100 protein-coding genes (1 of these 100 only partly in view) are annotated in these 97,645 nt (G+C 62.0%); 60 read left to right on the forward strand and 40 right to left on the reverse strand.

Annotation, left to right across the window (positions count from 1 at the left end; genetic code table 11):
• A protein-coding gene (gene speE, locus SynM161_RS11460) for a polyamine aminopropyltransferase (protein ID WP_186541521.1) crosses the window boundary here: on the forward strand, positions 1 to 236 show its final stretch. 607 nt of this gene lie to the left of the window's left edge; 236 of the gene's 843 nt are visible here — the last part of the coding sequence; the start codon falls outside the window, past its left edge; it ends in the stop codon at positions 234 to 236.
• Positions 233 to 1,120: an agmatinase gene (gene speB, locus SynM161_RS11465; protein WP_186541522.1), complete on the forward strand. Its 888-nt coding sequence runs from the start codon at positions 233 to 235 to the stop codon at positions 1,118 to 1,120. The genes speE and speB overlap by 4 nt, the downstream gene beginning before the upstream one ends.
• On the opposite strand, the gene SynM161_RS11470 is transcribed toward speB, so the two are convergent.
• Positions 1,117 to 1,512 (reverse strand): cyclic nucleotide-binding domain-containing protein, encoded by a 396-nt coding sequence (locus SynM161_RS11470; protein WP_115160958.1) that lies wholly within the window; start codon positions 1,510 to 1,512, stop codon positions 1,117 to 1,119. The genes speB and SynM161_RS11470 overlap by 4 nt on opposite strands.
• Before the next feature lie 84 nt (positions 1,513 to 1,596).
• Positions 1,597 to 1,809 carry a hypothetical protein gene (locus SynM161_RS11475; RefSeq protein ID WP_186541523.1) on the reverse strand — a complete coding sequence of 71 codons (213 nt, stop codon included), beginning with the start codon at positions 1,807 to 1,809 and terminating at the stop codon, positions 1,597 to 1,599.
• A gap of 130 nt (positions 1,810 to 1,939) precedes the next feature.
• On the opposite strand from SynM161_RS11475, the gene gcvT reads away from it, so the two are divergent.
• The 9 genes from gcvT to SynM161_RS11520 all read left to right on the forward strand — a co-directional run bounded on the left by gcvT (position 1,940) and on the right by SynM161_RS11520 (position 12,218).
• On the forward strand, positions 1,940 to 3,043 hold the full coding sequence (gene gcvT / locus SynM161_RS11480; RefSeq protein WP_186541524.1) for a glycine cleavage system aminomethyltransferase GcvT: 1,104 nt from the start codon (positions 1,940 to 1,942) through the stop codon (positions 3,041 to 3,043).
• Positions 3,044 to 3,092: 49 nt separating this feature from the next.
• On the forward strand, positions 3,093 to 4,922 hold the full coding sequence (gene aspS, locus SynM161_RS11485) for an aspartate--tRNA ligase (protein ID WP_186541525.1): 1,830 nt from the start codon (positions 3,093 to 3,095) through the stop codon (positions 4,920 to 4,922).
• Positions 4,923 to 5,024: 102 nt separating this feature from the next.
• Entirely contained in the window at positions 5,025 to 6,158 is a 1,134-nt protein-coding gene (locus tag SynM161_RS11490; RefSeq protein WP_186541526.1) for an RpoD/SigA family RNA polymerase sigma factor, read from the forward strand.
• Between the two features lie 64 nt (positions 6,159 to 6,222).
• A complete protein-coding gene (locus tag SynM161_RS11495) occupies positions 6,223 to 7,872 on the forward strand; it encodes a CTP synthase (protein ID WP_186541527.1) in 1,650 nt (549 codons plus the stop codon).
• Between the two features lie 9 nt (positions 7,873 to 7,881).
• On the forward strand, positions 7,882 to 8,499 hold the full coding sequence (locus tag SynM161_RS11500; protein WP_186541528.1) for a 7-carboxy-7-deazaguanine synthase QueE: 618 nt from the start codon (positions 7,882 to 7,884) through the stop codon (positions 8,497 to 8,499).
• Between the two features lie 68 nt (positions 8,500 to 8,567).
• Positions 8,568 to 9,422 (forward strand): NAD(P)-dependent oxidoreductase, encoded by an 855-nt coding sequence (locus tag SynM161_RS11505; RefSeq protein WP_186541529.1) that lies wholly within the window; start codon positions 8,568 to 8,570, stop codon positions 9,420 to 9,422.
• Positions 9,419 to 10,099: a 7-cyano-7-deazaguanine synthase QueC gene (gene queC / locus SynM161_RS11510; RefSeq protein WP_115131358.1), complete on the forward strand. Its 681-nt coding sequence runs from the start codon at positions 9,419 to 9,421 to the stop codon at positions 10,097 to 10,099. The genes SynM161_RS11505 and queC overlap by 4 nt, the downstream gene beginning before the upstream one ends.
• Complete coding sequence (locus SynM161_RS11515; RefSeq protein ID WP_186541530.1) at positions 10,096 to 11,394, forward strand: anthranilate synthase component I family protein; 1,299 nt, start codon at positions 10,096 to 10,098, stop codon at positions 11,392 to 11,394. Before queC ends, SynM161_RS11515 begins: the two co-directional genes overlap by 4 nt.
• An 11-nt stretch (positions 11,395 to 11,405) precedes the next feature.
• Positions 11,406 to 12,218, forward strand: coding sequence for an aminotransferase class IV (locus SynM161_RS11520; protein ID WP_186542674.1), 813 nt, complete (start codon positions 11,406 to 11,408; stop codon positions 12,216 to 12,218).
• A gap of 19 nt (positions 12,219 to 12,237) precedes the next feature.
• Here SynM161_RS11520 and SynM161_RS11525 read toward each other — a convergent pair whose 3' ends face one another.
• On the reverse strand, positions 12,238 to 13,029 hold the full coding sequence (locus SynM161_RS11525; protein ID WP_186541531.1) for an HAD-IIB family hydrolase: 792 nt from the start codon (positions 13,027 to 13,029) through the stop codon (positions 12,238 to 12,240).
• Positions 13,026 to 14,753: an alpha-amylase family glycosyl hydrolase gene (locus tag SynM161_RS11530; protein WP_186541532.1), complete on the reverse strand. Its 1,728-nt coding sequence runs from the start codon at positions 14,751 to 14,753 to the stop codon at positions 13,026 to 13,028. Before SynM161_RS11530 ends, SynM161_RS11525 begins: the two co-directional genes overlap by 4 nt.
• Positions 14,754 to 14,822: 69 nt before the next feature.
• Between SynM161_RS11530 and SynM161_RS11535 the strand changes: the two genes are divergently transcribed.
• Positions 14,823 to 16,073 carry a glycosyl transferase gene (locus SynM161_RS11535; protein WP_186542676.1) on the forward strand — a complete coding sequence of 417 codons (1,251 nt, stop codon included), beginning with the start codon at positions 14,823 to 14,825 and terminating at the stop codon, positions 16,071 to 16,073.
• Between the two features lie 17 nt (positions 16,074 to 16,090).
• On the opposite strand, the gene SynM161_RS12245 is transcribed toward SynM161_RS11535, so the two are convergent.
• Positions 16,091 to 16,384, reverse strand: coding sequence for a hypothetical protein (locus SynM161_RS12245; protein WP_370593076.1), 294 nt, complete (start codon positions 16,382 to 16,384; stop codon positions 16,091 to 16,093).
• Between the two features lie 154 nt (positions 16,385 to 16,538).
• On the opposite strand from SynM161_RS12245, the gene SynM161_RS11545 reads away from it, so the two are divergent.
• Complete coding sequence (locus tag SynM161_RS11545) at positions 16,539 to 16,793, forward strand: DUF1830 domain-containing protein (protein WP_115009798.1); 255 nt, start codon at positions 16,539 to 16,541, stop codon at positions 16,791 to 16,793.
• 33 nt (positions 16,794 to 16,826) lie between these two features.
• Here SynM161_RS11545 and urtE read toward each other — a convergent pair whose 3' ends face one another.
• The 8 genes from urtE to ureE all read right to left on the reverse strand — a co-directional run bounded on the left by urtE (position 16,827) and on the right by ureE (position 23,793).
• On the reverse strand, positions 16,827 to 17,537 hold the full coding sequence (gene urtE, locus SynM161_RS11550; RefSeq protein WP_186541533.1) for an urea ABC transporter ATP-binding subunit UrtE: 711 nt from the start codon (positions 17,535 to 17,537) through the stop codon (positions 16,827 to 16,829).
• The gene (urtD, locus tag SynM161_RS11555) at positions 17,534 to 18,289 is read right to left on the reverse strand and encodes an urea ABC transporter ATP-binding protein UrtD (protein WP_186541534.1); all 756 of its coding nucleotides are present in this window, start codon (positions 18,287 to 18,289) and stop codon (positions 17,534 to 17,536) included. Before urtD ends, urtE begins: the two co-directional genes overlap by 4 nt.
• Positions 18,286 to 19,413 (reverse strand): urea ABC transporter permease subunit UrtC, encoded by a 1,128-nt coding sequence (gene urtC, locus SynM161_RS11560; RefSeq protein ID WP_115160971.1) that lies wholly within the window; start codon positions 19,411 to 19,413, stop codon positions 18,286 to 18,288. Before urtC ends, urtD begins: the two co-directional genes overlap by 4 nt.
• Positions 19,414 to 19,417: 4 nt before the next feature.
• Positions 19,418 to 20,572, reverse strand: a complete 1,155-nt coding sequence (locus SynM161_RS11565; RefSeq protein WP_115131366.1) for a branched-chain amino acid ABC transporter permease — start codon at positions 20,570 to 20,572, stop codon at positions 19,418 to 19,420.
• Positions 20,573 to 20,665: 93 nt separating this feature from the next.
• Complete coding sequence (gene urtA / locus SynM161_RS11570) at positions 20,666 to 21,958, reverse strand: urea ABC transporter substrate-binding protein (protein WP_186541535.1); 1,293 nt, start codon at positions 21,956 to 21,958, stop codon at positions 20,666 to 20,668.
• A gap of 109 nt (positions 21,959 to 22,067) precedes the next feature.
• Entirely contained in the window at positions 22,068 to 22,673 is a 606-nt protein-coding gene (ureG, locus tag SynM161_RS11575) for an urease accessory protein UreG (protein ID WP_115009792.1), read from the reverse strand.
• Positions 22,673 to 23,344 (reverse strand): urease accessory protein UreF, encoded by a 672-nt coding sequence (locus tag SynM161_RS11580; RefSeq protein ID WP_186541536.1) that lies wholly within the window; start codon positions 23,342 to 23,344, stop codon positions 22,673 to 22,675. Before SynM161_RS11580 ends, ureG begins: the two co-directional genes overlap by 1 nt.
• Positions 23,341 to 23,793 (reverse strand): urease accessory protein UreE, encoded by a 453-nt coding sequence (ureE, locus tag SynM161_RS11585; protein WP_186541537.1) that lies wholly within the window; start codon positions 23,791 to 23,793, stop codon positions 23,341 to 23,343. Before ureE ends, SynM161_RS11580 begins: the two co-directional genes overlap by 4 nt.
• A gap of 105 nt (positions 23,794 to 23,898) precedes the next feature.
• Here ureE and SynM161_RS11590 point away from each other — a divergent pair, with 105 nt between their 5' ends.
• The 7 genes from SynM161_RS11590 (at position 23,899) to SynM161_RS11620 (ending at position 28,612) form a co-directional block, all read left to right on the forward strand.
• Positions 23,899 to 24,834, forward strand: a complete 936-nt coding sequence (locus SynM161_RS11590; protein ID WP_186542678.1) for an urease accessory protein UreD — start codon at positions 23,899 to 23,901, stop codon at positions 24,832 to 24,834.
• 18 nt (positions 24,835 to 24,852) lie between these two features.
• Positions 24,853 to 25,155 (forward strand): urease subunit gamma, encoded by a 303-nt coding sequence (locus SynM161_RS11595; RefSeq protein ID WP_006851427.1) that lies wholly within the window; start codon positions 24,853 to 24,855, stop codon positions 25,153 to 25,155.
• A gap of 10 nt (positions 25,156 to 25,165) precedes the next feature.
• Complete coding sequence (locus tag SynM161_RS11600; RefSeq protein WP_186541538.1) at positions 25,166 to 25,486, forward strand: urease subunit beta; 321 nt, start codon at positions 25,166 to 25,168, stop codon at positions 25,484 to 25,486.
• Between the two features lie 3 nt (positions 25,487 to 25,489).
• Positions 25,490 to 27,199, forward strand: a complete 1,710-nt coding sequence (gene ureC / locus SynM161_RS11605) for an urease subunit alpha (RefSeq protein WP_186541539.1) — start codon at positions 25,490 to 25,492, stop codon at positions 27,197 to 27,199.
• Positions 27,200 to 27,213: 14 nt separating this feature from the next.
• Positions 27,214 to 27,954 carry a type 1 glutamine amidotransferase gene (locus SynM161_RS11610; protein WP_255441800.1) on the forward strand — a complete coding sequence of 247 codons (741 nt, stop codon included), beginning with the start codon at positions 27,214 to 27,216 and terminating at the stop codon, positions 27,952 to 27,954.
• 191 nt (positions 27,955 to 28,145) lie between these two features.
• On the forward strand, positions 28,146 to 28,313 hold the full coding sequence (locus SynM161_RS11615) for a DUF4278 domain-containing protein (RefSeq protein WP_186541541.1): 168 nt from the start codon (positions 28,146 to 28,148) through the stop codon (positions 28,311 to 28,313).
• A gap of 80 nt (positions 28,314 to 28,393) precedes the next feature.
• Positions 28,394 to 28,612 (forward strand): hypothetical protein, encoded by a 219-nt coding sequence (locus tag SynM161_RS11620; protein WP_186494123.1) that lies wholly within the window; start codon positions 28,394 to 28,396, stop codon positions 28,610 to 28,612.
• Between the two features lie 84 nt (positions 28,613 to 28,696).
• Here the strand turns inward: SynM161_RS11620 and SynM161_RS11625 are convergent, their stop codons facing one another.
• From SynM161_RS11625 to SynM161_RS11645, 6 genes are all read right to left on the reverse strand, one after another.
• Entirely contained in the window at positions 28,697 to 29,371 is a 675-nt protein-coding gene (locus SynM161_RS11625) for a DUF1028 domain-containing protein (RefSeq protein WP_186541542.1), read from the reverse strand.
• Positions 29,368 to 30,657 carry a Zn-dependent hydrolase gene (locus tag SynM161_RS11630; protein WP_186541543.1) on the reverse strand — a complete coding sequence of 430 codons (1,290 nt, stop codon included), beginning with the start codon at positions 30,655 to 30,657 and terminating at the stop codon, positions 29,368 to 29,370. Before SynM161_RS11630 ends, SynM161_RS11625 begins: the two co-directional genes overlap by 4 nt.
• A 94-nt stretch (positions 30,658 to 30,751) precedes the next feature.
• Positions 30,752 to 32,776: an asparagine synthase (glutamine-hydrolyzing) gene (asnB, locus tag SynM161_RS11635; protein ID WP_186541544.1), complete on the reverse strand. Its 2,025-nt coding sequence runs from the start codon at positions 32,774 to 32,776 to the stop codon at positions 30,752 to 30,754.
• A 9-nt stretch (positions 32,777 to 32,785) separates the two neighbouring features.
• Positions 32,786 to 33,901 carry an aspartate carbamoyltransferase gene (locus SynM161_RS11640; RefSeq protein ID WP_115009781.1) on the reverse strand — a complete coding sequence of 372 codons (1,116 nt, stop codon included), beginning with the start codon at positions 33,899 to 33,901 and terminating at the stop codon, positions 32,786 to 32,788.
• A gap of 161 nt (positions 33,902 to 34,062) precedes the next feature.
• Complete coding sequence (locus SynM161_RS12185; RefSeq protein WP_255325694.1) at positions 34,063 to 34,191, reverse strand: hypothetical protein; 129 nt, start codon at positions 34,189 to 34,191, stop codon at positions 34,063 to 34,065.
• Positions 34,192 to 34,208: 17 nt separating this feature from the next.
• Entirely contained in the window at positions 34,209 to 35,639 is a 1,431-nt protein-coding gene (locus SynM161_RS11645; protein ID WP_186541545.1) for a sodium:solute symporter family protein, read from the reverse strand.
• 316 nt (positions 35,640 to 35,955) lie between these two features.
• Here SynM161_RS11645 and SynM161_RS11650 point away from each other — a divergent pair, with 316 nt between their 5' ends.
• Genes SynM161_RS11650 through SynM161_RS11660 form a run of 3 tightly spaced genes read left to right on the forward strand, consistent with a single transcriptional unit; the run spans position 35,956 to position 39,292 of the window.
• Positions 35,956 to 37,431, forward strand: a complete 1,476-nt coding sequence (locus SynM161_RS11650; protein WP_186541546.1) for a circularly permuted type 2 ATP-grasp protein — start codon at positions 35,956 to 35,958, stop codon at positions 37,429 to 37,431.
• The gene (locus SynM161_RS11655; protein WP_006851593.1) at positions 37,425 to 38,420 is read left to right on the forward strand and encodes an alpha-E domain-containing protein; all 996 of its coding nucleotides are present in this window, start codon (positions 37,425 to 37,427) and stop codon (positions 38,418 to 38,420) included. Before SynM161_RS11650 ends, SynM161_RS11655 begins: the two co-directional genes overlap by 7 nt.
• Positions 38,393 to 39,292 carry a transglutaminase family protein gene (locus tag SynM161_RS11660; protein ID WP_186541547.1) on the forward strand — a complete coding sequence of 300 codons (900 nt, stop codon included), beginning with the start codon at positions 38,393 to 38,395 and terminating at the stop codon, positions 39,290 to 39,292. Before SynM161_RS11655 ends, SynM161_RS11660 begins: the two co-directional genes overlap by 28 nt.
• On the opposite strand, the gene SynM161_RS11665 is transcribed toward SynM161_RS11660, so the two are convergent.
• The 3 genes from SynM161_RS11665 to SynM161_RS11675 form a co-directional block, all read right to left on the reverse strand.
• Positions 39,280 to 39,771: a redox protein gene (locus SynM161_RS11665; protein ID WP_115161260.1), complete on the reverse strand. Its 492-nt coding sequence runs from the start codon at positions 39,769 to 39,771 to the stop codon at positions 39,280 to 39,282. The two genes, SynM161_RS11660 and SynM161_RS11665, sit on opposite strands and share 13 nt — an antisense overlap.
• Before the next feature lie 79 nt (positions 39,772 to 39,850).
• Positions 39,851 to 40,894: a GTP 3',8-cyclase MoaA gene (locus SynM161_RS11670; RefSeq protein ID WP_186541548.1), complete on the reverse strand. Its 1,044-nt coding sequence runs from the start codon at positions 40,892 to 40,894 to the stop codon at positions 39,851 to 39,853.
• On the reverse strand, positions 40,891 to 41,487 hold the full coding sequence (locus SynM161_RS11675) for a molybdenum cofactor guanylyltransferase (RefSeq protein ID WP_255441803.1): 597 nt from the start codon (positions 41,485 to 41,487) through the stop codon (positions 40,891 to 40,893). Before SynM161_RS11675 ends, SynM161_RS11670 begins: the two co-directional genes overlap by 4 nt.
• Positions 41,488 to 41,749: 262 nt before the next feature.
• On the opposite strand from SynM161_RS11675, the gene SynM161_RS11680 reads away from it, so the two are divergent.
• Both SynM161_RS11680 and SynM161_RS11685 read left to right on the forward strand, forming a co-directional pair.
• Entirely contained in the window at positions 41,750 to 43,291 is a 1,542-nt protein-coding gene (locus tag SynM161_RS11680; RefSeq protein ID WP_186541549.1) for a NarK family nitrate/nitrite MFS transporter, read from the forward strand.
• An 82-nt stretch (positions 43,292 to 43,373) separates the two neighbouring features.
• Complete coding sequence (locus SynM161_RS11685; RefSeq protein ID WP_186541550.1) at positions 43,374 to 45,605, forward strand: nitrate reductase; 2,232 nt, start codon at positions 43,374 to 43,376, stop codon at positions 45,603 to 45,605.
• Here SynM161_RS11685 and SynM161_RS11690 read toward each other — a convergent pair.
• Positions 45,586 to 46,053 carry a nitrate reductase associated protein gene (locus SynM161_RS11690; RefSeq protein WP_186541551.1) on the reverse strand — a complete coding sequence of 156 codons (468 nt, stop codon included), beginning with the start codon at positions 46,051 to 46,053 and terminating at the stop codon, positions 45,586 to 45,588. The two genes, SynM161_RS11685 and SynM161_RS11690, sit on opposite strands and share 20 nt — an antisense overlap.
• A 278-nt stretch (positions 46,054 to 46,331) precedes the next feature.
• Here SynM161_RS11690 and SynM161_RS11695 point away from each other — a divergent pair, with 278 nt between their 5' ends.
• The 4 genes from SynM161_RS11695 to SynM161_RS11710 are packed head-to-tail and all read left to right on the forward strand — an operon-like array spanning position 46,332 to position 49,101.
• Positions 46,332 to 46,643, forward strand: a complete 312-nt coding sequence (locus SynM161_RS11695; protein ID WP_186541552.1) for a hypothetical protein — start codon at positions 46,332 to 46,334, stop codon at positions 46,641 to 46,643.
• 52 nt (positions 46,644 to 46,695) lie between these two features.
• On the forward strand, positions 46,696 to 47,394 hold the full coding sequence (locus SynM161_RS11700; RefSeq protein ID WP_186541553.1) for a carbonic anhydrase: 699 nt from the start codon (positions 46,696 to 46,698) through the stop codon (positions 47,392 to 47,394).
• A complete protein-coding gene (gene moaC / locus SynM161_RS11705) occupies positions 47,391 to 47,867 on the forward strand; it encodes a cyclic pyranopterin monophosphate synthase MoaC (protein WP_115131388.1) in 477 nt (158 codons plus the stop codon). Before SynM161_RS11700 ends, moaC begins: the two co-directional genes overlap by 4 nt.
• Positions 47,851 to 49,101, forward strand: a complete 1,251-nt coding sequence (locus tag SynM161_RS11710) for a molybdopterin molybdotransferase MoeA (RefSeq protein WP_186541554.1) — start codon at positions 47,851 to 47,853, stop codon at positions 49,099 to 49,101. Before moaC ends, SynM161_RS11710 begins: the two co-directional genes overlap by 17 nt.
• Here SynM161_RS11710 and SynM161_RS11715 read toward each other — a convergent pair.
• On the reverse strand, positions 49,086 to 49,895 hold the full coding sequence (locus SynM161_RS11715; protein WP_186541555.1) for a hypothetical protein: 810 nt from the start codon (positions 49,893 to 49,895) through the stop codon (positions 49,086 to 49,088). The two genes, SynM161_RS11710 and SynM161_RS11715, sit on opposite strands and share 16 nt — an antisense overlap.
• 59 nt (positions 49,896 to 49,954) lie before the next feature.
• Here SynM161_RS11715 and SynM161_RS11720 point away from each other — a divergent pair, with 59 nt between their 5' ends.
• Positions 49,955 to 50,818 carry an NAD-dependent epimerase/dehydratase family protein gene (locus SynM161_RS11720; protein WP_186541556.1) on the forward strand — a complete coding sequence of 288 codons (864 nt, stop codon included), beginning with the start codon at positions 49,955 to 49,957 and terminating at the stop codon, positions 50,816 to 50,818.
• Here SynM161_RS11720 and SynM161_RS11725 read toward each other — a convergent pair.
• Both SynM161_RS11725 and SynM161_RS11730 read right to left on the reverse strand, forming a co-directional pair.
• Complete coding sequence (locus tag SynM161_RS11725) at positions 50,782 to 51,210, reverse strand: molybdenum cofactor biosynthesis protein MoaE (protein WP_114988774.1); 429 nt, start codon at positions 51,208 to 51,210, stop codon at positions 50,782 to 50,784. The two genes, SynM161_RS11720 and SynM161_RS11725, sit on opposite strands and share 37 nt — an antisense overlap.
• Positions 51,211 to 51,213: 3 nt before the next feature.
• Positions 51,214 to 51,450: a MoaD/ThiS family protein gene (locus tag SynM161_RS11730; RefSeq protein ID WP_186541557.1), complete on the reverse strand. Its 237-nt coding sequence runs from the start codon at positions 51,448 to 51,450 to the stop codon at positions 51,214 to 51,216.
• A 45-nt stretch (positions 51,451 to 51,495) separates the two neighbouring features.
• On the opposite strand from SynM161_RS11730, the gene moaB reads away from it, so the two are divergent.
• Positions 51,496 to 51,993, forward strand: coding sequence for a molybdenum cofactor biosynthesis protein B (gene moaB, locus SynM161_RS11735; RefSeq protein WP_186541558.1), 498 nt, complete (start codon positions 51,496 to 51,498; stop codon positions 51,991 to 51,993).
• Between the two features lie 21 nt (positions 51,994 to 52,014).
• Here moaB and cobA read toward each other — a convergent pair whose 3' ends face one another.
• Both cobA and SynM161_RS11745 read right to left on the reverse strand, forming a co-directional pair.
• Positions 52,015 to 52,803 (reverse strand): uroporphyrinogen-III C-methyltransferase, encoded by a 789-nt coding sequence (gene cobA, locus SynM161_RS11740; protein WP_186541559.1) that lies wholly within the window; start codon positions 52,801 to 52,803, stop codon positions 52,015 to 52,017.
• Complete coding sequence (locus tag SynM161_RS11745) at positions 52,800 to 53,447, reverse strand: DNA mismatch repair protein MutS (RefSeq protein WP_255441805.1); 648 nt, start codon at positions 53,445 to 53,447, stop codon at positions 52,800 to 52,802. The genes cobA and SynM161_RS11745 overlap by 4 nt, the downstream gene beginning before the upstream one ends.
• Positions 53,448 to 53,489: 42 nt before the next feature.
• Between SynM161_RS11745 and SynM161_RS11750 the strand changes: the two genes are divergently transcribed.
• The 5 genes from SynM161_RS11750 (at position 53,490) to SynM161_RS11770 (ending at position 57,473) form a co-directional block, all read left to right on the forward strand.
• Positions 53,490 to 53,816, forward strand: coding sequence for a hypothetical protein (locus SynM161_RS11750; RefSeq protein WP_186542694.1), 327 nt, complete (start codon positions 53,490 to 53,492; stop codon positions 53,814 to 53,816).
• Between the two features lie 257 nt (positions 53,817 to 54,073).
• Positions 54,074 to 55,615: a ferredoxin--nitrite reductase gene (locus SynM161_RS11755; RefSeq protein ID WP_186541561.1), complete on the forward strand. Its 1,542-nt coding sequence runs from the start codon at positions 54,074 to 54,076 to the stop codon at positions 55,613 to 55,615.
• Positions 55,616 to 55,685: 70 nt separating this feature from the next.
• Positions 55,686 to 55,820 carry a hypothetical protein gene (locus SynM161_RS11760; protein WP_006851080.1) on the forward strand — a complete coding sequence of 45 codons (135 nt, stop codon included), beginning with the start codon at positions 55,686 to 55,688 and terminating at the stop codon, positions 55,818 to 55,820.
• A gap of 35 nt (positions 55,821 to 55,855) precedes the next feature.
• Complete coding sequence (locus SynM161_RS11765) at positions 55,856 to 56,743, forward strand: formate/nitrite transporter family protein (RefSeq protein WP_186541562.1); 888 nt, start codon at positions 55,856 to 55,858, stop codon at positions 56,741 to 56,743.
• A 7-nt stretch (positions 56,744 to 56,750) separates the two neighbouring features.
• The gene (locus tag SynM161_RS11770; protein ID WP_186542682.1) at positions 56,751 to 57,473 is read left to right on the forward strand and encodes a HEAT repeat domain-containing protein; all 723 of its coding nucleotides are present in this window, start codon (positions 56,751 to 56,753) and stop codon (positions 57,471 to 57,473) included.
• Positions 57,474 to 57,525: 52 nt separating this feature from the next.
• On the opposite strand, the gene cynS is transcribed toward SynM161_RS11770, so the two are convergent.
• Positions 57,526 to 57,978, reverse strand: a complete 453-nt coding sequence (gene cynS, locus SynM161_RS11775; RefSeq protein WP_006850708.1) for a cyanase — start codon at positions 57,976 to 57,978, stop codon at positions 57,526 to 57,528.
• Between the two features lie 228 nt (positions 57,979 to 58,206).
• Here cynS and SynM161_RS11780 point away from each other — a divergent pair, with 228 nt between their 5' ends.
• Together SynM161_RS11780 and SynM161_RS11785 are read left to right on the forward strand one after the other, a co-directional pair.
• Complete coding sequence (locus SynM161_RS11780; RefSeq protein WP_186541564.1) at positions 58,207 to 58,377, forward strand: cyanate hydratase; 171 nt, start codon at positions 58,207 to 58,209, stop codon at positions 58,375 to 58,377.
• A 72-nt stretch (positions 58,378 to 58,449) separates the two neighbouring features.
• Positions 58,450 to 59,520: an anthranilate phosphoribosyltransferase family protein gene (locus tag SynM161_RS11785; protein WP_186541565.1), complete on the forward strand. Its 1,071-nt coding sequence runs from the start codon at positions 58,450 to 58,452 to the stop codon at positions 59,518 to 59,520.
• Here the strand turns inward: SynM161_RS11785 and SynM161_RS11790 are convergent.
• Positions 59,481 to 59,948, reverse strand: coding sequence for a GNAT family N-acetyltransferase (locus SynM161_RS11790; protein ID WP_186541566.1), 468 nt, complete (start codon positions 59,946 to 59,948; stop codon positions 59,481 to 59,483). The two genes, SynM161_RS11785 and SynM161_RS11790, sit on opposite strands and share 40 nt — an antisense overlap.
• Positions 59,949 to 59,966: 18 nt before the next feature.
• Here SynM161_RS11790 and SynM161_RS11795 point away from each other — a divergent pair, with 18 nt between their 5' ends.
• From SynM161_RS11795 to SynM161_RS11810, 4 genes are all read left to right on the forward strand, one after another.
• Entirely contained in the window at positions 59,967 to 61,235 is a 1,269-nt protein-coding gene (locus SynM161_RS11795) for an MFS transporter (protein ID WP_255441807.1), read from the forward strand.
• Positions 61,236 to 61,280: 45 nt separating this feature from the next.
• Positions 61,281 to 63,419, forward strand: a complete 2,139-nt coding sequence (gene ppk1, locus SynM161_RS11800) for a polyphosphate kinase 1 (RefSeq protein WP_186541567.1) — start codon at positions 61,281 to 61,283, stop codon at positions 63,417 to 63,419.
• 203 nt (positions 63,420 to 63,622) lie between these two features.
• Positions 63,623 to 64,609, forward strand: coding sequence for an RpoD/SigA family RNA polymerase sigma factor (locus tag SynM161_RS11805; protein ID WP_115009753.1), 987 nt, complete (start codon positions 63,623 to 63,625; stop codon positions 64,607 to 64,609).
• A 5-nt stretch (positions 64,610 to 64,614) separates the two neighbouring features.
• Positions 64,615 to 65,265, forward strand: a complete 651-nt coding sequence (locus SynM161_RS11810; protein ID WP_255441808.1) for a diacylglycerol/polyprenol kinase family protein — start codon at positions 64,615 to 64,617, stop codon at positions 65,263 to 65,265.
• Positions 65,266 to 65,281: 16 nt separating this feature from the next.
• On the opposite strand, the gene SynM161_RS11815 is transcribed toward SynM161_RS11810, so the two are convergent.
• A complete protein-coding gene (locus SynM161_RS11815; RefSeq protein WP_114988790.1) occupies positions 65,282 to 66,349 on the reverse strand; it encodes a 3-deoxy-7-phosphoheptulonate synthase in 1,068 nt (355 codons plus the stop codon).
• Positions 66,350 to 66,445: 96 nt separating this feature from the next.
• Here SynM161_RS11815 and acnB point away from each other — a divergent pair, with 96 nt between their 5' ends.
• From acnB to SynM161_RS11830, 3 genes are read left to right on the forward strand one after another with little or no spacing between them, the layout of a single operon-like run.
• Positions 66,446 to 69,028 (forward strand): bifunctional aconitate hydratase 2/2-methylisocitrate dehydratase, encoded by a 2,583-nt coding sequence (gene acnB, locus SynM161_RS11820; protein WP_186541568.1) that lies wholly within the window; start codon positions 66,446 to 66,448, stop codon positions 69,026 to 69,028.
• An 18-nt stretch (positions 69,029 to 69,046) separates the two neighbouring features.
• Positions 69,047 to 70,492 carry a ClC family H(+)/Cl(-) exchange transporter gene (locus tag SynM161_RS11825; RefSeq protein ID WP_186541569.1) on the forward strand — a complete coding sequence of 482 codons (1,446 nt, stop codon included), beginning with the start codon at positions 69,047 to 69,049 and terminating at the stop codon, positions 70,490 to 70,492.
• 56 nt (positions 70,493 to 70,548) lie between these two features.
• Positions 70,549 to 72,123, forward strand: a complete 1,575-nt coding sequence (locus tag SynM161_RS11830) for a radical SAM protein (protein WP_255441810.1) — start codon at positions 70,549 to 70,551, stop codon at positions 72,121 to 72,123.
• On the opposite strand, the gene SynM161_RS11835 is transcribed toward SynM161_RS11830, so the two are convergent.
• The gene (locus tag SynM161_RS11835) at positions 72,110 to 73,390 is read right to left on the reverse strand and encodes an O-antigen ligase (protein WP_186541570.1); all 1,281 of its coding nucleotides are present in this window, start codon (positions 73,388 to 73,390) and stop codon (positions 72,110 to 72,112) included. The genes SynM161_RS11830 and SynM161_RS11835 overlap by 14 nt on opposite strands.
• A complete protein-coding gene (gene purU / locus SynM161_RS11840; RefSeq protein ID WP_186541571.1) occupies positions 73,387 to 74,241 on the reverse strand; it encodes a formyltetrahydrofolate deformylase in 855 nt (284 codons plus the stop codon). Before purU ends, SynM161_RS11835 begins: the two co-directional genes overlap by 4 nt.
• A gap of 74 nt (positions 74,242 to 74,315) precedes the next feature.
• Here purU and psbQ point away from each other — a divergent pair, with 74 nt between their 5' ends.
• Both psbQ and SynM161_RS11850 read left to right on the forward strand, forming a co-directional pair.
• Positions 74,316 to 74,762 (forward strand): photosystem II protein PsbQ, encoded by a 447-nt coding sequence (gene psbQ, locus SynM161_RS11845; RefSeq protein ID WP_186541572.1) that lies wholly within the window; start codon positions 74,316 to 74,318, stop codon positions 74,760 to 74,762.
• Positions 74,763 to 74,776: 14 nt separating this feature from the next.
• On the forward strand, positions 74,777 to 75,844 hold the full coding sequence (locus tag SynM161_RS11850) for an FAD-binding oxidoreductase (protein WP_186541573.1): 1,068 nt from the start codon (positions 74,777 to 74,779) through the stop codon (positions 75,842 to 75,844).
• Positions 75,845 to 75,888: 44 nt separating this feature from the next.
• Here the strand turns inward: SynM161_RS11850 and dnaK are convergent, their stop codons facing one another.
• The gene (dnaK, locus tag SynM161_RS11855) at positions 75,889 to 77,802 is read right to left on the reverse strand and encodes a molecular chaperone DnaK (RefSeq protein WP_186541574.1); all 1,914 of its coding nucleotides are present in this window, start codon (positions 77,800 to 77,802) and stop codon (positions 75,889 to 75,891) included.
• A gap of 116 nt (positions 77,803 to 77,918) precedes the next feature.
• On the opposite strand from dnaK, the gene SynM161_RS11860 reads away from it, so the two are divergent.
• The 4 genes from SynM161_RS11860 (at position 77,919) to SynM161_RS11875 (ending at position 80,134) form a co-directional block, all read left to right on the forward strand.
• Positions 77,919 to 78,788, forward strand: a complete 870-nt coding sequence (locus SynM161_RS11860) for a shikimate dehydrogenase (protein WP_186542691.1) — start codon at positions 77,919 to 77,921, stop codon at positions 78,786 to 78,788.
• 25 nt (positions 78,789 to 78,813) lie between these two features.
• The gene (locus SynM161_RS11865) at positions 78,814 to 79,290 is read left to right on the forward strand and encodes a Tic20 family protein (RefSeq protein ID WP_115009744.1); all 477 of its coding nucleotides are present in this window, start codon (positions 78,814 to 78,816) and stop codon (positions 79,288 to 79,290) included.
• An 80-nt stretch (positions 79,291 to 79,370) separates the two neighbouring features.
• Positions 79,371 to 79,745 (forward strand): 30S ribosomal protein S6, encoded by a 375-nt coding sequence (rpsF, locus tag SynM161_RS11870; RefSeq protein WP_186541575.1) that lies wholly within the window; start codon positions 79,371 to 79,373, stop codon positions 79,743 to 79,745.
• A gap of 41 nt (positions 79,746 to 79,786) precedes the next feature.
• The gene (locus SynM161_RS11875; RefSeq protein ID WP_186541576.1) at positions 79,787 to 80,134 is read left to right on the forward strand and encodes a hypothetical protein; all 348 of its coding nucleotides are present in this window, start codon (positions 79,787 to 79,789) and stop codon (positions 80,132 to 80,134) included.
• On the opposite strand, the gene SynM161_RS11880 is transcribed toward SynM161_RS11875, so the two are convergent.
• Together SynM161_RS11880 and SynM161_RS11885 are read right to left on the reverse strand one after the other, a co-directional pair.
• Complete coding sequence (locus SynM161_RS11880) at positions 80,126 to 81,337, reverse strand: argininosuccinate synthase (protein ID WP_186541577.1); 1,212 nt, start codon at positions 81,335 to 81,337, stop codon at positions 80,126 to 80,128. The two genes, SynM161_RS11875 and SynM161_RS11880, sit on opposite strands and share 9 nt — an antisense overlap.
• Positions 81,337 to 81,477 (reverse strand): hypothetical protein, encoded by a 141-nt coding sequence (locus SynM161_RS11885; RefSeq protein ID WP_170950503.1) that lies wholly within the window; start codon positions 81,475 to 81,477, stop codon positions 81,337 to 81,339. The genes SynM161_RS11880 and SynM161_RS11885 overlap by 1 nt, the downstream gene beginning before the upstream one ends.
• Before the next feature lie 152 nt (positions 81,478 to 81,629).
• On the opposite strand from SynM161_RS11885, the gene SynM161_RS11890 reads away from it, so the two are divergent.
• The 5 genes from SynM161_RS11890 to purT all read left to right on the forward strand — a co-directional run bounded on the left by SynM161_RS11890 (position 81,630) and on the right by purT (position 85,176).
• Positions 81,630 to 81,899 (forward strand): DUF3134 domain-containing protein, encoded by a 270-nt coding sequence (locus SynM161_RS11890; protein WP_114988803.1) that lies wholly within the window; start codon positions 81,630 to 81,632, stop codon positions 81,897 to 81,899.
• Positions 81,900 to 82,036: 137 nt separating this feature from the next.
• The gene (gene mraY, locus SynM161_RS11895; protein ID WP_255441811.1) at positions 82,037 to 83,071 is read left to right on the forward strand and encodes a phospho-N-acetylmuramoyl-pentapeptide-transferase; all 1,035 of its coding nucleotides are present in this window, start codon (positions 82,037 to 82,039) and stop codon (positions 83,069 to 83,071) included.
• Positions 83,072 to 83,376: 305 nt separating this feature from the next.
• Positions 83,377 to 83,625 carry a hypothetical protein gene (locus tag SynM161_RS11900; RefSeq protein WP_115009741.1) on the forward strand — a complete coding sequence of 83 codons (249 nt, stop codon included), beginning with the start codon at positions 83,377 to 83,379 and terminating at the stop codon, positions 83,623 to 83,625.
• A complete protein-coding gene (locus SynM161_RS11905; protein ID WP_170951322.1) occupies positions 83,625 to 83,792 on the forward strand; it encodes a hypothetical protein in 168 nt (55 codons plus the stop codon). The genes SynM161_RS11900 and SynM161_RS11905 overlap by 1 nt, the downstream gene beginning before the upstream one ends.
• Positions 83,793 to 83,997: 205 nt before the next feature.
• The gene (gene purT, locus SynM161_RS11910; RefSeq protein ID WP_186541579.1) at positions 83,998 to 85,176 is read left to right on the forward strand and encodes a formate-dependent phosphoribosylglycinamide formyltransferase; all 1,179 of its coding nucleotides are present in this window, start codon (positions 83,998 to 84,000) and stop codon (positions 85,174 to 85,176) included.
• Here the strand turns inward: purT and SynM161_RS11915 are convergent.
• Entirely contained in the window at positions 85,162 to 87,285 is a 2,124-nt protein-coding gene (locus tag SynM161_RS11915; RefSeq protein ID WP_186541580.1) for an HAD family hydrolase, read from the reverse strand. The genes purT and SynM161_RS11915 overlap by 15 nt on opposite strands.
• Between SynM161_RS11915 and SynM161_RS11920 the strand changes: the two genes are divergently transcribed.
• Positions 87,265 to 87,414, forward strand: coding sequence for a hypothetical protein (locus SynM161_RS11920; protein WP_186542696.1), 150 nt, complete (start codon positions 87,265 to 87,267; stop codon positions 87,412 to 87,414). The two genes, SynM161_RS11915 and SynM161_RS11920, sit on opposite strands and share 21 nt — an antisense overlap.
• Positions 87,415 to 87,491: 77 nt before the next feature.
• Here SynM161_RS11920 and SynM161_RS11925 read toward each other — a convergent pair whose 3' ends face one another.
• From SynM161_RS11925 to recN, 3 genes are read right to left on the reverse strand one after another with little or no spacing between them, the layout of a single operon-like run.
• Positions 87,492 to 88,988 (reverse strand): alpha/beta fold hydrolase, encoded by a 1,497-nt coding sequence (locus tag SynM161_RS11925; protein ID WP_186541581.1) that lies wholly within the window; start codon positions 88,986 to 88,988, stop codon positions 87,492 to 87,494.
• Entirely contained in the window at positions 88,988 to 91,951 is a 2,964-nt protein-coding gene (uvrA, locus tag SynM161_RS11930; RefSeq protein ID WP_186541582.1) for an excinuclease ABC subunit UvrA, read from the reverse strand. Before uvrA ends, SynM161_RS11925 begins: the two co-directional genes overlap by 1 nt.
• Positions 91,952 to 91,996: 45 nt before the next feature.
• Positions 91,997 to 93,679, reverse strand: coding sequence for a DNA repair protein RecN (recN, locus tag SynM161_RS11935; RefSeq protein ID WP_186541583.1), 1,683 nt, complete (start codon positions 93,677 to 93,679; stop codon positions 91,997 to 91,999).
• Between the two features lie 77 nt (positions 93,680 to 93,756).
• Here recN and SynM161_RS11940 point away from each other — a divergent pair, with 77 nt between their 5' ends.
• The 3 genes from SynM161_RS11940 (at position 93,757) to thrC (ending at position 97,382) form a co-directional block, all read left to right on the forward strand.
• Complete coding sequence (locus SynM161_RS11940; protein ID WP_186541584.1) at positions 93,757 to 95,616, forward strand: AarF/ABC1/UbiB kinase family protein; 1,860 nt, start codon at positions 93,757 to 93,759, stop codon at positions 95,614 to 95,616.
• A gap of 24 nt (positions 95,617 to 95,640) precedes the next feature.
• Positions 95,641 to 96,222, forward strand: a complete 582-nt coding sequence (locus SynM161_RS11945; protein ID WP_186541585.1) for an alpha/beta hydrolase — start codon at positions 95,641 to 95,643, stop codon at positions 96,220 to 96,222.
• A gap of 101 nt (positions 96,223 to 96,323) precedes the next feature.
• Positions 96,324 to 97,382, forward strand: coding sequence for a threonine synthase (gene thrC / locus SynM161_RS11950; protein ID WP_186542692.1), 1,059 nt, complete (start codon positions 96,324 to 96,326; stop codon positions 97,380 to 97,382).
• Positions 97,383 to 97,645: the final 263 nt, after the last annotated feature.

Genomic DNA, 97,645 nt, shown 5'->3' on the forward strand with positions numbered 1-97,645 from the left:
TGCGCCTGTTACGCGAGGTGTTTGACCATGCCGACCCGCTCTATGGCTGGGTGCCGATGTACCCCAGCGGCTGGTGGAGCTGGACCTTCGCTGCGATGGCAACACCCCGCTACCGCTCTCCAGACCCAGAGCGCAGCGAGGCCATCGCCGCAGGCTGCGAGATCTGGTCACCACGCTGGCAGCGGGGGGCCATGGACGCCATCCCCGCCTTCGTCGAACGGGAGCTGCAGCCATGACCTCACAACCGCCGAGTGGGCTTTTCGACAGTTTGTTTGACAGCGACGGAACTATTTTCATGGGATCCCGACGCAACCCTGACGACTGCCGCGTTGGCCTGTTTGGTGTGCCGTATGACGGCACCACCTCCTTTCGCCCTGGCACCCGCTTCGGCCCCGCCGCCATCCGAGAGGTGAGCGCTGGCCTGGAGACCTATTGCCCGCAACTCAACCTGGATCTTGAGGATCTCGACTTTGCGGATCTTGGTGCCGTTGAGATTCCCTTCGGCAACCCTGAGCCCGTTCTCACCAAGGTGAAGCAGGCGACCGAAACCGTGCTCGGCCTTGGACTCAGGCCTCTGATGCTGGGCGGGGAGCATTCGATCAGCTCCGGTGCCGTGGAGGCTGTGGCACAACGCCACCCCGACCTGGTGCTGGTGCAGCTGGATGCCCATGCCGACCTCAGGGACAGCTGGCTGGGGGCCCGCCACAGCCATGCCTGCGCCATGCGCCGCTGTTTGGAGGTTCTTCCCAGCCAGACGCTGTTTCAACTCGCGATCCGCAGTGGCACGCGGGAGGAATTCAGCGAACTGCACGAGAGCGGCCGGCTGATGCCCAGCGTCGACGCCCTTCAACAGGCCCTCGCTCCCTTGCAGGGGAAACCCATCTATCTCACCGTCGACCTGGACTGGTTTGACCCCGCCGTTCTGCCTGGAACCGGCACACCGGAACCCGGTGGTTACCACTGGTCTGACTTCGCCAGCCTGATCGGGGTGCTTCGAGAGCATCACCTGGTGGCGGCCGATGTGGTGGAACTGGCCCCACAACTCGACACCAGTGGCATCAGCTCCGTGCTGGCCGCCAAGGTGACCCGCAGCCTGCTGCTGCTCCTGGGTGGTGATTAATAGAAGTGACGGGCATCAGCCCGCTGCTGCCGCAAACGGCTGTGCTGCTTGCTGAGCAATTGCAGCACCAGCGTTGGGTGCCGATGGATGAGCGCCAGAAAATTGGAGCGGCTCAGGCGGAACAACGAAACAGGCGTCACCGCTGTGGCATCACGGCTGTGACACTCGGCGCCATCCACCAGATCCTCATAGAAAAACAATTCACCGGAACCAAAGCGAATGCGGTTCAACGGACCACTGCTCAGTTCCATCCATCCCCGTTCAATCACATGGATGAACTGCACAGGCTCACCGGCACTGAAAACAGTTGCGCCGGTGGGAAGGGTCAGGCGATCCACCTCAGGCTGTTCCTGGATCAGTTCCAGAGGAGTCAGCGGAGCTGAGGCGGACAAGGCAATAACCGGGGTTGGCTGCAGTATCCCGCGCTCATCCGGTGGAGGCCATCAGCAATGGCGGAGTCATGGATGGATCCAGGCTCACGTCAAGCTGCGATCCAGCTCCAGCTGACGCTCTCCAACACCGCTGCTCTGCAGAGCCGGAAGCTTGGGGGAACGGGGGGTCCAGTGGTGACAGACCATGAGATCTGCAATCTCGGCATGCACCTCCAACCGGCGCAGACGGCACCACCCCTTCGCACCTGCCGGCAGGGTGCAGTACTGACAACTGCGACAGCAGGAGCTGGCGACCAAACAAGCGCTCCGGAAACGCGCTCAAGCTAGTGACGGTCTGCGAAACGGACCATGGACAGGGGCAAATTTCCGGGTTCCCTTCCGGATCGTGAAGCCCTCCATAAGAATGCGCTTCTCATCGGCCGCCCCCATGTCCCTGCAGCGCACTCCCCTGTTCGAGTCCTGCCGCAGCGCCGGGGGCCGCATGGTGCCGTTTGCAGGCTGGGAGATGCCGGTTCAGTTCAGCGGCCTGATCCAGGAGCACAAGGCCGTTCGCGAACGGGTCGGCATGTTCGATATTTCCCACATGGGAGTGCTGCGCCTCGAAGGTGCCAATCCCAAGGATGCGCTGCAAAAGCTGATCCCCAGCGACCTGCACCGCATCGGTCCCGGCGAAGCCTGCTACTCGGTTCTGCTGAACAAGCGCGGCGGCATTCGCGACGACCTCATCGTTTACGACTGCGGTGTCATTGATGCCGAACGGGGTGCGCTGGTGCTGGTGATCAATGCCGCCTGCGCCGACAGCGACACCGCCTGGATCCGTGAACAGATGGAGCCCGCTGGCCTGACGGTGACCGACATCAAAAAGGACGGAGTGCTGCTCGCTCTGCAGGGCCCTGAGGCCATGGGTTTGCTGCAGGAGCTGAGCGGCGAAGACCTCAGCGGCTTGCCCCGCTTCGGCCACCGGATGCTCAACCTCGAGGGCCTGAGCCAACCGGTGTTCAGTGCTCGCACGGGCTACACCGGCGAAGACGGTGCCGAGCTGCTGCTCAACGCCGACGACGGACAGAAGCTCTGGCAGCTTTTGCTCGATCGCGGTGTCACTCCCTGCGGCCTGGGGGCACGGGACACCTTGCGGCTGGAGGCCGCCATGCACCTTTACGGCCAGGACATGAACGACAAAACCAACCCCTTCGAGGCCGGGTTGGGTTGGCTCGTGCACCTGGAAATGCCCGTGGATTTTGTGGGCCGACAGGCGCTGGAGCAGGCGGCGGAATCCGACCCGGCCAAACGCCTGGTGGGGCTCAAGCTGCAGGGTCGTGCCATCGCCCGCCACGACTACCCCGTGATGCACAACGGAGAGACGGTGGGCATCGTCACCAGCGGCACCTGGTCACCCACCTTGGAAGAAGCGATCGCCCTGGCCTACGTGCCGCCATCCCTCGCCAAGCTCGGCACCGAACTGAGCGTTGAGATCCGCGGCAAGGCCCAGCCGGCAAGGGTCGTTCGCAAGCCCTTCTACAAACGCGCCTGAAGCTCACCGCTGCTGTGGGAAACTCGCTCTTCTCCAGTTGAGACATCCCATGCGCAGCAACGGTTGCGGCGACCTGCGCGAACAGAACATTGATCAGCAGGTGCAACTGTGCGGCTGGGTGGATCGACGCCGTGATCACGGCGGGGTGATTTTCATCGACCTGCGGGACCGCAGCGGCACGGTGCAGATCACGGTGGACCCGGATCTGGGCGCCGACGCCTTCGCCGTCGCCGAGCATCTGCGCAGCGAGACCGTGCTGCAGGTTGAGGGGAAAGTGCGGGCCCGGCCTGGCGAATCGCTGAACGACAAGCTGGCGACGGGAGCCGTGGAAGTGCTCGCCAGCGGCATCACCGTGCTGAACAGCGTGAAAGGCAATCTGCCCTTCCCCGTGTCGGTGCACGACGAGGAGAACACCCGCGAAGAGCTGCGGCTGCGCCATCGCTATCTGGATCTGCGCCGCAAGCGCATGAACGACAACCTGCGGCTGCGGGCCCAGACCATCCAGGCCGCCCGTCGCTTCCTGGAGGACGCAGGCTTCATCGAGGTGGAGACCCCGGTGCTGACCCGCTCCACGCCGGAAGGCGCCCGCGACTACGTGCTGCCCAGTCGGGTCTGCGGCGGCGAATGGTTCGCCCTGCCCCAGTCCCCCCAGTTGTTCAAGCAGCTGCTGATGGTGGGCGGCATCGAGCGGTACTACCAGGTGGCCCGCTGTTTCCGCGACGAAGACCTGCGGGCCGACCGCCAGCCGGAATTCACCCAGCTGGATATCGAGATGAGCTTCATGGATCAGGAGCAGATCCTGGAGCTGAACGAAGCGCTGATCTGCTCCATCTGGAAGGCCGTGAAGGGCATCGAACTGCCGCGGCCCTTCCCACGCATGACCTGGCATGACGCCATGGAGCGCTACGGCACCGACCGACCCGACACCCGCTACGGCATGGAGCTCACCAACGTGAGCGACATCGTGAAGGACATGGGCTTCAAGGTGTTCAGTGGCGCCGTGAAGTCCGGCGGCGCGGTGAAGTGCATCGCGGTGCCCGGCGGCAACGATGCGGTGAGCAACGTGCGGATCAAGCCGGGTGGTGATGTGTTCAGCGAGGCACAGAAAGCTGGTGCCGGTGGCCTGGCCTTCATCCGGGTGCGCGACGGCGGTGAAATCGACACGATCGGCGCCATCAAGGACAACCTCAGCGACGAGCAGAAGCAGGAGCTGCTCAGCCGCACCGGTGCCGAACCCGGCACCCTGCTGCTGTTCGGTGCCGGCGACACCGCCACGGTGAACAAGGCCCTCGACAGGGTGCGCCAGTACCTGGCCAAGGAGCTGGGCATGGTGAAGGCCGACCGGGACAACGAACAGTGGAACTTCCTCTGGGTGGTGGACTTCCCGATGTTCGAGTTCAACAGCGACGAGAACCGTTACGAGGCTCTGCACCACCCCTTCTGCGCCCCCAATGCGGAGGATCTCGGCAGCGATGCATCGAAGTGGGCCGAAACCCTGCCCGGAGCCCGGGCCCAGGCCTACGACCTTGTGCTCAATGGCCTTGAGCTCGGCGGCGGCTCCTTGCGCATCCATGACTCCGCCCTGCAGCGCCAGGTGTTGCAGACGGTTGGATTGCCTCTCGAGGAGGCCCAGGAGCAGTTCGGCTTCCTGATGGACGCTCTTGATGTTGGCGCACCGCCCCACGGCGGCCTGGCCTTCGGTGTGGACCGGATGGTGATGCTGCTGGCCGGCGAGGAGTCGATCCGCGACACCATTGCCTTCCCCAAGACCCAGCAGGCCCGCTGCCTGATGACCAGTGCCCCAGGGGGCGTGGCCGACAAGCAGCTGGAGGAACTGCACGTGGCCAGCACTTGGGTTGAGCCCGACCAGGAAGTGTGAAGGCGGCTACTGGGCTGAGCAGATCCCGAAGGGAATCAGCGCATTTGTCGCACCGCGGCCAACGGCGAGGAACCCTGAAGTTGGACTTCACAAGGCCAGCTTTTGCCCAGCAAGCCCCGACGGACCGGGGGGACCCGTGAGCGCCGCAGCAGCGGCACAACGGATCTGCTGCGGCTTTATCTCCAGGACATCGGCCGGGTCGACCTGCTCACCAATGAGGAGGAGGTCACCCTGGCCCGCCTGGTGCAGCGCCGCGAAGCACTGCTGCTCCAGCAACGGGAGCTGGCTGAGAGCGATACCGCCATCGGTGAACTGCACCGTCTCGAAGAACTGCAACGCCGGGAAGCCAACCAGCACAGCCACTGGCCAACCAAGCAGGAATGGGCCCGGGCGGCAGGACTGCCCTTGCCCGAGTTGCAGCAGCGGATTGACCTGGGCTATCAGGCCTGGGCTGAGCAGGCCCAGCTGGAGGCCAAGGATCTGAAGCTGGCCCTCCGCAACGGGCGGCGAGCCAAAGACCACATGATTCAGGCCAACCTGCGCCTGGTGGTGGCGGTGGCCAAGAAGTACCAGCAGCGGGGCATGGAAATCCTGGATCTGGTCCAGGAGGGAACGCTCGGGCTGGAGCGGGCCGTGGAAAAGTTCGATCCCACCCGTGGTTTCCGCTTCAGCACCTACGCCTACTGGTGGATCCGCCAGGGCATCACCCGGGCCATCGCCACCCAGAGCCGCACGATCCGTTTGCCCGTTCACGTCACCGAAAAACTGAACCGGATCAAACGGGTCCAGCAGGAGATTGCAAGCAACGAAGGACGCATTGCCTCGATCGCGGATCTGGCGCGCGAATTGGGCATCAGTGAAGACACCGTGCGCCAGACCCTGGCCCGGGTGCCCCGCTCAGTGTCTCTGGACACCCGTGTCGGCCGCGAACAGGACACCCAGCTCGGAGATCTGATCGAGGACGGCCATGCCACCCCGGAGCAGACCCTCACCCATGACGAACTCCACAACGATCTGGAGGGTCTCCTGGATGAACTCACCAGTCGGGAGGCCGCTGTCCTGCGCCGGCGCTTCGGATTGGAGGACGACACGCCCCAGACCCTGGCCCAGATCGGGGAAGAGCTGAAACTCTCAAGGGAGCGCGTTCGTCAGATCGAAACCCGCGCCCTGCTCAAACTGCGGCAACCCCAACGACGCAGCAAAGTCCGTGATTACATCCAGGGCCTGGATTCCTAAAACACCGGTTCCCCCTGGAGCCCATGACCGACGCCAGCTAATTTGAAGAGTCGCCCGGCAGGTCATGGCCAAATTCGTCTTCATCACCGGTGGTGTGGTGTCCAGCATTGGCAAGGGAATCGTGGCGGCGAGCCTCGGCCGGTTGCTGAAGTCGCGGGGCTACAACGTTTCGATTCTCAAGCTGGATCCCTACCTGAATGTGGATCCCGGGACGATGAGCCCGTTCCAGCATGGTGAGGTCTTCGTCACGGAAGACGGCGCCGAAACCGATCTCGACCTGGGCCATTACGAGCGCTTCACCGACACGGCCATGTCACGCCTGAACAGCGTGACCACCGGTTCGATCTACCAATCGGTGATCAACAAGGAGCGCCGCGGCGACTACAACGGCGGCACGGTTCAGGTGATTCCCCACATCACCGGCGAGATCCGCGAGCGCATCCACCGGGTTGCCTGCAACAGCAATGCCGATGTGGTGATCACGGAAATCGGCGGCACCGTCGGTGACATCGAATCACTGCCCTTCCTAGAAGCCATCCGTGAATTCCGGGAGGACGTGGGTCGCAACGACCTGGCCTACATCCACGTCACCCTGCTGCCCTTCATCGGCACCTCCGGCGAACTCAAAACCAAGCCCACCCAGCACTCGGTCAAGGAACTGCGTTCGATCGGCATCCAGCCGGATGTGCTCGTCTGCCGCAGTGATCGCGACATCAGCGACGATCTCAAGCGAAAAATCGGGGGCTTCTGCGGGGTGCCCACCCGCGCCGTGATTCCCTCCCTGGATGCCGACAGCATCTATGCCGTGCCGCTGATCCTTGAGCAGGAGGGTCTGTGCCGTGAAGTGCTGGACGTGCTGAACCTGACCGACCATGACAGCGACATGGCGGCATGGGAACAACTGGTCAACAAGCTGCGCAATCCCGGCCCATCGGTGAAGGTTGCCCTTGTGGGCAAGTACGTGCAGCTGAACGACGCCTATCTCTCCGTCGTCGAAGCGCTGCAGCATGCCTGCATTGCCCAGGATGCCTCCCTCGACCTGCACTGGGTCTGCGCCGAACAGATTGAAGCGGACGGCGCCGATGCACTCCTGCGCGGAATGGACGCCGTCGTCGTGCCCGGTGGCTTCGGCAACCGTGGCGTCGATGGAAAGATTGCAGCGATTCGCTGGGCCCGGGAACAACGGGTGCCCTTCCTTGGGCTCTGTCTTGGGATGCAAACCGCAGTGATCGAGTGGGCTCGCAACCAGGCCGGTCTCACCGAGGCCACCAGTGCTGAATTAAAAGAAAACACGCCCCATCCCGTGATTCACCTGCTGCCGGAACAGCAGGACGTGGTCGACCTAGGCGGCACGATGCGCCTGGGGGTCTACCCCTGCAGGATTGCGCCGGGAACCCTCGCCCAGAGGCTCTACGGAGACGAGGTGGTCTATGAACGCCACCGCCACCGCTACGAATTCAACAACTCCTATCGCAATCTTTTCCTGGAATCCGGATATGTGGTGAGCGGCACGTCCCCGGATGGACGCCTGGTGGAGTTGATCGAACTGAAAGGGCATCCGTTCTTCACCGCCTGCCAGTACCACCCCGAATTCCTCTCCCGGCCTGGACAACCCCATCCGTTGTTCCGGGGATTGATCGAAGCGGCCCAACAACGCCTTCCGGATTCACCGGCTCAGGCCCTGCGTCAACAGGGGGACATTGCGATCCCATGAACCGCGTCGATGGCTGACTCCCAGCGTCTCCCGGTGGTGGAAACATTCCATTCCCTGCAGGGAGAGGGCCACCATGCCGGACGCAGTGCATTTTTCATTCGGCTCGCGGGCTGCACCGTGGGCTGTCCCTGGTGCGACACCAAGCACTCATGGCCGGCCCAAGGGCACCCTGAGCAACCCATCAATGCCTTGGCTGATGCCGCCCAGATAGCTGCTAAAGCCGGAGCCAGCTTCGTTGTGATCACCGGTGGGGAACCGTTGCATCACGATCTGCAGCCCCTCACCCAGGCCCTCGATGCGCGATGCGGTCTCCCCCTGCATCTGGAAACCAGCGGGGTGGATCCACTCAGCGGACGCTTCGATTGGATCACCCTCTCGCCAAAACGCCACCGCCCCCCACGGCAAGAGCTGTTGCAGGCCTGCCATGAGCTGAAAGTTGTGGTTCATGGCCCGGAAGACATCAGCTTCGCTGCAGCCATGGCATCCAAGTGCGAGGACGACACAGAGCGGCTGCTGCAGCCGGGCTGGGAGAGCAGCATCGGAGAAGCCCTGGCTGTGGAGCATGTGCGTCAACACACCCAATGGCGTCTCAGCCTGCAAAGCCACAAATGGCTTGGAATCCGCTGAAGGAGGCCGTTGAGGGCAGGGTCTGCTCCACTACGTTGAGGTTGAACAGAATTTGATCACCTGAGCCCATGACCTCAGTGGCCGTTCTGGGCACAGGCCTCCTCGGAACGGCGATCGCAACGCGATTGCTGGAGCAGGGTCTCAACGTCCACGTCTGGAATCGCGACCCCTCCCGCATCGTCTCCCTCGTGGAGAAGGGTGCAACAGCGATCGACGATCTGGGGCAAGCCGCGAAAAACAACAGCATCTTGATCACCGTCTTGCGTGACGGGGCAGCAACGGCATCCGTGATCGGCACGATTGGGGATCTGCAGAGCTCAACGGTGATCCCGATGGGGACCATGGGAGTTGAGGAAAGTCGCAAGCTCGCCACACAGGTTGCGGACCAGGGAGGGCAGTATCTGGAAGCCCCGGTGCTCGGCAGCAAACCACAGGCACTGAACGGATCGCTGCTGGTGATGGCCGGCGGCGAAGAGCATGTCTTCGAAGAACAACGGCCACTCCTCTCTCATCTCTGCCAGGAGCCCCAGCTCGTGGGCCCCGTTGGCAGCGGCGCTGCCACCAAGCTGGCCCTCAATCAGTTGATCGCCAGCCTCACCCACAGCTTCTCCCTCTCCCTGCAACTGATTCAGCGGGCCGGCGTTCCTGTGGAAACGTTCATGGCCATCCTGCGGCCGTCAGCGCTCTACGCCCCCACCTTCGACAAGAAGCTGCAACGGATGCTGGATCACAGCTACGCCGATCCCAACTTCAGCACCGCCCTGCTGCGCAAAGACCTACGCCTGTTCCTGGAGGAGGCGACAACGACTGGGCTCCAGGATCAGGGGTTGAGCGGTTTGCTGTCCCTGCTTGAACAAGCCAAGGGCACCGAGCTGGATGAGCAGGACTACTGCGCCCTGCACGAACTCACGGTTCTGAGATGAGTCAACGCACTGCCATCGCGCTTCTCTCCGGAGGTTTGGATTCCGCCACTGCTGCGGCCCTTGCCCTTGAGCAGGGCGACCGCGTCATCGGCCTGTCCTTTGACTACGGCCAGCGCCATCGCCGCGAATTGGACGCCGCCGCTTCCGTTGCTGAGCAGCTTGGGTTGGCAGAGCATCACTGCATCAGCGTGAATCTGGCCAGCTGGGGGGGCTCAGCCCTCACCGACGCCAGCATCTCAATCCCCACCGATGGCGTGGAGGAAGGCCGCATTCCGCCCACCTATGTGCCCGGGCGCAACACCGTGTTCATCTCCATTGGCCTCAGCCTGGCGGAGGCCCGCGGAGCCGAGAGGTTGGTGCTGGGGGTGAATGCTGTCGATTACTCGGGGTATCCCGACTGCCGGCCCGACTACCTCAACGCCTTTCAGACCCTGGCCGACCTGGCCAGCAAAGCCGGTCGGGAGGGCCATGGCGCCCAACTCTGGGCACCGCTTGTGCAGTGGAGCAAGCTACGCATCGTTGAGGAAGCCCTTCGCCTGGGTGTTCCGATCGAAACAACCTGGAGTTGCTACAGCGGCGGCACGCACCCCTGCGGCGTCTGCGACAGCTGCCGCATCCGTGATGCAGCGCTCCGCGAGGCCGGCCGGCCTGACCTCTGCAGTTCAACAGCGGCATGATCCGCCCCCAACGGCTTGAACTGCCCTGGCAGGAGCCCCAAGCGCTCGCGAACCAACTGGCCCATGCCTACGGCGAAGCAGGACTGGTCTGGCTGGATGGCGACGGCAGCAACCTGGGCCGATGGGCCACCCTGGCGGTGGCACCCCAGGAGATCATCTGCTGCCGTGGCCTCCCTGGAGAGTCAGGAGCCAGCAATCCCTTCGAGGCACTGCGGGGGCTTGCCCCAGGGCATTGGTGCGGCTGGCTGAGCTATGAAGCCGCCGCCTGGGTGGAACCGGGAAACCCCTGGGCCAGCGATGGCATGGCCACGCTTTGGATCGCCCGCCACGATCCGGTGCTTCGCTTTGATCTGCAAAAGCGCAGGCTGTGGATCGAAGCCAGCAGCACGGCTGCTTTGGAACGCCTCACCCAACAGCTGGCCTCCAGCCCTGAGCAGCCCAACGACGAGCCCCCATCAATCCCCCTAACGGCCTGGAGTCACCACACCACACCCGAGCAGTACGCCGCAGGAGTGCAGCGCATCCGTGATCTGATCGCTGCAGGTGATCTCTTCCAAGCCAATCTCACGGCCTGTTGCAGCACAGCCTGGCCCCAGGGAGGCAGTGCCCTCGAGCTGTTTCTCACCCTGAGGCAGGCCTGTCCTGCCCCCTTTGCAGGGCTGATCATCAGCGACCAGAACGAGGCGTTGCTGTCATCGTCCCCGGAGCGTTTTCTGCAGGTGAGTGCTGATGGAGCTGTACAAACCCGGCCGATCAAAGGCACAAGGCCGCGCCATGGCGACCCCGAACAGGATGCAAATCTCGCCGCGGAACTCGTGTGCAGCGACAAGGACCGGGCCGAGAACGTGATGATCGTCGACCTGCTGCGTAACGACCTCGGTCGTGCCTGCCAGCCGGGTTCGATTCAGGTTCCCCAAATGGTGGGTCTCGAAAGTTATGCCTCCGTACATCACCTCACCTCAGTCGTGGAGGGACAACTTCAGGCCGGATTGAGCTGGGTCGATCTTCTGGAAGCCAGTTGGCCTGGGGGGTCGATCAGCGGGGCACCGAAACTGCGGGCCTGCCAACGTCTGCATGAGCTCGAGCCCACCAGCCGAGGGCCTTACTGCGGATCACTGCTACGGGTCGACTGGGATGGCAGCTTCGACAGCAACATCTTGATCCGATCCTTACTGCGCCAAGGCGACACCCTGCGGGCCCATGCCGGCTGCGGAATCGTCGCCGACTCGGATCCCCTTGGCGAAGCAGAGGAGTTGATGTGGAAACTGCAGCCCTTGCTGGAGGGGCTGGCATGACCACCGCTGACATGACCACCTCAGTCGCCTGGATCGACGGCCAGTGGGGAACAGCAGCAAGCCTGCAGCTTCCCCTCGACGACCGCGCCCTGCTCCTGGCCGATGGCCTCTTTGAAACCGTGCTGATCCGCAACGGTGCGCCGCAACTTCTGCAAGAGCATCTGCAGCGATGGAGCGACAGTGCAGCTCTGCTGGGCATGGACCCGCCACCGCAGCGGGACGCGCTGGAGCCTCTGATTGAAGGCGCGATTGAACGCAGCCAGCTGAGCGAAGCCGATGGAGCCCTGCGCCTCAACTGGAGCCGCGGCAGCACACCTCAGCGCGGAATCGGACTGCCGGCCCCAGGGCAGCACCGCTTTTGGCTCACGCTCCAGGCCTGCACACCAACATTTTCAGCCGTCACCACCATCACCAGTCGCCATGAGCGCCGCAACGCCTCCAGCCGCTTGAGCCGTTGCAAGACCTTTGCCTACGGGCAATCGATCCAGGCCCGCAGGGAGGCCCAGGAGCAAGGGGCCGACGACGCTCTGCTCTTGAACACGCCTGGAGCCCTCTGCTGCGGAACGGCGGCCAATCTGCTGGTGCTACGTCGCGGACAGTGGCTGACACCGCCCCTCAGCAGCGGCTGCCTCCCGGGGGTGATGCGGGGCCGTGCACTGGCCCAGGGCATTGCGGTGGAAACCGAGCTGGCGGCCGCGTTCGATGCCGACGATCAGGCTGTTCTGATCAACAGCCTCAGCTGTCGACCGATCGCATCCCACAACGGCAAGCCCATGGCGGCAACGACGACTGCAGTGGATCTATGGCAATCCCTACTCCATTGAGCCAAGAGCAAGCGATGGCCTAGATCCGAAGAATCCGGCGCACAGCCTCGTCCCAGCCATGGGCATGGGGGGCTGCCGCGAGCTGGAAACGTCCAGCAGCGATCCCGGAACGCAACGCGGGATGGGGGCCATCGGGCCCGGGCACCACGACAGCGATGTCAGCCACCTCGAGCAACGGCAGATCGTTGGGGGAATCCCCCAAGGCCAAGACCTGCACCTGCTCAGCACCCAGATGTCGCTTCAGGGTGGCCAACGCCTTGCCTTTGCTGATGTCTGGCCCCAGCAGGTGACCCATGCGGTTGCCCTGCACCACCGTCAGGCCCATCCGCTGGACCAGGGCCTCAAGCCGGCGACGCCCCTCTACCGAGGGCGGCACAAAAGGCACGCTGCAGCACCGCCGCTGCGCCTGGCGCAAGGCTTCACCGCCAAGCCCCAACAACCGCTGCCCTTCCGCCTCACTGAGTTCATCCAACGGGCGCAGGGGCTCACCCAACTCAGCCTGAAGACGCTGCAACTGGGGTTTCAGCACCGTCCAATCCGGACCCAACGGCAGCTGCCAGGGATCCCCTTCCGGGGTTTCCCCATGCACGGCGCCACCGTTTTCAACTATGTACGGGTCATGAAGCCCCGCCTCGGAGCGAAAGCCGCGCACTTCCTCGGCCGTTTTGCTGGTGCAGGGAATCACCGGAATCCGGTGCTGTTGCAGCTCACGGATCAGATCCTTGGCCGGCGACCAGTCGTAACTGTGATCCAGCAAGGTGCCGTCGAGATCGGTCACCACCCACCACGCCGGCTCAACACTCGCGGTCATGGCTGAACCAACCAATGCACCGCATAAGGCTCCAGCGAATGCAACTGATGTGGTGCGAACACATGACCGCTCAGGCAATCGGCCCATGGCTGGTTCAGATCACCACCCAAGCGACCAAGGCGCAAGCTCAGCCGTGCTGCCGTCATGTTGTGAACGGCCACCAGCGTTTCCCCACCGCGGGAGCGCTGCAGGATGACGCGATCACTGCGATCCGCACTCAGCACCGTCATCGGGGCATCCGGATGCAAGGCGGGATGCACAGCCCGCTCAACCAAAGCCCGCCGCAACACCGGCAGCAGCGCGGAGACATCCGAATCGGGATCAGCCAGGCGGCGCTCCAGGGCCTGGGCCGTGAACTGAGGCCGATTCAAATCCCGGCGATGACCCGTGCGGCGAAAACGGGTCAGATCATTAGGAGCTGCCAGCAACGCCGGCAGATAAAAGGCAGGAACCCCGGGCAAGGCCAGGATCAACAGCTGGGTGAGCAGAAAGCGCTCCCGTTGGAGATAGGTGGGATCAATCCCCCCATCGGCCATGGCACTCCACCAGCTGATGTTGATTTCGTAGGGAACCTCCTCACCGGAACTGAGCATCCTGTGGCTGACCAATCCACCCCGTTGCTCACAACCGATCAACAGCTGCAGCAAACGCTTCTGGGGCATCAGGCCCTCCAGCGGCCTTAAACCGATGCCGTCATGACAGGCGGTGAAATTGAGCAGCCCTGTCTGCGGCGGCAAGGCGGGCCAACGACTCAGCCAGGCATTGAGTAGATCGGCCCGACCACTGACGCTGGCCTCTAGCAGCAAGGGCGGCAGGGGAAAGTTGTAAGCGAGATGCGCTTCATCACCACTCCTCAGATAGGAGAGGTTTTCCTGCTCCGGAACGTTGGTCTCGGTGACCACAACGCCTTCGGGTCCCGCCTGATCAAGCAGCAGCCGCAGCACCCGAACCAGTTGATGGGCCTGCGGCAGATGAATGCATGAGGTGTGGGGTTCCTTCCAGACAAAACCCACGGCATCCAGACGGATCCAACGCACCCCATGCCGGGCCATGCGTTGCATCAGCCGGGCAAAGCCCAGCAGCACCTCCGCACTGCGCCAGTTGAGATCCACCTGATCGGGGCCAAAGGTGGTCCAGACCTGACGCGCACCCTTGGGCCCCCTCAACTGCGTGAACAGGTTGGAACTGCGTGGACGAACAACATCCACCCAGCAAGGATCAGGGGCTGCCTCGAGCACACAGGAGCGGCCGGGCTCTTCATCCCGCATGAACTGCTGCACCCAGGGATGGGACGCCGACACGTGGTTGAGAACGAGGTCAGCCATCAGCCGCCTGCCCTGGGCAAGAGCGGCAAGGTCATTCCAATCACCGAAACGCTGCTCGAGCTTCGTGTGGCTGGCCACCGCAAAACCACCATCACTGGTGGATTGCAAAAACGGCAGCACGTGAATCACCGCTGCGAAGGGCTGCAGATGGCGATTCACAAACGACTTCAGCGCTTGCAGGCCAGGCACACCCTCATCAGCAACGGTGTCGGCGTAGGTGATCAGGACCACATCGCCGCCACTCCAGCGATCGATGTGTTCTGCCATATCGCCATCTCCTGACGGTTGGCTCAAGATCTGCAGCAATTGCGACGACACGTCCTTGCCATCCCCGGAAGAATCATTCGGGTACAGATCGCCAAGCAGGGTCCGCAGCGTCTCTTCGCGCGGGGGCTGCATCGCCTTCCTCCTCATCACCGTTCAGGTATGGGGCAGGACTCTGACCACTGTTGTTGCATCGAACACCACATGGACTTTCAGCAGGGCCTGATCAGCACGGTTCATGACTACAGCTTGGGCAATCTCGATGCAGTTGCCTTCAACAAAGAGCTCAGTCAGCGACCCACCACCCTGCTGATCCCCTGCCTGATGGAGGAATTCAGCCGCCCTGCCCTGGGCCTGATCCGCGACACACTTTCGGGCCTGAAGGGACTCAATGAACTGGTGGTTGCCTTGGCAGCCAACAGCGCCGACGACGTCAAAGCGGCCGAACAGTTTTTCGAAGGGATGCCTTTCCCCGTTCGGGTGCACTGGACCAATGGGCCTGCCGTGCGCGAATTGCTGGAATCCGTCGGCGAACTGGGCCTCGACGTGACTGGGCCACCGGGCAAAGGCTGGGCCGTCTGGCAAGGACTAGGCGTGGCGTGTCAGAACGCTGAAGTCGTTGGCCTGTTCGATGCCGACATCAGAACCTTCGGATCGGCGTATCCAGAGCGGATGCTGCGTCCCCTGCTGGATCGATCCCACGGTATTGCCTACGTAAAAGCGTTCTACAGCCGCCTCTCCCTTGAAACCCAGGCACTTCAGGGCCGCGCCACACGCCTGTTTGTCGGCCCATTGCTGGCCAGCCTGGAACAGATCTTTGGCCCCCTTCCCTATCTGGCGTATCTGCAGTCATTCCGTTACCCCCTGGCTGGTGAGTTCGCGTTCACCACGGATCTAGCCATGAATCTGCGCATCCCGTCGGACTGGGGACTGGAAGTGGGCCTGCTGTCTGAGGTCTATCGCCATGTAGCCTCCAGCCGAATCGCTCAAGTGGATCTGGGGTTGTTCGACCACAAACACAAGGAGCTGGGCCAGCAACCGAGCGAGGGCCTGCAGCGCATGGCGGGCGAGATTTTCGGCACGGTGTTGCGCGGCCTGATGGAACACGAAGGTTGCGTGATGTCGATGGATCAACTACCGACCCTTGAAGTGCTGTACCGGCGCGTTGGCGAAGATCGCGTTCGACAATTCGGCCTTGATTCAGCCATCAATCGGTTGCCTTACGACCGCCACGACGAAGAACTGGCTGTTCAAAATTTTGCGGGCTTGCTGCGCCCCGGCCTGGCCAAACAGATGCAGGCACCCATCGCCCATCAACTGCCGAGCTGGTCGCGACTGCGCAGTTGCAATTCAGCCCTTCAAGCTGATCTGGCCGCAGCAGGACAGGCAGATCGCACATCCCTGAAACGGCCGAATCACAACCCGCAACGCATCGCCTCTGAACTCGCTGCTTGAAGCCAACGCATTGAGCCTCAGCCCAGCTGCTCCCGCTCTCGCGTGATCCAAACTGTTGCAGCGCGCTGGGAATGCCACGCCTGAAGCAATTGCTTGGCCAAAACCTGCAGCTGCTGTGGATCGATTGTTGATTCGATCGCGCGATTCATCCGCTCAACATCGAATTGCTGAGAAACACTCAAACCGATCGCTTTCTCCATTCTGCAATCCCCATGATCGACAAAGCAATCATGCAAAAAGCGGCGAAAAGGAATTGTTTCAGCTGAAACGAAAGAGCCACTCCGTGCGATCTTCAAAACGCTAGTGGGCACTCACTTCTCAAAGCCCAGAGCAAAATCGTGACGGTCGATACACAATCGACCGACTCTGTATCAACTCATCTGTATCAAATCTAAAGGCGTGCTGATTCGGTGACCAATCAAACACTCCTCTTGTCTTAAGACCACGAGATTGACATCATTCCAGATGCTCAAGATGATTGAGTGTGTTTACCAAAACGACACCAGCCGAATGGTGATCGTGAAATGCATTGGTGCCGACCACTTCTACCGAGAGAAGGTGGTGATGCCCACAGAGGTCTTTTGGTTTGAAGCTCCCGAGGATGCGCGCCTGGAAATCTGGAAAATGTCGATGACAGGGCAGATGCTGCACGTGCGTGCCGACGTGAGCGATTACGCCATGAATGAAGAGCCTGCAACAGAATCCATCTGGGCCAGCTGAACTGACCCAGAAGAAGCCATCAGAAGCGAAGCTCTAAACGCTCAGGAACTGATCAACAACCGTCTGGCTGAGTTCACTGGTTAAGCCACTGGCAACAATGCCGCCCCGTTGCATCGCGTAATAGCGATCAGCCTGGCGAACGAAGTGGAGATGTTGCTCCACCAGCAACACCCCGATCCCGGTGTCGGCGATGATCCGCCGAACAGCAGCTTCAATATCCTGAACAATGTTGGGCTGAATGCCCTCCGTGGGCTCATCCAACAGCAGCAACTTCGGCTTGCCAAGCAACGCACGGGCGATGGCCAATTGTTGTTGCTGACCCCCACTCAAATCGCCGCCCTTACGCGGTAGAAACTCCTGAAGGATCGGAAACAGCTCATACACGAATGGATCAATGTGGCGATGCCGGGCCAATCCACCCGGCAACGCCTCCATTCCCAAAAGCAAGTTTTCTTCCACCGTGAGCTGGGGGATGATCTCGCGACCTTGCGGCACATAACCAATCCCGGCCCGAGCCCGCTGATGCGGTGCCTGACGATCCAATTGAGCACCGTCGAACGCCATGGTTCCGGAGCGGGGACGCAACAGACCGATCAGCGATTTCAACAGGGTGGTTTTACCCACACCATTGCGGCCGATCAGACAAACCATCTCCCCCGATTTCACGCTGAGATCAACATCCCGAAGAATGTGACTTTCGCCGTAAAAGGTGTTGAGGCCTTGAATCTCCAGCAGGTTCGTCATTGGTTCTCCTCCTCAGTGGTGCCGAGATAAACCTCAATCACCCGGGGATCGGCCTGCACCTGATCCATCGTGCCCTCACAGAGGACATGGCCCTGGTGCAGCACCGTCACCGGACTTTCAAGCCGTCGAATGAATTCCATGTCGTGCTCGATCACCAGCACGGTGTGATCCCCGGCCAACGACTTGAGCAGATCCGCCGTCAGATCGGTCTCCTCATCCGTGAGCCCAGCCACCGGCTCGTCCACCAGCAACAGGTCGGGATCCTGACCCACAAGCATGGCGATCTCAAGCCACTGTTTCTGGCCGTGGGACAACGACCCAGCAGCCCAATCGGCACGGTTCTGCAGATTGACGATGCTCATCAAGTGATGAACACGATCGCGCTGCTCCCCATTCAGGCCCCCCACGAGCAATGACCAGGGCTGCTTCGGCTGGCTGACCGCTAAAGCCAAGTTCTCCTGAACGCTGAGCTTCTCGAAAACACGAGGGCTCTGAAACTTGCGGCCGATGCCAAAGCGCGCGATGCGGTGCTCGCGCGTTCCCACTAAGGAGCGTCCTTTGAAGACCACATCCCCTTCCGTGGGAGCGGTCTTGCCAGTGATCACATCCAGGAACGTGGTCTTGCCGGCGCCATTCGGGCCGATCACGGCGCGCAGCTCCCCAGGCTGAAGGCTGAGGTTGAGATCGCGCAGCGCCAAAAAGCCATCAAAACTGACGGTGATTTGGCGCAACTCCAATAAAGCCTTACTCATGACTGAACCTCTTCCTGACCTTCAAGATCGAGACGTGGATAGGTCTCACTCCGACGGGCAATGCCGAATCGGTTGAGCCAGTTGCGAGGGCCATCGCCTCGGAACCAGCCAATGACGCCCTCCGGCAAGGCCGTCACCACGAGGATGAACAGGCCCCCTTGGATGAACAGCCAACTTTGGGGGAGAGCTTCGCTCACCAAACTCTTGGCGTAGTTGATCGCCACAGCGCCAAGGATCGCTCCCACGAGCGTGCCTCGACCGCCCACAGCAACCCAGATCACCATCTCAATCGAGAAGGGAACGGTCATGTACTGCGGCGAAACGATGCCGGACTGAACGGTGTAAAGCGCACCACCGATGCCTGCCAAACCACCAGCGATGGCGAAGACGATCGTCTTGAACAGGGTTGGGTTGTAACCGGCAAAGCGCAGCCGGGGTTCGTCATCGCGAATGGCGATCAACACGTCTCCAAACCGGCCCCGCACCACCCAGCGCAGAAACAGCCAGGCCAGGATCACCACCACAGAGGTCAACCAGAAGAATCCCCGCTGCATCTCCGGGGAACCCACCATCTGGCCGAACAGCTGGGTAACGTCGGTTTTAAGACCATTGGTGCCGTTGATCAGCTTCTGCTGGCCGTTGAAGAAATTGAAGAAAACAAGCAGGGCCGCCTGGGTGAGGATCGAGAAATAGACCCCCTTGATCCGGTTACGGAACACCAGGTTGCCGAGCACGGCAGCCAGCACGGCTGGAACCAGCCAGATCGCCACCAAGGTGAACAGCGGGGAATGGAACGGCTCCCAGAAGGCGGGCAACCGATCCACGCCATACAGGCTGAAGAACTCGGGAATGCCATTGGGCAGATCACCCGAGCTGTTGAGCTGCAGGTACATCGCCACGGCGTAACCGCCGAGGGCAAAAAAGATGCCCTGGCCAAGGCTGAGCAACCCGGTGAAGCCCCAGATCAAATCGATACCCAGGGCAACGATCGCCAATGAAAGGAAGCGACCCAACAGATTCAGCCGAAACACAGGCAAAACAGCGGGCGCGGCAACGATGGCCGCAACGATCACCACCCAAAGGATGATCAAAGGCCAACGGCGTTGTTGAAAGGCTTGGAACATCAGATCAGGCCTCCACCATGCGTCCTTTTTGCGGGAACAGACCCGCGGGACGGAATTGAAGGAACACCACGATCAGAGCGAACACCATCACCTGGGCCATGCTCGTGGTGGCGAAGAAATTCACGGCACCGGCCAGGGGAGCTGGCATGTCAGGCCAGATCGTCAGCAGACGTCCAGCACCGATCAAGTCGGTGAGCAGGCCAATGGCAAAGGACGCGAGCACGGTGCCCAAGAGGTTTCCGACGCCACCGAGCACCACCACCATGAAGCAGCCCACGATGTAGGAGCCGCCCACGTTGGGGCCCACCGAACCCAGCAGGGAAACAGCAACCCCCGCCACACCGGCCAAACCGGAGCCGATGCCAAAGGTGAGCACATCAACGGTATCGGTGGGGATGCCAAGGCAATCACTCATCGAACGGTTCTGAGTCACAGCACGAATGCGCATTCCCCACACGCTTTTGTTGAGGAACCACGTCACCCCAACCACCGCAACGATGGTGATCACGATGATCACCAGGCGCGGCACAGGAAAGGTGATGTCCATGAATTCGATCCCGCCGCGCATCCATTTGGGTGCCGTCACATCCACATTGCGGGAGGTGGCCCTGGCGATGCGGCTGATTTGTGAGGCCAGGCCACCGGCCAGCAGCACACCGCCCAGGGCTGAAACAGCCCAACTCCCCGCACGCACCAAACGAGCCCGAGGCCCCGAAAGAAGCGAGGAGGGAAGCAGCAGCGGCAGGCCAAAGCCCAGCACCAGCGCAAGGATCAGGCCGGCGGCGTGGGCCAGGGCAACACTCCGCACGAACTGCTGAAGAATCAAGCTGACGCCCCAGGTCGCGAGCAGGGTCTCCAGCGGGTTGCCGTAGAGCCGGCGAATCACGGTGCGTTCCAGCAGGATGCCGACCACACCGCTGACGATGAAAGCCAGGGGAAGCGCCACCAGCACGTAGGCGTTGTAAACCGGCTGCAGCGCAGGCAGCTTGAAGATCAGCTGCACCACGTAGGTGGTGTAGGCCCCAAGCATGATCAGCTCACCATGGGCGAGGTTGATCACACCCATGAGGCCGAAGACAATGGCCAGTCCGAGGGCGGCCATCAGCAGCACCGAGCCGATGGCAACACCGTTGAACAGGCTTTCGAGAAGCAGTTGCACGGACGTGTGAAACGAAGCGTTCAATGAAACGACGAAAGGAGGAGCCCGTCACCGGGCTCCTCCCTGAAGAGCAATCAGGCTGTGATCAGAAGATCAGAGCTTGTACTTCTCACCCTTGGCGGCGTCGGTCCAGTCGCAAGCGAAGCCCTTGGAGCTGGGCTCGAACTGGTTCCAGGCCTGAGGAGCCACGGGGCCATCGGTGGATTCGAGGATCTCGAACTGGCCGTCAGCAGTGATCTGGCCGATGCGCACGGTCTGGGAGAGGTGGTGGTTGGGCATCACCTTCACAGGTCCCTGAGGAGCGTCAAACTCGATGCCGACCAGGGCCTCACGCACCTTGTCGTCGTCGAAGCTGTTGGCCTTCTCGACAGCCTTCTTCCACAGGTAGACCATGTTGTAGGCCGACTCCTGAGGGTCAGCGACCTGGCGGTCGGCGCCGTACTTGGCCTTGAAGTCAGCAGCGAACTTTTTGGATGCCGGGGTGTCGATCGACATCATGTAGTTCCAAGCGCCGTAGTGGCCCTCAAGGAACTCAGAACCGATGGTGCTGATCTCCTCTTCCGCGATGGAGTAGCTCATCACGTAGTAGCCGTTATCGGGGGTGATGCCGGCGTCCTGGATCTGCTTGAAGAAGGCGACGTTCTGGTCACCATTCAGGGTGTTGATGATCACACCACCGTCAGGCAGGGCCTTCTTGATCTTGGCGATGATCGGAGCAACCTCGGTGTTGCCCAGGGGCAGGTAGTCCTCACCGACCACTTCGCCACCCAGGGACTTGAGCTGTTCCTTGGTGATGGTGTTGGAGGTGCGGGGGAAGACGTAGTCCGAACCCACGAGGAAGAAGGGCTTGCCAGCGGCAGGCGACTTCTCATACATGAACTTGGTGGCAGGCTCCGACTGCTGGTTCGGAGTGGCACCGGTGTAGAAGATGTTGTTGGAACACTCCTGACCCTCGTACTGAATCGGGTAGTAGAGGAAAGCGTTCTTCGACTCGTACACAGGCAGCATCGCCTTGCGGCTGGCGGAGGTCCAGCCACCGAAGACCACGGGCACCTGGTCCTGGTCGATCAGCTTCTTGGACTTCTCAGCGAAGGTGGGCCAATCGGAGGCACCGTCCTCGACGATGTACTCGATCTTGTACTTCTTGCCATCAACTTCAACGCCACCGGCGGCGTTGATCTCATCGATCGCCATTTTCTCGGTGTCCACCAGGGTGGACTCGGAGATGGCCATGGTGCCGGTCAGCGAGTGCAGGATGCCGACGGTGACGCTGTCGTCGTAGTCAACGTTGGCAGCCTTGTCACCGCCACCGCATGCGGTTACGGCAAAACCCAGCGATGCCGCGGCCATGCCGGCGAACAGACGCTTAGAGAGAGAAGAGCTCATGGTGTTCCAAAACAGGAATGTGCCTGACGGCAGCTGATGGAAGGTACGGATCAGCGCGTCCTGGTTTTGGTATCAAGAAGAACTAAATAGCGAGCCCAACAGCAGCGGATCAACGATTCGGTAGCTGTTGCAACAGGAACCCCACCACCTGCTCCAGGCCTTCGCCGCTGTGGAGATTGGTGAAACACCAGGGGCGGTCTCCCCGCATCCGCCGGGTGTCCTGTTCCATCACTGAAAGATCGGCACCAACCTGGGGAGCCAGATCAATCTTGTTGATCACCAGTAGGTCAGAGCGGGTGATGCCAGGCCCTCCTTTACGGGGGATCTTGTCGCCGGCCGCCACATCAATCACGTAGATGCAGAGATCCACCAGTTCCGGACTAAAGCTCGCCGCCAGGTTGTCGCCGCCGCTCTCAACCAGAACAAGATCGAGATTCGGAAACTGCGTCTCCAGCTCCGCCACGGCAGCTCGGTTGATCGAGCAGTCTTCGCGGATCGCTGTGTGAGGGCAACCACCGGTCTCCACGCCACGGATCCGCTCTGGATCCAGGGCACCCGCACGGGTGAGGAACTGGGCATCCTCCTGGGTGTAGATGTCGTTGGTGACCACCGCGAGCTGGAGCTCGTCGCGCAAGCGGCGACAGAGGGCCTCCACCAGTGCGGTCTTGCCGGATCCCACAGGGCCCGCCACCCCCAGGCGCAGTTTGCTGCTCATCAGCTTCGAAACAGGCGTGAATACAGCTCAGCATGGGCAAGCTGCGCCATGCCCGCACCCACACCGCTGCTCCAGAGCTGCTGGGGATCGGCCGCCTGGAGCTGCTGCGCTTGGGAGGCAATCAGCAGCAGCAGCCGCTGTTGCAGCACCTGCGCTCGGGAGGGACCCAACGGCAGCAGCCGCACCGAGGCACTGAGCTGATTGGCAACCCAGCCGTAGAGGTACCCCTCCACCATGTCTCCCCCTGAAACCGACAGGCGCACAGCGGCCCAGGCCCAGGCCGCTGGCCAGCTCAGGGCCACAGGTTCAGGCAGGTCATGCCCCATGTCCGACATCAACTGCAGCAGCGACATCCCCATCTGACGCTGCTGGGCTCGCAGCTCTGCGGCCTCGCGGGTGGCCAACAGCCAACCATCCAGATCGATCAGGCGCGCCTTGGCCGCAGCATCGGCCTGGGTGGACCACCCCATCAAAGCCTCCGCCAGAGGCCTTAATGCCGCAGCCTCCAGCCGCACCGCGCCCCGTTGCAGTTCAGCCTCCAACCAAGCCTGGATGGCCTGCTCATCGGCGATGGAACCGGCCTGAATCAACACCTCCAGGCCCTCTGAATAGCTGAAGGCGCCCACGGGCAGGGCCGGACTGACCAGTTGCAACAACGCAAGCGAAGTCATCCGTGCTGATGACCTCCGTAGGCGCCGCCTTCAGGGGCAAACGGCTGCAGACAACGGCTCACCGTCAAGCCACGGCCTTCCAGCATCGTGGCGAGAACGGAATCCTCCGGCAGCAACAGCTCCTGCTCATGCAGCTCCAGGGCGACATGACGATTGCCCAGGTGATAAGCCGCCTGCAACAGCTCAAGAGGATGCGACCCCTGCACCCGCAGCAATGCTTCCGGCGCTGCCGTCACCTCCACAACAGTCGAACGAGACTGATCCCCCAGCAGATCACCGGGCTGCAGCGATCCCACACGGGGCAACTGCAGGAGCACTGGACGCCCGCAGGACGTGGTGCGACGGCCCCGCAGCACCGTGCGCTCTTCGGCCGTTAACGGCAACTGCAAGGTGGCCGTGGCACTGCTGTTCTGCAGGCGCTGCTCCAGCACGACCACCGCATCCGTCACCAGCAGCTCCTCTCCAGTTGCACAACGAAAGCGTGCCGATCAATCAGCAGCGCTTTGGTGTGCATTGCTACAGAGTTGAAGCCGGTGGCGGCGGAGCGTGAGGCCATGCAACGTCTTGATCCCTGGCACGGCCGCTGCGACCTGCAGTTTCATGCCACCAACGGCAGCACCAAACACCAGGGGGGCTGCACGGCTCCGTTCAAGCTGCTTCGCAGTGAACGCGGCGATGACGGACGCTGCGAGCTGCCGGTGCTGCACACCGCCGGAGGCCTGGTGGGCGGCGATCAACTCAGCCTGGACTTCAAGCTTGAGGCCAACAGCCGCGGCCTGATCACCAGCGTGGCGGCGCAGAAGGTTTACGGGTCGATCGGCCGCAGCCGCCTGCAACCCGAAGGCTGCTTTGCCCATCAACAGGTGCACTGCTCACTGGCCAGCGGCAGTGACTTCGAATGGCTGCCGCAGGAACTGGTGCTGTACGCCGATGCCCTGTTCGAACAGCAGCTGACGGTGACCCTGCCCCAGGACGCCTCCTTTCTCAGCGCAGAGATTGTGCGCTTGGGCCGAACCGCCGCCGGCGAAACCCTGCAGCAGGGACGGTGGCGCTCGAGCCTCACCATTCAGCGCCTCGCAGGCAACAGCTCAAGCTGGGAGCTGGCGGATCGGGTGGAGCTCGGCGGCGCCAGCCTGGACAGCCCGCATGGGTTGGGAGGCGCGCCAGTGTTCGGAACACTGGTGTGGGCCGCACCGATGGCCATGGGTGCCGAAACAACAGCAACACTGCTGGAGGGAGCGCGGGCCGACCGCGAAGGCCTCACGGGCACAATGCGCTGCGGCGCCCTGAATCAGGGCCTGATCGCTCGCTATTCCGGCGAGTCGAGCCGTGATGCCCGCTTCTGGTTCAGCCGGATCTGGGAGCGAACGCGAACGATCCGGAGGCTGACACGGCCTCGCATCCCCAGGGTCTGGCCCCTGCAGGAACAGCCTCTGCGCCGACAAACGTCCACCGTGAACGCTTTCGAGACTGCAGCGGAGACACACTGAAGAAGACCGAGCTTCGCCATGCATCTCAGTCCCCAGGAAAAGGACAAGCTCCTAATCGTGACCGCGGCACTGCTGGCCGAGCGGCGCTTGAACCGTGGCCTGAAGCTCAACCACCCCGAAGCGGTGGCTTGGCTCAGTTTTCTGGTGCTGGAAGGTGCCCGTGACGGCAAGAGCGTGGCGGAGCTGATGCAGGAAGGCACCACCTGGCTGCGTCAGGACCAGGTGATGGAGGGCGTTCCCGAGCTCGTCCATGAGGTGCAGATCGAGGCCGTCTTCCCCGACGGCACCAAGCTCGTCACCCTGCACGACCCAATTCGCTGAGGCAGAACCCATGGCACCTCTCATTCCAGGCGAACTGCTCCCCGAACCGGGTGAACTGGAACTGAATGCAGGCCGACCCGTCACCACGCTGAGCGTCTCCAACAGCGGCGACCGGCCGGTGCAGGTGGGCTCCCATTTCCATTTCGCCGAAGCCAATGCCGCCCTGCAGTTCGACCGGACCGCAGCCCGCGGTCAACGGCTCGACATCCCCGCCGGCACCGCCATCCGCTTCGAGCCCGGCGACAACCGCGACGTGAACCTGATTCCCTTCGCCGGTGCACGACGCGTCATCGGCTTCAACGGCCAGATCAACGGACCCCTCGACGCCTGACCCATGCCCTACCGCATCTCCCGCCAGGCCTACGCCGAGACCTACGGACCCACCACCGGCGACAGGGTTCGCCTGGCCGACACCGATCTGATCCTGGAAGTCGAGAAGGACTACACCATCTACGGCGATGAGGTGAAGTTCGGCGGCGGCAAGGTAATCCGCGACGGCATGGGCCAATCCCAGACCCCGCGAGCCGAGGGCGCCGTCGACACCGTGATCACCAATGCCCTGATCCTCGATTGGTGGGGCATCGTCAAAGCCGATGTCGGCCTCAAGGACGGCCGCATCGTGGGCATCGGCAAAGCCGGCAACCCCGACACCCAGGAAGGGGTGACGATCGTGGTGGGCCCAGGCACCGAAGCCATCGCTGGGGAGGGCCACATCCTCACGGCCGGTGGCATCGACACCCACATTCACTTCATCTGCCCCCAGCAGATCGAAACGGCCCTGGCCAGCGGCGTCACCACCCTGATGGGCGGCGGCACCGGACCGGCCACTGGCACCAACGCCACCACCTGCACCCCCGGAGCCTTCCACATCGGGCGGATGCTCCAGGCCGCCGAAGGCCTGCCGGTGAACCTGGGCTTCTTCGGCAAAGGCAACGCCAGCACGCCGGAAGCCCTAGAAGAACAGGTTCGCGCCGGTGCCTGCGGCCTGAAGCTGCACGAAGACTGGGGCACCACGCCCGCCACCATCGATGCCTGCCTGTCGGTGGCCGATCGGATGGATGTGCAGGTGTGCATCCACACCGACACCTTGAACGAAGCCGGCTTCGTGGAAGACACGATCGCCGCCATCAAGGGACGCACGATTCACACCTTCCACACCGAAGGCGCCGGCGGTGGCCATGCCCCGGACATCATCAAGATCTGCGGTGAGGCCAACGTGCTGCCAAGCAGCACCAACCCCACCCGGCCCTACACCCGCAACACGCTCGAGGAGCACCTCGACATGCTGATGGTGTGCCACCACCTCGATCCGAAAATCCCCGAGGACGTGGCCTTCGCCGAATCGCGGATCCGGCGCGAAACGATCGCCGCCGAAGACATCCTTCACGACCTGGGCGCCTTCTCGATCATCGCCAGCGACTCCCAGGCCATGGGCCGCGTGGGCGAAGTGATCACCCGCACCTTCCAGACCGCCCACAAGATGAAGGTGCAGCGCGGTGCATTGCCGGAAGACTCCGCTCGCAACGACAACCACCGGCTGAAGCGCTACATCGCCAAGGTGACGATCAACCCGGCTTTGGCCCACGGCATCAGCAGCGAAGTGGGGTCGATCGAAACCGGCAAACTCGCCGATCTGGTGCTTTGGAAGCCTGGCTTCTTCGGCATTCGCCCGGAACTGGTGGTGAAGGGCGGTTCGATCGTCTGGGCCCAGATGGGCGATGCCAACGCCTCGATTCCCACCCCAGGCCCGGTGCACGGCCGGCCGATGTTTGGCGCCTTCGGCAAAGCCCTCGCCCCCAGTTGTCTCACCTTCGTGAGCGAAGCGGCGATGGATGCTGACATCCAACGCCAGCTGGGGCTGGAGCGCACCTGCATGGCGGTGAAGGAGACCCGCAGCGTGGGCAAGAGCGCCCTCAAGCTGAATTCAGCGCTGCCCAAGGTGAGCGTGGACCCACAGACCTATGAGGTGTTCGCCGACAGTGAGCTGCTCACCTGTGAGCCCGCCGAGGTGCTTCCCCTCGCCCAGCGCTACCTGCTGCTTTGAGCCCCACGCTGCTGGTGATTCAACACGTTGACCACGAAGACGCCGCACTGGTGGGAGAACTGGCGCGGCAGCGGGGCCTGACACTCAAGATCCTGAGGCCCGACCGGGGCGACCTTCTTCCAGACCCGAAGACGTGTGCGAACAGCATCGCCCTTGTGCTCGGTGGTCCGATGAGCGTGAACGATCGCAACCAACCGGGCATGGACTGGTTGCGTCAGGAACTGGACTGGCTGAGGGGCTGGCACCAGCAACGCCGACCGATGCTGGGCATCTGCCTGGGGGCACAGCTCATGGCTGTGGCTGCAGGGGGCAGCGTGCAACCGCTGCAGGTGGGAGCACCGCCACAGCAGCTGAAGGAACTGGGCCTCGGCGCAATCCACTGGGTCGCGGATCCAAGCGATGAGGCTTTGCTAATAGGGCAACCAAGCAGCAGCCTGGTGCTGCACTGGCATGGCGATCGGATCCACCTCCCGGCTGATGCAACCCTGCTGGCTTCGTCGCTGCACTGCGCGGAACAGGTGTTTCGGATCGGAGCCCACGCCATTGGCCTGCAATGCCACCTCGAGATCGACGGCGATGCCCTTGAGCACTGGATCGCGAACGACCACGCCTACGTGGTGCGCGCCCTGGGGGCTGAAGGGCCCGATCGCCTGCGCCGGGACTGGCGCACGCTGGGAACCACGCTCCAGGAACAAGGCCGAAACTTCTTCAATGCTGTGCTCGATCAACTGATTGAGATCAGCCAGGCCGACTAATTCCTACGGACAAAAATAAACAAAACCAAAAACTTTTCTGAAGAGGTATCACCCTGAACACCACTTCGATATTTGCAGGAGCTTGAATATTTCTGTAGCAACAGCTACCGATCGTTCACTTCGCATCACGCGAAGCGCAGTTCGCCTCAGGCCATGGAACGGGGACCTGAGCTTGCTTCGAGGACCATCCAATGACCACCCTTCTCTACCGCGGCCAGCAGTACCAGCAAAACAACGCCACTCAGGGCAAGCCTGGAGTGCAACTGGTTTACCGCCGCAACGTGTACCAAGCCCGCCAGATCAACAACCACCGCACTCCGGTGCAGCTCGTTTACCGCGGTGTGAGCTACACGCGCTAGGCCAACTTCTCAATCCGTAGCAACTCGAACATTCCAGTTCCGAGAACTGAGGCGTAATAGATCCAGCTTCAGCAACGACGTTGGATCTCATCGCTTCTCGCCTCGACCAGGGCCTCGTGCAGGTGAATCCCTCCAGCGTGCACGGTGTGTTCTGGCTGCAGACCCACTTTCCGTCTCAGGAATGGGATGCTCTGCTGTCTGGGCAGGCTGCCTTCGGCATGGACTGCATCGATGACCTGATCACCGACGCACGTCAGGCTGGCCTGAACGTGGAGTGGGAAGCATCCGTCCCCAGCTGAACACACCGGAAATGAATTGCCGATAAGCCCTGCACACGGCTGTGTTGCAGGGCTTTTTTAATGGCGTGACCGATGGTGAAATGCTTAAGCCACCAAACGGTTGAGCATCGGCAACTCCGACAGTTCATCCCTCCACTCCTGGGCCCAGAGGGCCTGACTGCGCTCGTACACCTCCATCAACTGCTCCACGGCGCGCTCGTGGAAATCAACGCGCAGATCCAACAGCGGGAAAGCCGCTTCGCCGCTCACCTGCACCGCCGCTGACGTGCAGAAGGGAGAACGATGGTCACCACCAGCCGCTTCCCCGGCCAGCAGAGCCATCATCAGGCGGCGGCCCAGTTTCAAGCTGGGGTCGCTGGTGAGAAAGGCCTGCTCCATGGCTGCCAGCACGCCCTCATCCACCAAGCAATTGCCGGCAACAGACAGATCACGCTGATGGCGATGCCCTGCCCAAGGGCCGCAATCCTGCCCCGTCCAACAGGCCGTACGACCGTCCAGATCGATCAGGTGAAACTGACGCCGGTCACGGTGTTGATCATCCGCAAGAAGGCTGGCCAGAACGCTCTCGGCATCCGAACTCTGCTCCAGGCGCTCAAGGCCACAAATCCCCAGATACGGATTGGTATGGGCCTGGGTGGCGACGGCACCAACCCCGGCGCGGATGTGAGGCACGGTGGATCCAACGGCCAGATGACAGGTGGCCACAGCAACACCAAAGCGACCGTTGCTGGGGTCCCGGGCCAGGATCGAAAAGGTCACGGCAGCTGACGGTCGAGCCGCAGCAGCGTTTCCAGCAGCACCGCGGTGCCCGCCCAGCACTGCTCGTCACTGGTGAACTCTGCAGCGGAATGACTCAGGCCGCCCCGGCTGGGCACAAAAATCATTCCCATCGGCCAACGGCGGCCAACCTCCTGGGCATCGTGGCTGGCACGGCTGGGGAGATGGCTGTGGGACAAGCCGAGATCGGCCGCGGCCTCAGCGATCGTGGCCATCACCACAGCATCAGCGGGGGTGGGATCAACGCTGAACTGAGGGTCCACCGCAATCGGACAGCCCGTTTCAGCACCGATGTTCTCCACCTGCTGCATCAACTCCTCCACCAACTGATCGAGGTCGGTCGGATCCACATCCCTGAGGTCAACGGTCAAGGCGACAGCACCGGGGACAACATTGGCGGCATTGGGCCAGACCTCCAGTCGACCCACCGTCGCCACCGGATCTCCGGGATGACGGGAGGCCATCGCCTCGACGGCAAGAACAAGACGCGAGGCCGCCACGAGGGCGTCTTGTCGCAACCCCATTGGTGTGGTGCCGGCGTGATTGGCCTGGCCTTTCACATTGATGCTGAAGCGTCGCTGACCGACAACACCCTCCACAACACCGATGGCATCGCCGCGTTGCTCAAGAACGCCACCCTGCTCAACATGCAACTCCAGGAAAGCGGCATAGGCCTCATCGGAGCGTCGAGCCGAGGCCAGTGAAGGCCAATGGCCGCCGATGCGCGCCAGGTTGTCCTGAATCGGCTGACCATTGCTGGTGGCATAGCTCTCCGGGTCATCGGAGGCCGTGCCCGCCAAGCCCTTGCAGCCCACCATGGTCGACTCTTCGTCGGCAAAGGCGATCAACTCGATGCCGTGCCGCAAGCGCAGGCCCTGGTCTTGAAGAGCGCGGCAGGCTTCCAGACCGGCCAACACCCCCAGGGCCCCGTCAAAACGTCCACCGGTGGGAACCGTATCGAGGTGCGACCCGGTCACCAGGGCAGGGCGGTGGGGGTCGAGGCCTTCCAGACGTCCGATCAAGTTGCCAGCGGCATCAACACGCACCTGCATGCCGAGCTGCTTCATCCAGTGGGCCAGCAACTCACGGCCCTGCACATCCTCCGGCGAGAACCCGCGTCGACACACGCTTCCGTCCGGCTTGGCGCCAATGCTGGCCAGCTGCTCAATCGTTCCGATCAGCCGGTCACGGTTCGGACGTGCGACAACTTTGCTTCGCTCAATTCCGGTTGCAGGGGTGGTCGGAGAAGCCGAAATGAGCGCTGGCAATGCCGTGACCTTCAGTTCAAACGGAGGTCAATATTCACCCGAAAACCCGCGGAACCTTGTAGCTAGCGCAACGATTTAATCCTGACCAAAGAATTCAAACGGGCATCAGCACCCGCCAGCCCAAACGGTCCGCCTCCCGGCGGGCCAGGGCTGGCACGTCTTCCGCCACAAACATGCGATGAAGCATCTGCACACCCAGCAGGTGATTGATCACCGCATCCATCTGCACACGCTCCGCATCGCTGGTGGCAGGATCCTCGTGACGGGCAAACAAGGCGCGCACTCCGGCTTTGCTCAACAAACCAGCGGCATCGATCGCCTCATCGCTGAGGTAGTCGTCGGCGAGCTGCTTCATCTGCTCCCACTTCTCAGGCTCCGTGTGAGCTGGCGGAGCCATGAAGGCGAATTTCTCACGCCGGTACAACACCTCCGGCAACAGACCCGCCATGGCTTCACGAAGCACGTATTTCTCGGTTTTCCCCTTGATCCGCAGTTCGGGCGGCACCTGCACCGCCACCGCGGCCAGATGGTGATCGAGGAAGGCGGGTCGCGCCTCCATGGAATTGGCCATGTCGACCCGATCGCCACCCCAGGTGAGGATCTGGCCCTCCAGCATGGTCTTGATCCAGACGTACTGGGCCTTGTCCAGAGCATGGCGCCCGTCCAGTTGATCCCCATCCAGTTGCTCGGCAATCGCCTTGCCCGGGGAGTAATCCTTTAGGGCTGCAGCATGGGACTCCGCCAGAAGCTCAGGCACCAAGGGCGCGCAGGCCAGCCAGGGCTGCAGGCAACTGGGGGTGAAACCGACCACCGCGTCGAGATAGGGGTCATCCACTTGGTTTTCAGCCAGCATCGCCCCCTTCACCAGAGCATTGGACTGCTGCAACAGGCTTTCCCAGCTGGCGCGCTCCTCCTGCGGCAGGTCATCGAGACCGTGGAGAAACATGTCACGGCGAAAGGCGGGATAGCCACCGAACAGCTCATCGGAGCCTTCGCCGGTCATCACAACCTTGTAATCCACGTCGTTGACGTGGCGGCTCATCAAGAACTTGGCCACCGCCAGGGTGTTGTAGATCGTTCGCTCCGCATGCCAGATGGTGCGCTCCATGTGGCCGTAGAGCTCCTGGCCCGAGAGCCGCATCAAATCCTGCTCAGCGCCGGTGGCCTCGGCCATCTCACGAGCAATCGGCGACTCGTCGTAACGAGCATCATCAAATCCAATCGTGAACGCCTTCACCGGTGCCTGGCTCACGGCTGATGCCAAGCCGAGAATCGAACAGCTGTCGATGCCGCCGGAGAGATAACAACCCACCGGAACATCAGCCACCATGCGCAGCTCAACGGCCTCCAGCAACGCCGCACGAACGGCAGCGATGTGATCGGCTTCAGTTCGCTTGAGGTCCCGCTCGTCCTTTCGCGGGAAGTCGACATCCCAGTAGGTCGACTCCGACACCTGCAGCCGCCCGTTCACCCGTTGCACCTTGAGCACATGGCCGGGCTTCACCTGATGCACCCCAGCAAAGGCCGTGGTGCCGGGAACCATGGTCTGCATCAATTGATGGAACAGACCCTCCGAGGTGAAGCGTCGCTCCACCGCCGGATGGGCGAACAGCACCTTCAACTCGGAACCGAACACCAGACCCTCCGGCGTCATCGCCCAGTACTGCGGTTTGATGCCGAAGCGATCCCGCACCAGGTAAAGGCAGTCTTCGGCCCGATCAAACAAGGCGAAGGCGAACTCACCGCGCAACAGAGGCAGGGTCGCCTCTAAGCCCTGGCGTTGGTACAGCCGCAGCAGGATCTCGGAATCGCTCTTGCTGCTGAAGCGCACCCCCTGGGCGGTGAGGTCAGCCCTGATTCGCTGGAAGTCGTAGAACTCACCGTTGTGGGCCATCAACACCTCACCGTCATCGGTGAGGAAGGGCTGCCGGGCCCGTGACTCATTCAAGTCAATGATCGAAAGGCGGGCATGGCAGAAGCCGACGCCGGCCTGATCGAGCACCTCAACGCCGAAACCATCAGGCCCGCGATGGGCCTGAATCGCCGCCATGTTGACCAGCAGCTGGCGATCCGCCGTTTGTTGACGGTCTGCGTTGAAAACCCCTCCGATTCCACACATCAGCCCGCCTCAGATCACATCCATCACGCGTTCGGCCCGATCCACCATGCAGGTGAGCAGGGCCATGCGCAGGAACACGGCTCCCCTGGCCTGGCTGAAATACCAGTTATGGGGCGTGTCATCCAGGCAGGTGCTGAGTTCCGCTCCCCGCGCCAAGGGATGGAGCACGATCGCTTCCGGTTTGAACGGCATGTCGCGGGTGAGGCGGAATCCTCCGCCGTGCACTTCATAGGAGTCGCCGACCCAGGCAATGGCATTGATGTAAACGACATCCAAGTCGGGCACTTCAGCCTGAAGATCCGTGCTGGAGCGCACCTTCATCCCACAAGCTTCAAGCTCCTCCAACTGTCCTGGGTCGAACAGCGGCTGATCCGGCTCCAACCCGGGGGCGTGAATCACCACCACCTCGTCCACGGTCTGCGGGAATTTGGCCAGGATCCTCAACAGGGAGCGAACCGTTCGCATCCGCGAAGGGATTCCGACGATCCCAATGCGAATCCGATCAGAGGGTGCCACTTCAGCTTCAGCAAGCTTGGGGCGCCACTTGAAGATCGTGTACAGATCGGCCATCGCCTGGGTGGGATGCTCATCGATCCCATTTCCAGCGTTGATGATCGGAATCCGCAGGGTTGACGTCATCGCGTAGACGGCACCGGGATCGCTATCCCGAAGCACCACACAATCGCCGTAGTTGTTGAACATATGGGCGACATCTTCAAGAGATTCGCCCTTGGCGATCCCTGTGGTGGCCCTATCGGTGATGTTGATGGAGGTACCACCGAGTCGGTGCCAGGCACTGTCAAAGGACAGCCGCGTGCGCGTGCTTGGTTCGTAAAACGCGTTGATCAGAATCTTGCCGGTGAGTGGCGTGTTGTGACGGCAATAGCGATCTGGATTGCTCTCAAACTTCGCCGCCAGGCGAAACACCTGCAACAAAACCTCGGGGCGAAACGGTTGGATCGACACCACGTGCTGATCCACCAAATCCTTCAAAGGTTCAACATCTTCAGCAATGGCAGCCAGCAGCTCCTGGGGTTGGTTCTGCCCGTAGACATCGGGCCCCATCGGCTCAAACCGAATCTGAACCGAAGACGCGTCCACAACTGCTGTTTTGGCCTGTGCCATAGCGGGATCGGGTCAACACTCTGTTTGCCAAACCGAGTGCTAGAGCCAGGAACTACATCTTTCACCGGTAACAACAACCACACTGCTGCGTCCACGAAGAAGCAGCTTCTTAAGCAAAGATCCGGAAAAAACGTTCAGTGCGTTACCCATCCGTGCAGGCCTCACCACACACGACCGTTCCGCCACTCCACCCACCAGATCAGCAGCAGCACGAGCACCGACAGCACCAGGGCGAACTGACTGGCCACCAGCAAAAACTGAAAGCCAGAGAGACCAACAAGGCCAGCCATCAAAGGAAGCATTTGGATCATCCCTCCTCCTGCAACAAGGTGAAGTCGAAGCGTTCCGGCCAGAACTGACTGCCCATCAGCATCACAATCGCCGACACGGCCGCCGAAAACACAGCAGCGCAGTAAGGCGCGATCAGCCCATAGGCGAGCAGGCCCACAACGCTGCCGGCAAGCATGGCCGCAATGGCAGCCGTGCGGTTGGCTGTACGCCAGTACAAACCGCAGGCCACAGGCCAAACCGTGGAGGCCACCAGGGCACCGGTGAAGAACAGCACCGACGCCAGCGAATCCAGCCGCGGCCAGGACAGCGCCAGGGTGATGACGGCCAATCCCACCACCATCAACCGCGCCGCCTGCTTGAGCTGCAGGTCGCTGGCCTGGGGCCTCAACAGGCGGAAGTACACATCCTCCGCCAACAGATCGGCGGTGGATGCCAGCAGGGAATCGAGGGTGGAGGTGAGCGAGGCAAACACCACCACAAACACCAAGGCTGCGCCACCCGCCCCGAGCAGATCGGCTGCCATCACAGGGAACACCATGTTCACCTGCTCGAGAGGCAACTCACGGGCCAGGGCCACCAGTCCGATGGAGCCCGTCACCATCGGCACGCTCATCCAGGCGATCCCCCCCAACACGAAGGAGGTCATCACCACCGAGCGCCGGCTGGCGAACACCCGGGACCACCAGATGTTGTTGTGAAACACCTCGCCCATCGAAAAGAGAGCGGAATTCCAGGCGATCAACAAGCCCGCCGGCAGCAGCAGATCAAGCCGATCGGGATGCCGGGCCAGCAAGGAGGCATGCACCTCAGGCATCGGGAATTGACGGAAGGCAAGCACCGCCACCACCGCCAGCAACACCATGATCAATAGCGACTGAATGAAATCGGTGCCGATCACAGCCCGCATTCCGCCGAACAGGGTGTAGACGGTGGCAACACCAATCACCACCACCATTCCCACGTGGTAATCGAAGCCTGAAAGGGCCTGCAGCAGCAGGCCAGCACCCATCGCCTGGGTCATCAGAAAGCCCAGGGTGTAGATCGCGGTGATCAACATGAACACCCACCAGGCCAGACGCCCGTAGCGCAGGCGAATGAAGTCGCCGCTGGTGCGCCCGTTGGGCATCAACTGCTTGATCCGCGAGGCCAGGGGGGCGAACAGAATCAAGCCAAGCCCTGCCAGGGCATAGCTGAACATGCCCCAAAGGCCGGTTTTGTAGCCGAATTCAGGGGCGAGCAGGGTGGTGTTGCCGGTGACCCAGGAGGCCATCAACGTGGCCGTACTCAGGGCCAGCCCGATGTTGCGCCCCGCCAGCATGTAGTCGTCGGCATTGCCTTGACCGCGCCGGCCCCAGGCAATCCCCAGCGCCACCCAGAGAACAGAGAACAGCACCACCAACGCCCAGGCGATCCCGGGCTGAAGGAAGGGAACCGAGTCAGCGGACATCCGTCGACCCCCTGCGATTCCAGTACAGGTGTCCGCGCAGAATCATCACCACCGTCGCCGCAGTCACAACGGCACCAAGGGCAAAGATCAGACGCGCCCAGAGCAATTCATCCAAGGCGAAGGGCGTTTGAACTCCAGAAACAGGTAAGCAAAAGAGGCTTCCCAGCTCCGGCTGTCGCCTTCGATTTAGGTGCCTTCGGATACCCAAACATCAGGCGATCAGTGCTCGGTCGCCTGAAATTGCGGAATGTGTAGCAACCACCACCCGAAGTGGAGTGGGGCGACGCCTTGGATAAACCTCGATTGTGCGATCAGGATGTTCACCGACTACAAACCGACAGTCGGCTTCGACGAATATTTCTGCGGTGAAACGGCCACACCACGCGCCGATCTGGCCCCACTACTCGCATCACTGGGGCAGATGGGATTGCCCGAGCTCAACCGCAGCCATGCTTCGGCCAGTCAGCTGCTGCGTCGCCTCGGCGCCACCTTCCGTCTCAACGATTCCGGCCTCAAAGGCAGCGAACGAATTCTCCCCTTCGATCCCTTGCCTCGGCTGATCGGCCGCAGCGACTGGATCACCCTGGAGCGGGGACTGCTGCAACGCCTGGAAGCCATCGACTGCTTCCTCGCTGACATCTATGGCCCCCAGCAGATCCTCAACGACGGTGTGATCCCACGGGAAGACGTGGAAAGTTCCTCCGGTTGGCGACCTCAGATGCAGGGCATCAGCCTGCCCCTCAACCGCTGGTGCCACATCTCCGGGCTTGACCTGATCCGCGACGGCAAGGGCACCTGGCGGGTGTTGGAGGACAACCTGCGCTGTCCTTCTGGGGTGGCCTACTTCCTCGAGAACCGTCGGGTGATGAAGCGATTGTTCTCTGGCCTGTTCGAAGGCCGTGCCGTTCAACCGATCGACGACTATCCCTCCCATCTGCTGCGCACCCTTCAGGACCTGGCGCCCTGGAGTGACACCCCCCGCGTGGCGATCTTGACGCCCGGGGTGTTCAACAGCGCCTATTTCGAACACAGCTACCTGGCCCAAGAAATGGGCATTCACCTGGTGGAGGGGCGCGATCTGGTGTGCGAAGGCGGCCGGGTGTGGATGCGCAGCACCAATGGCCTGGAACCCGTGGATGTGATCTACCGACGCATCGACGATGATTTTCTTGATCCCACCGTGTTCCGCAAGGACTCGATGCTGGGGGTGCCGGGCCTGATCGACGTGCTGCGGCAAGGACGGGTCGCCATCGCCAACGCCCCTGGCACCGGCATCGCCGACGACAAGCTGATCTATGCCCACGTGCCGGCGATGATCCGCTACTACCTCGATGAGGAGCCGATCATCGAGAACGTTCCCACCTACCTCTGTGCCCGGCCAGACGATCAGCGCTATGTGCTCGAACACCTCGAGCAACTGGTGGTGAAGTCGGTGGCGGAAGCCGGCGGCTACGGAATGCTGATCGGCCCCCAGGCCAGCCGATCGGAGCTAGCGGACTTCGACACGAAGATCCGTGCGAATCCCCGCAACTTCATTGCGCAGCCCACGCTGCAACTCTCCACCGTGCCATCCCTCAGTGACGGTGAGCTCTACCCCTGCCATGTGGATCTGCGCCCCTATGTGCTGCGCGGCGCAAGCAGCTGGGTGAGTCCAGGTGGGCTGACGCGCGTGGCCCTCAAGCGGGGCTCACTGGTGGTGAATTCGTCCCAGGGCGGCGGCTGCAAGGACACCTGGATCGTCGACGACCAACCGATGGCAGCACCGCAAGCCCAGGAGGCTGTGCCGTGCTGAGTCGCGTTGCCGATTCGCTCTACTGGATCAACCGCTATCTGGAACGGGCCGAAAACATCTCGCGCTTTCTGGAAGTGAGTGAAGCGATGGCATTGGACTGTCCTCCGGGCAGCGCCGAACCGTGGCTGCCGCTGGTGGAGGTGACGGGAGATCGCCACCGCTTCGATACGGCCTACCCCGGTGCCACGCCCAAACAGGTGGTGCGCTTCCTGCTGCTGGACCGCAGCAATCCCAACAGCATCGTGAGTTGCATTGCGATGGCCCGGGAAAACGCACGGCAGATCAGGGATGTGATCACCACGGAGATGTGGGAGCAGATCAATGATCTGCACTGGAGCCTGCAGGACGACGAAGACATCTGGCGGGAACCGGTGCAGGAGCAACTGCGGATCATCCGCCGCGGCTGCCAGCTCGTGTACGGGATCACCGACACCACTTTGAGCCGTGATCTGAGTTGGCTGTTTAGTCAGCTGGGACGTCTGATCGAACGAGCCGATAAAACCTCCCGCATCCTCGACGTCAAATACTTCCTGCTGCTGCCCTCCCCTGAGGAGGTGGGCGGCGTGCTGGATGAACTGCAATGGATCACCCTGCTGCGCACAGCGGGGGCTTATCAGATGTACCGGCAGAGCATGCAGCACGCGATCAGCCCTGCCTCCGTGGCCCGCTTTTTGCTGCTGGACCCCATCTTTCCTCGCTCGGTGCGGTACTGCCTGCAGGGCATCAGCGACACGTTGCAACAGATTCAGCAGCAGCCAAACCAAGACACCCCGGATGACCTCGACTGTTTGCGCGGACAGCTCCTGGCCCGCTGGAGCTATGTGCGGATCGACAACCTGATCGAAGCCGGTCTGCATGAAGCCATTGACCAGCTTCAGCAGGACCTCAACCAACTCCACAACCTGATCCAGACCCGCTACTTCACTAGCGCCGACCTCCGTTCCATCCCCACCGATCCTGCATGCGTGCTCTCATCGTTCACCGCCTGACGTATCGGTATGAGGCCCCCGTTTTCCTCGGGGAACATCGCCTGTGTTTGAGGCCTCGGGGGCAGGGGTTTCAGACCCTGCTGGAGCATCAACTCAGCGTGCTGCCGGAACCGGAGCAACGTCGGGAACTGGTGGCCGCCAGCGGCGACGAAATCCAACGGCTGCGTTTTCTCGGCAGCACTGATGAATTGGTCTTTGAGGCCCGCAGCCTGGTGGAGACCCGGCCAGCACCCCCGCTGGAAAGCTGCTTCAACGGATTGGAACCACCCCTGCCCTACCCACGGGGCCAGCTCAACAGCGACCTTCAGGGGGCCCTGGAGGGCTGGTTGCCCAACGGCCAGCACGAACCCGCGGCCATCGACCTCACCCAGGAAGCCCTGATGGGCAGCAACCAGCAAACCCTGGCTTTTCTGAAGCAACTGATTGAGCTGATTCAGGAGCGGGTGAAATACACCCAACGCCATGTGGGCCCCGCCTGGCCGGCGGGTCGAACTCTGCGCGAACGTATCGGCTCTTGCCGTGATCTGGCCATGCTGATGGTGGCCTGCTGCCGTGTGGTGGGTCTCCCCGCCCGATTTGTGAGCGGCTATCAACTGCAGCAACCTCCCCCGAAGGATTACGACCTGCATGCCTGGGCAGAGGTTTACCTGCCGGGAGCGGGCTGGCGCGGCTTTGACCCCAGTGCCGGGATGGAAGTCAACGAGCGCTACGTGGTGCTGGCCACCTCCTCCAAGCCGGAACTCACCGCAGCTGTGAGCGGCAGCTTCAGCGGCCCCCCGGGAACAAACAGTGAATTGACCTGGCAGATTCAGATCAGCGAAGAAGCCTCCGCAACGGAAACCCCTTCACGCAACCTGGTTCAGGCCGCCTGAAGCAACGGTTCCACCCCGTGCAACTGGGGCTTCGGCGCCGAGCTGTGGGTGGCTGCCATCAAAGCCGGAATTTCGGCGCTGTTGTAAACGCGAAATTCATGCACCAGAGAAGCGCCTTCTTCACGAACCGCCTGGTTCAGAACGACGGAACCATCGGGATCGGAGATCGAACGATGGAAGGTGCCAGGAGGGATGCGAAGGATGTCGCCACCACTCTCGAGCCGAACAATGTGAAACGGCTGCTCCCAGGCCAGGTTCACCAAGAAGAAGGTTCTGCCGCCACTGGCCGCCAGCAGATTGTCTTCCTGATGGGGATGCAGATAGAACTGCCAGGCTCCGCTCTCCGGATCGTTGGGAGGCGAGACCGCAGGGCCGCTGTGAATCACCAGGTCGCGCGCATTCGAGGTATCCACGGTGACGTCGAAAAAACGAACCGACGGGGTGTCGCGGAAGCGCTCGTAGGCCAGCAGTTCAAACATTTGGATGGATCCTTTTGGATCCTTCAGCTGCCCCGTTGTACCGAGAGCATCACGCAAAAACGGTGACGATCACGACGGTTCAGCCCCCCAGATACGCCATTTCCGCATGGGTTGACGCAGCAGCCGCTGGATCACGCTCCTCGCTGTAGCGGTCTTGACGTCGCTGCCAAAGCTGGCGCATGGCCTGCTCGAGGCGAGGCTCCGACGCCAGCGCAGGCTTGAGATCCGTGCCATTAGCGGAGAACAAACAGGTGAACGCCTGTCCATCGGCAGTGACGCGCAAGCGGTTGCAATCGCCGCAGAACGGCTCAGTGATGGAAGCGATCACACCGATGGATCCGGCGCCATCGCCATAGCGCCAACGCCGGGCTGTCCCACCCCTGAGGCGACCCAGCGGTTCAAGAGGCCAACGGGCATGAATGCGCTCCACCATCTGCGCCGCCGGCAGCACCTGCTCCAGCATCCACTGGTTGCGGTTGCCCACATCCATATATTCGATCAAACGCAGCTCGATCCCCTGCTGCCGCGCCAAAGCGGCCAAGGGCAACAGCTGATCGTCATTGATCCCCCGTTGGATCACGGCATTGAGCTTGAGCTCACCGCGTGAGGGATCAAAGCCGGCGGTGCAGGCCGCCGCGATGCCGTCCTGCACCTGGCGCACCAGGCGTTCACCAGCCACGGCACCACCCTGGAGGCCAGCCATGCGCGCCGCTGCTTCCCCTTCCGCCGCATCCAGGCTGATGGTGATGCGATCCAGCCCTGCGGCACGCAACGCCCGCGCCATCGGTTCCGACAACAGCACCCCGTTGCTGGTGAGCGCCACGGTCTGCAAACCGGCGATCGGATCCGAACGATCCCGCCGGGCCTGAGCCACCGCCTCCAGCAAAGGCAACAAACGCCGGCTCAACAACGGCTCTCCACCGGTGAGCCGCAACGTTTGTGCCCCCAGGCGCGTGGCCACACGAATCACACGAATCTGCTGCTCAAGGGTGAGCAGGCCAGGGGGCTCCTCCACATCCGGACAGCAGTACGGACAGGCGAGATTGCAGCGGGCCGTGAGCGACAACCGCAGCACCCCGATGGGCCGGTTGAGGCGGTCTGCGAGTGGCAGCGGAGTGCTCATCCCTCCAAAGCTGCCAGATCTGAGGGGCAGTTGGCATTCACCAACGCCTCCGCAGGCAAGCGCACCGCCTGATGGGGAACGCGGGCCAACCAATCCATCCAGCGCAACTCTCCGCATTGCAGTTGCTGATCAAGGCTGGAGCGGAAGGGGGAACCGGAGGGGATCACCGCCAACAGTGGCTGCAGCCGTTGCCCGTCATGGGCCACCGCTGCTTGCTCCGGGGCACGATTCCAGGCTGCGATCAGCTGGCGGACAACGGCGGTGTTCAAACGGGGCATGTCCACCGGCAGCACCAACAAGGCCTCCCCAGGCTGAGACGGCAACAGCCTGGCCAGCGCCTGCAGAGGGCCATTCCAGGGAGGGGGCTCCAGCAGCACGGAACATCCCGGCCGGTGGGCCAGCAGCTCTGCGTGGGCGGCATGACGACTCAACACCTGCACCGGATAACCGAGGGGCAACAGCTGGTCGACCAGGGCCGTGAGCCAGACACCACCGGAGGGATGCGGCAGGAGGGCCTTGTCACGCCCCATGCGACGGCTGCTTCCGCCACTGAGCACACAAACCCGCAAGCCTTGGTTCACATCGCCGACCAAGAATCTGCACCAGCGGAGTCCAACAACGCACAAAAGTTGCAACCGCTACCAAATCATTGCCGCACAAGAACGCCTGATCCGATCAATCAGCCCCGTTGATGTTTGCTTCGGTACAGAAAAACAGAAATCGGTAACCAATCTGACCAAACACGGGCCCGACGAATTGATTAACTGCGCGGGTCAAACGGATTCTCTTTTCGACCGTTTTGCCATCCCCGGGCACCCTTCCTTTTGAAGCCCGAGGTTCCATTTCTTCTCCTCAATGCTTGGCGACCTTTGGTCGTTCCAGGGCAGGTACCGAACCCTTCACCTGACCTGGATCGCCTTCTTCCTGACCTTCGTGGTCTGGTTCAACCTGGCCCCTCTGGCCACCACCGTAAAAGCGGACCTGGGTCTGACCGTTGGTCAGATCCGCACCGTGGCCATTTGCAACGTGGCCCTCACCATTCCGGCGCGCGTGCTGATCGGCATGCTCCTGGACAAATTCGGACCCCGGATCACCTACTCCTCGATCCTGGTGTTCTCGGCGATTCCCTGCCTGCTGTTTGCCTCCGCTCAGGACTTCAACCAGCTGGTGGTGGCCCGTCTGCTGCTCTCCATCGTTGGCGCCGGCTTCGTGATCGGCATCCGCATGGTGGCCGAGTGGTTCCCGCCCAAGGAAATCGGCCTGGCTGAAGGCATTTATGGCGGCTGGGGCAACTTCGGCTCCGCTTTCTCCGCCCTCACCATGGTGGCCCTTGCTGGCTTCCTCTCCTTCTCCGGCGGATTCGAACTGCCCACCGGCGCTGTTCTGAACTGGCGCGGTGCCATCGCTCTGACCGGCATCGTCTCGGCCGTCTACGGCTGCTTCTACTTCTTCAACGTCACCGACACCCCCCCCGGCAAGACGTATCAGCGCCCTGCGAAAACTGCAGGTCTGGAAGTCACCTCCATGCGCGACTTCTGGGGTCTGCTGGGCATGAACGTGCCCTTCGCAGCCATCCTCTGCGTGCTCTGCTGGCGCCTGTCCAAGGTGGGCTTCCTCACCGCAAGCACCTATCCGCTGGCGCTCGGTGCCGTTGCCGTCTGGTTTGCCTTCCAGACCTGGGGAATCATCCGCACCAACCGCGACCTGATCCTCGGCAACAAGGTTTATCCCAAGGAAGATCGCTACGAGTTCCGCCAGGTGGCGATCCTCGAGCTCACCTACATCGTGAACTTCGGCTCCGAACTGGCCGTGGTTTCGATGCTGCCCACCTTCTTTGAAACCACCTTCGATCTGCCGAAGGCCACCGCCGGAATCCTGGCGTCCTGCTTCGCTTTCGTGAACCTGGTCGCCCGCCCTGCAGGCGGTCTGATCTCCGACCGCGTCGGCAGCCGCAAGAACACCATGGGCTTCCTCACCGCCGGTCTCGGCGTGGGCTACCTGGTGATGAGCATGATCAAGCCCGGCACCTTCACCGGCACCACCGGCATCGCTGTTGCCGTGGTGATCACCATGCTCGCCTCCTTCTTCGTGCAGTCCGGTGAAGGCGCCACCTTCGCGCTGGTGCCCCTGGTCAAGCGTCGCGTCACCGGTCAGGTGGCCGGCCTGGTGGGTGCCTACGGCAACGTTGGTGCTGTGACCTACCTGACCATCTTCAGCCTCCTGCCGATGTGGATGGGCGGCGGCGGCGAACCCACCCCCGAGGTGATCGCGGCTTCCAACAGTGCCTTCTTCCAGATCCTGGGCGTGGCCGGTCTGATCGTGGCCTTCTTCTGCTTCTTCTTCCTGAAGGAGCCCAAGGGGTCCTTCGCAGACCTGCACGAAGGCGAAACCGCCTGATCCATCTCCCTCCGCAGCACCCTGTCGCTGCATAACGACCCGGAGCTTCGGCTCCGGGTTTTGTTCTTTTTTTGGTTCCTGCATGACCAACTCACCCCGCAGCGTGCGCAGCCAGTGCCCCTACTGCGGCGTGGGTTGTGGTCTGGAGCTTTTGCCTCCTGCCGTGAAGGGTGAGGCCGTGAAACGGGATGCCGAGGGCAACCCGATGTGGACCGCCCGCGGCGACCGCGAACACCCCTCCAGCCTTGGCCAGGTCTGCATCAAGGGCGCCACCGTCGGCGAAACCCTGGCCCCAGGCCGCCTGCGCCAACCGCTGTTCCGCCCGACCCTTGAGGACGACTTCGCGCCGATCAGCTGGGACGACGCCCTCAACAAAATCACCGGCCAGATCCAGGCGAGCGTGGCCCAGCGCGGCAACGCCGATGGCATCGCCATGTACGGCTCCGGTCAGTTCCACACCGAGGATTACTACCTCGCCCAGAAGCTGCTGAAAGGCGCCCTGGGCACCAACAATTTCGACGCCAATTCACGGCTGTGCATGAGCTCAGCGGTGGCGGGCTACACCCGCAGCCTGGGCTCCGATGGTCCCCCCTGCAGCTATGAGGACCTCGACCACTGCACAGTGGCGTTTCTGATCGGCACCAACACGGCCGAATGCCACCCGGTGCTGTTCCAGCGGCTGATGAAGCGAAAACGCAAAAACCCCGGCAGCGTCAAGATCGTGGTGGTGGATCCACGCCGCACCGACACCGCCAAAGCCGCCGATATCCACTTACCGATTGCACCGGGCAGCGACCTGGCCCTGCTGCACGGCATTGCCCACCTGGTGCTGCGCGAAAACGGCCAGGATCCGGCCTTCATCGACGACCACACCGAGAATTACGACGCCTTTTTTGACGTCGCCGCCCGCTGGACCCCCAGACGGGTGGCCCTGTTCTGCAACATCCCCGAAAAACGCCTGCGGGAAGTGGCGGCTCTGTTCCACCGGCGCGAGAAGGTGCTCAGCCTCTGGTCGATGGGGGTGAACCAACGCCGTGAAGGAACGGCCGTGGTGCAGGGGTTGATCAATCTGCATCTGCTCACCGGCCAGATCGGCAAGCAAGGAGCGGGCCCGTTTTCCCTCACCGGCCAACCCAACGCCATGGGCGGACGCGAAGCCGGAGGCCTGGCCCACCTGCTGCCGGGCTACCGCCTGGTGGCCAACGCCGAACACCGCGCCGAAGTGGAGCAGGCCTGGCAGCTGCCGGCAGGACGAATCAACGCCAAGCCCGGTTTGGCAGCCTGGCAGCAGATCGAAGCCATGGACCAGGAGGCGCTGGATCTGTGGTGGGTGGCCGCCACCAACCCCCTGGTGAGCCTCCCGGATCTCGACCGGGTGAAGTCAGCCATGCAGAAATGCCCGCTGGTGGTGGTGAGCGAGGCCTACGCCGACTCGGAAACTTCCCACTACGCCCATCTGCTGTTGCCCGCAGCCCAGTGGAGCGAGAAGGCCGGCGCCATGACCAATTCCGAACGGCGGGTCACCTACTGCCCGGCCTACCGGCGTCGTTTCGGCGAAAGCCGTCCCGACTGGGAGGTGTTTGCCGAGGTAGGCCGGCGCCTGGGTTACAGCGAGCAGTTCAACTTCGAATCAGCAGCTGAGGTGTACGCCGAATTCACGGCTCTCACCCAGGGCAGGCTTTGCGATATGAGCGGCCTCAGCCATGAACTGCTGGAAGGCGAAGGACCGCAGCAATGGCCCTATCCCAGCGGCAGCACCCCCACCACAGACGCCAAACGCCTCTACGAAGACCATCAATTCGCCACCCCCAACAAACGCGCCCGCTTCAGCACCGATCAACCGCTGGGACTGGCGGAACCCCCCTGCGACACCTATCCGCTGGTGCTGACGGTGGGCCGCTACCTGGGCCAGTGGCACACGATGACCCGCACCGGCAAGGTGGAACGGCTGATGAAACAGCATCCCGAGCCGCTGCTGGAGATTCACCCCGGTGACGCGCAGGAGTTGAAACTGCGCAACGGTGAACTGGCGGCGATCAGCTCACGCCGCGGCCACCTCACCGCCACGGTGAAGGTCACCGATCGCATCCGGCGTGGGTCGGTCTTCCTGCCGATGCACTGGGGATTCACCCAGGAGAAGGCCTGCGAAGCCAACACCCTCATGCACGACGAGGCCTGCCCTGTGTCGAAGCAGCCTGAACTCAAGGCCTGCGCGGTGATCGTGGCTCCCGCCGTCTCGGTGGTGAAGCCCGTTGAACAGCAGAAAGGACGTTTGGAGGCCCTGCGCCGGCTGCTCACACCAGCACTTCGCTGAAGGCTGCCTCAAGGTTGTGGTGGTCGTGCCCAGGCCGAACCAACTTGCACAAGGCAAAACGGTCCAGCTCACTGAGTTGGGTCCACTGCTCCAGGGTCAGCGCCACACCCCGCACTGTGGCCGCGTCCTGCACCACAGCGGGCAGCTCCGCCTGCTGTTGCCAGGGGGCACCACTCACCGGTGGCAGATCCTTGGCCATGCCATCGGCCATGGGGCGCGTGCAATCGCGCAGGTGTTGGCGAAGCTGCTCAAGAGCATCAGCCGCATCCGGCCAATCCACCAGGGCTTGACGTTGCTCCTGAGAAAGTTCAAGCCAGTGGTTGAGCTTCAACTTCACCCCACACAGATCCAATTTGCGTCGCACACACAGGGGGATGCAGCGCCAGTTGCCGATGAAATCCTGTTCAAAGGCAAAGCAATGGCTGGCGGAATTACGACAGCTGGACATCAACCAAAGCCTTGATCGGTGTCAATGATGACAACGGAAGACCACGGAAACAGAGATGTTTAACCCGATACAAATGTTGGTCTGTGCGCTTCGCCCTCTCCCTCGGAATGCTGCTGGGAATGTCCCATGGATGGGTCACGGCGGAAGCACTCCAACAGCAGCCCATGCAGGGCTTTGATCCCATAGAAACTGTTAATTCCGCTACACAATTCAACCCGTTTAGTAGTCGTTCACACCAATTTTTTCCATACTGAAGCTCTGTTCAAAGAGTTTCTGCCGTGACCAGCAGCATCTCGTCCGCTTCCGGCCGCAGCCCGATCACCCTGGCCGCCGGCTTCCTGGGTGCCTTCATCGTTGGTTCCCTCGCCGTGCAACTGGTGCGCAGCCAGACGGCTTCCGTTCAGGCCGGTGCCGCTGGCGTGGAGCCGGTGATCGCCGGTCCTGCCGCTCTCTGGGCTCCTTTGGCCGAGCGCGACATCGCCAGTGCCACCGCAGGCGCAACAGCCCAACCCACTGCTGCCATCCAGCCCGCCGTTGAGTCTGTTGTGGGCTCCGAAGCCACCCTCTGGTCTGCCTTCGGCGAGCGCTGATCGCACTGCCCACGTCGCACATCCCACCAGCCGGCCCGCATAAGGTGCCGGCATGGGGATTCAGCGCCGTCACTTCCTCCAGCAAACGGGCGGTCTGGCCTTGGCCGCCCTGATCCAAGCGCGCCCCGTTGAGGCAGCAGAGGAGGGGTTCTGCAGCCCGAATGATCCACTCGAGGCCCTGATGGAGGGGAACCGCCGATTTGCCGAGGCCTGGCGCCAGGGCAAACAAGACAACGGAACGACACCCCGAACGGCGGGCGCTAACCCGCGCTGCTTCAACTCCCCCAGGGCGTTGGCCACCAGCCAACATCCCTGGGCCACCGTGCTCACCTGCTCAGATTCACGGGTGTCGCCGAGCTGGGTGTTCGACACCACGCCTGGCGAGCTGTTCGTGATCCGCAACGCCGGCAACACCGCCTTCACCGAAGCCATTGCCTCGGTTGAATACAGCGTCAGCGTTCTCAAGACGCCACTGTTGATGGTGATGGGACACAGTGGCTGCGGAGCCGTGACGGCGGCGATGGACACCAACCCGCTGACCCCCTCCCTGGACCGACTGATCCAACCCATCCGGGAGAACATCAACGGCAGCAGCGATCTCGAGGACGCCGTGAAGCGCAACGCCCTCGCCAGCGCCTCCACCTTGATTCAACGCAGCGCCGTTCTGGCTGAGGCCAAAGCCAGCGGTGCGCTGAAACTGGTGGTGGGTTGTTTCCAACTCAGCAGCGGTGTTGTGAGCTTGATCGAATGACGCAAGACCTGAGTCACCTGAACCAGCAAGGCGAGGTTCACATGGTGGACGTGGGGGACCGGCCGACCACCCACCGCGAAGCCCATGCCCGTGGCGCCATTCGCATGGACGCCTCAACCCTCGGCCTGATCCAGCGGGGCGAGACACCGAAAGGAGATCTGCTGGCGGTCGCCCGGGTGGCAGCGATCCAGGCCGCCAAACGCACCTGGGAGCTGATTCCCCTGTGCCATCCGCTGCCACTCAGTGGCATGGATGTGTCGATCGACGCCGACGCCTCCCTGCCTGGCCTGGTGGTCCACTGCCGTTGCCGCACCACAGGTCAGACCGGGGTGGAAATGGAAGCGATGACGGCCGTATCCGTGGGGCTGCTGACCCTTTACGACATGCTCAAGGCGGTTGATCCAGCCATGACGATCGAGGCGATCCAGCTGGAGTTCAAGGAAGGAGGGAGGAACGGTGTCTGGAAACGCTGAGCCCTACGGACGCGAAGGGCTACCTCTGGAAGAGGCACGTCGACGGGTTCTTGCGGCGCTTCAGCCGATCACAGCCAGCAACACAGTGCCGCTGCAGCAGGCCCTCAGCAGGGTGAGCGCTGCGGATGTGCTGGCCAGCGCGGCCGTTCCGGGATTCCGGGCTTCGATCATGGACGGCTACGCCCTGGGGCAGAGCCACCAGCCCAAACCTGGGGACACCTGGCAGCTGAAGGGACGCTCCGCCGCCGGCCAGCCCTTCAACAGAACCCTGGCCAGCGGCGATGCGATCCGCATCCTCACCGGCGCTCCACTGCCGGACGGTGCCGGCTGGGTGCTGCCCCAGGAGCTGATCAGCGTGGACGGCACCAGCGTCCAGCTGGTGAAAGAGGCGTCGGATCGTCCCTGGATTCGCCCCGAGGATGAGGAATGCCGAGCGGGGGACCTGCTGCTGGCAGCTGGAGAGCGCCTCGGTGCCGCCGATCTCGCACGCCTCGCCGGCTGCGGCATCGCCGACCTAACCGTTGCGCAGCAACCCCGCATCGGGCTGCTGATCAGCGGGGACGAGCTGGTGCCACCCGGAACAGCGCGGCAACCCGGTGCCATCTGGGAGAGCAACGGCACGCTTCTGGAGACGATGCTCCGGGCCCTCGGGCAATCGGTGACCCAGCGACGGGTGGTGGCCGATCAACCCGACGCCCTGCGCCAGGCCCTGCTGGATCTGGCCCATGACTGCGACGTGGTGGTGAGCACCGGCGGCGTCTCCGCTGGCGACACCGATTGGATCCGACCACTGGTGGCGGAGCTGGGTGCCGTGGACTTCTGGAAACTGTTCCTACGCCCGGGGCGCCCCTTCGCCTTCGGCAGCATCGGTGAGGGCGTGCCGTTTTTCGGACTGCCGGGCAATCCCGTAGCAGCGGCGGTCACCGCCCTGCAACTGCTCTGGCCCGCCCTGCAGGTTCTGGAGGGCCAGAGCGAACCGGAACTGTTCCCCCGGGTGATGGTGGAACTGGCCGACCCGTTGTCCCGCCGACCGGGACGGCCGGAATTGGCTCGGGCCCGCCTCGACACCAACGCCGCAGGAACGCTGCTGGCACGGGTGGATGGCTCGCAGGCCTCGTCCAGGATCGGTTCCCTGCAACAGGCCGATCTGCTGCTGGAACTGCCAGCGGAAGCCGGCCCGCTCGAAAGCGGCACCCGTCTCTGGGCCCAGGTGATTCGTCAGCGGATTTTCTGAGCCGGATCAGGCTGAAACCAGCGGCGCTCCCAGGCCATGAGCTGGCCGGATGAATCGAAATGGATGCTGATCTGCTGAAACAGGGCAACGCCGAGACGGCCACCGATCTCGAGGCTGAAGGGCGCACTGGGGAGCTCACTGGGCACCGAAAACACCAAGCCGTCGGGCATCACCGCTGAGCAGTCGTTATGCAACAGCTGGCTTGGATCGAACACCAGCGGAGCGGCGTCCTCCACCTGGCCGTTCACCCCCGCCTGCGGCTTGAGCATCTGCCGCTCGCCACTCCATCCCTGCACCGGCGCCAGCAAGGCCTCGGGTGTCCCGCATGCGGGACGGTCGGGTTCGGGATCGGTGCCGTTCATGCAACGGAAACCCACCGCCCCAACACGCTGCAAACGCCAGCAGCCGTCAAGCGGTTCCCAGAGCAGCACCAGCATCGAGCGGGAGCGACCGCAGAACAGGTTGATCTCATGGCCGAAGCGGGGACGCTCGGCATCCAACCCCCGGCTGGACTGACCGCCCGCCCCGGGGAACTGCCAGCAGCCTCCGCCGGCGTTGTAGGTGGCCCGGCTGATGGGATAGGTGGCCTTACCCCCGGGGGCAAAGGCCAGACCCGATCCATCCCACACCCCGTGGTCGTCATCGGAAAAGGAAATCGCGTAGGTCGTGGGGTCGATCCGACGGGTCGGATGCTGCAGATCCAGCCGACCGCTGCCGTCCCGCTCAAACCAAGAACCACACCCCTGCCAATGGCCCGCGAAATTGCGGCGGTTGAGGGTCCATTGATCAGTCATGTCCGTGACGGCATGGAACGGTCGATCTCCTTAGGGTCGCCCGAGCAGCCATCCCCGCCATGGACCTGACGATCGTTGGCTGCGGCTACGTGGGGCTCGCTCTGGCGGAGCGGCTGCAACCAAGACGCCCCCAGCTGAAGCTGACGCTGACCACCACCAGCAGCGAACGGCTGGAGCAACTCCGCCCCCTCGCTGATCGGGTGGAGCTCTGCGACGCCACAGACCCCGTGCAATTGCGGAACGCCCTGCGGCAGAGCAGCAGCGCCGTGTTCTGCCTCGGGCCAAAGGGAGATCGCCAGGTGGATGCCAACGGCTACCGCCGCACCTTCGTCGACAGCTTCCATTGCCTGACGTCGCTGTTGCCACAACTGCCGAAACTGCGGCAGATCGTCTACACGGGCAGTTGCTCGGTGTACGGCGATGCCGCGGGGGACTGGGTGGATGAACAAACGCCACCCGCGCCAGGCCGCGGCCATGGCGATGTTCTGCTGGAAAGCGAACAACTGCTCAGCGGCATCACCGGCCGGCGAGTGTGCATCCTGCGCCTCGGGGCGCTCTATGGCCCTGGCCGCGATCTCGACCGACGCCTGCGCGGGCTCGCCGGACTGGAACGCCCTGGCAGCGGCTCTACCTACAGCAACTGGCTGCATGTGGCGGATGCTGCCGGTGCCCTGGAAGCAGCTCTCGATGCTGAATGGGCAGGCCTGGTGAATGTGGTCAACGACGAACCGATTCGGCTGCGGGACCTGGTGGGGCGCAGCCTGCAGCGCCAGGGCCTGGCCCCGGTGCGCTGGCTTGGGCAGGACGAACCGGGCTCAGGGGGCCGACGGATCCGCAACAACCGGCTCAAACAGCTGGGCTACCAGCTGCAGCACCCACGCCTTGATCAGAGTGGCGTGTTGGCGTCCAGCCAGGTGCCCTGACCAGCGCACCACTCCCGCTTCCAGAACGGGGCCTGGTGCTTGAGTTGCTCCAACAAGGCGGCCGAGCAGCGCTGCGCCGCCCCACGACGATCGGCCTGCACCGCCACCAGCACGATCGGCTCACCGGGGGCGAGCTTGCCCACCCGATGCAGCACCAGAATCGGCCCCGTCCGGTGCTCCTGCTGCAGGCGCTGCGCCATGGCCGTGATCTGACGTTCGCAAAGGCCGGGGAAGTGCTCCAGCTCAAGTGCCTCCAGAGGCCGGCCATCCATCGTGGAGGGACGCACCCGACCCATGAAGATCGCCGCGGCCGCGGCATCCCCGCTCCAAAGCGCCAGTTGCTGCCAAGGATCAAAGGGATCCGGGCACACCTCCACACGGCAATCGGTCACGCTTCACCCCCCCGTGAACGGTGGAAGAAAGGCAAGCTCATCACCGGCCTGCAACGGCTGATCGGCACCGACCAACTCCTGGTTCACCGCAATTCTGATGCCCTCCAGCGGACCAAGATCCAACTGATTCCAGACCTCACGAGCCGTCGAGACGCCTGGTGTGAAGGGAAGGGAACGATCGGCCCAACCGGCGCGTTCTCGCAGGGAAGCGAACAGCAGCACCTTCAGCACCACGTCCATGGCAGCTGGAGTGGTTCTAGCGTCCGAGGGCTCCGCCGCTGTGCCATGGGCCTCTCCATCGCCCTGCTCACCATCTCCGACACACGCACCCTGGCGGACGACAGCAGCGGAGATCAGCTGCAGCGCAGCCTTGAAGACGCGGGGCATCGCCTTCAGGAGCGACAACTCTGCCCGGATGATCGCTATCAAATCCGCCGTGAACTGAGCCGCTGGATCGCCGATCCTGCGGTTGATGTGGTGATCACCAGCGGCGGAACCGGGCTCACCGGCCGCGATGGCACCCCCGAAGCGGTGGCACCGCTGCTGGACAAAACCATCGAAGGATTCGGTGAACTGTTCCGTGTGCTCTCCTTCGAGAGCATTGGCACCAGCACCCTGCAAAGCCGCTGCCTTGCCGGCGTGGCCAACGGCACATTCGTGTTTGTACTGCCGGGATCTCTGGATGCGGTGACCACCGCTTGGAACCGGCTCATCCGGGCTCAACTCGATGCCGACACCCGACCGTGCAACCTGGCCCAGCTCAGGACTCGGTTGAAGGAATAGAGCGGAATCGAGCGGAGCAGTTCAGAACGGAATCGGCATCGTGACCGCTGCCGGTGTGGGCATGCAGGCTTCAACCTGCTGATCAATCACCTCACCCACCACAACGATCGAGGGTGACTTGAAGGCTTCGGCTCGGCATTGATCGGCAACGTCTACCAGCGTGGCTTTGAGGCAGCGTTGCCCCGCCACCGTGCCCTGCTGGATCACCGCTACTGGGGTTGTCACGGCCAAACCCCCCGCCATCAGCTCCTCTGCGATCCGAGGCAGGTTGTGCAGCCCCATGTAGATCACCAATCCGTCACTGGCCGCAGCCAGGGCACGCCAATCCACGGAAGGACGGCGCTTGTCGATTTCCTCGTGACCGGTGACGAAGGTCACCGATGACCCCGCCCGCCGGTGGGTGACGGGAATTCCGGCGTAGGCCGGGGCGGCAATGCCAGCGGTGACACCAGGCACCACCTGAACAGGAATGTTCCGCTCCGCCAGGTAAGCAGCTTCTTCCCCTCCACGACCAAACAGGAAGGGATCACCCCCCTTCAGGCGCACCACGGTGCTGTGCTTCTGGGCCATTTCAACCAGCACGGCATTGGTGCTGGGTTGGGGCACCGAATGATGTCCGCGACGCTTGCCGACAAAACGGCGTTCGCAGGTTGCCGGCACAAGATCCAGCACTTCCTCGGGCACCAGCGAGTCGTACACCAGGGCATCGCACTTGCTCAGCAGCCGATGCGCCTTCAGCGTGAGCAACTCAGGATCGCCGGGACCGGCTCCCACCAGATAAACGGTTCCGGTTTGTTCAGCGGTGGTCACGGCAGAGAAACAAGCAGATCGATCAAGGCCTGACGGGTGGGGGAATGCTCCAGCAGAGGAGGTAATCCACCAGCTTCGCTCAACGCATCCGTCATGCGGTTTGGAGCGAGGGTTAATGGAAGTGGCCTGGCCCTGGGGTGGCGCTGCTGGAACTCGGGCCAGGCATCAAAGGGAACCAACGGCAAAGCAAGGCGAGACGCCAGCATCGCGAGGAAGCGATCCGCCACCCCCGGGCGCAAGGGGTGGTGCACCAGCACGGCATCAGCGCGCTCAGACGACGGAAGTGCTGAGAGCACAGCGTTCCACCACGTGGTCCAAGAGCCCAGAAAGGGCAGCAGACGCACACTGGCTCCGGCACCACGAAGCCTGTTGCGAATCGCCGGCACATCCGTGCGAGCGTGCGCCCCAGGCAGCAGCAGCAACGGAACGATCCAAGAGGATTGGGGAAGCGCGGATACGGGTTGTTCAGCCGTCAGCACCTCCAACTGCACGGGCGCTGAGCGCCGCTGAGACAGAAGGTCCGGCAGAGAGGCCAAACACTCTGGAACAACACCGCCACTGCGGCCATGCACCACCAGATGCAACCCTTGCCGCCCCCCATCGGAAGCGTCATTCCGTAGCAATGGCCACGGATTGATGACCATGCCGGCTGATGTCATCGGGTTGTTGTGAACGTTGGATGAGCCATGGCGCCCCGCCGTCGTTTTGATCGTGCCCCATTGGACAGCCGCTCCTACCGGGAGCCGCTGGACGGACGGATTGAGCGGTACGACTTCCGAGACGACCGGTACGACGCCCGGGACGACCGGTACGACGTCCGAGACGACAGGTACAGCCGGGGATACGACCCCAGGGAGGCTCGTTACGACCGGCATGACCGGTACGACCGAAGCTTCGACCGCCCCACCGGACCCTCCGAACTGGACCAAGACTTCGCTGCGATGAAGCGGGTTTGGCAGATGCTCCGGGCCGGAGCGGTGCGCATGGTTGGCGAAATTGGACGCCAATACTGAGGCCAAAGCAGGTTGCCTTTTACGGCCTCACGGGAACCACCAGATGTAGCCGGCATTACAAATCAGGCAGAACAAACCCCTGGGATTGATCAACACCAAAAGTGTTTTCTTTGTTACGGACCAGGGTCGCCGTCGCAGTGTTTATTCAGTCAACCCAACGCTCCCCTTCGTTTTGAAGCGTTGCCGGTCTTCGGGCCATCTCGATTGATTCGCGCCTCGTCTTTGAGCAATCAATCCGCCCAATCGTTATTCGACTTATGACCATTAGCTCTCCCTCCAGGCCTTACCTGGATGGCAAGAAGCTCAACAAGATCGAGCAGAACAAGGCGGCCAAAGATGGCCTGTTGGTCGGCAGCGAGATTGAAAAATTCGCCGAGCTTGGCTGGGAGCAGGTGGATGAAACCGACCTTCAGTTGCGTTTGAAGTGGTACGGCATGTTCTGGCGTCCGAAAACGCCAGGCAAATTCATGTTGCGCCTGCGGGTTCCAAATGGCGTGCTGACGGCCGATCAGCTGCGAGTGGTTGGTTCCATCGTTGAGCGCTACGGCGAAAACGGCAGCTGCGACATCACCACCCGTCAGAACCTGCAATTGCGTGGTGTCCTGCTGGGCGACCTGCCGGAAATCCTCAAGCGGCTGAAGGAAGCCGGCCTCAGCACAATCCAATCCGGCTTCGACAACCCCCGCAACGTCACCGGCAACCCCATCGCCGGCATTGATCCCAACGAGATCGTCGACACGCGGCCTTACACCACCGAGCTTCAGAACTTCCTCACCAACAACTGCCAGGGCAACCCGGAGTATTCGAACCTGCCCCGCAAGTGGAACACCGCCGTTGCCGGTGCAAAGGACAATTTCCTGCTCCACAACGACATCGTTTTCCACCCCGTGGAACGGGATGGGGTGATGGGATTTGGCGTCTGGATCGGCGGTGTTCTGTCATCGCAAATGAACGCCTATGCCGTTCCCCTCAACGCCTGGGTGAAGCCAGAGGAAATCTGCAAGATGACCGATGCCGTGATCCGGCTCTGGCGTGACAACGGTGAGCGCGACAAGCGCCCCAAAGGCCGCTTCCGGCTCTACCTGGATCAAGTGGGTCATGACGTTTTCCGCAGCCAGGTGGAAGAACTCTTCGGTCCGTTGACCCCAGACCCGGGCTCTGTGTTCAACACCACGCCCCGCTCCCACTACGGCTTCCATCCTCAGAAACAGGAAGGGCTCTCCTACGCCGGACTGCACGTTCCGGTGGGTCGTCTGACCGCTCAGGATCTGCAGGATCTGGCAACCGCAAGCCTCAACTACGGCAGTGGCGAGGTGCGTCTTACCGAAGATCAGAACGTCATCCTCGTTGGACTTCCCGACGAGAAGCTCGAGGCCCTAAAGGCAGACGCCCTGGTGCAACGCTTCCCGCTGGAGCCCGGTCACATCTCCGCAGGAACGGTGTCCTGCACCGGCAACACCTACTGCGGTTTCGCCCTCACCAACACCAAAGACCAAGCCCTCGAAGCAGCCAAGGAACTCGACCAAGAGCTCAATCTTCCTGAAGAGCTGAAGATCCACTGGACCGGCTGCCCCAACACCTGCGGCCAGGCCTACATGGGTGCCATCGGCCTCACCGGCACCAAGGCCAAAAACAGTGAAGGCGTGATGGGAGAGGGCTACACGATGACCATCGGTGGTTCCCAAGGCGCCAACCCAAGCATCGGCGAAATCCACCGCAAGGCGATCCCGGCCGATGAGATCAAGACCGCTCTCAAAGAGGTGTTGATCGAAAAGTTCGGGGCCACCCCGAAGGCGTGATCGCTGCTTTGGCCGTGACGCTTCCTTTTGAAGTCACGGCTCCCCGCATCGACCACTCCCCCTCACCGTCATGGCCAACCGCAACGACGTGTTCTCTCGTTTCGTCAACTGGCTCAGCGCCAGTGGTCGCGACGGAGCCGCCATCAACCGTCAGGGCGGCAGCCCTGATCTGTTCTCCCGCCTGATGAACCGCATCAGCGGTTGACATCAAAACCTTCGTCCAACTCTCAATCTCATCTGATGGACTACGTCCTACCCAATGAGCTTGTCGACGGCATGATTGCCGCCGGCGGCAAAAAATCAACGGTCAGCGTGAAGAACCTGCTGATCCGTGGCTTTTACTCCGGGGCCATCCTTGGCCTGGCAGTGATCCTGGCCCTCACCGTGGGCATCACCGTCAAAGCCCCCTTCGTGGGCTCGCTGCTGTTCCCCTTCGGCTTCGCCAGCATCGTGCTGTTCGGCATGGAGCTGGTGACCGGCAACTTCGCCCTGCTGCCGATGGCCACCTGGGCCGGCAAGAGCACCTGGGGTGCCACCTTCCGCAACTGGGTCTGGGTGTGGATCGGCAACTGGATCGGCACCGCCGTTGTGGCCGTGATCATGGCCATCAGCCTCACCAGCGGCACCATGGATGGCGCTGCTGACAACGTCGGCCCGCCGATCTGGGATCTCGTGGCCCAGAAAATCATGGCCCTCAATCAAATCAACGTTGAGAAGAAGTACGAGGCCCTGGGAAGCATGGGCTTCTTCCTCGCCTTCCTGCGCGGACTCGTGGCCAACTGGTTGGTTTGCCTGGGCGTGACCATGGCTCTGGTGAGCAAGAGCGTTCCCGGCAAGATCCTGGCCTGCTGGCTTCCGATCACCGCCTTCCAATCGATGGGCATGGAGCACATCGTGGTGAACCAGTTCCTCCACACCGCTGGCCCGATCCTCGGTTCAGGCGTCCCCTTCACCAAGGTGATCTTCTGGAACTTCCTGCCTGTCACCCTCGGCAACATCGTGGGCGGCATGGTGTTCATCGGCATGCTCTTCTACAGCACCCATCGCACTCCGATGGATAACGTGCTGCCCACCGAGCACGATGAAAAGCTGGAGCGTGAGCTCGCTGCTGAACTGGGTGCCCGCTGATCCATCCATGAACGACGAAGCCGTTCTCTGGGAACGGCTCGCCCGATCTCGACGCGCTCCTTTGGAGCCCGCTTGGCTGGGGGAGGTCTACTCCCCCAGCCTTTCTGTTGATCTGCGGCGAGCCCTCTGCGAAAAACTGGGGATGCAGGCCGAGCGCGGCTGGCCCGTGATCCAAGACCTCCTCGCTAATCACGGGGTTCTGCCCGATTTGGTGATGGCGGCAGGGCTCTGCCACCAGAGCGAAGCCCGCGATTGGTTGTTGGCTCAACTCGAGCAAACCTCAGACGATGAGGACGCCAACCTGATGGTGGTTCAGGCTCTCGCCTGCTGGGGTGCCGAAGTTCCCGAATCGGTGGTGGTGAATTGCCTGCATCACCCGGGCCAACTGCACCGACTTGCCGGCCTGCAACTGCTCAGCTTCCGATCCCATTGCCTCGACGACGGTGAACTGCTGCAGTTCTGCCAAGAGGTTTTGAATGATTTTCGCGATCCAGTTGTTGTGGCCGCCATTCGGGTTCTGCAACGCCGCGATGGCGTTTTGATCAGCGAAAAGCTGGCAGAGCTTTGTGGCAACGGTTCCCTGCCGGTTGCCGAGGCCGCCTTCCGCGCACTCGGTTGCATCGCCACACCTGCCAGTCAGCGCTGCCTGCTGGAGTTGAGCCAGGAGCTGAATGACGACGTTCGGCGGAAAATGGCCAGCACCCAACTGAGCCAACAATTCCGCCAATAAAAAAGCCCCGCGATTGCGGGGCTTGATGTCTTCAATCAAGACACTTGGTTGTTCACCACTTTTTGTAAGGCAGGAACTTGCCGCACATGGTGATTTTGACGCGATCACCTTTGGGATCCTCCACCTTGTCGACATCGAGTGTGAAGTCGATCGCGCTCATGATGCCGTCACCAAAATGCTCCTGGATCACATCCTTCAGGGGCATGCCATAGACCTGCATGATCTCGTAGAAGCGATAGATCAAGGGATCAGTGGGGATCACCGGATCGAGGCTTCCCTTGGTGGGGAACTCCTGCAAAGCGGCGGTGATGGCTGGGTCAAGGGAGAGCAGCTCAGCCAGCTTTTCAGCCTCTTCTTTTGAAGCTGTGGCCTGTCCATAGAACAGGGAAGCAATCCAGACCTCATCGAGGCCCAGGGCTGCTTCCAGATCAGCAAAGCTCATGCCCTTGGCCTTCTTAGCAGCCATCAAGGTGGCGGTGACGGTCTCCTGGGAAGGAGCTGCCAACGACGGGGTCGAGGGAACAGCTGAAACAGTCATGATTGAACGAAAAATTGTTATAGCCGCTTCAAAAACAGCGTTCCAAGCTGGAACGTCTCAGCAGCAGAGAAACTGTTGCGCAAACGCTGACTGAACAATGAAGCATCAACTACAAAACAACAGCCTGTTTTGAAGCAACAAGCACAGCCGACAGGCTCTTGATCGGGGAAATTTGTTTTACAGAAGAAATTTGCAATGAGCCAATTCTTCCAATCGATGGCTACCCTGCTGCAGGCGCAATTCCTTGCACCAACCACTGCTCCCCAACTGATGCTGGAGCGGCTCTATTACGCCGAAGGACGCCACCACCCGCAGCACCCACGCCATGGCAGCTTCGAGGGGCTATCCCGGCTGAGCAGGCCCTGAGGTTTCGTAGCAATTGCTACCCCTGCCGGGTCAGTCGCTCCTGAAGACTGACACCAGCTTGAGGCCGGACCTTTGACGAGCGCAGTTCTCTCCGGCCGCGACCGCTTCAAGCAGCACCTGCGCAAGGTGGGAAGCGGTGAACACACCAGCAAAGGCATGAGTCGCGAGGAAGCGGCTGATGCCATGGAGCTGATGCTGCAGGGCGAAGCGACGCCCGCACAGATCGGCGCCTTCCTGATTGCCCATCGCATCCGACGGCCCGAACCTCAGGAACTCACTGGGATGCTCGACACCTACCGAGCCCGCGGCCCGGTGCTGCAATCCACTGCTGGCAGTCGAGCACCGTTGTGTTTCGGCATGCCCTACGACGGGCGCACGCGCACAGCGCCGATTTACCCGCTCACCGCGTTGGTGCTGCTGGCCTGTGGTCAGCCGGTGGTTCTGCAGGGCGGTGAGCGGATGCCGATCAAATACGGCGTCACCGCTGTTGATCTGTTCCGCCTTCTCGATCTCAACCTCACAGGTCTGCCGATCAGCGCCGTTGCAGACGGGTTCCAGCAGAACGGCTTCGCCCTGATTCACCAGCCGGATCATTTCCCCATCGCGGAAACCCTGATCGGCTACCGCGAAGAACTGGGCAAGCGTCCCCCGGTTGCCAGCCTGGAACTGCTCTGGACACCCCACCAAGGCGACCACCTCCTTGTGAGTGGCTTTGTCCACCCACCAACAGAAGCCCGCGCCTGGGAAGCCCTCAAGCAAGCCGGCGAAACCGATGTTCTCACCGTGAAGGGGTTGGAAGGAGGCACCGACCTGCCCATCGGTCGAGCCTGCATCACGGCCCGGGTGCGGAACGGCAAAGCGGAGCGATTGATCCTGCACCCCCGTGACCATGGCTGTCACGACGCCGACGTGGAATGGGCTGACGACACCACCTGGGCTGAGCAGGCACGAAACGCCCTTCAGAACAAAGGCCCTCTCTGCGACGCCCTGCGCTGGAACGCCGGCGCCTATCTGTGGTTCGCCGGCTGCAGTGATTCCCTGGAACAGGGCATTCAGCGGGCAGCGTCCGTTCTGGAGACGGGCCAGGCCCAAGCCCAGCTTGATCAACTCTGCGCTTGGCGAAGCAGCTTGGCCATCCGATAGCGCTCGAACGGAACGCCTCCAATCAGGATCGTCTCCGGCGCTTCCACACACCAGCCCCGTCTCTCCAGCAACGGTCGGCTGAACTGGCTGGCCTCCGTTCGTAATTGTTGAACGCCGGATGCCAGCGCATCCGCCTCAATCCGGTTCAGGAGGGCACTGCCATGCCCCCGCCTCGAGGCACAACCACGGCAGTAAAGCAACGAGAGACGATCTTCCGGATGGCGGATCGCAAAGGCCGAACCATCGGTGGTGAGCCATCCCGAGCCCTCCCGAAAACTCGCATCAAGCACGCCGGGCAACCAAGCCAAGGCCGCCCAAGCCCTGACTTGTTCATCTGAATAAAGGAGAGGAGCCTGAGATTCGATCGCATCGGCATAGATCTCCCGCAACAGCGGTTGATCCTCCGGAGCGATCGGACGCAAAGCCATGGAGCCGCCTGTGGGAATGTGAGTCTCTCCTGCGTGGCGGCAAGCTTGCAGCGTCTTCGGATTCCCACACTGCTCAGCGCGTTTCTCACGCTGCTCAACGACCGGCTCAGCGAAAGCATTGTTTTTCCGCTGTTGCCCTTTCTGCTGGCCCAGTTCGCCCCAGACGGACGAACCCTGGGACTGTTGGCGGGAAGCTATGCCCTGGCGCAGTTCCTGGTCACGCCCTTGATCGGAGCGCTCAGTGATCGCTACGGCCGCCGCCCCGTGATCAGCATCTGCGTCGCAGGATCCGTCGTGGGGCTCGGCCTGTTTGCCGTGACGGTTTCACTGCCTTGGCCAAGCCAAAGCCTGCTGCCCCTGCTGTTGCTGTTCGCAGCACGGATCATTGACGGCATCAGTGGCGGTACGGCAGCAACAGCCAGCGCCGTACTCGCCGACATCACTCCTCCGGAGAAGCGAGCCCGTGCCTTCGGCTTGATCGGCGTGGCCTTTGGCTTGGGGTTCATCCTTGGCCCCTTCGTTGGCGGGCAACTGGCCCGGGTGGCCGTGTCCCTTCCCGTTTGGGTGGCCACAGGCTTCGCTGCACTCAACCTCTTGGTGGTGCTCAATCTGCTGCCGGAAACCCATCCCCAGGAGTCCCGCAAAAGTCTGCCCAGAAAACGCGACCTCAATCCGTTTGCACGGCTGAGCCAGGTGCTGATGAACCCCAGCGTGGGGCGACTGTGCGGAGCTTTTTTCCTCTTCTTCCTGGCCTTCAACGGCTTCACCGCCATCCTGGTGCTCTATTTCAAGCAGCGCTTCGGCTGGGGCCCTGAGCTCGCCACCACTGCCTTCCTGGTGGTGGGGGTGGTCGCCACCGTGGTGCAAGGGGGGCTGATCGGGCCGCTGGTGAAACGGTTCGGCGAATGGCGTCTGACCTTGCTGGGCCTGGGCCTTGTGATCATTGGATGCCTGCTGATCCCCAGCGTCGGCGCATCCGATCGGGCCGGTGCCATCTTCACCGCCGTCGGCATCCTGGCCCTGGGCACCGGCTTGGTGACACCAAGCCTGCGCAGCCTGGTGTCACGGCGCCTGGGTCGGGAGGGGCAAGGCAGCGCCCTCGGCAGCCTTCAAGCCCTGCAGAGTTTGGGCAGTTTCCTCGGCCCTCCCCTGGCGGGATTCAGCTACGACCTGCTTGGTCCAGTGAGCCCGTTTGCGGCTGCGGCAACCATGCTGGTGATCGTGATCGGCCTGGTGGCCGGCAGCCCTCTGCCGGACATCTCCGACACACAACCAAGCCAGTCCTGATTGCTACGTTTCGGCTAACGACACCAGCGCCGAGCCGTTCAGCCCATGTGCGCAGCAGCCTTAGCCCCGGAGCACTACATCAACCGGGAGCTGAGCTGGATCGCCTTCAACGAAAGGGTGCTGGCCCAGGCCCTGGATCCGCGCACACCTCTGCTCGATCAAGCCAAGTTCAGCGCCATCTTCAGCAACAACCTCGACGAATTCTTCATGGTTCGCGTGGCGTCACTGAAGTCTCAGGTGGAGGCGGGCGTCAGCAAGCCAAGTGAGGATGGCAAATCACCCTTGGAGCAGCTTCTGGCGATCCGGGAACGGCTGATTCCCCTGCTGCGAGAGCAACAGGTGCATTACCGCCAGCACCTGAGGCCGAAGCTGCTGGAACACAAGGTTGAGCTGCTCGATTACAGACAGCTGAACGACGACCAACGACAGTGGGTTGACGACACCTTCCAGACCTCGGTGTTTCCGGTGCTCACACCGCTGGCTGTGGACCCCGCCCATCCGTTCCCCTTCGTCAGCAACCTGAGCCTCAACGTTGCGGCCGTGGTTGTTGATCCGGAAACAGGGCAACGGCAATTTGCCCGGGTGAAAGTTCCCCAGAAAAATCTGCCTCGCTTCATCGCCATCCCCTCGAATCTGAGCGGCCAGGAGCACAAACCCGTTCACACCGCCATCGCCCTCGAGCAGGTGATCGCCTTCAACCTGAAGGAGCTGTTCCCTGGCATGACGATCGAGGGGCACTACTTCTTCCGCGTGACGCGGGATGCGGATCTGGAACTGAGGGATCTGGAAGCCGATGACCTGATGCTGGCCCTGGAACAAGGACTGCGAAAGCGGCGCATGGGCGGTGAGGTGGTGCGTCTCGAGGTGCCCAACGAAATGCCTCAGGACGTGGTGGAGATGCTGATGACAGGACTCAGCGTTGAAGAGGAAGACCTCTATGTGATCGATGGCCCCCTGGGCCTGGACGACCTGCTCAGCCTCACCGCACTACCGCTGCCGAAACTCAAGAGCCAAAGCCACGGAGGCCAGACACCGACGGTGCTAGCCCGCAGTCAGCAACACCTGCTGGACGAGGGAGCAATCAAGCCGGATGAGTTCAGATCGATCTTCTCGGTGATTCGCCGTCAGGACATCCTTCTGCACCATCCCTATGACCTCTTCTCGACAACCGTCGAAGAGTTCATCAACCAGGCAGCGGACGATCCCCAGGTGATGGGCATCAAGATGACGCTCTACCGCACCTCCAAAGACTCGCCGATCATCGCGGCACTGATCCGTGCCGCCGAAAACGGCAAGCAGGTGATGGCACTGGTGGAATTGAAAGCACGATTTGACGAAGACAACAACATCCAATGGGCCCGGCACCTGGAGCAATCCGGAGTGCATGTGGTCTACGGGGTGCTGGGGCTGAAAACCCACACCAAGATTGTTCTGGTGGTGCGCAAGGAGAAAGACAAGCTGCAGAGCTATGCGCACATCGGCACGGGCAACTACAACTCCAAAACCTCCAAGCTCTACACCGACCTGGGCCTGCTCACAGCCAACCAGGAACTGGGTCAAGACCTGGTGGAACTGTTCAATTACCTCACCGGTTTTTCCAAGCAGCAAAGTTTTCGTCGCCTGCTCGTAGCCCCCGTCACCCTGCGGAAAGGCATGGAGCTGTTGATCCGCCGCGAAATTGAACATGCTCAGCAGGGCCGAGAGGCCGTGATCCGAGCCAAGATGAATTCCCTGGTGGACCCAACGATCATTGCGCTTCTTTATGAAGCCTCCCAAGCCGGAGTGACGATCGAATTGATCATTCGTGGCATGTGCAGCCTCTATCCCGGTTGTGAAGGACTGAGTGAAAACATTCGTGTGATCAGCATCATCGGCCCATTCCTGGAACACTCGAGAATCTTTTCCTTCGCCAACGGCGGCTCACCGGAGGTGTACATCGGCAGTGCCGACTGGATGAGCCGCAACCTCGACCGCCGCATTGAAGCAGTCACACCGATCGAAGACCCCGAGCATCGCCAGAAACTGGAACGCCTGCTGCAGCTTTACTTGAATGACAACCAGGCCGCCTGGGACATGCAGAGCGACGGCACATTTGTGCAGCGCAAACCCGAAAACGACACCTCGAAACGCAATTCCCAGATTCAATTGATCAAGGAATGGAGCAACGGCATCCAATCCTTGTGATTCTTTTGGTTTTCAAAGGAATTGCGTCTGTGACGTCCGATACAACATTCCTTCAAAAACAAACTTGAAGCCGCCACGATCACAGCCAAATCAGTTGTTTTGAAAGCCCAAAGATTCAGCTCCTGAAATTCTTTCGATTCGAAACAGTCAGCACTGTTGCCTGGTGCTAAGTTCAGCCCAAATTCATTCAGGAGACCAGGGTGATGGGGATCCCTCTGGAATCTTCCGGCACGACAAAACAGTCGTCCCGGAAGGAACCTGCGTTGCCGTCCACCGGACGTCGACCATCGACTCGACAAGGAGGGCGGCTTGCCACCGACTCCATCGGTTTTTATCTGAGCAGCATCGGACGTATCCCCTTGCTGACGGCAGCTGAAGAAATCGAACTTGCACACCATGTGCAAGCGATGAAGCAACTTCAGGAGTTACCGGAAGAGGAGCTGACCTCCCGGCATCGCCACAAGATCCGCATGGGCAAACGGGCCCGCGACAGGATGATGGCCGCCAACCTCCGCCTCGTGGTGAGCGTGGCGAAGAAATATCAGAACCAGGGCCTAGAGCTGCTCGATCTGGTTCAAGAAGGTGCCATCGGCCTGGAGCGAGCGGTCGACAAGTTCGACCCCGCCATGGGCTACAAATTTTCCACCTATGCCTACTGGTGGATTCGCCAAGGCATGACGCGGGCCATCGACAACAGCGCCCGCACCATTCGCCTGCCGATCCACATCAGCGAAAAGCTCTCCAAGATGCGACGCATCTCCCGGGAGCTGTCCCACCGCTTCGGTCGTCAACCGAATCGGCTTGAGTTGGCGAGTGCCATGGGCATCGAGCCCCGGGAACTGGAGGATCTGATCTCCCAGAGCGCACCTTGTGCATCCCTCGATGCCCATGCCCGTGGCGAGGAAGATCGCAGCACCCTGGGTGAACTGATCCCGGATCCCAACGGTGAAGAACCGATGGAGGGGATGGATCGCAGCATCCAGAAGGAACATCTGGGGGGCTGGCTCTCGCAGTTGAACGAGCGCGAACAGAAAATTCTGAAGTTGCGGTTCGGTCTTGGTGGTGAAGAGCCTCTGACCCTTGCCGAGATCGGTCGTCAGATCAATGTGTCGCGTGAGCGCGTCCGACAGCTGGAGGCCAAAGCGATTCTCAAGCTGCGCGCCATGACCAACCACCAACAAGCCGCCTAAGCCACTTGCTTCCCATCACCGGACCCATCGCCATCCTGCTCTGGATGGCGATGGTGGTAGCAGGCGCCGTGTTGTGCCGCCGGCTTCGGCCGAACCAACGGGAACTGAGCCGAAAAATTGTGCACATCGGAACCGGAGCCGTGGTTCCTTTGGCCTGGTTCTTTGAAATTCCCTTCGTTGTTGCCCTGCCTGTTGCGGCGGTGATCACGGTTGTGACGACGATCAACCACCAATGGCGCTTCATCCCCGCCGTTGAGGATGTTGATCGCAACAGCTACGGCACCATCGCCTACGGCATCGCAATCACAACGCTGCTTCTGCTGTTCTGGCCAACCCGAGCCGATGCGGTGTCAGCCGGGGTTCTGGTGATGGCCTTAGGGGATGGCCTTGCAGGGTTGATCGGTCGCAACGTCGCGTCCCCGAAGTGGGTTCTGTTTGGCCAGACCAAATCAAGCGTCGGCACGATGACCATGGCCGTTGTCTCAGGCCTGGTGCTGATCGGCCTGGCGCGATGGTCGGGGGCTGACCTATCCCTGCCAGCAGCCTTTGGCATGGTGGCCATGGCAACCGGTTTGGAACAGCTCAGCTGGAGCGGTCTGGACAACCTCAGCGTTCCCCTCAGCGTGGGGGTGCTGTGGAGTCAGCTGGTGGTTTGAACCAAGGCGTTGATGCTCAGGCGGTAACCGTCTGTTTGCGACTGGCCACGGCCGCGGCCAGATCCTCCAACAGGGTTTCGGTGGTCTCGAGGCTGATGCAGGCATCCGTGACGCTCTGGCCATAGGTCAGCTGCGTCAGGTCGGCGTTGAGCTTCTGGTTGCCTTCCACCAGATGGCTCTCGATCATCACGCCCATCACGTGATTGGAGCCCCCCCGCAACTGCTCGGCAACGCTGGCCAGCACCTCCGCCTGTCGGCGGAAGTCTTTGTTGCTGTTGGCATGGCTGCAATCCACCATCAGACGATCCTGCAGACCGGCTTTGCTCAACTCGGCTGCGGACTCCTGCACAGCTTCCAAGTGGTAATTGCTGCCCTGGCTACCGCCGCGCAGCACGAGATGGCCGTAGGGATTGCCCGTGGTGCTGACGATCGAGGCATGACCATCGCGATTGATGCCGAGGAAGTGATGCGGCTTCGCTGCCGCCTGCATGGCATTGATCGCGATGGTGGCGCTGCCGTTGGTGCTGTTCTTGTAGCCGATCGGCATCGACAACCCTGAGGCCATTTCGCGGTGGGTCTGACTTTCCGTCGTCCTGGCACCGATCGCGGTCCAGCTGATCAAATCAGCGATGTACTGAGGAACAACGGGATCGAGCAGTTCCGTTGCAGCAGGCATCCCCTCCCGGGCGAGATCCAACAGCAGTCCCCGGGCCCGCCGCAGGCCGGTGTTGATGTCGTAGGAGTCGTCGAGATGGGGGTCATTGATCAGTCCCTTCCAACCAACCGTGGTGCGCGGCTTCTCGAAATACACCCGCATCACCACCTCGAGCTGATCCTTCAAGCGCTCGCGGATCGGAGCCAGGCGCTGGGCATACTCCCGGGCAGCCTTGACGTCGTGAACAGAGCAGGGGCCCACCACCACCAGCAAACGCTGATCACGGCCACTGAGGATCTCTTGAATGCGCCGGCGGGCTGACGCCACGGTTTCGAGTGCCGCCGCGTCCATGGGCAGCTCCTGATGCAACACAGCAGGGGCCACCAAAGGACGTGTCTCCACCACATGCAAATCGGAGGTGGTGGCCATGACTGGACGCGAGACTCCGACCAAGGCTACGCACCCCGCTCACTGGCAACAGACACGGTCCGGAAGAATGGTGGTCATCCCTGAACAGAGATCTCCATGCTGAGCGCTTACCGCGAGCTGGCCGCCGCCCGGGAAGCCCAGGGCGTTCCCGCTCTTCCGCTCAACGCCGAGCAGACCCAGGGACTGACCGAATTGCTGCAGAACCCTCCCGCCGGCGAGGAGGAGTTCCTGCTGCACCTGCTCAGCGAGCGGATCCCACCGGGTGTGGATGAAGCGGCTTACGTGAAGGCCACCTGGCTGAGTGCCGTGGCTCAGGGAGACGCCAAGAGCCCCCTGGTGTCACCACTGGAGGCCACCCGGCTGCTGGGAACGATGGTGGGGGGATACAACGTCGCCGCCCTGATCGAGCTGCTGAAGCACTCCGACCCTGCACTGGCTGGCTGTGCTGCTGAGGGACTCAGCCGAACGCTGCTCGTCTACGACGCCTTCAACGAAGTGATGGATCTGGCGGCGGACAACCGCTTCGCCAAGCAAGTTGTGGACAGCTGGGCCGCAGCCGAGTGGTTCACCGCCAAGCCCGAACTGGCCAAGAGCATCACCGTGACGGTCTTCAAGGTTGAAGGCGAAACCAACACGGACGATCTGTCGCCGGCCACCCACGCCACCACCCGGCCGGACATCCCCGTCCATGCCCTGGCGATGCTCGAGACCCGCGATCCGGAGGGACTGAAAACCATCGCAAGCCTCAAAGAGAAAGGCCATCCCGTGGCCTACGTCGGTGATGTGGTGGGAACCGGCAGCTCCCGCAAGAGCGCCATCAATTCGGTGCTCTGGCACACCGGCAATGACATTCCCCATGTGCCCAACAAACGGGCCGGCGGCGTGATCCTTGGCGGCAAGATCGCCCCGATCTTTTTCAACACCGCTGAAGACTCCGGTGCCCTGCCGATCGAATGCGATGTCACCGACCTGAACACTGGTGATGTGATCACCATTCGCCCCCACGCCGGCACGATCGAACGGGACGGCAAGGTTGTGAGTCGGTTCGAGCTGAAGCCCACCACCATCAGCGACGAGGTGCGGGCCGGCGGTCGCATCCCCCTGATGATCGGTCGCGCCCTCACCGACAAGGTGCGCGCCAAGCTTGGCCTCACCCCTTCGGATCTGTTCATCCGCCCCTCAGCCCCGGCAGACACCGGCAAGGGCTTCACCTTGGCGCAGAAGATGGTGGGCAAGGCCTGCGGTCTTGCAGGCGTCCGACCCGGCACCAGCTGCGAACCGCTGATGACCACCGTCGGCTCCCAGGACACCACCGGCCCGATGACGCGGGACGAAATGAAGGAACTGGCCTGCCTGGGCTTCTCCTCCGACCTGGTGATGCAGAGCTTCTGCCATACCGCCGCTTATCCGAAGCCGGTGGATCTGCAGACCCAGAACGAACTGCCCGACTTCTTCGCCCAGCGTGGTGGCGTGGCCCTTCGGCCCGGTGACGGCATCATCCACAGCTGGCTGAACCGGATGCTTCTGCCCGACACCGTCGGCACCGGCGGCGACAGCCACACCCGCTTCCCCCTCGGCATTTCCTTCCCAGGCGGCTCTGGGGTGGTGGCCTTTGCAGCCGCCATCGGCGCCATGCCACTGGACATGCCTGAATCGGTGCTGGTGCGCTTCAGCGGGTCCCTGCAACCGGGCGTCACGCTCCGGGACGTGGTGAACGCCATCCCCTGGGTGGCCATTCAGCGGGGACTGCTCACCGTTGAAAAGGCCAACAAGAAGAACCTGTTCAACGGCCGGATCATGGAGATCGAAGGTCTGCCCGACCTGAAGCTGGAACAGGCCTTCGAACTCACCGATGCCAGCGCCGAACGCTCCTGCGCCGGCTGCACGATCAAGCTCTCCGAAGACACGGTGAGCGAATACCTGCGCAGCAACGTGGCGCTGCTGAAGAACATGATTGCCCGCGGCTACAGCGACGCCCGCACCCTGGCCCGCCGGATCAAGGAGATGGAGGCCTGGCTGGCAAATCCCCAGCTGATGAGTGCTGACACAGACGCGGAGTACGCGGAAGTGCTGGAGATCAACCTCGACGAGCTCACCGAACCGGTGGTGGCCTGCCCCAACGATCCCGACAACGTGAAGCTGCTCAGCGAGGTGGCTGGTGACCCTGTGCAGGAGGTGTTCATCGGCTCCTGCATGACCAACATCGGCCACTACCGCGCCGCGGCCAAGGTGCTGGAAGGCGCCGGCCAGAACACGGCGCGCCTGTGGGTCTGTCCCCCAACGCGGATGGACGAAGAGACCCTCAAAGAGGAGGGCTACTACGCCACCTTCGAGGCCGCCGGGTCCCGCATGGAGATGCCGGGTTGCTCCCTCTGCATGGGCAACCAAGCCCGCGTGGAGGACAACACCACCGTGTTCTCCACCAGCACCCGCAACTTCAACAACCGCCTGGGCAAGGGTGCTCAGGTGTACCTGGGCAGTGCCGAACTGGCCGCCGTCTGCGCCCAGCTGGGACGCATTCCCACCCCGGAGGAATACCGCAGAATTGCGGCCGAGAAGATCGATCCCCTCTCCGACGAGCTCTACCGCTACCTGAACTTCGATCAGATCAGCGGCTTTGAAGACCAGGGGCGCGTGGTCAGTGCTGACGACGAAGCAACCGTTCTGGCTCAGGCCTGATTCCGGATCACCTCATCTGTGCCATCCCTGAGCGAACCCAAGCAACGACGCCACCTCCTGGGCTCCAGCCGGAGCATCAGGAGGTTGTTGGAACGCCGCTGGCTGGTGGTGGTTCTGGCTCTGGCGCTCACGGGCCTTGGAGCTGCCATCACCGGCCTGCTGTTCACCAGCGGCATCAACCTGCTGCGGGATTGGCGGCTCGACCTGCTCGATGAATTTCCAGCCTGGGTGGTGCTCCCCGCCCTCGGCGCCATCGGCGGCATGGTCTCGGCCTGGTTGATCACCAACCTGTCTCCAGCCGCTGGCGGAGCCGGGATCACCCACATCATGGGCTTCCTGCGCCACCGGTCGGTTCCGATGGGGCTTCGGGTGGGCCTGGTGAAACTGGTGGCCGGCATCATTGCCATCGGCTCGGGTTTCCCCCTGGGCCCGGAAGGCCCCGCCGTTCAGATGGGCGGCTCCGTGGCCTGGCAGATGTCCCGCTGGCTGCGGGCACCGGTGGCCTTTCGCCGGGTGATTGTGGCCGCCGGTGGTGGTGCCGGTATTGCCGCCGTATTCAGTGCTCCCATCGGTGGATTCATCTACGCGATCGAGGAGCTGCTCCACTCCGCCAGGCCCGTGGTGCTGCTGCTGGTGATCATCACCACCTTCTCGGCCGACACCCTGGCGGATGTGCTGGGCTTTCTTGGCCTCAACCCCGGGGGCGGCGGGCTCAACAGCACCATCGGGTTTCAACTGGAACGGGAGTACACCCCCCTGGTGCGCTTCCTGCCAGTGGATCTGCTGTATCTGGTGGCTCTCGGTGTGGTGATCGGTGTGCTGGCGGAGCTTTACACCCGCTACGTGCTCACCATGCAGCGGCAGGGCAACCGTTGGTTCGGAGACCGACTGATCCTGCGCATGACGGTGAGCGGGCTCGTGCTGGGCTGCGTTTATGCAGCCCTGCCGGATGCCTTCCATAACCCCAACGAACTGAAGCACCTGATTGGAGCCGGCAAGGCCGATATCAGCCTGGCCCTCGCCAGCTTTGTGGTGCTCTTCTTCAGCACCGGACTGGCGGCGGGATCAGGAGCACCAGGGGGACTGTTCATGCCGATGCTGACGCTGGGAGGGGCCATTGGCTTAGCCGGTGGATTTGGCGTTGAGGCCCTCACCGGCCATGTACCCACCACCTATGTGTTCGCGGGCATGGGCGCCTTCGTTGCAGGCTGTTCCCGCACGCCGATCTCGGCGATGTTCCTGGCCTTTGCCCTCACCAAGGATCTGCTGATCCTCAAACCGATCCTGGTGGCCTGTCTCACCAGCTTCGTGATCGCCCGAGTGTTCCACCCCCACTCGATCTACGAGCGTCAGATGGGCATGGAACTCGACGCTGAAGATCGGATGGCCATGAAGCTCAATCGCTACAGACGTCCGTTCACGCCGCCAACCCCGCCATCAGGCCCAACAGGAGGCCCCAGCTGAACCAGGAAACGCTGCTGTTCGATCCGGCCACGCCGGAACCCGGAGCCCTGCGCACGGTGCTGGCCTTTCCCAGCACCTACACCGTGGGCATCACCAGCCTCGGTTATCAGATCGTCTGGTCCACCCTGGCGATGCGGTCCGACGTCGACGTGCGCCGGCTCTTCACTGATCAAGGAGATCCACCCCACAGGCACTGCGACCTATTTGGGCTTTCTCTCAGCTGGGAACTCGACGGACCAGTCCTGCTCGATCTGCTGGAACAGCAGCGCATCCCGATCTGGAGCCACGCGCGCACCGACGAGCATCCAATCGTGTTTGGTGGCGGACCTGTACTGACCGCCAATCCCGAGCCCCTTGCACCATTTTTTGATGTCGTGCTGCTGGGCGATGGCGAGGATCTGCTGCCCGCCTTTATCGATGCCCTTCAGAGCGTGAAGGGCCAACCCCGAGCCGAACAACTGCAACATCTGGCCCGGGTGCCAGGGATCTACGTGCCTGAGCTCCATGCACCCCGCTATGCAGCGGACGGCACCCTTTTGGGGGTGGCACCGGTGGATGCAACTCTTCCAGAACGGGTGGCCAAACAGACATGGCGCGGCAACAGCCTCAGCCACTCGACGGTGATCACGCCGGAAGCCGCTTGGCCTGACATCCACATGGTGGAAGTGGTGCGCAGCTGCCCGGAACTGTGCCGCTTTTGCCTGGCCAGCTATCTGACCCTGCCGTTCCGAACACCGTCGTTGGATGACGGGCTGATCCCGGCCGTGGAAAAAGGCCTTAAAGCCACCAAACGCCTCGGGCTGCTGGGAGCGTCCGTAACCCAGCACCCCCAGTTCGGCGATCTACTCCATTGGCTAGCCCAAGATCGTTTCGATGACCTACGCGTCAGCGTTAGTTCCGTGCGGGCCGCAACGGTCACTCCGAAGCTGGCGGCAGTGTTGGCAGGACGAGGCAGCAAATCCCTCACCATCGCGATCGAAAGCGGCAGCGAGCGCATGCGCCGCGTGGTGAACAAAAAGCTCAGCGGCGAAGAAATCGAAGCCGCCGCCCGCCATGCCAAGCAAGGTGGCCTCAAGGCCTTGAAGCTCTACGGAATGGTGGGACTTCCCTGTGAAGACAACGACGATGTGGAAAGCACCGCAGCGCTACTGCTGAGCCTAAAGAAAGGCACCCCTGGGCTGCGCTTCACCTTGGGGGTGAGCACCTTTGTGCCGAAGGCGCACACCCCGTTCCAATGGCAAGGGGTACGCCCTGAAGCGGAAAAACGCCTGAAGCTGCTGGCGAAACGTCTCAAACCCAAAGGCATTGATCTGCGCCCGGAAAGCTATGGCTGGAGCGTGATTCAGGCCCTGCTGTCTCGAAGCGACCGGCGCCTGGCCCCCGTGATCGCTGCGGTGCGCGGCTCCCAGGAAAGCCTGGGGGGTTGGAAAAAGGCCTACCGAGCGGCCCTGGCCGGTGAACTTCCTGAAGCCCGCAGCGCAGGCGTTGTCTTACCGCTGCCTCCCAGTTGGGAGAGCGTGGTGCACGATGCATGGGCCTCTGACACGGTGTTGCCCTGGTGCCATCTCGATGGCCCCTTGAGTCAGGAGAAGCTGCAGGAACACAGGCAAGAGGCCCTCAACCTGGGCTGAACGCTGCCGTCTCGGTCTGCCGAATCCGACTGCGCAGTCCGGCCAACAGGATCCAACCGGCAATGTTTATGCGGCTGTCAAAGAACGGCACATCAGTGCCGTGAAGCACCACCAGCACCAATACCGCAGCCCACCAAGCACGATCAAACAAACCCATGCGGCTGCAGCGCAAGGAGACGATCAACAACACCAGCACCAGACCCACCAGCGCAAGCGCCGCCGGCACCCCACTGCTGACCGCCAGCTCCAATGGCAGGTTGTGGGAATGGCCATGCCATTTGCCCGTGCGCAAGGGGTACAGCACAGAAAAAGCGGCAGCACCCCAGCCCAGCCATGGGCGTTCAGCGATTAACTGCAAAGCCACACCCCACTGACTGAGACGGGTAGAGGCCAAGACACGCTCCCCCGCATAGCGGCTGTCGCTGAGCCGTGACCACACCGACTCAGGCACCAATGCCCGGGCAGGGTCCTGGAGCAGCTCCGGGACACCGGGCCACACCGCCAGCAGAACAGGGATCAATCCCAGGGCCAACAGGGGCAGCAACCAGGGCCAACTCACCGGTCCAAGCACCAGGGGCAACGCCAGCACCAACGCGCCCCAGCCGTTGCGGGACTCCGTGAGCACGAGAGCCGTCACCAAAGCGACAGCCAGGATCAGCACAACACTCCGACGACGGCGATCGAGTCCGGGTTGCACCAGGGCCGCCAGCACCAACGGCCACACCAGCGCCAACCAGGCCGCGGCGATGTTGGCGTAATCGAACAAACCCGACAGCCGGCCCTCCGGCTCACCTCCAGGAGCCATGAACCAGATCACCAGGCCCCCCAAGAACTGCCAGGGGCCCTGCCAACCCAACCACAACTGACCCAATCCAGTCACCACAACAGGCACCGTGCCCGCCACCATCCAGAGCGCCGTTCGGCGGCGCGCCCCCGCCTCCGCCACATAGGGCTGGAACCCCCAGAATCCCCAAAAGAAAGGAAGCCAATTAGCCAGACCTGCCCAAGCCAGGTCAGCACGCAAGGCGCTGAAACAGCCGAGCAACATGAGCCCGCCAGCCAACAGAAGCGGCCAGTTCCAGCGGTCATGCCAGTAGGCGCATTCACGACGGAGGCTGCCCAGGACCAAGGCCGGCACAAACAGCAGGCTTGCCAGCAACACTGACGAGGGAAGCAACAGCAGTCCGAGCTGAAACAAGCACCAACCCCAGGGGGATGCGGCGACCGGACAGTCGCCTCTCAGCCATGCGTACAGACGTGCCGTCATGCAAAAACAGCGGTACGCCCGCGATAGACCATCACCTGACGGCGCAGATGCAAGCGAAGGGCCCGCGCCAAGGCAAGGCGTTCCGTGTCACGGCCCTTGCGGATCAGATCCTCCACTTCGTCCCGATGGCTGACTGAAACGGTGGTTTGCTCAATGATCGGGCCGTCATCCAGATCTTCGGTGACGTAGTGGGCTGTAGCGCCGATGAGCTTGACCCCACGGTCCCAGGCCCGGTGGTACGGCTGAGCACCCTTGAACGCTGGCAGAAACGAATGGTGGATGTTGATCACCTGGGGGAAACGCTCAAGGAAATCACTGCTCAGCACCTGCATGTATTTGGCCAGCACCGCAAGTTCAACCTTGTTCTTTTCAAGCAGCTCCAGGATCCGCTGCTCCGCTTCCGCTTTGGTGTCCCGACTGACGGGAACACAAACAAACGGAATCTCAAAGGATGCACACAGGGGTTCCAGATCCGGATGGTTGGCGATGACCAGGGGAACCTGCATCGGCAGCTCCCCGCTTTGAACCCGCCAGAGCAAGTCCTGCAGGCAGTGGCTCTGCTTGCTGGCAAAAATCGCCACACGGGGATACTCGTCTGAGAAGTGGAGCTGCGCCTCGCCACCAAGCCGCTGTCCCAGAGCCTGGGCCGCTTCAGGAAGCACATCGCGGGGAATGCCGAATCCCTGGAGCTGCCACTCAATCCGGCTGAGAAACACCCCAGCTCCCGCATCCGTGTGGTGATCGGCATGGCGAATGCTGCCGCCGTTGGCCGCCACCCAACCCGCCAATTCACTGACCAAGCCCGGACGATCGGGGCAGATCATCTGAAGGATGACCGTGGCGTCACTCACAACAACGCTTTGAAAAACAAAATTCTCCCGCGCAGGAGGGGCTGGTTAAAGTCGCAGGGAAATTTTCGATCACCATGCTGAAGGCTTTGAGCCGCCTTGCCGCGTTCTGCCTCTGCGTCGCTTTGAGCCTGGGTCTGATGGCCCCGGCTGTTAATGCTGCCGGCATCAGTCCTGACGACCTGGGCGTGATCCGGCGCCAGGCCGCAGCCTTTGAAGACGCAAAATCCCGTCTGCCTGATCTGGCCCGGCTGGTGAGTGAAAAGGATTGGGTGTTCACCCGCAACCTCCTGCATGGCCCCATGCAGGAAGTGAGCCGGGAAATGCTCTACATCAACCAGCGCCTCGACAAGAGCGAGCGCAAGGAAGCCACCAAGGTGGCCCGCTCCTTGAAAGAAGCTCTGGCCGATCTGGATGAAGCGGCACGCCTGCAGGACTTCAGCCGTCTGCAGAAGTCCTACAGCGCCGTGGCTGCCGGATTTGACGCCTACAGCGATCTGATCCCCGCTGAGGCCTTCAACTGAGCCGCTCCGTTGGAGTGATTGGTGCCGGGGCCATCGGCCTCGGCACCGCCTGGCATCTGGCCCAGCAAGGCCACGATGTTTCTGTTTACGACCCTCGCCTGAACCAGGCCGTTGATCGCGAGGGATCGGTAAATGCTTTGAGTGGAACATCGGCATCCCTCGGGGTTCTGATGGGTCACGTGTTTCGCCGCAGCAGCGGGCGGGGCTGGAGGCTGCGCCGCCGGAGCATGGAGCTCTGGCCGCAGTGGATCGACAAGCTGCAGGCTCACCAGCCAGATCTCAAACTCCATCCGGGCCTGCTGCAAATCGCCGAGGACGAACGAGCGGCTGAGCGGATGGAAGCGCTGGCCGCCCAGCGCGTTGAGCTGGGCCTGGAGATGGTCACCAACACCGACCTGGCAGTGGTCTGGCCGACGGCCAGGCACGGTGGCCTGCACTCGCGCCACGACGGTCGTGTGGATCCCCTGCTGCTGCAACGGGCCCTGCGACAGGCGCTGGCAGAGCAAAGCGTGGAGCTGAATGCCACGGCGGTGATCCGTCTGGAGCGCAACGACAACCACTGGCGTGTGCATCGCGCCGATGGAGACAGCTCCGTTCACAACTTTGTGGTGCTCTGCACAGCCCTGAGCTCGGATGTCTTGCTGGAACCGCTGGGCCAGGCCCGACCGATGACACCGGTGTTGGGCCAGGCCCTGTCACTGGAACTGTCAACGGGTCCGACAACGTGGAGCAACTGGCCCTCGGTGCTGGTGGATCAGGGCTTCAACCTGATTCCAACCGCACCCGGGCGATTGCTGCTCGGGGCCACCGTGGAACCGGGCGATCGCGCTTCGGAGGATCCTCTGAGCCTGATGCGCAACCTGAATGAGCGGGCACCGGAGTGGCTGCGCTCAGCCACGGTGGTTGGCCATTGGAGTGGCCTGCGGGCCCGGCCCGTGGAGCGCCCGGCCCCTCTGCTGGAGGAGCTGGAACCCGGGTTGATCCTTGCCAGTGGGCACTATCGCAACGGCGTTCTGCTCACGCCTGGCACCGCCGAGTGGGTCGCCGCTGAACTCGAGCAGAGATCACTCGAGCAGGCATAAAAAAAGGGCCCCGCAGGGCCCTAGTGAGTTCGGGAATCAACCGATCACTTGGTCTCGGTGAACTCCGCGTCGATGACGTCGTCACTGGCATCGCCACCACCGGCGTTGGCTCCGGCACCGGCATCAGCGCCAGGCGCGCTAGCACCAGCTGCAGCCCCTTCCTGCTGATAAACGGAAGCGCCCACGGTGTAGAGCTCCTGCTGCAGTTCCTCCAGCAGGGTCTTCATCGCGTCGTAGTCGTCCTTCTCGGTGGCTTCCTTGAGCTTGAGGCGCTTCTCCTCCAGCTTCGCCTTGGCGTCGGCGTCAACCTTGTCGCCCAGTTCTCCCATCTGCTTTTCAGCCTGGTAGACGAGGGTTTCGGCCTGGTTCTTGAGGTCGATCTTTTCGCGCTTCTCCTTGTCAGCGCTGGCATTGGCCTCGGCGTCCTTGACCATCTTGTCGACCTCAGAATCCGAGAGGGTCGACGCACCGGTGATCGAGATGGACTGCTCCTTGCCGCTGCCCTTGTCCTTGGCGGTGACGCTGAGGATGCCGTTGGCGTCGATGTCGAAGGTCACTTCGATCTGAGGCACGCCCCGGGGAGCCGGGGGGATGCCATCGAGACGGAAGGTTCCAAGGGACTTGTTGTCGGATGCCATCTCGCGCTCACCCTGGAGCACGTGAATTTCCACGTTGGTCTGACCATCCACAGCCGTGGAGTAGGTCTCGGTCTTCTTGGTGGGAACCGTGGTGTTGCGGGTGATCATCTTGGTCATCACACCGCCGAGAGTCTCCACACCCAGGGAGAGGGGCGTGACGTCGAGCAGAAGGATGTCCTTCACCTCCCCGGCCAGCACACCGCCCTGAATGGCAGCACCAACAGCCACCACCTCATCGGGGTTCACCGTCTGGTTGGGGTCTTTGCCGGTGATGCGCTTCACCAGTTCGAGCACGGCCGGAATGCGGGTGGAACCACCCACCATCACGATTTCGTCCAGCTCGCCGGAGGAGAGCTTGGCGTCCTTGAGCGCCTGCTCCACAGGCATGGCGCAGCGGTCGATCAGCTTGGAGGCCAGTTCCTCGAACTTGGCGCGGGTGAGGGTGAGATCCAGGTGCTTGGGACCCTCAGGCGTGGCCGTGATGAACGGCAGGTTGATCTCGCTCTGGGTGGCGTTGGACAGCTCCACCTTGGCTTTTTCAGCGGCTTCGGTGAGGCGCTGCAGGGCCTGCTTGTCCTGACGCAGATCGATGCCTTCGTTGGATTTGAAGGTCTCGGCCAGGTGATCAACAATCACCTTGTCGAAATCGTCACCACCGAGGTGCGTGTCACCAGCGGTGGACAACACCTCAAACACGCCGTCGCCAACTTCCAGAACGGACACGTCGAAGGTGCCACCGCCCAGGTCGAAGACCAGGATGCGCTCGTTGCTCTTCTTGTCGAGGCCGTAGGCCAGAGCCGCAGCGGTGGGCTCGTTGATGATGCGCAGCACCTCAAGGCCAGCGATCTTGCCGGCGTCCTTGGTGGCCTGGCGCTGGGAGTCGTTGAAGTAGGCGGGAACGGTAATCACCGCTTGGCTGACGGTTTCACCGAGGTACTTACCGGCGTCCTCGGCCAGCTTGCGCAGCACCTGGGCGGACACCTCTTCAGGCGCAAATTGCTTGTCGAGAACCGGGCACTTCACCTTCACGTTGGAGCCGGCCTTTGCGACGCCGTAGCTCACCTCTTTCGATTCCTCGTTCACCTCATCAACCCGACGGCCGATGAAACGCTTGACGGAATAGAAGGTGTTATCCGGGTTCATCACCGCCTGACGTTTGGCGATCTGACCCACCAGCTGATCCTGGTTCTTGGTGTAAGCAACCACGGAGGGCGTGGTGCGGAAGCCCTCGGCGTTCGCGATCACGGTGGGCTTGCCGCCCTCCATCACGGAAACACAGCTGTTCGTGGTGCCAAGGTCAATGCCGACAACCTTGCCCATCGGTGCCCACCTCCAGAAATGGTGATTTGAATGGGCTCATCCTCCACAGCAGACCCGGTGACAGGCGAGGTGTGGTTCCCGAACAGGCAGGCTGGTGGAGCGATCCGGCCCTGGCAATGATCAACGGCGACACCAGCCTTGTGGGCCTGCTTGGCAATCCAGTGCGCCACTCGCTTTCGCCGGTGATGCAGAACGCCGCCATCGAAAGCATGGGGCTCAACTGGCGCTACCTGGCCCTGCCCTGCACAAGCGAAAACCTTGATGAAGTGCTGAAGGGTCTGAGGGCCGTGGGCTGCCAAGGCCTCAACGTCACCATCCCCCACAAACAAGCCATCGCCGAGCTCTGCGAGGAGCTGAGCCCACTGGCGAAACGGCTCGGTGCCGTCAACACCCTGATTCCGGGAGCGGGTGGTGGCTGGTTCGGCACCAACACCGATGTGGAGGGCTTTCTGGCACCCCTCGGTGCCAACGACGCCTGGGCCGGACGCCATGCCGTGGTGATCGGCTGCGGCGGATCAGCTCGAGCCGTGGTCGCCGGTCTGCAGACCCTGAACCTCAGCAGCATCACCGTTGTGGGACGGCGCAGCGAGGCACTGCAAGCCTTCATCACTGATCTGCAGCAGAGCCACGCCCCCCTGACGGCCTGTCTCGACACCGCTGTTCAGCTCAACGAGAACGTGGCTCAAGCGGCTCTCGTGGTGAACACCACCCCGGTGGGCATGACCCAGCACGGTGACCCCGAGGCGATGCCACTGGGGGCCGAGCTCTGGACAAACCTGAACGGAGAAGCGGTGTTGTACGACCTGATCTACACACCAAGGCCCACCAGCTGGCTCGCCGCTGGGCAACAACGGGGCCACCGCTGCATCGATGGTCTCGAGATGCTGGTGCAGCAGGGCGCTGCCTCTCTGCGGCTCTGGAGTGGACGCGACGACGTTCCTGTCGCGGCGATGCGCAGCGCCGCCACAACTGCTCTTGCGACCTAAGGTCCCAACAATCCATAGCTCCACCGTGCAGATTCCCCTCTGGCAGCGGCTTCTTGCACCGCTGGTGTACCTGCTCCCCTGGAGTGACGCCATTCCCTTTGGCCTCGGGGCTGACGGTGTGTTCAACCAGATCCCGTTGCTGAGGCTGCTGATCGTTCCTGCAGTGCCGCTAATCCAATTGGATCGTGGGGTTCCCTTCGGTGGCCTGCTGCTGTTCTTCGTGCTGTTTCTTGCGGTGGTGCGGAATCCGGCCGTTCCCTACTTCCTGCGCTTCAACACCCTGCAGGCCCTGCTCACCGACATCGTCATCGTTGTGCTGAGCTTCGCGTTTGGGATCCTTCTCCAACCGATTGCCGGAGGCAGCCTGCTGCTGAGCACCCTGTCCAGCACGGTTGTGGTGGCGGTGCTGGCGATCCTTCTGTTCGCCCTGGTGGAGTGCTGGCGCGGTCGCGAACCGGATCTGCCCGGCATCAGCCAGGCCGTACGCATGCAGCTCTACTGAAGCTTCGTGGGCACGCCAGGGGATATGGTGTTGGATCCGTCGCTCACTTCGGTGAGCCTGATGCCCCTTCGGTGCTGCCCATGACGCACGATCCGTATTACGAAACCATGTACATCCTTCGTCCGGACATTCCGGAGGAGGAAGTTGAAAGCCATCTCACCAAGTACCGCGACATGCTCGTGGAAGCTGGTGCCGACGTGCTGGACAACCAGATGCGTGGCAAGCGCCGTCTGGCCTATCCGATTGCGAAGCACAAGGAAGGCATTTACGTGCAACTGAGCCACAACGGCGATGGCCAGCACGTTGCTGTTCTCGAGAAGGCAATGCGCCTCAGTGAGGATGTGATCCGCTATCTGACCGTGAAGCAGGAAGGTCCCCTTCCCGCACCTCGGGTGATGCCGGGCAGCGAAGCTGCTCAACAGCAACAGGCCGAAACCGCTGCATCAGCTGACTGATCAGCATTGTTGGATTCGTGGGTGGGCGATACCGTCCGCCCATGGATTCGAAACACGACCACCCTCAACCAACCGAACCTGTTTGGAACGAGCGTCATGGCGACGCTGAAGTGATTCGGTTGCTGAAACAGAGAATTTCCGAGCTCGAGGGCGAGATCGAGGCCTACAACGAGCTTCTGGCCGAACTTCCGGACGTCTTTGAACGACGTTTCCAACAGCGGCTTGAGCCGTTGATGGAGCTTTATCAACTGCTGGCTGAACAGGTTGATCAAGACCAGATCGAACGGCCTCAGCCAGCCCTGCCTGGAAGCTCAGAACCGGACAACGTTGTGCGTTTTCCGGGCCTGAGGCTTCTCAACTTCCTGCAGAAGCGGCAGCGCTCAGCTTGAACGGCGCTGGGATGCTGACCAGAGTCGGGTCGGCAGACCCCAGACGTAGATAAAGCCCTCTGCAGCGCGGTGATCGAACTGATCCTCACTGCCGTAGGACGCCATTTCGGGGACGTACAGGCTGCTGTCGGCTGAACCGCGGCCGGTGACCGTGGCCGTTCCTTTGTGCAGCCGGAGACGAACGACACCATTGACAGTGGTCTGGGTGCGGTCCATGAAGCCGTCCAGAGCATCCTTGAGAGGGCCAAACCAAAGGCCCTGGTAGACGAGATCGGCCCACTGCATTTCCAATTGCCGCTTGCTGCGCAGCACATCGGCGGCCAGGGTCAGGCTTTCCAGTTCCTGGTGGGCCTGGATCAACAGTAAAAGGCCAGGCGTTTCGTAGATCTCCCGGGATTTGATCCCCACCACACGGTTCTCGATCATGTCGAGACGGCCGATGCCATGGGTGCCCGCCAGGCGGTTGGCTTCACGGATCAAAGCCACCGGGTCCAGCTGCTGACCGTTGATCGCCACAGGATTGCCTGCTTCAAAGGCAATCTCGATCTCTTCAGAGGCATCCGGAGCCTCCTCCACCGATCGCGTCATCGCAAACACCTCCTCCGGCGGAGCCACCATCGGGTCTTCAAGGGGTCCGGCTTCAATGCTGCGGCCCAGCAGATTGAGATCGATCGAGTAAGGCGACTTCTTGCTCACCGGTGCGGGCAGACCAAAGCGTTCGCCGTAGGCGATGGTCTCCTCACGGCTCATGCCCCACTCACGGGCTGGGGTGAGCACCTTGAGGTCCGGTGCCAACGCAGCGATGGCCACATCGAAACGCACCTGATCATTGCCCTTGCCTGTGCATCCATGGGCGACAGCATCGGCACCCACTTCCCGGGCCACCTCCACCAGGCGCTTCGCGATCAGAGGCCTCGCCAGGGCCGTGGAGAGGGGGTAACGGCCTTCGTAGAGGGCGTTGGCACGAATCGCCGGAAAAGCGAAATCCTTGATGAAGGGCTGAATCAGATCTCCCACCAGCGACTGACTGGCACCCGCATCCAGCGCTTTCTGACGAATCGGCTCCAGCTCATCGCCCTGGCCGAGATCAGCGGCAAAGGTGATCACATCCTCAACACCCCATTCCTGCTTGAGGTATGGGATGCAGACACTGGTATCCACTCCCCCGGAATAGGCGAGTACCACCTTCTTGGCGCGGCCCATCAATGGGTCTCCTGATCACAATCATCTGATTCTCTCGTCTCGCCGGTCGCCACCTGTGGAGAAGCCGCAAGCAACCATGCAGCCAATGCTGCAGCCGGGACAAAGACCAGCAGCAGCGCCAGGGTCCAGGAGGTCTGCAACGGTTCAGGCCGCTGCAAACCCCACCAATGCAGACCAAAGCTGATGATCAGGGCCAGACCCCATAGAAGAACGAGCAGCGCAGATTTGTTCAGTGGGGGATCAAAAACAGCACATGGTCTATCTTGGTTGATTGGCCCGCGTCCCTCCCTGCATGAGCGCTCTGGTTGATTCAAACGCCCTGGACAGCGTCAACCCGTCCCTCACCCGCTACGGGCGCCGCGACCCTGCACCCGTGCTGCCCCTGCGTGAGGAGCCTGACCTTCTGTCTTGGCTGGAAACCAGCGGCCGTCTCGTTGCCGACGAAGAATCCGGTTCACCTGAAGTGAGCACCGTCGAAGAGGAGGAACTCTCCGCGCTCATGGGTGAGAAAGAGGATTACAACAAGGACGACGAGCAAAACGAGGAGCAGTGGGAGGACTGACGTTCCCCAAGCACTGACTGGTCGCCACTGAGCGACTCACCTAGGGTCCCAGCGATCAGTCCAGTGCAGCTTTGCAATCCACGGATTCGAACCGCCGTCCTTGGTGGGAGAACGGCTCATTGAGTGCCAGCTTGCTGATGCTGGTGGTCTTGATGACCAGCTTTGCAGCCGACAAGTGGATCACCAATGCGCAACTGAGCCTGCCGCTCTTGATTTCAGCGGTCTGCGCAACAGCGACTGCAGCCTTGGGCATTCCCCTTCTGCGGCGCTTGAAGATGGGGCAATTCATCCGTGAGGAAGGCCCCAAAGCCCATCAGAGCAAGGCGGGAACGCCAACGATGGGGGGCCTTCTGGTGGTTCCCGTCGGGGTCATTCTCGGGAGCCTGATCACACGGGACGCCGTGGCGTCACAACAACTGCTCAGCCTGGCAGCCCTGACCCTGGCGTTCATGCTGATCGGCGGCATCGATGACTGGAGCAGCCTCACCAAACACACCAATGCTGGCCTGACGGCGCGAGGAAAATTGCTGCTGCAAGCCATGGCAGCCGCAACCTTTCTGGCCATCGCTGCCTGGCAGGGCTGGATCAGCAGCAGCATTGCCCTGCCCTTTGGCCTTGAACTGCCCCTAGGTCTTCTGATCTGGCCGCTGGGGCTGTTTGTCGTTCTGGCGGAGAGCAACGCCACCAACCTCACCGATGGCCTGGATGGCTTGGCCAGCGGCTGCGGAGCACTGGTGTTTACCGGTCTGGCACTTCAACTGATGCTCCGGGGAGACAACGGAGATCCCGCCTTGGCTGGCTTCTGCATGACCATGGCCGGGGCATGGCTTGGGTTTCTGGTGCACAACCGAAACCCAGCTCGGGCCTTCATGGGCGACACAGGGTCCCTGGCGATGGGAGCCGCCCTCAGCGGTGTGGCTCTGTTGTCCAACAGCCTCTGGCCCCTGCTGGTGATGGGAGGCGTCTTCGTCGCGGAATCCCTCTCCGTGATCATCCAGGTTTGGGTGTTCAAGGCCACGAAAGGACCTGATGGTCAGGGGCGACGCGTGTTCCGCATGGCGCCGCTGCATCACCACTTTGAGCTGGGCGGCACCAATGAACGAAGCGTGGTGCCTGCGTTCTGGCTCGCCACAGCAGGGCTTGTACTTCTGGGACTGGTGCTGCGTCCCTGAGCGCTGATCTTTGATCCAATCCTGAGGACTATGACTTTGAAGTGGGCTGAAGGATGCAGTGATTCAGATCGTCAATGAAGTTGAACTTGGTTTCCCCCGCACAAAATCAATACGTCTGAGAAAAGTTGACACCGATGCAAAAAAAGACCGACGTTTTTAAGAATTTGGAGTGACCACAACACAGTTCCCTGAATGAAGGGAGGCCTGAACGACACAGTCGGTACTCACAGGATTTTTGATATCCAGAACGAACGCTTTGCACCGCTCACATCCCTTAAAGTCATGTTTTGAGGCGGCAAGGCAGGATGACCTACTTCACCTGGCGTGAATCCGGTCTCACCGCTGACTGCTCAAGCCTCGAGGCGATGGCTGCCCGCTTTGAGGAGTCGGCGAGTTTGATGCGGCGCATGTCAAGCGAGGGGTTCCAACTGGAACGCCAGGGAACGGAGCAGCGCATCACGCATCCCGATCCCACCGTGTTTGAAGCCTGGGGTTTCGTCAGCGAAGAATCACCGGTTCGCCAACTCACGCTGATCCCCGATCTTCAGAACTGATGGACAACCTGCTTGCCAAAACCGCTGAGCTGCTCGCCAGCGCCGCTGCCGATCCTGATCGGGTTCTTCGGTGGGTGCTGATCTATTTCGGTGTGTCGTCGCTTGGATTCATGGGCGTTTGGCTGATCGGCGAAGTGCGCCGTCAGAGCAGCACCGATTCGAATTGAGCCCTCAGCGGCTCGCTTCCACCGAGCGCTGACGCCATTGAGGCGTTTGCTCCATCGATTTCAGCTGCTCTGCACTGGGGCTCTCAAGCACGTCCAGGAGAACGCATCCTTGACCTAGCGGGAGATCAGGCGCTGCAACCCAGGCTGCGGAAAGTCTCAGGACTTGCGTTGATTGATGATGCAGGCAGGCCATTCAAAGATCACCATGCCGTCGTTTCCACGCACCGTGATGCTGCTGGGCAGCGGGGAGCTGGGCAAGGAGGTGGCCATTGCTGCCCAACGGCTTGGCTGCCGGGTGATCGCCTGCGATCGCTATGCCGCTGCCCCGGCCATGCAGGTAGCGGACGTGGCCGAAGTGCTGCCGATGACCGATGCCGATGCCTTGCTGGAGGTGGTCAGGCGCCACCAACCCGACGTGGTGATCCCGGAGATCGAAGCACTCGCCGTGCATGCCCTGGCGGAACTCGAACAAGAAGGGATCACCGTGATTCCCACGGCCCGCGCGACGGCCGTCACGATGAACCGAGACCGCATCCGCGACCTGGCGGCCGGCGAACTCGGTCTCCGCACCGCCCGCTTCGCCTATGCCTCCAGTGCTGAGGAACTCACGGCAGTGGCGGAACCACTGGGCTGGCCCGTCGTGGTGAAACCGGTGATGAGTTCCTCCGGCAAAGGCCAGAGCGTGGTGACCTGTGCAGACGATCTGCCCAAGGCCTGGGAGGCCGCCATGGCCGGTGCACGGGGCACCTCAACCCAGGTGATCGTGGAGGAATTTCTTCATTTCGATCTGGAGATCACCCTGCTCACCATCCGTCAGCGCAATGGCGAAACCCTGTTCTGTGCGCCGATCGGCCACGAACAGGAAGGAGGGGACTATCAATGCAGCTGGCAGCCCGCTCAACTCAGCGACCAACAACTGCGTCAGGCCCAGGCCATGGCCAAAACCGTCACCGACAACCTGGGCGGTGCCGGTCTGTTCGGGGTGGAGTTTTTCCTCTGTGGCGATGAGGTGATTTTTTCTGAACTGTCGCCCCGGCCGCACGACACTGGCCTGGTGACCCTGATCAGCCAGAACCTGAGCGAGTTCGAACTGCATCTGCGTGCTGTTCTCGGTCTGCCGATCCCCACCATCACGGCAGCTGATGCGGCCGCCAGCCGCGTGATCCTGGCCCAAACGAACATGGACTCCGTGGCTTTTGAAGGGGTCGAACAAGCGCTCACGGAAGCTGACACCCAAGTGCTGCTGTTCGGCAAGCCCACAGCCCGCCCCGGTCGACGCATGGGTGTGGCCCTGGCAAGGGGAGGAGATCGGAAGGAAGCACAAGCAAAGGCCGACAGGGCAGCCGCCTGTGTGACCGTGATTCCAGGATCAACGGCTGCCTGAAAATCGGTAGTGGGTTAAGCCATCCAGCACGGCTCCAACACTGGGGCGTTTCGAGACGTACACCCGCTGCTGGGTCCGTTGGCCCAACAGGCAGGGATCGTGATCCGCAGGAACCACGGTGGCAGGCAAACCATCCAGCAACTCTCCATCCCCCTGCTGACTGGCCACCACCAGAACCTGCTGCAGAGGGAGCTGCCAGGACTGGGCCAGAAAACGGATGGCCTCACTGCGGGACGCGCGCTGGGGAAGAACATCCAGAAACCAATGGCAACGGAGCTGAGGTTCCGCCTGCAGACCATGGCGGCGCAGGCACTGACGGGCCAAACCAATCAGGCTGCGGTTGGAAGCACGCAACAGGTAGCTGACCTTGAAGGGACTCTGATGATCCGGGTCCTGAAGCTGAAGGTGTTCCTCGAGTTGACCCATCGCTGCGAGCACAGCCTCGCGATCCCAGGCTTGGCTGATGCGCTTCGCCCACACGGGATCTTCCACGCGATCCGAGCTGTGGTGAATCTCGGTTCCAGCCCGGCAGATCCAGGCCTTGGGTTCGGGAAGATGCAACTCCTGGTAGCGCTGACGCGCCTGATCCAGCGACCGCCCCGTGAGAATCACCAAGCCTGTCGACGCGGCGAAGGGTTCGGCCTGAAGCCGATCGCGCAGATGCGCAAGGGAGCGTTCCTCCGGCAGCTCCAAGCAGCTGTCGAGATCCAGCGCCAACAGCCTGGAGACGGGGCTGGGCCGCCGCACCACCGACATTCCACGCACTGGTGACACGCGAACTTTCTGCTGCATCAGGGCGAGGTACTGACACACATGGGCATCCCAGCTGAAGTGCCGACTGATGGCCTCAACCCCGTTGTCACTCCAACGGCGCCAACGGGAGCGATCACTGCCGGCCAATTCCAGGGCCTCCTGAAGTGCTCCGGGATCGGTGACGTCCGCCAGAAGACCGTTGTCGCAACGGTGTTGGATGTCCCGTGGACCGCCATCGTCGGTAGCCACCATCGGCAAACCACAGGCCGCGGCCTCCAGAAGGGTGAGTCCGAAGGGTTCGGTCAACGCCGGGTTCACAAACAGCCCCCCACGGCGCGCCGCCCAGCGATAAAGGGCAGGAATCTGGGCACGGCTGTGTTGTTTGGGATAGGCCACCTGGCCATAGAGATCAAAGCGATCCACCAGATCGAACACCTGCTGGAGCACATCGCGCTGCTGCTTCTCGAGCTCACGCGGGTCATCCCGACAGCCCAGCACAAGCACCAGGTTGTGACGCTGCCGCAGCACCGGCGACTGACCAAAGGCTTCCACCAGAGCGGGAATGTTCTTGCGCCGCACCGCACGGGAAATCGCCAGCAGGGGCGGACGATCCGGCTCCCTGAGGAAAGGCTGCAACAGGCTTTGCAACGCGGAGCATTCCTGCGATGAACCGTGGGGATGGAACCGGGAAGCATCAACGCCAGGGGGCACCACCGCCGCCTGATCCGTCTGAAAGTGGCCGTAGCGGCAGTACTGCTGATCCGCCTCCTGACGGGTGCTGGTGATCACCAGATCCGCCTGGGCGAGAGCACGCTCTTCGGCGTCAATGCGCCGGCTGATGGCATAGGTCTGCTCAAGTTGAGAGCGATCCAAGCCACCAGCCAGGAGACGACGCTGTTTCTCCCGGCCGAGGGAATGACCCGTAAAAACAAGCGGAATGCCCAACCGCTGACTGACGAGAGCACCCACCAGACCGGCATCGGCGTAATGAGCATGAATCCAATCGACCCTCTGGCCGGGCTGGCTCAGATGTTCCACCAGCTGATCAGCCAGCTCCTCGAGATGGGGCCAAAGCAACTCCTTGCGCAGATACCGCTTGGGACCAAAAGGAAAGCGCAGGATGCGGGCCCCTGGAGCAATGGCTTCGACCCGTTGGCTGTAATCGAGATCGACCCGACGGTCCTGAATCAGGCGGGTGACCACATCAACCTGCTCAACCTCCGCCCGCTGCGCCAGGCTGCGCACGAGCTCCAGCACATACAGGGTCTGACCACCGGTATCAGCATCCCGCCCCAGTTCGAGCTCATGGGAACGAAACAGACCGTGAAGGTGCAGATGCAACAACCGGATCCCCATTCGCTCCACTCACAAACAACAACGGGACGCAGATTCGGTGCCGTTGTTTTTTCTTTAGAGGCGGAAGAAGGGATAAAAAATGAAAAAAACCTTAGAAGAGCTGCAAATCAAACCGAGCAAGAAAGCTGAGTTGTGTTGTCGTGCAATGGATCTGAGCTGTATGGACAACAGTTAAAGGCTCAGCCTGTTGTAACAAGCCAGCAACGTCAGAGGCGGTCGCTGACGTCGACAAGGCTGCCCCGCTCGTCACCCCAACCACCCCCAGAGAAGCTGACGGCGCCATCCACCTCGAGCTGCTCGTTGATCCAGCCAAGGATGACCGGCCCAACCTGTGCCGGGGACGGCTCACCGCGAAAACTGCGAAGGCTGAAGTGGTCTGCACCCTGCACCAACACCAGGCGGTGACCCAAGCGCGCGGCCTTGCTCTCACGCATCGGAGCGATCGCTTCCGGACCCGAAGGCACCACCCAATCGCGGGTACCGCTGATCAACAACAACTTGGCTGGAAGCCTCTCCAAGCGACTGCCGTCGAACAACAGACGCAAGGGCGGGCTGACGGCCACAACAGCCTTGACCCTTGGATCAGCAACAGCGGCTTGATTCACCCCCGAGAGCCAACTGCATTGGAGCACCCAGCTGATGTTGCGCTCCGGATCCTTGAGGTCACTGCAACGGGATTTGAGTTGTCGATCAGTTGGAATACCACCGGCCAGTTGAAGCGTGGTGGTGGCTCCCCAGGAGTGACCCACCACCGCAACGGCATCGGTGTTCAACCTGGCCCCAGGCAGAAGACGGCCTGAACTGATGGCATCCAACAAAGCGGAAACATCCAGGGGCCGAAGCCGCAACTCTTCAGGCCCAGGCGGCGGCGCATCACCAGCAAGCATCGCCTTCTGCTGATTGAAATCACTGCCGAGGTGGTCTGGCAGCAGCACGGTGTAGCCATGGGCGGCTAGCACCTCAGCCCAACCTTCAAAGGATTCCGGATCGTCCCAGAGCCCGTGGGAAATCACGACCAAACGTCCGTTAGCTGGCGCTGCAGGCTGAAGCGTCAGAACCCGCAAGGGTTTGGGCCGATGGGGAACGGACACCTGAACAACCTCACGGGACCAACCGGAGCGCAGTGGCTCCCGCAGATCAGCCGTCACAGATGCAGCCTCAAGGGAACGGGCCAAGGCAACCCCCTCCTCAAGATTGGTTTTAAGCCGGTTGGCCACCTCAGCGAGGCGGGATAAATCGATCGATGCCTGCTCTCCAGGCAACTCCCTCAAAAAGCCAAGAATGTTGGGTTGCCCCCGGCGTTCAGCACGAATCAAGGCTTCGGTCAGCATCCGCCCGCTGTCGTCCAGCTCAACCCCCTCGAGAGACACAACCTGCGTCGCCGCATGGAGGGCCTGCTCCAGCAGCGGTTGACCGGTCGATCCCGCCAGCAATGCCTTGGTCTCCAGGGGCAGCGGCATAAGGAACACCTGGCGCAGCAGCGGCAACAACTTGCCTCCACTGGCCAATTCCAGATCCTGCAGATCCGGACTGGCCTGAATCAGTTGTTCAGCCGACTCACCGTCAGCGAAGTTGATCGTGATCTGCGTCTCCAGAAACGGCAGACGCAACACGAACCGCTCCAAAGCTGAAGCGGGGCCCCCACCAAGCGCCAGTGACATGCCAAACGCCAGAGCCGCCAGGTGGGTGCGAAGTCGGGCCATCAAGCCGCCAGGGAAACGGGGAGTTCTGGTGGATGCTGCTCCAAAACTCGAGCCAGGTAGCGGCCGGTATGACTGGTGGGGTGCTGGGCGACCTCTTCTGGAGTGCCGGTAACCAGGATCTCGCCACCTTTGTCACCACCCTCAGGGCCGAGATCAATAATCCAGTCGCTGCAACGGATCACGTCAAGATTGTGCTCGATGCAGATAATCGAGTTGCCCTTGTCCACCAACCGCTGCATCACATCCATCAGCTTGTGCACGTCATAGAAGCTGAGGCCGGTCGTGGGCTCATCAATTAGATAAAGGGTCTTTCCAGTGGCCCGCCGTGACAGCTCCGTCGCCAGCTTCACCCGCTGGGCCTCACCCCCCGAAAGGGTTGGCGCCGGCTGGCCGAGCTTCACGTAGCCCAGGCCCACATCCACCAAAGTGCGCAAGCGATCAGCCGCCTGAGGGATGGCATCAAACACCTCAGCGGCCTGCTCCACCGTCATCTGCAGCACATCCGCGATGGTGTAGCCCTTGTATTTCACCTGCAGGGTTTCGCGGTTGAACCGGGCGCCCTTGCAGACGTCGCACTGGACGTACACATCCGGCAGGAAGTTCATCTCAATCACGTTCACGCCCTGGCCACGGCAAGCCTCACAGCGGCCACCCTTCACGTTGAAGCTGAACTGACCCACCTGGTAACCGCGGGCCTTGGCCTCCACCGTGGCGGCAAACACCTGACGGATCGGATCAAAGGCACCGGTGTAGGTGGCTGGATTGGAGCGGGGCGTGCGTCCAATCGGGCTCTGATCGATGACGATCACCTTGTCGATCGACTTCAACCCCCGCAACTCCCCCAGACCCTGCGGAAAGGGCACCTTCAGACCCAAGCCGTTCTCCAGGGCGGGATGCAGAAGCTCATTCACCAGGGTGCTCTTGCCGCTGCCACTCACCCCGGTGACGGACACCAACCGGCCCAAGGGAAACTCAACCGAAACGTTCTTGAGGTTGTTGCGGTTGCAATCGATCAACTTGAGTGAGCGCGAACCGCTCTCGCGGCGTTCGGCCGGCGTTGGAATCGAGCGACGGCCACTCAGGTAAGCGCCGGTAAGGGATTCGCTGCTGGCCACCAGGTCATCGAAACTTCCCTCCGCAACGATGTGGCCCCCATGGACGCCAGCACCAGGGCCGATGTCCACCACGTGATCGGCAGCACGGATGGTGTCTTCATCGTGTTCCACCACCACCAGAGTGTTTCCGAGATCCCGAAGCCGCACCAAGGTGTTCAGGAGACGGTCGTTGTCCCGCTGATGCAAACCAATGCTCGGCTCATCCAGCACGTACAGCACCCCGGTGAGACCAGCACCGATCTGAGTCGCCAGGCGGATGCGCTGAGCTTCACCACCGGAGAGCGTCATCGCCGGTCGGTCCAGGCTCAGATAGTCGAGACCAACATCAAGCAGGAATTTCAAACGAAGGCGGATTTCCCTGAGCACCAGATCACCGATCTGGATCTGACGGGGATTCAGCAAAGGCTCTGAACCCTCATGAGCCCCCACACCCATCAGTTTTTCGATCCGTTCCAGGGTCTGACCGACGCTGACGGCCGTGAGTTCTGGAATCCGATACGGCCCCACCTTCACCGCCAGGGCCTCGGGACGAAGCCGCTGACCAGCACAGCTGGCACAGGGCACCAACTCCAGATATTTCTCCAGCTTCTGGCGCTGCGACTCGCCACTGGCATCACGGAGCTGCCGCTCGAGGATCGGGAGGATGCCTTCGAAGGGTCGGGTGTATCCGCCTTTGCCTTTGCGGTAACGGCTGTCGGCCTGGATCAGAATCGGTTCGCGGCTCCCATTAAGCAGCACATCCCGCTGCTCATCCGTGAGCTCATTCCATGGGGTCTTGATCTCGAAGCCGAAGGCCTCACCCACCGAATAAAGCAACGAGAAGTAGTAGCTGTTGTCCTTCTCGGCCCAGGGAGCGACTGCGGAATACACCGGCTGAGTTGGATCCGGAATCACCCGGTCCACGGTGAATTTGCGCAGATGGCCGATGCCATGGCAGGCCTCACAGGCGCCGTAAGGGCTGTTGAACGAAAACAGCCGCGGAGACAGCTCCTCCATCACAGCGCCATGAACAGGGCAGGCGAAGTTTTCGGAGTAGAGACGCTCCCGTTCAACGCCGTCGGGAAGCTCCTCCCCTTTCTTGGGAACCACCTCCACCAACGCCAGACCATCGCCGCGTTTGAGGGCCGTACGCAATGAATCGGTCAGCCGTTCCTGGATCCCCTCACGGGCCACAAGACGATCGACCACCACCTCAATGTTGTGGGTGTGGTTCTTGTCGAGCTCGATGTTGTCGGCCAGCTCGCGCACCTCACCGTTGATGCGCACCCGGGCGAAACCTTCGGCCGCCAAACCACTGATCAACTTGGTGTGGGTGCCCTTCTTGCCGCGCACCACCGGCGCCAACAGCTGATAGCGGGTTCCCTCCGGCAGCAGAAGGATCTGATCGACCATTTCGTCGATGCTCTGCGGCTTGATCGAACGGCCACACTTGGGGCAGTGGGGCTCTCCGGCGCGGCCGAACAGCAGACGGAGATAGTCCTGAATCTCCGTGACCGTGCCCACCGTGGAGCGCGGGTTGTGACTGGTGGATTTCTGATCAATCGAAATCGCCGGAGACAGGCCCTCGATGGCATCGACATCGGGCTTGTCCACCTGCCCCAGAAACTGGCGGGCATAGGCCGAAAGACTTTCGACGTAGCGGCGCTGTCCCTCGGCAAAGATCGTGTCGAAGGCAAGTGAACTCTTGCCGCTGCCACTCACCCCGGTGAACACCACCAGCTTGTTGCGCGGGATGGTTACGTCGACGTTCTTGAGGTTGTGCTGCCGCGCACCCCTCACTCGAATCACATCGTCCTGAGTCGCCAGCGGGCCAGCTGAGTTAGCGATCTTGGCAGCAGCTCGCGCCATCAGGACCCGTTGGAAAGCTCAAGAGCTTAGGAAGAACTCAAACCTTCAAGCTGTTCGCTGGTCCAGCAGGCTCGCTGCATAGGCATCAGCCTGATCGCCACCAGCGAGATCTGCGAGCTCCTGGCGGCGTTCCTGAGTGTCCCGCAGTCGGGACACTCGCGAATGGGTGATGCCATCTTCCACATGCTTGCTCACCCGGAAATGGTGGTCAGCAACGGCTGCCACAAGCGGTTGGTGGGTGACGCAGAACACCTGTCGCTGACGGGCCAGGGTCTGAAGCAAATCGGCCATGGCTCCACTGACGCGTCCACTGACGCCAGCATCGATTTCATCGAACAACAGCGTGCTGGACCCATCCACCGCGGCAAGGGTGGTCTTGAGCGCAAGCAGAAAACGGGACATCTCACCGCCAGAGGCCACCTCCGTTAGCGGTGCCATCGGTTGGCCGGGATTGGCGGAGAACAGGAATTGAACAGCGTCCGCCCCATGCTCAGCCGGATCACAGGGGGTGAGATCCACCTTGAAACGCACGTTGGCCAGGCGCATGGGTGGCAACAGCTTCAGCAACGAGGCCTCTAAGGCCTCCGCCGCCTTAAACCGCTCGCGACGCAGGGCCGCATTGGCCTGATCACGCGTCTGGCGACGGACGGTTTCGGCCTGTTGCAGGCGGGCGAGATCCGCCGCGAAGCCTTCCGATCCCAAACGATGAAGCAGCTCATCGCGCCGCTGAATCAAACCGGCCAGATCAAGGCCGTAACGGCGCTGCAGCCGTTTTAAGACCGACAGACGGTCCTGAATCCGCTCCAGCTGGTCTGGATCGCTCTCCAGCGCCAGACCGTATTGATCGAGGGAGCGCAACAAACCGTCCACACCTGCTTCGAGATCCAGCGCCTGATCACGCAGGGGCTCAAGCGAACCATCCAGCTGCGCCATGGCCTGCAGCTCCTGGATGCACGCCGCAAAATGATCCTGCAGGGAAGGCGCCTGATCCACACCGTCGCGGAGACGCCCAAACAGCAAGGCCAAACCCTCCAGCAGCCTCACGCCATGGACGAGGCGGTCTTGATCCTGTTCCAGCCTCTGCTGCTCGTCCGGGTCGTCGAGATCGGCAGCTTGCAGCTGCTCCAACTGCTCTTCCTGTTCAGCCTGCTCCTGTTCGGAGCGCTGCTGCTCCTGCTCAAGTGCTGTCAGGGCATCTGCAGCCTGGCGCCATTCGGTCCAGGCATCAGCCACCTGAACTTTGAGCTCAGCCAATGCAGATCCACCGAGACGATCAAGCCAGAGCCGTTGCTGCCCCGCCCGCGACAACAGCTGGGTCTGTCCCTGAACCGTGAGATCAATCAACAACGGCCTGAGCTCAAGCAACTGCTGACGGTTCACCGTGCTGCCATTCAGCCGACAGCGACTGGAGTAACGATCACCCTCCTGCCGTTTCCATTCGCGGCTGATCAGAAGCTCCTCTTCGGGATCAAACTCCGCCGCAATCAACCACTGCTCCAGGGCTGGGTTGAGTTGAAATGCAGCCTCGATCCTGGAGCGATCCGAACCCGTCCGCAGCAAACGAACGCCGCTGGAACCCTGCGCTCCACCCAGCACCGCATCGAGGGCATCAAGAAGAATCGATTTACCGGCGCCGGTCTCACCGGTGAGCACCGTGAAACCCGAGCTGAACTCCAGTTCAAGACTCTCAATCAGAGCGATGTTCTGCAGCAGCAGACCGGTGAGCACGTCCAGCCCTGTGATGATGCCGACCGTAGCGGCAGCTTGGTTCGTTTAGAAGGGGTGTCGGACATCCCGATGAATTGATGGCGCAGGAGCTCGGGGATTTCATCGAAGCCGCGGGGTTGCTCGAGTACGACCCCGCCGCCATCACACGTATCTATGCCGGCCATCCCCAACGGCTGATCCGCCGGCTCTGGCAAACCCTCGTACCCATCGGCCTATTGCTGCTGGGCGTCGCCTTCGACTGGATCTTCCAGTTGCTGAAGGATGAGGAACGGGCCCGGGCTCGAGCTCGCGAATGCGCTGAGCTTCTCGTGGATCTTGGTCCCGCCTTCATCAAGGCCGGCCAGGCCCTCTCCACCCGACCGGACATCGTCCCCCCGCTGCTGCTGGAGGAACTGGCCCAGCTCCAGGACCAACTGCCCGGCTTCGACAGCGGCCTCGCCATGGCCTGCATCGAGGAAGACCTGGGCGCAGCGGTCGATGACATCTTCGAGCAGCTGGACCGGAAACCGATCTCAGCCGCCTCCTTGGGTCAGGTGCACAAGGGAACCCTTAAGGGTGGCGCTCGGGTGGCGGTGAAGGTGCAGCGCCCGGGGCTGCGCGAACAGATCACCCTGGATCTGTACATCGTGCGCAACATCGCCGCCTGGTTGAACAGCAACATCGGATTGATCCGCAGCGACCTCGTCGCCTTGATCGACGAACTGGGGCGACGGGTGTTCGAAGAGATGGACTACCTCAACGAGGCCTCGAACGCCGAGACCTTCGCTGAGCTGCACCAACACAACCCTCGCATCGCTGTTCCGACGATCTATCGCAACGCCACCAGCCGCCGGGTGCTGACGATGGAGTGGATCGATGGCGTCAAGCTCACCAACCTCGATGCGGTTCGCGAGCTCGGTGTGGACCCGGACGACATGGTGGAAGTGGGTGTGAACTGCAGCCTTCAACAGTTGCTGGAGCATGGCTTCTTCCATGCGGATCCCCACCCCGGCAATCTCCTGGCTTTGGAGGACGGTCGCCTCTGTTATCTCGACTTCGGGATGATGAGCGAAGTCAGCCGCGAGTCACGAACCGGCTTGATTCAGGCGGTGGTTCATCTGGTGAACCGAAACTTCGGGAAGCTCTCCAAAGATTTCGTCACCCTGGGATTCCTAGCGGAAGACGTGAACCTGGAACCAATTGTTCCCGCCTTTGAGAAGGTGTTCAGCCAGGCCCTGGAGGCCGGCGTCAACCGCATGGATTTCAAAGCGGTCACCGACGACATGTCAGGTGTGATGTACAAATTCCCCTTTCGGGTGCCGCCTTACTACGCCCTGATCATTCGGTCGCTGGTCACCCTGGAGGGCATCGCCCTGAGTGTGGATCCGAACTTCAAGATCCTCGGTGCTGCCTACCCATACTTCGCCAGGCGACTGATGGAGGATCCCGATCCCCAGCTGCGTCAAAGCCTCAAGGAGATGCTGTTCGACGGAGACGCCTTCCGTTGGACCCGTCTGGAAAATCTGGTCTCCAGCGCTGCAAGCCAGGCCCAGCTGGATCTGGAGGCCTTGCTCGATCAACTGCTCGACTTCCTGTTCTCACCCAAGGCAGGATTGCTTCGGGATCAACTGGTGACCGCCACAGTTGATCGGCTGGATGCTCTGGGTTGGTCAACGATGCAACGCCTGGGTCGACGCCTCCCCAAACGACTGCAACCATCCGCCATTGGCCAGACACCTCCCGGGCTCTCCGATCCACTGATGCAACTGGAGCCGGTGCGGGAGTTGATCCAGGTGTTGCAATCGTTGCCGGGATTCACACCTGAGCTTCTGCTGCGTCGAATGCCAAGGGTGCTCAATGAACCAGACACCCGGCGCATGGGCTTCAAGGTGGCTCAGGGGCTGGCCGAACGGGGAGTTGTCCGCTTGGTGCGGGTCGCTGCTGGAGTTCCGGCCTAACTTCCGGCCAACACCTTCAGCGTGATGCTCCCCAAGCCCTTCGCTCGATCCTCTTTGCTGGCCATGGCGGCAGGGCTTGGGCTGAGTTTGAGCTGCGTCATGCAACCTCTACATGCCGCTACGGAGGTCGCCCTGGTGAGTGGTGCCTTCCGCCGCTCCATTCCAGTAAAAGAAATCGAACACCTGGCCGAAACCGGTAATGCCACCGGTCTGCTGGAGGATCTGCTGGAGCTCTCCGGGCAGGACCCCACCGAGGTGGCGCAGATGCTCAACCAGAGCCTCGATCTTCCCTTGGTGCTCACAAGCCGTCTGATCAACACACGGATCGGTGAGGCCATCCTGCGTCGTGTTGCACGCATCATTCATCCGATCTACACACCGGAACCTGAGGTGAGTGTTCCGGCGATCCGCGCCGGAGTGATCAGTGGATTGCAGAGCGAAGATGGCCTCACGGCAGTGAGCTTTTTGAGGGGCTACCCCAATGCCGTCATGGCCGTGAATCTTCCGGCTCTGTTTGGAGTAATCGAAAAAGCGGAATCCATCGCCGGTCTGGTGCAGTTTTTCTCCGACTCCCCCTTGGACGGATTGAAGGAAGCGCAACCCTGACCAAGCCCTGAACGGACGCCGCCTAGATTCCGGCAATCCCCCCATCCCAGCCGGTGTCCCTGTTTCAGAACCTCCGTCGGCGTTTCACTGCCACCCCTGTGATGCAGGACTGGCCTGGACTGATTGAGGCTTATCGCAACTGGCTGCCCGTCAGCGATGCGACGCCCGTGATCAGCCTGCGTGAAGGCGCCACCCCTCTGATCCCCGTGCCATCGGTTGCGGAACAGATCGGCAAGGGCGTGAAGGTGTTCGTGAAATACGACGGCCTGAACCCCACAGGGTCCTTCAAGGACCGGGGAATGACCATGGCCATCAGCAAAGCCAAGGAAGCCGGTTGTGAAGCGGTGATTTGTGCCAGCACGGGCAACACCAGTGCTGCGGCTGCGGCCTATGCCAGGCGGGGTGGGATGCGTGCCTTCGTCTTGATCCCGGATGGCTATGTCGCCCAGGGAAAACTGGCTCAGGCGCTGGTGTACGGCGCTGAGGTGTTGGCGATCCGCGGCAACTTCGACCGCGCCCTCGACATCGTTCGCGAAGCGGCAGAGAGGTATCCCGTCACCCTCGTGAACTCGGTGAATCCCTACCGGCTGCAGGGCCAGAAAACGGCGGCCTTCGAAATCGTGGATGCCCTCGGTGATGCACCCGACTGGCTGTGCATTCCCATGGGCAACGCCGGAAACATCACCGCCTATTGGATGGGTTTCCAGGAATATCAACAGGCCGGCCGGAGCCGCAGCCTGCCCCGAATGATGGGATTCCAGGCCAGCGGATCCGCCCCACTGGTGAACAACACCACGGTGACGGACCCCGAAACCATCGCCACCGCCATTCGCATTGGCAACCCGGTCAACCGAGCCAAAGCCCTGGCAGCTCGCGAAGCCAGCAATGGCGCGTTCCTGGATGTGACCGACGCGGAAATCATCTCGGCCTACAAGCTTCTAGGCGGCCAGGAGGGAATCTTCTGTGAACCCGCCAGCGCTGCCTCTGTGGCAGGACTGCTCAAGCGCAAAGATGAAGTGCCAGCCGGCGCCACGGTGGTCTGCGTTCTGACCGGCAACGGCCTCAAGGATCCCGACTGCGCCATCAGCAACAACGACGCCGCCTTCCACACCGACCTCAATCCTGATCTGGGCACCGTCGCCAGTGTGATGGGCTTCTGACAAACTGCCTTGCATCAACGCACTTCTGCCCCCGTCAGGGGGCTTTTTTGTGGCCGTAAGACAAAACCAACCGACAAAGCGGCTGCGGAAGACGCCCGAAAACCATCCCAACACGTTGTGGAAAACAACCGAGAACTGTCCACCCGTTTGTCGCGCGAGTTTTCCACCCGCTGTGAAGAGGTGGAAAACGAAGCCTCACTCCCCATCCTGTGAAAAATTCTCCTCAGCCCTGGCTCATCGAGAACTGTGATGAGTGCTGGGTT

Origin of the sequence: Synechococcus sp. M16.1 (assembly GCF_014279895.1) — a bacterium.
In the GTDB taxonomy this organism is placed as follows: Bacteria; Cyanobacteriota; Cyanobacteriia; order PCC-6307; family Cyanobiaceae; genus Parasynechococcus.

What these genes read in the sequence shown, in the direction of transcription:
- ureC (WP_186541539.1), top strand. Translation starts at nt 25,490, where the DNA reads ATGCCCTACCGCATCTCCCGCCAGGCCTACGCCGAGACCTACGGACCC.
- SynM161_RS11545 (WP_115009798.1), top strand. Translation starts at nt 16,539, where the DNA reads ATGCTCAAGATGATTGAGTGTGTTTACCAAAACGACACCAGCCGAATG.
- SynM161_RS11600 (WP_186541538.1), top strand. Translation starts at nt 25,166, where the DNA reads ATGGCACCTCTCATTCCAGGCGAACTGCTCCCCGAACCGGGTGAACTG.
- SynM161_RS11645 (WP_186541545.1), bottom strand. Translation starts at nt 35,639, where the DNA reads ATGTCCGCTGACTCGGTTCCCTTCCTTCAGCCCGGGATCGCCTGGGCG.
- SynM161_RS11660 (WP_186541547.1), top strand. Translation starts at nt 38,393, where the DNA reads ATGCGTGCTCTCATCGTTCACCGCCTGACGTATCGGTATGAGGCCCCC.
- urtA (WP_186541535.1), bottom strand. Translation starts at nt 21,958, where the DNA reads ATGAGCTCTTCTCTCTCTAAGCGTCTGTTCGCCGGCATGGCCGCGGCA.
- SynM161_RS11530 (WP_186541532.1), bottom strand. Translation starts at nt 14,753, where the DNA reads ATGCAGCCCCCGCGCGAAGAGACGCTGCGGACCCTGCTTGGCGATCTG.
- gcvT (WP_186541524.1), top strand. Translation starts at nt 1,940, where the DNA reads ATGTCCCTGCAGCGCACTCCCCTGTTCGAGTCCTGCCGCAGCGCCGGG.
- SynM161_RS11515 (WP_186541530.1), top strand. Translation starts at nt 10,096, where the DNA reads ATGATCCGCCCCCAACGGCTTGAACTGCCCTGGCAGGAGCCCCAAGCG.
- SynM161_RS11590 (WP_186542678.1), top strand. Translation starts at nt 23,899, where the DNA reads ATGCAACGTCTTGATCCCTGGCACGGCCGCTGCGACCTGCAGTTTCAT.
- SynM161_RS11860 (WP_186542691.1), top strand. Translation starts at nt 77,919, where the DNA reads ATGATCAACGGCGACACCAGCCTTGTGGGCCTGCTTGGCAATCCAGTG.
- SynM161_RS11505 (WP_186541529.1), top strand. Translation starts at nt 8,568, where the DNA reads ATGACCTCAGTGGCCGTTCTGGGCACAGGCCTCCTCGGAACGGCGATC.
- speB (WP_186541522.1), top strand. Translation starts at nt 233, where the DNA reads ATGACCTCACAACCGCCGAGTGGGCTTTTCGACAGTTTGTTTGACAGC.
- SynM161_RS11685 (WP_186541550.1), top strand. Translation starts at nt 43,374, where the DNA reads ATGACCAACTCACCCCGCAGCGTGCGCAGCCAGTGCCCCTACTGCGGC.
- SynM161_RS11875 (WP_186541576.1), top strand. Translation starts at nt 79,787, where the DNA reads ATGGATTCGAAACACGACCACCCTCAACCAACCGAACCTGTTTGGAAC.
- SynM161_RS11940 (WP_186541584.1), top strand. Translation starts at nt 93,757, where the DNA reads ATGGCGCAGGAGCTCGGGGATTTCATCGAAGCCGCGGGGTTGCTCGAG.
- SynM161_RS11835 (WP_186541570.1), bottom strand. Translation starts at nt 73,390, where the DNA reads ATGACGGCACGTCTGTACGCATGGCTGAGAGGCGACTGTCCGGTCGCC.
- SynM161_RS11905 (WP_170951322.1), top strand. Translation starts at nt 83,625, where the DNA reads ATGGACAACCTGCTTGCCAAAACCGCTGAGCTGCTCGCCAGCGCCGCT.
- SynM161_RS11665 (WP_115161260.1), bottom strand. Translation starts at nt 39,771, where the DNA reads ATGTTTGAACTGCTGGCCTACGAGCGCTTCCGCGACACCCCGTCGGTT.
- ureG (WP_115009792.1), bottom strand. Translation starts at nt 22,673, where the DNA reads ATGAGCAGCAAACTGCGCCTGGGGGTGGCGGGCCCTGTGGGATCCGGC.
- uvrA (WP_186541582.1), bottom strand. Translation starts at nt 91,951, where the DNA reads ATGGCGCGAGCTGCTGCCAAGATCGCTAACTCAGCTGGCCCGCTGGCG.
- SynM161_RS11805 (WP_115009753.1), top strand. Translation starts at nt 63,623, where the DNA reads ATGGGGATCCCTCTGGAATCTTCCGGCACGACAAAACAGTCGTCCCGG.
- aspS (WP_186541525.1), top strand. Translation starts at nt 3,093, where the DNA reads ATGCGCAGCAACGGTTGCGGCGACCTGCGCGAACAGAACATTGATCAG.
- SynM161_RS11730 (WP_186541557.1), bottom strand. Translation starts at nt 51,450, where the DNA reads ATGGACGTGGTGCTGAAGGTGCTGCTGTTCGCTTCCCTGCGAGAACGC.
- urtE (WP_186541533.1), bottom strand. Translation starts at nt 17,537, where the DNA reads ATGACGAACCTGCTGGAGATTCAAGGCCTCAACACCTTTTACGGCGAA.
- SynM161_RS11890 (WP_114988803.1), top strand. Translation starts at nt 81,630, where the DNA reads ATGAGCGCTCTGGTTGATTCAAACGCCCTGGACAGCGTCAACCCGTCC.
- urtC (WP_115160971.1), bottom strand. Translation starts at nt 19,413, where the DNA reads ATGTTCCAAGCCTTTCAACAACGCCGTTGGCCTTTGATCATCCTTTGG.
- SynM161_RS12185 (WP_255325694.1), bottom strand. Translation starts at nt 34,191, where the DNA reads ATGGCTGGCCTTGTTGGTCTCTCTGGCTTTCAGTTTTTGCTGGTGGCC.
- SynM161_RS11750 (WP_186542694.1), top strand. Translation starts at nt 53,490, where the DNA reads ATGGCGCCCCGCCGTCGTTTTGATCGTGCCCCATTGGACAGCCGCTCC.
- ppk1 (WP_186541567.1), top strand. Translation starts at nt 61,281, where the DNA reads ATGTGCGCAGCAGCCTTAGCCCCGGAGCACTACATCAACCGGGAGCTG.
- moaC (WP_115131388.1), top strand. Translation starts at nt 47,391, where the DNA reads ATGACGCAAGACCTGAGTCACCTGAACCAGCAAGGCGAGGTTCACATG.
- asnB (WP_186541544.1), bottom strand. Translation starts at nt 32,776, where the DNA reads ATGTGTGGAATCGGAGGGGTTTTCAACGCAGACCGTCAACAAACGGCG.
- SynM161_RS11700 (WP_186541553.1), top strand. Translation starts at nt 46,696, where the DNA reads ATGGGGATTCAGCGCCGTCACTTCCTCCAGCAAACGGGCGGTCTGGCC.
- thrC (WP_186542692.1), top strand. Translation starts at nt 96,324, where the DNA reads ATGCAGGACTGGCCTGGACTGATTGAGGCTTATCGCAACTGGCTGCCC.
- SynM161_RS11920 (WP_186542696.1), top strand. Translation starts at nt 87,265, where the DNA reads ATGCAACAACCGGATCCCCATTCGCTCCACTCACAAACAACAACGGGA.
- SynM161_RS11640 (WP_115009781.1), bottom strand. Translation starts at nt 33,901, where the DNA reads ATGGCACAGGCCAAAACAGCAGTTGTGGACGCGTCTTCGGTTCAGATT.
- SynM161_RS11720 (WP_186541556.1), top strand. Translation starts at nt 49,955, where the DNA reads ATGGACCTGACGATCGTTGGCTGCGGCTACGTGGGGCTCGCTCTGGCG.
- SynM161_RS11615 (WP_186541541.1), top strand. Translation starts at nt 28,146, where the DNA reads ATGACCACCCTTCTCTACCGCGGCCAGCAGTACCAGCAAAACAACGCC.
- SynM161_RS11765 (WP_186541562.1), top strand. Translation starts at nt 55,856, where the DNA reads ATGGACTACGTCCTACCCAATGAGCTTGTCGACGGCATGATTGCCGCC.
- SynM161_RS11815 (WP_114988790.1), bottom strand. Translation starts at nt 66,349, where the DNA reads ATGGCCACCACCTCCGATTTGCATGTGGTGGAGACACGTCCTTTGGTG.
- dnaK (WP_186541574.1), bottom strand. Translation starts at nt 77,802, where the DNA reads ATGGGCAAGGTTGTCGGCATTGACCTTGGCACCACGAACAGCTGTGTT.
- SynM161_RS11670 (WP_186541548.1), bottom strand. Translation starts at nt 40,894, where the DNA reads ATGAGCACTCCGCTGCCACTCGCAGACCGCCTCAACCGGCCCATCGGG.
- SynM161_RS11900 (WP_115009741.1), top strand. Translation starts at nt 83,377, where the DNA reads ATGACCTACTTCACCTGGCGTGAATCCGGTCTCACCGCTGACTGCTCA.
- SynM161_RS11650 (WP_186541546.1), top strand. Translation starts at nt 35,956, where the DNA reads ATGTTCACCGACTACAAACCGACAGTCGGCTTCGACGAATATTTCTGC.
- SynM161_RS11580 (WP_186541536.1), bottom strand. Translation starts at nt 23,344, where the DNA reads ATGACTTCGCTTGCGTTGTTGCAACTGGTCAGTCCGGCCCTGCCCGTG.
- SynM161_RS11770 (WP_186542682.1), top strand. Translation starts at nt 56,751, where the DNA reads ATGAACGACGAAGCCGTTCTCTGGGAACGGCTCGCCCGATCTCGACGC.
- SynM161_RS11495 (WP_186541527.1), top strand. Translation starts at nt 6,223, where the DNA reads ATGGCCAAATTCGTCTTCATCACCGGTGGTGTGGTGTCCAGCATTGGC.
- SynM161_RS11780 (WP_186541564.1), top strand. Translation starts at nt 58,207, where the DNA reads ATGAGCCAATTCTTCCAATCGATGGCTACCCTGCTGCAGGCGCAATTC.
- SynM161_RS11790 (WP_186541566.1), bottom strand. Translation starts at nt 59,948, where the DNA reads ATGGCTTTGCGTCCGATCGCTCCGGAGGATCAACCGCTGTTGCGGGAG.
- SynM161_RS11945 (WP_186541585.1), top strand. Translation starts at nt 95,641, where the DNA reads ATGCTCCCCAAGCCCTTCGCTCGATCCTCTTTGCTGGCCATGGCGGCA.
- SynM161_RS11690 (WP_186541551.1), bottom strand. Translation starts at nt 46,053, where the DNA reads ATGTCCAGCTGTCGTAATTCCGCCAGCCATTGCTTTGCCTTTGAACAG.
- SynM161_RS11680 (WP_186541549.1), top strand. Translation starts at nt 41,750, where the DNA reads ATGCTTGGCGACCTTTGGTCGTTCCAGGGCAGGTACCGAACCCTTCAC.
- SynM161_RS11520 (WP_186542674.1), top strand. Translation starts at nt 11,406, where the DNA reads ATGACCACCTCAGTCGCCTGGATCGACGGCCAGTGGGGAACAGCAGCA.
- SynM161_RS11715 (WP_186541555.1), bottom strand. Translation starts at nt 49,895, where the DNA reads ATGACTGATCAATGGACCCTCAACCGCCGCAATTTCGCGGGCCATTGG.
- acnB (WP_186541568.1), top strand. Translation starts at nt 66,446, where the DNA reads ATGCTGAGCGCTTACCGCGAGCTGGCCGCCGCCCGGGAAGCCCAGGGC.
- SynM161_RS11760 (WP_006851080.1), top strand. Translation starts at nt 55,686, where the DNA reads ATGGCCAACCGCAACGACGTGTTCTCTCGTTTCGTCAACTGGCTCAGC.
- SynM161_RS11500 (WP_186541528.1), top strand. Translation starts at nt 7,882, where the DNA reads ATGGCTGACTCCCAGCGTCTCCCGGTGGTGGAAACATTCCATTCCCTG.
- SynM161_RS11925 (WP_186541581.1), bottom strand. Translation starts at nt 88,988, where the DNA reads ATGGCCCGACTTCGCACCCACCTGGCGGCTCTGGCGTTTGGCATGTCA.
- queC (WP_115131358.1), top strand. Translation starts at nt 9,419, where the DNA reads ATGAGTCAACGCACTGCCATCGCGCTTCTCTCCGGAGGTTTGGATTCC.
- SynM161_RS11595 (WP_006851427.1), top strand. Translation starts at nt 24,853, where the DNA reads ATGCATCTCAGTCCCCAGGAAAAGGACAAGCTCCTAATCGTGACCGCG.
- SynM161_RS11535 (WP_186542676.1), top strand. Translation starts at nt 14,823, where the DNA reads ATGGACTTTCAGCAGGGCCTGATCAGCACGGTTCATGACTACAGCTTG.
- SynM161_RS11880 (WP_186541577.1), bottom strand. Translation starts at nt 81,337, where the DNA reads ATGGGCCGCGCCAAGAAGGTGGTACTCGCCTATTCCGGGGGAGTGGAT.
- moaB (WP_186541558.1), top strand. Translation starts at nt 51,496, where the DNA reads ATGGGCCTCTCCATCGCCCTGCTCACCATCTCCGACACACGCACCCTG.
- psbQ (WP_186541572.1), top strand. Translation starts at nt 74,316, where the DNA reads ATGCTGAAGGCTTTGAGCCGCCTTGCCGCGTTCTGCCTCTGCGTCGCT.
- purT (WP_186541579.1), top strand. Translation starts at nt 83,998, where the DNA reads ATGCCGTCGTTTCCACGCACCGTGATGCTGCTGGGCAGCGGGGAGCTG.
- mraY (WP_255441811.1), top strand. Translation starts at nt 82,037, where the DNA reads ATGCTGGTGGTCTTGATGACCAGCTTTGCAGCCGACAAGTGGATCACC.
- SynM161_RS11915 (WP_186541580.1), bottom strand. Translation starts at nt 87,285, where the DNA reads ATGGGGATCCGGTTGTTGCATCTGCACCTTCACGGTCTGTTTCGTTCC.
- SynM161_RS11525 (WP_186541531.1), bottom strand. Translation starts at nt 13,029, where the DNA reads ATGACCGCGAGTGTTGAGCCGGCGTGGTGGGTGGTGACCGATCTCGAC.
- SynM161_RS11745 (WP_255441805.1), bottom strand. Translation starts at nt 53,447, where the DNA reads ATGGTCATCAATCCGTGGCCATTGCTACGGAATGACGCTTCCGATGGG.
- SynM161_RS11755 (WP_186541561.1), top strand. Translation starts at nt 54,074, where the DNA reads ATGACCATTAGCTCTCCCTCCAGGCCTTACCTGGATGGCAAGAAGCTC.
- urtD (WP_186541534.1), bottom strand. Translation starts at nt 18,289, where the DNA reads ATGAGTAAGGCTTTATTGGAGTTGCGCCAAATCACCGTCAGTTTTGAT.
- rpsF (WP_186541575.1), top strand. Translation starts at nt 79,371, where the DNA reads ATGACGCACGATCCGTATTACGAAACCATGTACATCCTTCGTCCGGAC.